Source organism: Candidatus Manganitrophus morganii, assembly GCA_021651055.1.
In the GTDB taxonomy this organism is placed as follows: domain Bacteria; phylum Nitrospirota; class Nitrospiria; order SBBL01; family Manganitrophaceae; genus Manganitrophus; species Manganitrophus morganii.
This window is the reverse complement of record JAJHOH010000001.1, coordinates 3,628,082-3,742,305: the sequence shown is the minus strand read 5'-3', so window position 1 is coordinate 3,742,305 and position 114,224 is coordinate 3,628,082. Positions and strand designations below refer to the sequence as shown.

At 53.5% G+C, this 114,224-nt stretch carries 117 protein-coding genes, 5 tRNA genes and 4 pseudogenes (1 of these 126 cut by a window edge); 7 read left to right on the top strand and 119 right to left on the bottom strand.

The window, feature by feature from the left end:
• The first annotated feature begins 413 nt into the window (after positions 1 to 413).
• Entirely contained in the window at positions 414 to 995 is a 582-nt protein-coding gene (locus MCM46_17265; protein MCG3113560.1) for a hypothetical protein, read from the top strand.
• 140 nt (positions 996 to 1,135) lie between these two features.
• Here the strand turns inward: MCM46_17265 and MCM46_17260 are convergent, their stop codons facing one another.
• From MCM46_17260 to lptC, 25 genes are all read right to left on the bottom strand, one after another.
• A complete protein-coding gene (locus MCM46_17260; protein MCG3113559.1) occupies positions 1,136 to 2,416 on the bottom strand; it encodes a tetratricopeptide repeat protein in 1,281 nt (426 codons plus the stop codon).
• A gap of 829 nt (positions 2,417 to 3,245) precedes the next feature.
• On the bottom strand, positions 3,246 to 3,695 hold the full coding sequence (locus MCM46_17255) for a hypothetical protein (protein MCG3113558.1): 450 nt from the start codon (positions 3,693 to 3,695) through the stop codon (positions 3,246 to 3,248).
• 264 nt (positions 3,696 to 3,959) lie between these two features.
• Entirely contained in the window at positions 3,960 to 5,210 is a 1,251-nt protein-coding gene (gene purD, locus MCM46_17250; GenBank protein MCG3113557.1) for a phosphoribosylamine--glycine ligase, read from the bottom strand.
• Between the two features lie 133 nt (positions 5,211 to 5,343).
• A complete protein-coding gene (gene purH / locus MCM46_17245; GenBank protein MCG3113556.1) occupies positions 5,344 to 6,906 on the bottom strand; it encodes a bifunctional phosphoribosylaminoimidazolecarboxamide formyltransferase/IMP cyclohydrolase in 1,563 nt (520 codons plus the stop codon).
• Entirely contained in the window at positions 6,866 to 7,501 is a 636-nt protein-coding gene (locus MCM46_17240; protein MCG3113555.1) for a hypothetical protein, read from the bottom strand. The genes purH and MCM46_17240 overlap by 41 nt, the downstream gene beginning before the upstream one ends.
• A gap of 95 nt (positions 7,502 to 7,596) precedes the next feature.
• Positions 7,597 to 8,139, bottom strand: a complete 543-nt coding sequence (locus tag MCM46_17235) for an isoprenylcysteine carboxylmethyltransferase family protein (GenBank protein ID MCG3113554.1) — start codon at positions 8,137 to 8,139, stop codon at positions 7,597 to 7,599.
• A gap of 238 nt (positions 8,140 to 8,377) precedes the next feature.
• Positions 8,378 to 10,162, bottom strand: a complete 1,785-nt coding sequence (locus MCM46_17230; protein ID MCG3113553.1) for a hypothetical protein — start codon at positions 10,160 to 10,162, stop codon at positions 8,378 to 8,380.
• Positions 10,163 to 10,527: 365 nt separating this feature from the next.
• Entirely contained in the window at positions 10,528 to 10,980 is a 453-nt protein-coding gene (locus MCM46_17225; GenBank protein ID MCG3113552.1) for a hypothetical protein, read from the bottom strand.
• Between the two features lie 34 nt (positions 10,981 to 11,014).
• Positions 11,015 to 12,094 carry a 3-dehydroquinate synthase gene (gene aroB, locus MCM46_17220; GenBank protein MCG3113551.1) on the bottom strand — a complete coding sequence of 360 codons (1,080 nt, stop codon included), beginning with the start codon at positions 12,092 to 12,094 and terminating at the stop codon, positions 11,015 to 11,017.
• The gene (locus MCM46_17215) at positions 12,069 to 12,599 is read right to left on the bottom strand and encodes a shikimate kinase (GenBank protein ID MCG3113550.1); all 531 of its coding nucleotides are present in this window, start codon (positions 12,597 to 12,599) and stop codon (positions 12,069 to 12,071) included. Before MCM46_17215 ends, aroB begins: the two co-directional genes overlap by 26 nt.
• A 36-nt stretch (positions 12,600 to 12,635) precedes the next feature.
• Positions 12,636 to 14,969 (bottom strand): type IV pilus secretin PilQ, encoded by a 2,334-nt coding sequence (gene pilQ / locus MCM46_17210; GenBank protein MCG3113549.1) that lies wholly within the window; start codon positions 14,967 to 14,969, stop codon positions 12,636 to 12,638.
• Between the two features lie 77 nt (positions 14,970 to 15,046).
• Positions 15,047 to 15,613, bottom strand: a complete 567-nt coding sequence (locus MCM46_17205) for a pilus assembly protein PilP (protein MCG3113548.1) — start codon at positions 15,611 to 15,613, stop codon at positions 15,047 to 15,049.
• Entirely contained in the window at positions 15,610 to 16,191 is a 582-nt protein-coding gene (locus tag MCM46_17200) for a type 4a pilus biogenesis protein PilO (GenBank protein ID MCG3113547.1), read from the bottom strand. The genes MCM46_17205 and MCM46_17200 overlap by 4 nt, the downstream gene beginning before the upstream one ends.
• Positions 16,192 to 16,218: 27 nt before the next feature.
• The gene (locus MCM46_17195) at positions 16,219 to 16,764 is read right to left on the bottom strand and encodes a PilN domain-containing protein (GenBank protein ID MCG3113546.1); all 546 of its coding nucleotides are present in this window, start codon (positions 16,762 to 16,764) and stop codon (positions 16,219 to 16,221) included.
• Positions 16,765 to 16,767: 3 nt separating this feature from the next.
• A complete protein-coding gene (locus MCM46_17190; GenBank protein ID MCG3113545.1) occupies positions 16,768 to 17,856 on the bottom strand; it encodes a pilus assembly protein PilM in 1,089 nt (362 codons plus the stop codon).
• Between the two features lies 1 nt (position 17,857).
• On the bottom strand, positions 17,858 to 18,085 hold the full coding sequence (locus MCM46_17185) for a MerR family transcriptional regulator (protein ID MCG3113544.1): 228 nt from the start codon (positions 18,083 to 18,085) through the stop codon (positions 17,858 to 17,860).
• Positions 18,086 to 18,264: 179 nt separating this feature from the next.
• Positions 18,265 to 18,966, bottom strand: coding sequence for a hypothetical protein (locus MCM46_17180; GenBank protein MCG3113543.1), 702 nt, complete (start codon positions 18,964 to 18,966; stop codon positions 18,265 to 18,267).
• A 15-nt stretch (positions 18,967 to 18,981) separates the two neighbouring features.
• Positions 18,982 to 19,452: a hypothetical protein gene (locus MCM46_17175; GenBank protein ID MCG3113542.1), complete on the bottom strand. Its 471-nt coding sequence runs from the start codon at positions 19,450 to 19,452 to the stop codon at positions 18,982 to 18,984.
• Complete coding sequence (locus tag MCM46_17170; GenBank protein MCG3113541.1) at positions 19,449 to 20,045, bottom strand: UbiX family flavin prenyltransferase; 597 nt, start codon at positions 20,043 to 20,045, stop codon at positions 19,449 to 19,451. The genes MCM46_17175 and MCM46_17170 overlap by 4 nt, the downstream gene beginning before the upstream one ends.
• Positions 20,046 to 20,047: 2 nt before the next feature.
• Positions 20,048 to 20,926 (bottom strand): RNase adapter RapZ, encoded by an 879-nt coding sequence (gene rapZ / locus MCM46_17165; GenBank protein MCG3113540.1) that lies wholly within the window; start codon positions 20,924 to 20,926, stop codon positions 20,048 to 20,050.
• Positions 20,927 to 20,971: 45 nt separating this feature from the next.
• Entirely contained in the window at positions 20,972 to 21,493 is a 522-nt protein-coding gene (gene raiA, locus MCM46_17160) for a ribosome-associated translation inhibitor RaiA (protein ID MCG3113539.1), read from the bottom strand.
• A gap of 50 nt (positions 21,494 to 21,543) precedes the next feature.
• Positions 21,544 to 22,980, bottom strand: coding sequence for an RNA polymerase factor sigma-54 (gene rpoN / locus MCM46_17155; protein MCG3113538.1), 1,437 nt, complete (start codon positions 22,978 to 22,980; stop codon positions 21,544 to 21,546).
• A gap of 44 nt (positions 22,981 to 23,024) precedes the next feature.
• Positions 23,025 to 23,771 carry an LPS export ABC transporter ATP-binding protein gene (gene lptB, locus MCM46_17150; GenBank protein MCG3113537.1) on the bottom strand — a complete coding sequence of 249 codons (747 nt, stop codon included), beginning with the start codon at positions 23,769 to 23,771 and terminating at the stop codon, positions 23,025 to 23,027.
• A gap of 17 nt (positions 23,772 to 23,788) precedes the next feature.
• A complete protein-coding gene (locus MCM46_17145) occupies positions 23,789 to 24,193 on the bottom strand; it encodes an LptA/OstA family protein (GenBank protein ID MCG3113536.1) in 405 nt (134 codons plus the stop codon).
• A gap of 118 nt (positions 24,194 to 24,311) precedes the next feature.
• Positions 24,312 to 24,788, bottom strand: a complete 477-nt coding sequence (lptC, locus tag MCM46_17140; GenBank protein ID MCG3113535.1) for an LPS export ABC transporter periplasmic protein LptC — start codon at positions 24,786 to 24,788, stop codon at positions 24,312 to 24,314.
• 569 nt (positions 24,789 to 25,357) lie between these two features.
• On the opposite strand from lptC, the gene MCM46_17135 reads away from it, so the two are divergent.
• Complete coding sequence (locus tag MCM46_17135) at positions 25,358 to 26,104, top strand: hypothetical protein (protein ID MCG3113534.1); 747 nt, start codon at positions 25,358 to 25,360, stop codon at positions 26,102 to 26,104.
• A 126-nt stretch (positions 26,105 to 26,230) separates the two neighbouring features.
• Here the strand turns inward: MCM46_17135 and rplQ are convergent.
• The 50 genes and pseudogenes from rplQ to MCM46_16885 all read right to left on the bottom strand — a co-directional run bounded on the left by rplQ (position 26,231) and on the right by MCM46_16885 (position 60,766).
• Positions 26,231 to 26,575: pseudogene (gene rplQ / locus MCM46_17130) on the bottom strand (50S ribosomal protein L17).
• A 32-nt stretch (positions 26,576 to 26,607) separates the two neighbouring features.
• Positions 26,608 to 27,597: a DNA-directed RNA polymerase subunit alpha gene (locus tag MCM46_17125; protein ID MCG3113533.1), complete on the bottom strand. Its 990-nt coding sequence runs from the start codon at positions 27,595 to 27,597 to the stop codon at positions 26,608 to 26,610.
• Between the two features lie 77 nt (positions 27,598 to 27,674).
• The gene (gene rpsD, locus MCM46_17120) at positions 27,675 to 28,301 is read right to left on the bottom strand and encodes a 30S ribosomal protein S4 (GenBank protein ID MCG3113532.1); all 627 of its coding nucleotides are present in this window, start codon (positions 28,299 to 28,301) and stop codon (positions 27,675 to 27,677) included.
• A gap of 86 nt (positions 28,302 to 28,387) precedes the next feature.
• Positions 28,388 to 28,774 (bottom strand): 30S ribosomal protein S11, encoded by a 387-nt coding sequence (gene rpsK / locus MCM46_17115; protein ID MCG3113531.1) that lies wholly within the window; start codon positions 28,772 to 28,774, stop codon positions 28,388 to 28,390.
• Between the two features lie 22 nt (positions 28,775 to 28,796).
• Positions 28,797 to 29,177, bottom strand: a complete 381-nt coding sequence (gene rpsM / locus MCM46_17110) for a 30S ribosomal protein S13 (GenBank protein ID MCG3113530.1) — start codon at positions 29,175 to 29,177, stop codon at positions 28,797 to 28,799.
• A gap of 21 nt (positions 29,178 to 29,198) precedes the next feature.
• Positions 29,199 to 29,312, bottom strand: coding sequence for a 50S ribosomal protein L36 (gene rpmJ / locus MCM46_17105; GenBank protein ID MCG3113529.1), 114 nt, complete (start codon positions 29,310 to 29,312; stop codon positions 29,199 to 29,201).
• Positions 29,313 to 29,321: 9 nt separating this feature from the next.
• Positions 29,322 to 29,543, bottom strand: a complete 222-nt coding sequence (gene infA / locus MCM46_17100; protein MCG3113528.1) for a translation initiation factor IF-1 — start codon at positions 29,541 to 29,543, stop codon at positions 29,322 to 29,324.
• A 63-nt stretch (positions 29,544 to 29,606) separates the two neighbouring features.
• Positions 29,607 to 30,356, bottom strand: coding sequence for a type I methionyl aminopeptidase (map, locus tag MCM46_17095; GenBank protein ID MCG3113527.1), 750 nt, complete (start codon positions 30,354 to 30,356; stop codon positions 29,607 to 29,609).
• 38 nt (positions 30,357 to 30,394) lie between these two features.
• Positions 30,395 to 31,048, bottom strand: a complete 654-nt coding sequence (locus MCM46_17090) for an adenylate kinase (protein ID MCG3113526.1) — start codon at positions 31,046 to 31,048, stop codon at positions 30,395 to 30,397.
• A 92-nt stretch (positions 31,049 to 31,140) separates the two neighbouring features.
• Entirely contained in the window at positions 31,141 to 32,454 is a 1,314-nt protein-coding gene (gene secY, locus MCM46_17085; GenBank protein MCG3113525.1) for a preprotein translocase subunit SecY, read from the bottom strand.
• An 11-nt stretch (positions 32,455 to 32,465) separates the two neighbouring features.
• Entirely contained in the window at positions 32,466 to 32,909 is a 444-nt protein-coding gene (gene rplO, locus MCM46_17080) for a 50S ribosomal protein L15 (GenBank protein MCG3113524.1), read from the bottom strand.
• The gene (rpmD, locus tag MCM46_17075; protein MCG3113523.1) at positions 32,906 to 33,118 is read right to left on the bottom strand and encodes a 50S ribosomal protein L30; all 213 of its coding nucleotides are present in this window, start codon (positions 33,116 to 33,118) and stop codon (positions 32,906 to 32,908) included. Before rpmD ends, rplO begins: the two co-directional genes overlap by 4 nt.
• 1 nt (position 33,119) lies before the next feature.
• Positions 33,120 to 33,647 carry a 30S ribosomal protein S5 gene (gene rpsE, locus MCM46_17070; GenBank protein MCG3113522.1) on the bottom strand — a complete coding sequence of 176 codons (528 nt, stop codon included), beginning with the start codon at positions 33,645 to 33,647 and terminating at the stop codon, positions 33,120 to 33,122.
• 24 nt (positions 33,648 to 33,671) lie between these two features.
• Positions 33,672 to 34,049, bottom strand: coding sequence for a 50S ribosomal protein L18 (gene rplR, locus MCM46_17065; GenBank protein MCG3113521.1), 378 nt, complete (start codon positions 34,047 to 34,049; stop codon positions 33,672 to 33,674).
• A gap of 20 nt (positions 34,050 to 34,069) precedes the next feature.
• Positions 34,070 to 34,606 (bottom strand): 50S ribosomal protein L6, encoded by a 537-nt coding sequence (gene rplF, locus MCM46_17060; GenBank protein MCG3113520.1) that lies wholly within the window; start codon positions 34,604 to 34,606, stop codon positions 34,070 to 34,072.
• A gap of 126 nt (positions 34,607 to 34,732) precedes the next feature.
• Positions 34,733 to 35,125: a 30S ribosomal protein S8 gene (gene rpsH, locus MCM46_17055; GenBank protein MCG3113519.1), complete on the bottom strand. Its 393-nt coding sequence runs from the start codon at positions 35,123 to 35,125 to the stop codon at positions 34,733 to 34,735.
• 72 nt (positions 35,126 to 35,197) lie between these two features.
• Positions 35,198 to 35,383 (bottom strand): type Z 30S ribosomal protein S14, encoded by a 186-nt coding sequence (locus tag MCM46_17050; GenBank protein MCG3113518.1) that lies wholly within the window; start codon positions 35,381 to 35,383, stop codon positions 35,198 to 35,200.
• Between the two features lie 128 nt (positions 35,384 to 35,511).
• Positions 35,512 to 36,066, bottom strand: coding sequence for a 50S ribosomal protein L5 (rplE, locus tag MCM46_17045; protein ID MCG3113517.1), 555 nt, complete (start codon positions 36,064 to 36,066; stop codon positions 35,512 to 35,514).
• 76 nt (positions 36,067 to 36,142) lie between these two features.
• Entirely contained in the window at positions 36,143 to 36,493 is a 351-nt protein-coding gene (gene rplX / locus MCM46_17040; protein ID MCG3113516.1) for a 50S ribosomal protein L24, read from the bottom strand.
• A gap of 11 nt (positions 36,494 to 36,504) precedes the next feature.
• Positions 36,505 to 36,873: a 50S ribosomal protein L14 gene (rplN, locus tag MCM46_17035; protein ID MCG3113515.1), complete on the bottom strand. Its 369-nt coding sequence runs from the start codon at positions 36,871 to 36,873 to the stop codon at positions 36,505 to 36,507.
• Between the two features lie 49 nt (positions 36,874 to 36,922).
• Entirely contained in the window at positions 36,923 to 37,180 is a 258-nt protein-coding gene (gene rpsQ, locus MCM46_17030; protein ID MCG3113514.1) for a 30S ribosomal protein S17, read from the bottom strand.
• A gap of 26 nt (positions 37,181 to 37,206) precedes the next feature.
• Positions 37,207 to 37,428, bottom strand: coding sequence for a 50S ribosomal protein L29 (gene rpmC, locus MCM46_17025; GenBank protein MCG3113513.1), 222 nt, complete (start codon positions 37,426 to 37,428; stop codon positions 37,207 to 37,209).
• A 3-nt stretch (positions 37,429 to 37,431) separates the two neighbouring features.
• Positions 37,432 to 37,845 carry a 50S ribosomal protein L16 gene (rplP, locus tag MCM46_17020; protein ID MCG3113512.1) on the bottom strand — a complete coding sequence of 138 codons (414 nt, stop codon included), beginning with the start codon at positions 37,843 to 37,845 and terminating at the stop codon, positions 37,432 to 37,434.
• Complete coding sequence (gene rpsC / locus MCM46_17015) at positions 37,845 to 38,519, bottom strand: 30S ribosomal protein S3 (GenBank protein ID MCG3113511.1); 675 nt, start codon at positions 38,517 to 38,519, stop codon at positions 37,845 to 37,847. The genes rplP and rpsC overlap by 1 nt, the downstream gene beginning before the upstream one ends.
• A 233-nt stretch (positions 38,520 to 38,752) precedes the next feature.
• Positions 38,753 to 39,076: pseudogene (rplV, locus tag MCM46_17010) on the bottom strand (50S ribosomal protein L22).
• A 56-nt stretch (positions 39,077 to 39,132) separates the two neighbouring features.
• A complete protein-coding gene (gene rpsS, locus MCM46_17005; protein MCG3113510.1) occupies positions 39,133 to 39,420 on the bottom strand; it encodes a 30S ribosomal protein S19 in 288 nt (95 codons plus the stop codon).
• 109 nt (positions 39,421 to 39,529) lie between these two features.
• On the bottom strand, positions 39,530 to 40,354 hold the full coding sequence (rplB, locus tag MCM46_17000) for a 50S ribosomal protein L2 (GenBank protein MCG3113509.1): 825 nt from the start codon (positions 40,352 to 40,354) through the stop codon (positions 39,530 to 39,532).
• A gap of 55 nt (positions 40,355 to 40,409) precedes the next feature.
• Positions 40,410 to 40,694 (bottom strand): 50S ribosomal protein L23, encoded by a 285-nt coding sequence (locus MCM46_16995; GenBank protein MCG3113508.1) that lies wholly within the window; start codon positions 40,692 to 40,694, stop codon positions 40,410 to 40,412.
• Positions 40,681 to 41,319 (bottom strand): 50S ribosomal protein L4, encoded by a 639-nt coding sequence (gene rplD, locus MCM46_16990; GenBank protein ID MCG3113507.1) that lies wholly within the window; start codon positions 41,317 to 41,319, stop codon positions 40,681 to 40,683. Before rplD ends, MCM46_16995 begins: the two co-directional genes overlap by 14 nt.
• Positions 41,320 to 41,336: 17 nt before the next feature.
• Positions 41,337 to 41,996, bottom strand: coding sequence for a 50S ribosomal protein L3 (gene rplC, locus MCM46_16985; protein MCG3113506.1), 660 nt, complete (start codon positions 41,994 to 41,996; stop codon positions 41,337 to 41,339).
• 18 nt (positions 41,997 to 42,014) lie between these two features.
• Positions 42,015 to 42,320: a 30S ribosomal protein S10 gene (gene rpsJ, locus MCM46_16980; GenBank protein ID MCG3113505.1), complete on the bottom strand. Its 306-nt coding sequence runs from the start codon at positions 42,318 to 42,320 to the stop codon at positions 42,015 to 42,017.
• Between the two features lie 111 nt (positions 42,321 to 42,431).
• Positions 42,432 to 43,622 (bottom strand): elongation factor Tu, encoded by a 1,191-nt coding sequence (gene tuf, locus MCM46_16975; protein ID MCG3113504.1) that lies wholly within the window; start codon positions 43,620 to 43,622, stop codon positions 42,432 to 42,434.
• 100 nt (positions 43,623 to 43,722) lie between these two features.
• Entirely contained in the window at positions 43,723 to 45,810 is a 2,088-nt protein-coding gene (gene fusA / locus MCM46_16970) for an elongation factor G (GenBank protein ID MCG3113503.1), read from the bottom strand.
• Between the two features lie 107 nt (positions 45,811 to 45,917).
• Positions 45,918 to 46,388: a 30S ribosomal protein S7 gene (gene rpsG, locus MCM46_16965; protein ID MCG3113502.1), complete on the bottom strand. Its 471-nt coding sequence runs from the start codon at positions 46,386 to 46,388 to the stop codon at positions 45,918 to 45,920.
• 51 nt (positions 46,389 to 46,439) lie between these two features.
• Complete coding sequence (gene rpsL / locus MCM46_16960; GenBank protein MCG3113501.1) at positions 46,440 to 46,811, bottom strand: 30S ribosomal protein S12; 372 nt, start codon at positions 46,809 to 46,811, stop codon at positions 46,440 to 46,442.
• A gap of 136 nt (positions 46,812 to 46,947) precedes the next feature.
• Positions 46,948 to 51,114, bottom strand: a complete 4,167-nt coding sequence (rpoC, locus tag MCM46_16955; GenBank protein ID MCG3113500.1) for a DNA-directed RNA polymerase subunit beta' — start codon at positions 51,112 to 51,114, stop codon at positions 46,948 to 46,950.
• Between the two features lie 122 nt (positions 51,115 to 51,236).
• Complete coding sequence (rpoB, locus tag MCM46_16950; protein ID MCG3113499.1) at positions 51,237 to 55,280, bottom strand: DNA-directed RNA polymerase subunit beta; 4,044 nt, start codon at positions 55,278 to 55,280, stop codon at positions 51,237 to 51,239.
• Positions 55,281 to 55,475: 195 nt separating this feature from the next.
• Entirely contained in the window at positions 55,476 to 55,862 is a 387-nt protein-coding gene (rplL, locus tag MCM46_16945; GenBank protein MCG3113498.1) for a 50S ribosomal protein L7/L12, read from the bottom strand.
• 99 nt (positions 55,863 to 55,961) lie between these two features.
• Positions 55,962 to 56,489, bottom strand: a complete 528-nt coding sequence (gene rplJ / locus MCM46_16940; GenBank protein MCG3113497.1) for a 50S ribosomal protein L10 — start codon at positions 56,487 to 56,489, stop codon at positions 55,962 to 55,964.
• 60 nt (positions 56,490 to 56,549) lie between these two features.
• The gene (gene rplA / locus MCM46_16935; protein MCG3113496.1) at positions 56,550 to 57,239 is read right to left on the bottom strand and encodes a 50S ribosomal protein L1; all 690 of its coding nucleotides are present in this window, start codon (positions 57,237 to 57,239) and stop codon (positions 56,550 to 56,552) included.
• A gap of 43 nt (positions 57,240 to 57,282) precedes the next feature.
• Entirely contained in the window at positions 57,283 to 57,705 is a 423-nt protein-coding gene (gene rplK, locus MCM46_16930) for a 50S ribosomal protein L11 (protein MCG3113495.1), read from the bottom strand.
• Positions 57,706 to 57,744: 39 nt separating this feature from the next.
• Positions 57,745 to 58,275, bottom strand: coding sequence for a transcription termination/antitermination protein NusG (gene nusG, locus MCM46_16925; GenBank protein ID MCG3113494.1), 531 nt, complete (start codon positions 58,273 to 58,275; stop codon positions 57,745 to 57,747).
• A gap of 28 nt (positions 58,276 to 58,303) precedes the next feature.
• On the bottom strand, positions 58,304 to 58,498 hold the full coding sequence (gene secE, locus MCM46_16920; protein ID MCG3113493.1) for a preprotein translocase subunit SecE: 195 nt from the start codon (positions 58,496 to 58,498) through the stop codon (positions 58,304 to 58,306).
• 48 nt (positions 58,499 to 58,546) lie between these two features.
• Positions 58,547 to 58,624 (bottom strand) — tRNA-Trp (locus MCM46_16915).
• 169 nt (positions 58,625 to 58,793) lie between these two features.
• On the bottom strand, positions 58,794 to 58,943 hold the full coding sequence (gene rpmG, locus MCM46_16910) for a 50S ribosomal protein L33 (protein MCG3113492.1): 150 nt from the start codon (positions 58,941 to 58,943) through the stop codon (positions 58,794 to 58,796).
• A gap of 29 nt (positions 58,944 to 58,972) precedes the next feature.
• Complete coding sequence (gene tuf, locus MCM46_16905; GenBank protein MCG3113491.1) at positions 58,973 to 60,163, bottom strand: elongation factor Tu; 1,191 nt, start codon at positions 60,161 to 60,163, stop codon at positions 58,973 to 58,975.
• 94 nt (positions 60,164 to 60,257) lie between these two features.
• A tRNA-Thr gene (locus tag MCM46_16900) sits at positions 60,258 to 60,333 on the bottom strand.
• Between the two features lie 94 nt (positions 60,334 to 60,427).
• Positions 60,428 to 60,502 (bottom strand) — tRNA-Gly (locus MCM46_16895).
• A 49-nt stretch (positions 60,503 to 60,551) separates the two neighbouring features.
• Positions 60,552 to 60,637: transfer RNA gene (locus MCM46_16890), tRNA-Tyr, on the bottom strand.
• Positions 60,638 to 60,690: 53 nt separating this feature from the next.
• Positions 60,691 to 60,766 (bottom strand) — tRNA-Thr (locus MCM46_16885).
• 225 nt (positions 60,767 to 60,991) lie between these two features.
• On the opposite strand from MCM46_16885, the gene MCM46_16880 reads away from it, so the two are divergent.
• Positions 60,992 to 61,744, top strand: coding sequence for a hypothetical protein (locus MCM46_16880; protein ID MCG3113490.1), 753 nt, complete (start codon positions 60,992 to 60,994; stop codon positions 61,742 to 61,744).
• Between the two features lie 88 nt (positions 61,745 to 61,832).
• Here the strand turns inward: MCM46_16880 and MCM46_16875 are convergent, their stop codons facing one another.
• The 30 genes and pseudogenes from MCM46_16875 to MCM46_16730 form a co-directional block, all read right to left on the bottom strand.
• Positions 61,833 to 62,438, bottom strand: coding sequence for an acetyltransferase (locus MCM46_16875; GenBank protein ID MCG3113489.1), 606 nt, complete (start codon positions 62,436 to 62,438; stop codon positions 61,833 to 61,835).
• Between the two features lie 93 nt (positions 62,439 to 62,531).
• A pseudogene (locus MCM46_16870) lies at positions 62,532 to 63,452 on the bottom strand (Gfo/Idh/MocA family oxidoreductase).
• 23 nt (positions 63,453 to 63,475) lie between these two features.
• Positions 63,476 to 63,655 (bottom strand): hypothetical protein, encoded by a 180-nt coding sequence (locus MCM46_16865; GenBank protein MCG3113488.1) that lies wholly within the window; start codon positions 63,653 to 63,655, stop codon positions 63,476 to 63,478.
• 21 nt (positions 63,656 to 63,676) lie between these two features.
• A complete protein-coding gene (locus MCM46_16860) occupies positions 63,677 to 64,330 on the bottom strand; it encodes a hypothetical protein (protein ID MCG3113487.1) in 654 nt (217 codons plus the stop codon).
• Between the two features lie 2 nt (positions 64,331 to 64,332).
• Positions 64,333 to 65,112 (bottom strand): ABC transporter permease, encoded by a 780-nt coding sequence (locus tag MCM46_16855; protein MCG3113486.1) that lies wholly within the window; start codon positions 65,110 to 65,112, stop codon positions 64,333 to 64,335.
• On the bottom strand, positions 65,112 to 66,047 hold the full coding sequence (locus MCM46_16850; protein MCG3113485.1) for an ABC transporter ATP-binding protein: 936 nt from the start codon (positions 66,045 to 66,047) through the stop codon (positions 65,112 to 65,114). Before MCM46_16850 ends, MCM46_16855 begins: the two co-directional genes overlap by 1 nt.
• A complete protein-coding gene (locus MCM46_16845; protein ID MCG3113484.1) occupies positions 66,028 to 66,720 on the bottom strand; it encodes a hypothetical protein in 693 nt (230 codons plus the stop codon). The genes MCM46_16850 and MCM46_16845 overlap by 20 nt, the downstream gene beginning before the upstream one ends.
• A gap of 149 nt (positions 66,721 to 66,869) precedes the next feature.
• A complete protein-coding gene (asnB, locus tag MCM46_16840; protein MCG3113483.1) occupies positions 66,870 to 68,783 on the bottom strand; it encodes an asparagine synthase (glutamine-hydrolyzing) in 1,914 nt (637 codons plus the stop codon).
• A 41-nt stretch (positions 68,784 to 68,824) separates the two neighbouring features.
• On the bottom strand, positions 68,825 to 69,679 hold the full coding sequence (locus MCM46_16835; GenBank protein ID MCG3113482.1) for a class I SAM-dependent methyltransferase: 855 nt from the start codon (positions 69,677 to 69,679) through the stop codon (positions 68,825 to 68,827).
• Positions 69,657 to 70,730, bottom strand: coding sequence for a glycosyltransferase family 4 protein (locus MCM46_16830; GenBank protein ID MCG3113481.1), 1,074 nt, complete (start codon positions 70,728 to 70,730; stop codon positions 69,657 to 69,659). The genes MCM46_16835 and MCM46_16830 overlap by 23 nt, the downstream gene beginning before the upstream one ends.
• A 28-nt stretch (positions 70,731 to 70,758) precedes the next feature.
• Positions 70,759 to 72,267: an oligosaccharide flippase family protein gene (locus MCM46_16825; GenBank protein ID MCG3113480.1), complete on the bottom strand. Its 1,509-nt coding sequence runs from the start codon at positions 72,265 to 72,267 to the stop codon at positions 70,759 to 70,761.
• Positions 72,268 to 72,274: 7 nt separating this feature from the next.
• On the bottom strand, positions 72,275 to 73,447 hold the full coding sequence (locus MCM46_16820; GenBank protein ID MCG3113479.1) for a hypothetical protein: 1,173 nt from the start codon (positions 73,445 to 73,447) through the stop codon (positions 72,275 to 72,277).
• A gap of 27 nt (positions 73,448 to 73,474) precedes the next feature.
• A complete protein-coding gene (locus MCM46_16815) occupies positions 73,475 to 74,608 on the bottom strand; it encodes an N-acetyl sugar amidotransferase (GenBank protein MCG3113478.1) in 1,134 nt (377 codons plus the stop codon).
• Positions 74,605 to 75,384: an AglZ/HisF2 family acetamidino modification protein gene (locus MCM46_16810; protein ID MCG3113477.1), complete on the bottom strand. Its 780-nt coding sequence runs from the start codon at positions 75,382 to 75,384 to the stop codon at positions 74,605 to 74,607. The genes MCM46_16815 and MCM46_16810 overlap by 4 nt, the downstream gene beginning before the upstream one ends.
• Before the next feature lies 1 nt (position 75,385).
• Positions 75,386 to 76,009, bottom strand: a complete 624-nt coding sequence (hisH, locus tag MCM46_16805; protein MCG3113476.1) for an imidazole glycerol phosphate synthase subunit HisH — start codon at positions 76,007 to 76,009, stop codon at positions 75,386 to 75,388.
• Positions 75,981 to 76,550: an acyltransferase gene (locus tag MCM46_16800; GenBank protein MCG3113475.1), complete on the bottom strand. Its 570-nt coding sequence runs from the start codon at positions 76,548 to 76,550 to the stop codon at positions 75,981 to 75,983. The genes hisH and MCM46_16800 overlap by 29 nt, the downstream gene beginning before the upstream one ends.
• The gene (locus MCM46_16795; GenBank protein ID MCG3113474.1) at positions 76,540 to 77,670 is read right to left on the bottom strand and encodes a DegT/DnrJ/EryC1/StrS family aminotransferase; all 1,131 of its coding nucleotides are present in this window, start codon (positions 77,668 to 77,670) and stop codon (positions 76,540 to 76,542) included. Before MCM46_16795 ends, MCM46_16800 begins: the two co-directional genes overlap by 11 nt.
• A gap of 51 nt (positions 77,671 to 77,721) precedes the next feature.
• Positions 77,722 to 78,675: an NAD-dependent epimerase/dehydratase family protein gene (locus MCM46_16790; GenBank protein ID MCG3113473.1), complete on the bottom strand. Its 954-nt coding sequence runs from the start codon at positions 78,673 to 78,675 to the stop codon at positions 77,722 to 77,724.
• 71 nt (positions 78,676 to 78,746) lie between these two features.
• Entirely contained in the window at positions 78,747 to 79,889 is a 1,143-nt protein-coding gene (locus MCM46_16785) for a glycosyltransferase family 4 protein (protein ID MCG3113472.1), read from the bottom strand.
• Positions 79,886 to 81,751, bottom strand: a complete 1,866-nt coding sequence (asnB, locus tag MCM46_16780) for an asparagine synthase (glutamine-hydrolyzing) (GenBank protein ID MCG3113471.1) — start codon at positions 81,749 to 81,751, stop codon at positions 79,886 to 79,888. Before asnB (MCM46_16780) ends, MCM46_16785 begins: the two co-directional genes overlap by 4 nt.
• A complete protein-coding gene (locus tag MCM46_16775) occupies positions 81,721 to 82,911 on the bottom strand; it encodes a glycosyltransferase family 4 protein (GenBank protein MCG3113470.1) in 1,191 nt (396 codons plus the stop codon). The genes asnB (MCM46_16780) and MCM46_16775 overlap by 31 nt, the downstream gene beginning before the upstream one ends.
• 10 nt (positions 82,912 to 82,921) lie before the next feature.
• On the bottom strand, positions 82,922 to 83,872 hold the full coding sequence (locus MCM46_16770; protein ID MCG3113469.1) for a glycosyltransferase family 2 protein: 951 nt from the start codon (positions 83,870 to 83,872) through the stop codon (positions 82,922 to 82,924).
• A gap of 10 nt (positions 83,873 to 83,882) precedes the next feature.
• On the bottom strand, positions 83,883 to 86,033 hold the full coding sequence (locus MCM46_16765) for a DUF2723 domain-containing protein (GenBank protein MCG3113468.1): 2,151 nt from the start codon (positions 86,031 to 86,033) through the stop codon (positions 83,883 to 83,885).
• A 286-nt stretch (positions 86,034 to 86,319) separates the two neighbouring features.
• Positions 86,320 to 86,454 (bottom strand): annotated as a pseudogene (locus tag MCM46_16760) (prepilin-type N-terminal cleavage/methylation domain-containing protein).
• A 447-nt stretch (positions 86,455 to 86,901) separates the two neighbouring features.
• Positions 86,902 to 88,743: a tetratricopeptide repeat protein gene (locus tag MCM46_16755; protein ID MCG3113467.1), complete on the bottom strand. Its 1,842-nt coding sequence runs from the start codon at positions 88,741 to 88,743 to the stop codon at positions 86,902 to 86,904.
• Between the two features lie 33 nt (positions 88,744 to 88,776).
• The gene (locus MCM46_16750) at positions 88,777 to 88,983 is read right to left on the bottom strand and encodes a twin-arginine translocase TatA/TatE family subunit (protein ID MCG3113466.1); all 207 of its coding nucleotides are present in this window, start codon (positions 88,981 to 88,983) and stop codon (positions 88,777 to 88,779) included.
• Between the two features lie 236 nt (positions 88,984 to 89,219).
• Positions 89,220 to 90,620 (bottom strand): replicative DNA helicase, encoded by a 1,401-nt coding sequence (dnaB, locus tag MCM46_16745; GenBank protein ID MCG3113465.1) that lies wholly within the window; start codon positions 90,618 to 90,620, stop codon positions 89,220 to 89,222.
• A 49-nt stretch (positions 90,621 to 90,669) separates the two neighbouring features.
• Positions 90,670 to 91,962, bottom strand: a complete 1,293-nt coding sequence (gene hisZ / locus MCM46_16740; GenBank protein MCG3113464.1) for an ATP phosphoribosyltransferase regulatory subunit — start codon at positions 91,960 to 91,962, stop codon at positions 90,670 to 90,672.
• A 107-nt stretch (positions 91,963 to 92,069) separates the two neighbouring features.
• Positions 92,070 to 93,650 carry a phosphoglycerate dehydrogenase gene (gene serA / locus MCM46_16735; protein MCG3113463.1) on the bottom strand — a complete coding sequence of 527 codons (1,581 nt, stop codon included), beginning with the start codon at positions 93,648 to 93,650 and terminating at the stop codon, positions 92,070 to 92,072.
• A 27-nt stretch (positions 93,651 to 93,677) separates the two neighbouring features.
• A complete protein-coding gene (locus MCM46_16730) occupies positions 93,678 to 94,817 on the bottom strand; it encodes an alanine--glyoxylate aminotransferase family protein (GenBank protein ID MCG3113462.1) in 1,140 nt (379 codons plus the stop codon).
• Between the two features lie 303 nt (positions 94,818 to 95,120).
• On the opposite strand from MCM46_16730, the gene MCM46_16725 reads away from it, so the two are divergent.
• Both MCM46_16725 and truA read left to right on the top strand, forming a co-directional pair.
• Positions 95,121 to 96,665, top strand: a complete 1,545-nt coding sequence (locus MCM46_16725) for an N-acetylmuramoyl-L-alanine amidase (protein ID MCG3113461.1) — start codon at positions 95,121 to 95,123, stop codon at positions 96,663 to 96,665.
• Between the two features lie 5 nt (positions 96,666 to 96,670).
• Entirely contained in the window at positions 96,671 to 97,411 is a 741-nt protein-coding gene (gene truA / locus MCM46_16720) for a tRNA pseudouridine(38-40) synthase TruA (GenBank protein ID MCG3113460.1), read from the top strand.
• Here the strand turns inward: truA and lgt are convergent.
• From lgt to MCM46_16700, 4 genes are all read right to left on the bottom strand, one after another.
• Positions 97,405 to 98,256: a prolipoprotein diacylglyceryl transferase gene (gene lgt / locus MCM46_16715; GenBank protein ID MCG3113459.1), complete on the bottom strand. Its 852-nt coding sequence runs from the start codon at positions 98,254 to 98,256 to the stop codon at positions 97,405 to 97,407. The genes truA and lgt overlap by 7 nt on opposite strands.
• A gap of 102 nt (positions 98,257 to 98,358) precedes the next feature.
• Positions 98,359 to 98,781, bottom strand: coding sequence for a hypothetical protein (locus tag MCM46_16710; GenBank protein ID MCG3113458.1), 423 nt, complete (start codon positions 98,779 to 98,781; stop codon positions 98,359 to 98,361).
• Positions 98,778 to 99,413, bottom strand: a complete 636-nt coding sequence (locus MCM46_16705) for a hypothetical protein (GenBank protein ID MCG3113457.1) — start codon at positions 99,411 to 99,413, stop codon at positions 98,778 to 98,780. The genes MCM46_16710 and MCM46_16705 overlap by 4 nt, the downstream gene beginning before the upstream one ends.
• A 93-nt stretch (positions 99,414 to 99,506) precedes the next feature.
• Entirely contained in the window at positions 99,507 to 100,037 is a 531-nt protein-coding gene (locus MCM46_16700) for a ribonuclease H-like domain-containing protein (protein ID MCG3113456.1), read from the bottom strand.
• Between the two features lie 297 nt (positions 100,038 to 100,334).
• On the opposite strand from MCM46_16700, the gene MCM46_16695 reads away from it, so the two are divergent.
• Positions 100,335 to 101,060 carry a Stp1/IreP family PP2C-type Ser/Thr phosphatase gene (locus MCM46_16695; GenBank protein MCG3113455.1) on the top strand — a complete coding sequence of 242 codons (726 nt, stop codon included), beginning with the start codon at positions 100,335 to 100,337 and terminating at the stop codon, positions 101,058 to 101,060.
• Between the two features lie 33 nt (positions 101,061 to 101,093).
• Positions 101,094 to 102,476 (top strand): sigma-54 dependent transcriptional regulator, encoded by a 1,383-nt coding sequence (locus tag MCM46_16690; protein MCG3113454.1) that lies wholly within the window; start codon positions 101,094 to 101,096, stop codon positions 102,474 to 102,476.
• A 59-nt stretch (positions 102,477 to 102,535) separates the two neighbouring features.
• Here MCM46_16690 and MCM46_16685 read toward each other — a convergent pair whose 3' ends face one another.
• The 10 genes from MCM46_16685 to pgaC form a co-directional block, all read right to left on the bottom strand.
• Positions 102,536 to 103,132: a riboflavin synthase gene (locus MCM46_16685; GenBank protein ID MCG3113453.1), complete on the bottom strand. Its 597-nt coding sequence runs from the start codon at positions 103,130 to 103,132 to the stop codon at positions 102,536 to 102,538.
• Positions 103,133 to 103,138: 6 nt separating this feature from the next.
• Positions 103,139 to 104,437, bottom strand: a complete 1,299-nt coding sequence (locus MCM46_16680) for a hypothetical protein (protein MCG3113452.1) — start codon at positions 104,435 to 104,437, stop codon at positions 103,139 to 103,141.
• Positions 104,434 to 105,555, bottom strand: coding sequence for a bifunctional diaminohydroxyphosphoribosylaminopyrimidine deaminase/5-amino-6-(5-phosphoribosylamino)uracil reductase RibD (gene ribD / locus MCM46_16675; GenBank protein MCG3113451.1), 1,122 nt, complete (start codon positions 105,553 to 105,555; stop codon positions 104,434 to 104,436). Before ribD ends, MCM46_16680 begins: the two co-directional genes overlap by 4 nt.
• A gap of 115 nt (positions 105,556 to 105,670) precedes the next feature.
• Entirely contained in the window at positions 105,671 to 106,039 is a 369-nt protein-coding gene (locus MCM46_16670; protein ID MCG3113450.1) for a hypothetical protein, read from the bottom strand.
• Positions 106,040 to 106,113: 74 nt separating this feature from the next.
• Positions 106,114 to 108,783: a pyruvate, phosphate dikinase gene (gene ppdK / locus MCM46_16665; protein ID MCG3113449.1), complete on the bottom strand. Its 2,670-nt coding sequence runs from the start codon at positions 108,781 to 108,783 to the stop codon at positions 106,114 to 106,116.
• Between the two features lie 98 nt (positions 108,784 to 108,881).
• Positions 108,882 to 109,319, bottom strand: a complete 438-nt coding sequence (locus MCM46_16660; protein MCG3113448.1) for a hypothetical protein — start codon at positions 109,317 to 109,319, stop codon at positions 108,882 to 108,884.
• Positions 109,316 to 111,505 carry a glycine--tRNA ligase subunit beta gene (glyS, locus tag MCM46_16655; GenBank protein ID MCG3113447.1) on the bottom strand — a complete coding sequence of 730 codons (2,190 nt, stop codon included), beginning with the start codon at positions 111,503 to 111,505 and terminating at the stop codon, positions 109,316 to 109,318. Before glyS ends, MCM46_16660 begins: the two co-directional genes overlap by 4 nt.
• Complete coding sequence (locus MCM46_16650; GenBank protein ID MCG3113446.1) at positions 111,495 to 112,433, bottom strand: glycine--tRNA ligase subunit alpha; 939 nt, start codon at positions 112,431 to 112,433, stop codon at positions 111,495 to 111,497. The genes glyS and MCM46_16650 overlap by 11 nt, the downstream gene beginning before the upstream one ends.
• 122 nt (positions 112,434 to 112,555) lie before the next feature.
• Positions 112,556 to 113,002, bottom strand: coding sequence for a poly-beta-1,6-N-acetyl-D-glucosamine biosynthesis protein PgaD (gene pgaD / locus MCM46_16645; GenBank protein MCG3113445.1), 447 nt, complete (start codon positions 113,000 to 113,002; stop codon positions 112,556 to 112,558).
• Positions 112,999 to 114,224 carry the 3' portion of a poly-beta-1,6-N-acetyl-D-glucosamine synthase gene (gene pgaC / locus MCM46_16640; protein MCG3113444.1) on the bottom strand. It continues 40 nt past the right edge of the window, so only the last 1,226 of its 1,266 coding nucleotides appear in the window; its start codon lies off the right edge, out of view — the gene reads right to left on this strand; it ends in the stop codon at positions 112,999 to 113,001. Before pgaC ends, pgaD begins: the two co-directional genes overlap by 4 nt.

Sequence of the window (114,224 nt, the reverse complement as noted above, 5' to 3'; positions counted from 1 at the left end):
GGCTTCAAACGGTAATCGACATTCAGATTTCTCGATTTTTACTTCCTTGACTGCCAGCCCTAGAAAGTTTATTTTACTTCGGTGAGATCCTAGTATAAAGCTATTCTCTGAGCGTTTATATTGGCCGGACATCCAATACCGATATCAGGTGGATGGCAATGAATACACTGGAAGTACCATTTCCCTCGGTGGTCTCCTGGGATCCTTTGGCCACTACGAATGGGTCTACGACCTTATAAAAGAATATCCGGTCGGAGTCCGTGTGACGGTTTTTTACAATCCGCGGAACCGAAGGCTTCCTGCTTGAGAAAAGATGGTTGGCCTATCATTTACGTATTATTCTTCGCAGGTCTGTTTCTTATGCAGGCTATCATAATTTATGGCGATAGGATTTCTATTTCGGAGACGATGTGATGTCGGGTGGTTTTATATTCAAGCTCGGATTAATTCTGAAAAATCCTAAAAAGCTCTTTGAGCAACTCCGCGTTGAAGATCCAGCAAAAGCTGTGGACTTCTCTTTTTGGCTGACTCTTCTCAGTATGGCAATCTGGATCCCTCTGTCGTTGATTGCAAGCGGATTTAGGCCGAGTGCAGTGGTATTCTTTGCGGCTTTCTTTACGGCGGTCACGATTTCGATCTTTTTATTCCTTTGGACATTCTTTTGGGCATTCCTTCTACATCTTTATGTGAAAAGGCATGTAAAAGCCGGCGCTGAAAATACTTCTTATTGGAGATCTTACCAAGTTTATGCATTTGGATCCCTTCTGCCCGAAAATCTCACATACGGATTTGCGGACCTGCTGGGAAGAACCATGTATTCTGGCATCCTCCCCCAAATTATCTGGATTTCAGGTCTAGTGTGGGCTGTTCTCAATCTAATTATTGGAGGAACGATTTTGTTTGAAACAACCAGGAAGAAAATGATGTTGGCGGCCTTGCTCTACCTCGCAACAAAGGTATTATTTTTTAAAGGACACGTCTCCATCAAGATGTAACCGTCCCCAAACTGCCCTGATCTTTATCTTTAATTTCAAATTACAAAGAAAAGGGGCTAGGTCTAGATTTTTGAGATTAGATCTTCTGCTATCCTAAAATCCAAATATCTAGACCTGGCCCCTTCACTAAACATAGACTGTTAAATTCTACTTTTATGGCATTGACCCTGATTTGTGACAGCCATAGGTGCAATCTTCCTTTGCGTCTCATTCAATTGACTAGTAATCTTCGATGCGACGGTCTTTGCCTCTTCTTTAGAGAATGAGGCTCCGCTTATATCTCTTGCTGCCAGCTCAACACTCTGTAAGTTACGCCCATCGACAGCCAGCTTGATACCCTGTTCATATGACTTCGTCGCTTCGTCTATAGATCCTCTTATTAATAAGAAGAGACCCTTCTTAAAATAAAGACTTGGTTGAAGAAAAGTGTTGTTATCTAACTCAATCGCTTTGTCGTTGGCCTGGATGGCCTTTTCTAATTCTCCTAAACGGTAATATACATCGGCAAGGGTTAGATAGAGCCAAGCGTCTTTACGACCATGATCTATCGCGAACAGAAGATCAGACAGGGCAGCATTAAAGTCTTCCTTCGCAATGTAAACGGAAACGCGATCTAAGCGCGCCTCGACATCTTCCGGATAGAGACGCAACACCGTATTTTGATCATTCAGAGCCTTATCATACTCCTCTAGACAAAGATAAGTGGAACCTCGGTTCAATAGACCACTATAATGGGAAGGGTCAATCTTGAGGACTTGTGAATAACTTTCTATGGCTTCCTGAAAACGGCCTAACTTAAAGAGCGCCGCCCCCCGATAATGATATATTTCCGCACTCCGCTCTCCAAATGTGATCGCAGTATCAAAATCTTTCAGTGCTTTCTCGGGTTGACTGAAAGCGACTAGATAGTACTCCCCCCTTTTATAGTAGCCGGTACTCCCCTTTGGGTCTAACTCAATTGTCTTTGTAATATCATCCATTGCCTCTTTGTATTTTTCTATGCTTGCATAGGTAACCGATCTCAGCAGATAAGCCGTTACTCTGAAGGGAGGATCTGGGTTCTTGCTTATTGCTTGTGAGAGATAGAAGATCGCTTTTTCATATTGTTTTAACTCACGATATGCCTGGCCAAGTTGAAGAGTAATAAGCCACAGACCGGGCTCAACTTTAAGGGCAGCATTAAATTCAGCGATCGCTTTTTCGTACTGTTTCTGTTCTTGGTAGCGAAGTCCCCTCTTGTAAGATTCTTTCCAGGCGGGATTACTCGGATTGCCTATTACACTGGCATCCTCTCTGTTCCCCTTTCCCCCTACACTCTGAGCTCTCAAATCAGCATTCAACAACACGCCATAAAACGCAGTCATACACCAAATTGCTGTTAGGAAAACCTTTTTTGCAGGACTGCCGTTATAACTCTTCATACTCAAGCTGGAAGTCTATTTCTAATAAAGCACCATTTCCAAGGAGAAACACAAAATAAACAATCGTACTAAAAAGATTCCATAGAAGTATCCGGCGGAGGAAAGTTTATTCCACTGTCTGATGGGGGTGGAGGCCAGCTTAGGCTACTGCTGGGTCCAGGTGTAGGTTGTACCGGGTTCGGGCGTTCCATTCATCTAAAATAATGGAGCAACTGGGTCCAGACCACCAGTTCCCTCTATTGTAATAACCCTCGTCTGATACCTTGATTAATGAGGTTTTGCTTGTGGTTGATTCCAAATATACTTATAAAAATAGACTACGATGGTAACGATATGGAATGTATTAATCATTTTCACCCAATATTTCTTCTCATCAGGATTTAAATGCTCTGAATCCATAACATGATCGAGATAGAAATAGTGTAGATAAACTGCTGGACTAACGCTAGGAACAAGTATGAAAATTAAGAAAAAAGGATCGTTTACAACAGCCTTTATTTCTTGTGGAGAATGGGTGAACATCCAAAAAAAACATAGAATAAAAAAAACCAGTGGCTGAACGGTGAATATTCCTAATAGAATTTTCTTTTTAAAAGTCATAAAAAATTAAAAAGAGAAGGAGTTACTCCGATATCAGGCCGCCCGAATCCCCCCTGATAATCAATTCGATCAATGTATATTTCTCCTTGGTCTTTAATATAAAGATAGTTTATCGTGTTGCCGTGGGTATCCGTCACAGTGTCCAACATCCACTTGAATACACCCGGCGTCCCGCCCTGTCTGGAAGCGACTGTTTGACCCAAGAGGTATTTAGTGCCTGTCTTATCGGTTACATCCCAATATGTGCCGCTCTGGCCACTGATCCTTTTAAAGGCATGAACCCCTCTTCAACCCTTGCTCCAAAGCAATCGGTCGGACAAAAATCCGTCCGGGGGATCAACTCAGAGGAAGCGCCACCGAGCATGAAAGAATAACAGGGATTCGGACTAGTCGCGGGATCGCAATTATAATTGACGCCGTATTTGGTATTGCGCATGACGTAGCCGATTGGAAGGTCCCAGCCGACGCCGAGGAAGCCATTACCTGCGGATGAATTGTAGGTGAGTGCAATTTGTGGGGTAAGACCGTGACGCCCCGGGGGGACTTCGATGGGGATGGAATAGGTGAAGGCGCCGGAGTTTCCGGCAACCGAACCTTGAGCGTAGGCTAATGGAGCTAAAACAACCAAACCAAAGAGCACAACCCAACCAGACAACAACCGTCGCCAAGATGCGCGCATCAACCGCTCCTTCATTGATTGTGAAAATGCTTTTTATCTTATACCAAAGATCTCAACTCCATTGCTGTTATCGCTTTAAGGAAATCCTGCTTCGGAAAATACTGGAACGGCGGAGGCAAAGTCAAGAAAATAAATATCCCGACTTCAAATGGGGATTTTCGGATTGGGGAGTGAAGTGAAATTAGGAGTGATTCGGAGGTGCTAGGAGAATCTGGAAGGAGGTAAAAGCGAGAAGGATTGTATCTGTGACGCTCGGACGGGTCTCTACAAAGCCGACGCGCCGATATCCCGCCGGTAATGCATCCCGCGAAAGGAAATTCGGTCAACCGCTTGATAGGCCCGGCGGCGGGCCTCCGCGACGCTCTGGCCGAGGGCGGTCACCCCCAACACCCTTCCCCCCTGCGTCACCCACGCTTCCCCCTGTCGCCCGGTTCCGGCGTGAAAAACGAGGGTGTCCGGAAGGTCGATCTGATCGAGGCCCGAGATGACCTCCCCTTTTCGATATGTTCCGGGATAACCTTCGGAAGCCAATACCACGCAGACGGAGGATTCTTCCCGCCATTCGAGCCGGGTTTGATCGAGGCGATGATCGAGCGTCGCCTCCATGACATCGACCCAATCGCTCTTTAGACGCGGAAGAACCGCCTGCGTCTCCGGATCCCCCCACCGGGCATTGAACTCCAGAACGTGCGGTCCGGAAGAGGTGAGCATCAATCCGGCATAGAGAACGCCGCGATAGGGGCTCCCCTCCGCCGCAAGCCCCCGCAAGGTCGGCGTGATGATCCGCTCCATCACTATCGATTCCATCTTCTGCGTAATCCGCGGCGTCGGAGAGATCGCCCCCATTCCGCCGGTGTTGGGGCCGCGATCTTCATCGAAGACCCGCTTGTGATCCTGCGCCGAGGCGAGCGGCAAGGCCTTCTCCCCATCGGTGATGACGAAGAAGGTCGCTTCGACCCCTTCGAGAAATCGCTCCAAAATAATCCGTCCCGCCGCCTCTCCCATCGCCCGAAACCCATCGAGCCCTTCCTTCGCCTCTTTCTGATCGCGGGCGATCACAACCCCCTTCCCGGCAGCCAGCCCCTCCACCTTGAGGACGATCGGCATCGGGAGATGGGGAAGCATCTCGTAGGCCCGCTCGAGCGTCACCACCTCGGCGTCGGCGGTCGGGATCTGATATTTCTGCATGAGGGTTTTGGAGAAGACCTTGCTCGTTTCGATCTGCGCGGCGGCGCGATGCGGGCCGAAAATCCGAAGCCCTTCGGCTTCAAACCGGTCGACGATTCCCAGCGAAAGGGGGAGCTCGGGACCGACGACGGTCAGATCGATCTGTTTCTCTTTGGCAAAGGCGAGAAGTTTTTCGATTTCATCGACGGCGATGGGGACGATCTTTGCGAGGGTCTCGATTCCCGGATTCCCCGGCGCACAGTAGAGCTCGCGAACCCGAGGGCTCTGCGCGATCTTCCAAACCAGGGCGTGCTCGCGCCCCCCCGCTCCAATGACTAAGATCTTCATAACGGATATTCCTGGCAGGTCGGGCGACCCGATCTCCCTTCTACGGTAGGGGCGTGATTCATCACGCCCAACCGGAGGGCGCAATAAATTGCGCCCCTACACCTTTTTGGATAATGCGGGGAAAATCTCTTAATCAATGCCGGAAATGTCTAAAACCGGTGAGAACCATCGCCAGGTTCTGCTCGTCGACCGCCTGGATGATTTCTTGATCCCGGATCGATCCCCCCGGCTGTATCACCGCGGTGATGCCGACCTGGGCGGCGGCATCGATCCCGTCCCTAAACGGGAAGAAGGCGTCGGAGGCCATCACGCAGCCGGAAACGGGCGTCTGCGCTTTCATCGTCGCAATCTTCACCGAATCGACCCGGCTCATCTGGCCCGCGCCGATTCCGACCGTCTGCCCCGGGCGCGCAAAGATGATGGCATTCGATTTGACATGTTTACAAACCTTCCAGGCGAAGAGCATCGCTTCGAGCTCTTCCTGCGTCGGCGGGCGTTTGCTGACGATTTTTAATTCCTTCGGATCGTGGATCATGGCGCTGTCGGTGTCCTGAACGAGCAGTCCCCCCCCGACCCGTCTGAAATCAACCCGCCCGGCATTCGATGCGCCGATCGATTTGCTTCCGGCCTCCAGGACACGGAGGTCTTTTTTCTTTTGAAAGAGGGTCGCGGCGGCCGGCTCGATCGTCGGGGCGATGATCACCTCCATGAAGGTGGTGGTAATTTCTTGAGCGGTCTCGGCATCGAGCGGTCGATTGAAAGCGGCGACCCCGCCGAAGGCGGAGACCGGATCGGTCGCCTTGGCCTTCTTGTACGCTTCGACCAATGTGGCGCCGGTGGCGACGCCGCAGGGGTTGTTGTGTTTGATGATGACGGCGGCCGGTTCCTTAAACTCCTTGACCAGCTCGAAGGCGGAGTGGGTGTCGAGGAAATTGTTGTACGACATCTCCTTTCCCCAGATCTGCTTCGCGGCGGCGACGCCCCCTTCGGTCACCTGGGGCTCCCGATAGAAGGCGGCTTGCTGGTGCGGATTCTCGCCGTATCGAAGCGATTGGACCTTCTCGAACTGAAGGACAAGGTGATCGGGGAAGCGCTCTGCTTTCCCCTCCCGGCCTTCGAGATAGGAAGAAATCGTCCGGTCGTAATCGGAGGTTGTGAAGAAGACCTTCTTCGCCAGATCGTATCGTTTCGCCTCGGAGATCTCCCCGCCGGAACGCTTCATCTCATCCAAAACCGCGGCGTAATCTTTCGGATCGATAATGACGGCGACATCTTTGTAGTTCTTCGCGGCGGAGCGGAGCATCGTCGGCCCGCCGATATCGATGTTCTCAATCGCCTCTTCCAGCGTGACGTTCGGCTTCGCGATCGTCGCCTTGAAAGGATAGAGGTTCACTGCGACGAGGTCGATCGGCTCGATTCCCTGAGTCTTCATCTGTTCCAGGTGTTTCGGATCATCTCGCCTCCCCAAAATGCCGCCGTGAATCTTCGGATGAAGGGTCTTCACCCGACCGTCCAACATTTCGGGAAAGCCGGTATGCTCGGAGACCTCTTTGACCTGGATCCCCTTCTCTTTAAGGAGCTTGTAGGTCCCTCCCGTCGAAAGAATCTCCACCCCGAGGGACTGAAGTCCCTGGGCGAAATCGACGATTCCTTCTTTATCGTAAACGCTCAGTATGGCTCTTCTGATTCTTCCCATGGATTCTCCTAAAACCGAATATTTTTTGTAGAAGCGGCCGCCCCCAGTGTTTAATGAAAATCGCCTGCCGTTGGAGAAAAACCCCTTTCTCCAGTGCGATCTCCTCCTCTTTGGTTAATAAGTGAGGCGCACGGTTCCGTTTCAGTTTTGCAATTCCCAAAAGATCATCTTGATAAAAAATTCGATGAAGACCGTTTTTTAGAAAATTAAATCTTCCCCCCTTTTGAAAGGCGGTCGCAAAGTCGATGAGGTACGGCTCCCCATCATCTCCGACGATGACATTCTTGATATTTCGAAGATCGCACAAGACCACACCGCGCGCATGGACGGCATCGATCAGACTCCGCAACCGCGCAAAAAAATCGGGGGTAAGCTCTCCCGGTTCGAGCTCGGAGGCGTTCCGGCCGGGAACGTACGAAACCGCAATGGCGTAACGATCGATCGACCCGAGGTATTCCGGGATCCCGTGAAGCCCCTGGAGCTTGCGGTAGATCGTCGCCTCCCGCCTGTTTGAGACCATCCCGACGAAAAACCGGAAGACGAACGACTTCGCCGCGTAATCTTTCACGACAATGTATTTATTGTCTTTCTTCAAGATAAAAATATCGGGCTTCCAGGGATAACCCTCCCGGATCGTCCCCTGCCGGTATTGTTGGAATGAGCCCCGCTCTAATTCGATTTGAAGTCCCTCTAGAAAAAGAACCGCATCGATAAGATCAAAACGCCCAATGCGGTGACGACGGCGGTCTCATGTTCGCTGTTCGAAACGACGCGGGACCACTCCCATTCATGTTTCCCCCGCTTTTCGTAAGGGGTCAGGCGCGGAACGTAATCGGGCACGCTTCGATCGTATTCGTCCCAAGCCAAACCGAAAATTTCCCGCAACCGGTCCGATTCCGCCTTCTTCTTGAATGGGACGTAGTAAGAGAAAAAAGCAAGGAGGCCCACCCCTAGAATAATCCATTGGCTGGCTAAAAGGCAAAATCCGATCATGATCAAAAAGGTACCGAGATAAAGAGGATTCTTCACGTGGGCATACGGCCCGGTGGTCGTCACCTCCCGATTCTTGCTGAGGTGTCCCGCCGCCCAGAGGCGCAATGCTTCCCCCCCCAGAATCAACGGGAGCCCTACCAGGAAAAAGCTCAGTTTGGGCCGAGCGAAATAAATCAAGGCGGCCATCAGAATATAGACGGGGATTGTCTTAACGGTAATCTTTCGAAGCAGGTTCTTCAAGATGTCCATCTCCGGGGATAAAAGATGGGTGGAGTATATCAAATCACGCAGAAAATTCAAGCAAAGTCTGCGGAGAAAAAGGGGTGCAATAGTATCATCAGAAGGGAATTAATTTCAGGGGGAAATGGCTTGGTTCATAAAAAAGAGCCGTCTGTGACCGATGGTAAGGCGGCTTTTCTCAATTAAAGGAAGTAGGCTTTCGGCTGGACAAGAATATCAGACACACACGCTGTCTCTTTTACTTTACACGCTTGATCCCTGGTTTAAATTCACCCTCGGTACTATGAACCTGTAGGCTCAAATTGGGGGGAACCAAACTGCATCCTGAGGAGGTGCATTGCAGGTCGGTGACACGATGCCAACTGTCTGGATCTGTACCGTCTCCGTCGGAGGTTGTAAAGGTGTGATTGGGATAAAGGTATACGAAATCGCCTATTTTGACCGATACCGTAACCGTGGCGCTCGCTGATCCGTCAAGTGAAAAACTGTTTACGGCAATGACATAGCGCCCAATCGGCAGCCCGAAAACGGTCACATGCTCCGGTCCCTGGCCATCGGTATCGTCAAGGTCCAGTATGGCACTGGCGGTTCCGAAGGTTGTTCCCGTATTATGGTAGGCGACAGTGGCAGTCGCCGGACCGCTCACCGGGAACGGATCGGCATAATAACCGACGTGTAAATCGATGTCGCTTTGATCCACGGTATCATCCTCCCAGATCAATGTGACCAGAACGTTTTCACCCTCGACGCCGACCGTCGCTCCTGAGGCAACCGATACAATCTCGCTATTATCATTCAGATCGTCCACTTCACACATCTCGAAAATATCGGTACAGTCGGTATGCTGGCTTGAACTTCCCCCGGTGATGGAGACATCGACACTTTGGTCGGCATTAAATTGGATCAGGGCATCCTCATTGATCACGACCCGACCGGCAACCGGACAGGCGCCATTCACCGTCCGGATCGGCGTCGGAGTTTCAATATTAAATGTTCCTTGGGTCATACAGTCGGAATCGGGATTAATGAAAAGGGTCAGCGTTCCCGAGTAGGCCACCTCTGTCGTTGTATCGCCTCCTGCCTCCGTTTCAATCACGCTTGTGATGACATCGGTAAATGTCGTAATGACCGTTGCATTTCTTCCGTTTGTTTTGGTTTCCGTCATCACCCCGTTGAGTACTTCATCGAATCGACCCGTCGCTTCATCATATCTTATTTCATTGGTAAAACCTTGAAATCCAATCTCAGTTAAATTGATAAAATCGTTAAATGAAATATTTCCTTCGGCGGCCAGGACAATCGTGCCGGCCGTGCCGGACGTTGTACTAAGATCCTCCGTGAGCGTCAACGATGAGGTGATAATCCCTTTTAAAGTCGCATATGGATTGGTATCGGTTTTTCCATAGTCTTGGATCGAAAAATCTCCATCCTCATCGCCAAAGGTCAATGTCATCAAGGCATCCGCGACACTGCCGCTTCCGCTCGCGGTCGCGGAGACGTGGAACGGCCCGTTCATTTGGGAGCTGTCTTCTCTGCAATCGGTGAAATCGAGGTCCAGCTCGTAATTTCCGGTGCTGCTGTCGAACGTCCCGCTGAGGTCTATGGTTCCCCCGTCAACACAGGGGGTCGTTGCACTCGCAATCGGAGCCGGCGCGTTTGCCGTCTTCAGCATACGACGGACCTTTTGCACGACCGGAGTTCGAGCAACCTTATGACTCAAGGTCACCATTTTATAATAGTCATGATTCGCCTTGGTGAGGGGATTGATCGGCTTACCGATGCCTAAACCATCTCCGGCTGCGATCTCCCCTAATGAGACCATGACGTCCGTAACGGCAATGCCCGCCTGTATCGACACCACATTGGAGCTGGCCGCTTGTGCTCCCTGCGAAGGGGTATGGAGAGGGGTGATCGCCCGGCCTTTCGGCGCTTGCGTCTCCTCAGTGCATCCCAAGATAAAAAAACCGACGAGTCCGCACAAAGCCATTGCGAACATTGTTTTTTTCATATGAGGAAAAAACATCGCGCTCACTCCGAGAAAGATTCTTATCCGATGCCGTCCAATACCGAGGGGGTATTACGTGCTTTAGAGTTTAACAGAAGCTCGGAGACTGTCAAGGCAACCGGTTCTATTTATGTTTATGAAGAGAAACGTTCTTGTGAAAAGGACGATTTAAAAGATTGTCTCTCAAATCCGTTGCGGATCGTTTGACAACAATCAGGGGAAGGGAATGTTGATCAACAGAAGTGAGTTTGCTTGATGGGGGGACAATCGATGAGAACCTTTCAATGGGCTGGAACCCGGAAAGATCACCGGATGCTGATATCAGGAATATGAAACATCATTAAGATTCAAAATGACGCTCTGGCTCGTCAATTCAATGTCATTTAACACTCTTCAATCGTGAATGTTCCTGTCCACAATGCAGCTGCAGATCCGACGGTTGCTGTCACCGACCCCGTCATAACAACGCTTTCAGCTCCGCAGCCTGGAAGTGAAATAAGGAAAGCGGTACGGGTTAAACCGCGATCGTCCGTTTTTGTTTTAAAATAGGTCGGGTTATTGGGATCCAATGGATTTCCGTCAATGTCGGTCAGAATCCCCCCCCCTCCCGCAAATAGCTCAATCTCTACATCGGGCAGCGCAACGGTCCCGGAAACATCCCTCACTTGAAACTCAAGTGGCAATACGATGGAAGGCGCCGCAGCACCAGTAACCGTAAAATCGTCGTCATCCGGACCGGTCACTGTGGCATCAAATGGCGCTTTTGCATCGCCGCCACACCCCGAAAAGAATAAGATCAAGGAGAGTAAAAGGACTGAAGCCGCTTGTCTTCTCATTTGGATATACCTCACGATTGACTTCACCTCATTTCTACGCGCTCAAAAACGCTTTCAAAACTTTCCGGTCGACCGGGACAATCCGGACCTCACCAATTTTTTCCGGCAAGACAAAAAAGATTTCTCCACCGGCCACTTTTTTGTCCCTTTCCATGGTCTCAAGTATACTGCCGGGGTCTAATTTAGGCAACTCGGTCGGAAGGTGAAACGCCCGTAAGAGCGAAATTTGTCGTTGAACCGTCTGCCAATCCGTCATGCCGAGCAGATAGGAGAGCTTGGCCGCCGAGGCCATCCCAATGGCGACCGCTTCGCCGTGTTTGTACTTTCGGTAGCCGGTTAATGTCTCAACGGCATGTCCAAGCGTATGGCCGTAATTTAAGATCTTTCTCAGCCCCGATTCCCGTTCGTCGGCCGACACGACCTTCGCCTTCAGCGCCGCCGATCTTTTAATGCAGTGAAAGAGTTTTTTAGAATCCATCGCCAGAATCGCCGCGGCATTTTCTTCAAGATATTTGAAAAATGCGGCGTCCATGATGACACCGTACTTGAAGACCTCCGCCAGTCCCGCGATAAACTCCCGCCGGGGCAAGGTTGCAAGCACGCCCGGATCAACGCAGACCAGCTTCGGCTGGTGAAAGGCGCCGATCAAATTCTTCCCGCGAGAGTGATCAACGCCGGTCTTCCCGCCGATGCTCGCATCAACCTGCGCCACCACCGTGGTCGGAACCTGAACGAATGGAATGCCGCGAAGGAATGTCGCCGCCGCAAAACCGGCCATGTCCCCGATCACCCCTCCGCCTAACGCGACGAGCGTCGATCCCCGCTCGAATCGATGAAGAATCAGTTGGTCGTAAATCCGCTCGATCTCCGTCAGATTCTTATGCCGCTCTCCGTCCCGGATTCGAATCGTCTTTGGAACGAATCGAGCGGCCTGAAGGCTTCTTCGGATGCCGGCGCCGTAGAGACGATCAATGGCCGGATTGGTGACCACCGCCACTTTTTCCCCCAACGAAAGGGTTCTTAGATACGGACCCAACCGATTCCTGATCCCGGTTCCGATGACCACATCATAACTGTTTGCGCCCAAACTAAGCCGTACTTTCTCGACCTTCAATCTCCAAGACCTTTCTCTTAATCTGTTGAACAACATCATCTAAATTCATATCGGAGGTGTCCAAAGTAATGTCGGCTCTCCGATAAAAGGGCTCCCGTTCTGCCAGAAGCCGTTGGATCTCCGATAGCGGATCGGCTTTCTGTAAAAGAGGCCGTTGTCCTGCCCGTTTTTGGACCCTTTTGAAAATGACTTCCGGACGGCACCGCAGGAGGACCAGAATACCGTTCTTTTGGAGCAAATCAAGATTTTTTGAATCGAGGACGATCCCTCCTCCGGTTGAAATCACACAACCGGTCCGTTCCGCCAGATCGAAAACTGCTTCCGATTCCAGCCGCCGAAACGTTTCCTCTCCTTGCTCGGAAAAAATCTCGGCAACCCGTTTGTGGGTCTTCTCCTCGATCACTTGATCCGTATCGATGAACTGATAGTGGAACGCCGTCGCCAGTCGCCTTCCGACCGCGCTCTTCCCCGTCCCCATAAACCCGAGCAACACGATATTCTTCATCCATACAACTTACCGATCTAAATCACTCAGATCAAGCTATTTTATAATCCTGGGGGTCAAGAAGACCAACAGTTCAGAAGTGTCTTCTCGTTTGGTCGTCGTTTTGAAAAGCCATCCCAGGAATGGAATATCCATCAGATAGGGGATTCCGTTGATCGAATCGGTCTTCGTGGTCTCATAGATACCGCCGATGACAGTTGTCTCCCCATCTTTTACAAGAACGTTCGTGGTCGCCTCCTTCTTAAGAATACTCGGGCCGGATGCGCCGAATCGGGTCTCTCCCGGGGCGTTCTTGCTCACCCTGATCTTCATGATAATCCCTCCATCCGAAGAGATATGCGGTGTGACCAGAAGAGTGAGGTTTGCATCGACAAAGGTGGTCTGTGTTCCGGCCTGAGAGGTGGTCGAAAATGGAATCGACTCTCCCTGCTCGATCTTCGCCTCTTGATTGTTCAAAACCGACACCTTCGGCGTCGAGACGACCCGTGTTAAACCTTGCGATTCCCCGGCCGAGAGTCGAAGATCGAGATTAATCGGATTGTCTGTAAACCGGCCGAACGAAAAGCCGAGACCGCCGAAATTTTGAGCGGACGGAAGGTTCACCGCAAAGGACGGGTCCGGTGTGCCGAAAACGGCGCCCGGTCCCCCCCCTCCCCCCCGCAAACCGACGATATTTCCGCCGGTGACGGTTTGGGCGGAGGCCCCCCACTGAATGCCGAGGCTTCTGTTGAAAGTCGGCGCCACCTGGACTATTCGCGCCTCGATGACCACCTGAGGTGTTTGGGTATCGATTGTCTTAACAAGTCTGGCAACTTCATCGAGATTTTTTTCGATATCTTTCACAATCAGCGCATTCGTTCGGCCATCGACAGTAATATCTCCTCGTGTCGAGAGAAGCTTTCTGAGGGAATCGACGAGATCGGCCGCCTTTCCGTAGTTCACATAGATAATTCGCGTCTGGAGGTCCTCCGCCTTGATCTTGGTCTCTTTGGCGCGGGCCTCTTCGTCTTGCTGTTGCGCAATATTAGACAAGGTGGCGATCCGAATGATATTCCCTTCGCGGATTTGGCCGAAACTGTTCATCTTCAGGATAATGTCGAGCGCCTGGTCCCAGGGAACATTGATTAATTTCAATGTCACTTTTCCCTTTACATCTTCTCCGAGAACGATATTCAGGTTGCTGACATCCGCGATCAGCCGGATGACATTGGCGAGATCGGCATCCTGAAAATCGAGAGAAATTCTCCTCCCCACATATTTGGGAGGGGTGACCGATCCGGTTTCTACTTTTTTCTTAGACTCTTCGGACGATTCCCCGTTTTCAAGAACGATATCCGCCTTGTCGGCCACCCGTTCCAGCGGGGCCTCTACAGAAGGCTTTTCCGCCATTCTCACATCAATCATCGGCGCCGGCGCCGGCGCGGGAGCCGCCGCTGCCTCAGTCCCCTCCGTCATGCCGGCGGAAGGATCAACCAAAGCGGCCACTTCCATATTAGGAACAGCCGCCTCAGGCATCGGCACAACAGGAGGAACGATGACCGCTGTTGCAGGCGCCGCGGAGACATCCGCCGGTGCAGAAGAATTTCCAGACGCTTCTTTCTTAGACGAGGAAGCGACCTCGGAAGCATCTTTTAAATGAACGCGCAGTTGGGGGCCATCTTGTTGCAGCGAGTATACAACCGGCGCATTTAAATCGAGGACAAGCCGCACTTTGTTCGAATGAACGCCGATTCGGGCCTGCTTGACGGCATGGTTCTTCGCAGGGAGGGTCTTTATTTTGGAGGCCATTTTCACATCGGGAAGATCGATCACGAGACGCTTCGGATCGAGAAGGAAGACATTCGGAGAAAGCTGTCCATCCGACGTGATCACCAACTGGAGACCTTCCTTCCGATCGAACCGGATCGATTTGACGATCTTTGCCGGAGAGAGATCTTTCTCCTCCTTGATCGGCGGAGGAAGGACCGGTTTCGGCTCCTCGGTGAGCGCGAGGATCGGTTCCACCGGTTTCTCCACGACCGGTTCAGCCGGTTTCGACGCCGGATGAGCCACTTCGACGATGAGATTGGTCCCCTCCGTCCTCACATTCGTCTCGACAGATTCATCGACCTCGATTTCCAGACGCCCGACCTGATTTCCCTCTCCCGCCACGGGGAGAATCGAACGGACCCCCCCTTGATTGACATCGATCTTTTCCGTAAATTTTCCGAGGCCGACACCCGCCATATCCACAATCAGACGATAAGGATCGGTCAGATGAAAAGTCGTATAAATCATCGGTTGCTGGCCTTCCACGACCACTTGGGTCTTCTCAGACTCTGAAACAACGCGAATATCGACGATTTCCTTTGGGGATGAGGGTTGTGTCATCACCTGAGAGGCCTTCGGAGAACAGGATTGGGTCCATATTAAAAATACAATCACGAAAACAAGTCTGTTCTGCCCGATCATTCTAGCCCCTCCTTTTGGGGATGAAGTTCCATCACAACATTCCTCACTTTGGTCTCACCAAAGATGTCGAGGTATTTTTCTTCAATCACCACTTCTTTGTTTGTAATTCGGCTGATCACACCGTTGTTCATCCCGATCCGGGTTCCCTTTCGGACGGGATATCCCTTTCCGTCCTGCGTCTGGATGACAGCGCCGTGTCCAAAGCCTCCCCAAACAATGCCGATCACCTTCATTTCAGACAGCTCCTTCCGCTGCAGAGGGGGAAGGTTTTCCGAGGCGCTTCGCTTTCCGATGGCGATAATAATCGATTTGAATGGGTCACGCCTCCCTTCCGGATTGTATTGAAAGAGCGCAGCGGGATCTTCTTTCTTGACGAGGACCTCCGGGGAAACAATTTCTTCCGCCGGGAGGGCCGGGACAACCGTCGGAGCGGCCGGTACGACCTTCGCCGCCGTCGTTGGCGCCGGCTTCGAAGCAACCGGCGGTGCGGTCTCGCCGCATCCGAATAAGAACGCTACGAGGAAAAGCATACCGTTATTTAAAAGAAATTGTTTCCTGATCATGGAGCCCCTTCAACAGAAGCAAACGCCGTGGCGGAGAAACTGGTCTGGATCAAAACCTTATTTTGTTCCAGCTTGGAGCTCCCCATCCGAATATTCGACACATTAATAATCCGAGGCAATTTGCTGATTTTATCGAAGAAGACGCCGAGCGCATGGTATGCTCCGGCCACTTCCACATTCACAGGAATTTCGACGTAGAGTCCCGACGGGCTGGGCCTTTTCTCGGCAGGCCGCCACAATTTAAAATCAAGGCCGGTCCTCCCCCCCAAGTCGGACACCTGCTTCAAGAGAATTTCAACCTCCGCCTCCGGAGGAAGCTGCTCTTTTAAAGTAGCCAGTTGAAGTTGAAGCTGTCGATTCTCCGTGATGAGTTCATCAAGGCGCTTCACCTTGATTCGATGAATATTGATGTCATTATTCAGCGCTGCGATTTGCCCGTTGAGGGTAGAGATCTCACCGCTCTTCGGGATAAAGACAAACCAAACAAATGCCCCGGAGATGATCACGATGACGAGAACAAGAGAGACAAACTTTTGGGTATTGGTGAGGTTCTTCAGTTTTTCCAGATTCAATGCCATAATGCCGCCCGGCCGCCCCTTATTGTTTTATGCCAGAGACCATTTGAGCCTGAATGTATAAATGGAAACGGTCCCTTCCATCCCCTGTCTTGATTCGAGAATCTGCACATCTTTAAAAAGAGCAGACCGCTTTAAATTATTGATGAAATCGACGATTTCGCTGTTTGTGGTGGCCCTTCCCTCCAGGTCGATCACACCGTTCTGCTCATTGACGTTCACCAACCATACTTTCTCCGGAAGGCTTCGGCTGATTTGATCCAGGAGAAGGACAGGAATCGACTGATTTTTACGGAGCTGCTCGATAATATGGATCTTCTCCTCGACCGCTTTCTTGTCTTTCTCATAATTTTCTACTTCTTTTACTTTTGTCTTAAGCACTCCCAATTCCGTCGTCAGTTTTGTCTTTTCGGCCGTTAGATTGTCGACCCTCTCATTGAGCGTAATCCAGCCGTATCCGAGAATCAGGAAAAGAACGGACAACACGCCGGAAGCAAGGATCAACTGCGATTGAATCTCGACCTTCTTTTTTCCCTTCTTCGCTTTTTGCGTCGGAAGTAAATTGATCTTGATCATTGATTATCGATCCCCAATTTTTCGAATCGCCAAGCCCATTCCGACCGCAGCCAAGGGCGCCATCTCTCGAATGTATTCCGGGTCAAATACTTTTTTGGGAATATCCACTTTTTTAAAGGGGTCCGCCATTTCAACGGGGACTCCCGATTTCTCCGCAAGCTGGGACAACAGATCAGGAATTTTGGATGCTCCTCCGCTGAGAACAATGCGGTCGATGTTCTCATTGGTAGAGGTCGTTTTGAAATAATCGAACGATCGGATCACCTCCGAAGAAATTTCCGCGTTCAAATTGTTGATGATGGAAGAAAGGGCCTGAGGATCGATTCCTTCAACCGCCTCGTTCCGCTTTGCTTTCTCGGCCTGTTCGTAGCTGACGTTGAACTCTCTCTGAATCGTCTCGTTGTAGCGATTTCCTCCGATGGAAATATCCCGCGTGAAGGCGAAGGTGCCGCCCTTCAGGATATTAATGTTCATCACGCTGGCGCCGATATTGACGAGCGCCACGATCTCCCCTTCCCTCGCGTCATAATTCACGCCGAACATGTTCTCGATGGTAAACGCGTCGACGTCGACGATCACCGGATTGAGTCCTGCTTCCGTCACCAAGGTCGTGTATTCGGTCAACTTGTCCTTCTTGACCGCCACCAACAACACCGACATCTGCTCTTTCGATTCCTGATTGTCTCCCGTTCCAAGAATATGAAAGTCGATATTCACGTCGTTAATGTCAAATGGGATGTATTGTTCCGCTTCCCATTTGATCGATTCCTCCAGCTCTTCCTCCGTCATCATCGGAAGACTGATTTTCTTCACAATCACCGAATGCCCGGAGACGGAAACGGCGACATCTTTTACTTTGACCGCCTGCTCCTCCAGAAGCTCTTTGATCACGGAGACGACCCGTCCCGCATCCATAATCGTTCCGTCGACGATCAGTTCGGAATCAAGCGCCTTGACGCCGAACTTCTGAAGCTGGTAACCCTTGCTTGTCTCTTTCACCTGGACCAGCTTGATCGCGCCGGAGCCGATATCGAGTCCGATGAGCTCTTTTTTACGGGAAAAGGGGAGAGAAAGTTCCATCAGAATCGGCACCTCAACCTTTCTTTGAAAATCCCTGTTTATTGGAATAACCGGAACGGCGAGAGATGATCTTCTTTATTTCCTTGATGTTCTGATCGGAGTAGAGCCGCCAGTTTCTCCAGTCTCGCCCCACGTTGGAGATCCGTCCTTCGCTTTCCCATCGGAACAACGTCGCCTTCGAAATATCAAACAATGCGCAGATATCTTTCGTTTTGTATTTCCCATTATTCTTATGAAGCATTCCCAAATTCCTCAAGTATCCCGCCATGCAATTTGACGATAGTAAGTATACTTAGTATTTGACGTTTGTCAAGGAAAGTGGAAATTTTAACCGAAAAGTTGATAATTTTAAAATCGTATCAGGACAGGCAATCAAGAAAGAGGAAAATTTCTTTAATGGATTGGGAGCAGGCCGATCAATTATTTCCCCGCTCGCTTCATCTGAAGAAACTTTCCGGCGGAGCTCCGGATGACTTCTGGAACGCCCTTGTTTTTCGCGAGATTATTGAGCTCTTTGGGTTTGAGGTTTTTGATGAAACCGAGGGAGAGCCCCACGGGCGTTTTGGGATTGTTTACGAGACCGACGATAATCCCGTAATTCTTCATCCAGTTCCGATTGTTCGCAACGACACGCAGAATATCTTCGGATACGTTTTTTGACTGGGCGATCGATTCCACTTCTTGTTCCGTCAGTCTGGGGCTGTTAAGGACGGCCAGGATGACTTGTTTATTCGAATCCTTTAATAGAAGGGCTCTTGCTTCTTTGTTCCCTTTGAGTGCCAGTTGAATTTTCTCAGACACCTTCATCTGTTGAACTTGTTGAAACAAGTTCACGAAATCAGGCTCCTGTACCGCCTCCGTGTCAAGCGCTTTTCGTTTGGACGCAAACCACGGCTCCTGAGCGTAATCTCCAAACATGCGGACATAATTGAGCGTGGCTTCCCAGGCATTCGGATGCTGAAAGATCTTCCGGATGAGCGATTCCGTCGTAAGAAAATATTTTGTAATTAAGTCGAGGGTAAATCCGTCGGTCGACGAATCCTCCACAAGGAAGAGGAGTGTTTCGGATTGAAGGATTTCTAGATTGAGTCGCGGTAAAAGGAGCTGTTTTCGATCAGCCACACTTCTTACCTCAATTTAGAATCGGGATGATTCGGGTGTATTCCCTCTTGGAACCGGTTTCGGCTTTCTCTCGGCCAGACCGATCGTCGCCTTAAAGTTCTCTCCTAAGAAGAGCTCTGTCAGAATCTCAACGCCGTTCTCTCTATTGTCGGTCCGAACGATTCTGGCTCCCCTGACAAAAGAAGCGATTTTCTTGCCGATCTGCTCGTCTTTCGCGACCAATTCGGAAATCGTTTTTTTTGAATTGATCTGCAGCATCATAATTTGTGATTCGAGTTTTGCGTAAGCATCCACCTTGGCGTGTTGCACCGCTTGGATCCTATCCGAAAGCGACCACTCTCCTTGGATCTGCCCGATGCCGACCGCATGGAGGGTGACATCGGCCCAGTCCGCATGCGGCGCGACTTCGGGCCCCGATTCGCAGGAAAAAAGAAATAAAACCGAGATCACCAGAAGAAAGAGCCTTCCATAGAAATTCACTTTCATGATTCCTTCCATCGTTGATAGATTCGGTTCTCAATCTTCAGCCCATCCAGCGCGCGTCCCACGATAAAGTTGACCATATCGTCGATCGATTGGGGATGATTGTAGAAGGCCGGCATCGCCGGAATGAGGGTGGCCCCCATCTCGGAAAGCATCAACATATTCCTCAGATGAACCTGGTTGAGCGGGGTTTCCCGCGGAATGAGCAGGAGCGGCCGCCTCTCCTTGAGGGTAACGTCGGCGGCCCGTTCAATGAGGTTCGAAGAGAATCCGTGGGCAATCGCCGCCAACGTCTTCATCGAACATGGGGCGATGATCATCCCTTGTGTGGGAACCGATCCGCTGGCAATCGGCGCCGTCATATCCTTCTCATTACAATACACGAGATCATCGCCGGCATATTTCTTTTTTAGGATTTCGCCGGTCTCTTCAAAATTGGCGCCCCACTCCAATCCGAGCTCCTCCCGAATGATCAACCGCGCCTCATGGGAAAGGGTCAGATAGACCTTGTGCTTTTCCTTCAACAGATACTCGAGGAGCCGCACCCCGTAGACCGCCCCGCTCGCCCCCGAAATCGCCACCACGTAACTCGACATTTTTACCCCGGCTGTCCCAAATCCCGATGGCGCCAATGAACCTGCAATCCCCTCGACTGGAGATGCTCCCGTAATAAATTGACAATGGAGACGGATCGGTGTCTTCCGCCGGTGCATCCGATCCCGATCGTCAGATAACTTTTCCCCTCCTTCTCGTAAAGCGGGACGAGGAAATCGAGAAAGCCGTACAGCTTCTCCAGAAATATCTTCGCCTCCGGCTGGGAGGTAACGTAGCTTTGGATGCGGGGATGCTCCCCGGTGAGCGGCTTCAACTCCCTTTCAAAGTTGGGATTGCTGAGAAAGCGGACATCGAACAGGAGATCCAGATCATACGGAATTCCGAATTTATAGCCGAAGGAGATCAAGGAGATATTCAAATGGTTGTTCTCTCCTTTCTCCAAATAATATTGGGTGATCACCTCTTTGAGCTGGTGAACATGATAATTGGAGGTGTCCAAAATTTTATCGGCGCGTTTCCTCAGGTCGCTTAGTTTCTCACGTTCCATCCGAATGCCGTCGATCACCGAACCGTCCCGGGCCAACGGATGCGGACGACGCGTTTCCGAAAACCGCCGCACGAGCACCTCGTCATTCGCCTCGAGGAAAAGGAGTTCCATCTGGTACCCCTCTTCCTTCAACTGATCGAAGATGTTCAGAAAATGGCCGAGGAAATCCCGTTCTCGGATATCAATGCCGAGCGCCGCCTTCGTAATATGGCTTCGCGACTGGTTGCACAGCTCTACAAACTTCGGAAGAAGGGGGGGCGGGAGGTTATCAATGCAAAAAAAGCCGAGATCCTCAAAGTACTTGATGACATAACTTTTGCCGGAACCCGAAAGGCCGCTAATGACGACCAGGCGGACATTTTTTGCTGCAGGCATAGGGTAAAACGCCGGGGATGAATGGCGCTTAATTAAGATCTTGCGTTAATAAATCGGCTCGATCAGCCCGAGTGTTCCATCTTTTCGTTTGTAGAGAACATTGATCCGGTGATTTTCATGATTTCCGAACAGAAAAAAATCTTTTCCGAGCAGCTCCATTTGTAAGGCCGCCTCTTCCAAGCGCATCGCCTTCACGGGGAAAACCTTCTTCTTTTGGACCGTCGGAATAGACGGTTCGGCCTCCGGTTGGGACTCCCCTGAAACCGCTTCCTGCCGAACCCGGTGATTGGTCAGTTTTTCCTTATATTTTTTAAATTGCCTTTCGATTTTGCTCATGGCCTGATCGACCGAGGCATACATCTCGTCGGTCTCTTCTTCGGCCTGCAAGAGAAATCCGTTCGCTCGAACCAACACCTCTGCAATATGACGGTACTTTTCTACCTTGAGCGTAAATGCGATCTGTGTGGTTTTGGAGGAATATTTTTCAATTTTCCGCGCACGGCCCTCAATATACTCCTTTAACGCGGGGGTGACCTCCATCTGTCTTCCGGTGATCATGACTTCCATTGATCCTCCTTGCGACGGTCGGTACAAATGGGATATTCCCGTTGGATCGTCTAAAAAGGTCTTTTCCGCCGACTCGCGGGTGGAATCTTGAGCCAGGCCCGATACTTTGTCACCGTTCGCCTGGCAATGTCCACATCATTTTGCTTGAGGCGCTCTACAATTTCCTGATCTTTTAAGGGGTGGACCGGATCTTCTTCCAAGACCATTTTCCGGATCATCTCTCGAACGGCAATTGAGGAAAGGTTTTCTGCGCCGTTCCCGACGCGGGGAAGGCTGCTATTGAAAAAGAATTTCAGCTCGAAAATACCTTGCGGGGTGAACATATATTTATTGGTGGTCACGCGGCTCACCGTCGACTCATGCATCGAGATGTCATCCGCCACCTGTTTGAGGATCAGCGGCTTCAAACAACTGATTCCCTTCTCCATGAACTCGTATTGAAAATTAACGATACTCTCGGCCACCAACTGGATGGTCCGGTTTCTCTGTTCAATGCTGCGGACAAGCCAAAGGGCCGACCGAAACTTTTCTTCAAGATAGGTTTTTGTCGTCTCCGCAACGGTCTCCTTCGATCGGAGGAGACTGCGGTAAAAAGGGCTGATCTTCAATTTGGGAAGACCGTCGTCATTCAACAGGACCACATATTTCCCTTCCGATTTGACGACGAAAACATCCGGGATGATATGGAGGTTCTCCGACGAAGTGAAGGGACGACCCGGCTTCGGCTCCAGATGCTCGATCACCTTCGAGGCATGCAACACCTCTTGAAGGGTGACATTACAGCATTTTGCAATATTCTGATACCGCTTCTTCTCCAGGTCTTCCAAATGATCCTTGATCACCGCATCAACCAAAGAGCCGGACAGTCCCAACTGAGCGGTCTGGATGAGTAGACACTCTTTCAAGTCTCTGGCGCCGACGCCGGTGGGATCAAATCCCTGGATTACTTTTAAAACTTTTTCAACCGATTCGACCGAGCTCGAGACCGTCTGCGCAATTTCCTCAAGTGAAGCGCCAAGATAACCGTTATCGTCTATATTGCCGACGAGTACCGTCCCGATCTCCTTCTCTTTCTCCGTCACCGAGGAAAGCCCCAACTGCCAAAGAAGATGATCTACCAGAGAGGCGGCCTTCGTAAGGGTTTGCTCATACGACGGCCGCTCTTCCGAAGAGGCGGCCGAGTAGCTTCCCCCCTCGTCTCCCCGATCATCATCTGTATAATAATCTTCCCACTTGAGATCGAGTTCATCTGACTTCTCAGACGATTCTTCCTCTCTCTTCTCGGTCTCTCCGTCCAAGGTCGCAGAAGCGGTTTCCTCTTCTGGGGAATCGGCGGCCGTATCTTCAAGAAGTGGATTTTCCAGCATCTCCTGATTAATGGTTTGGGTCAACTCGAGTCTTGAAAGCTGGAGAAGCTTAATGGCCTGCTGCAGCTGAGGCGTCATGATCAGCTTCTGCGTCATCTTTAGATCGAGTCTGGCTCGCATCCCACTCTCTGACCAAGACATATCCGAACCCCTACAAGCCTACGTTATGATTGAAGAGACGGCGCGTTTCGATCCTGCCAACGGAAACGATCGCCCAGATAAATTTCCCGCGCTTGCGGACTATTGGCGATCTCGGAGGAAGTCCCGGAAATGAGGATTTCCCCTTCATAGATGATATACGATCGATCGGTAATTTCGAGCGTCTCTTGAACGTTATGATCGGTAATGAGGACTCCGATCCCGCGCTTCTTGAGTTGAAAAATAATCTTTTGAATCTCCATGACGACGATCGGGTCGATTCCGGCGAACGGTTCGTCGAGGAGGATGAATTGGGGCGAGATCACCAAGGCCCGTGTGATTTCAAGACGACGACGCTCTCCTCCGGAGAGGGTGAACGCCTTGTGCTTCGCCAAATGTGAAATGTTTAATTCGCCGAGAAGCGCTTCCAGACGGGACTGCCGCTCGGCGGGAGAGAGATCGAGCGTTTCGAGAATCGCCATAATGTTCTCTTCGACCGTCAACTTTCTGAAGATCGATGGTTCCTGAGGAAGATAACTGATCCCCTTGCGGGCGCGAAGATACATCGGCATCCCTGTCATCCGCTCTCCGTTCAAAAAGATATCCCCGCGGTCCGGAGGGGTCAAACCGACAATCATATAAAAGGTCGTTGTCTTTCCGGCGCCGTTCGGACCGAGCAATCCGACGATTTCCCCGGCTCCCACACGGATATTGACATTCCGAACGACCTTGCGGCCCTGATATTTTTTTTCGAGTTCCGTTGCTTCGAGCATCTCTTTATCCGGAAAGTTTATTTTTTTCCTAAATTCAAATCGCTTACCCCGGAATGAATAATCACCTGACTTCCCTCGACCAGGCTCCGATTCTCCGCAATAAAAAGGGTGATCACCTTCCCCTTCACGCGGTACTCTTTTTCCCAAGCTTCGGCATCCCCCGTCAGGGTAATGGTCTCTTTCTTTTGGTCATAGATCCCCTTCTCCGCTTTGGCATGTTTTTCGCCTTGTCGAATGTCGACGTTGCCGGAGGTCTCGATTCGAGAGACCTCCCGCTTCTCCTGGGTCGAAGGTTCAATCAATAAAGAAGAGGACTCGGACATGAAAACTTCCGCGCGATCCGCCTTAATCGTTAAATCGCCTTTTTTAATAAAGACCTCTCCCTCGAAGATGATTTTGTCTTCCAGACTTTTAATCGTCATTTTATTGGAAGTAATGGAGATGGGTTCCTGAGGATTATTTTTAACCGGTATCTCACCGGCGACGGTAAACCCGCTCCCTCCGAGGAGTTCGATGAGGAGGAGTGGAGAAAAAACGTATTTAATGAACCAGCGCCTGAACATGACCCGAGACGGTGACCTCTTGGTTTTCCGGCGCAACGCGTAATTCGTTCCCGTTAATCTCAATTTGGGGGCCGGTGATGCGAGCGGGTCCCTCGGCGACAATTATCTTCTGATCGTTGAGCCAAGACAACGCCGGCGTCTCAATGGTGTAACCGTTGCTCAACTGGATCACCATCGGACCCTCTTTCTTCTCCAGGGAAAAATCTTTTGTCCGCGTATTGATCGTTCCCGAGTCTCCATCCAGAGATAATTCAACCCCCTGAGAGGTCTGAATTGTCACGGCGACTTTTTCAAGCAACGCTTTTTGGTCTTTCTCGAATATCTCGGCGCGATCCGCCCGCAACTCCCAATTTTTCACCCCTTCGTGTGACTGGACAACCGAGAATTGACCGATCTTTACATCCGCTTTTCCGCCGATATCATTAAAAAAGACAAGCAAATTTCTTTTTTTCATGCCGGAGACAAGCGCAAAAGACAAAAAAAGGAGGAAGGTCATGATGAGCATAAGCAAAACTTGCTTCGATTGTATTCTTAGCGTCAGCACGGTCTAAATATAACACAAAAGAAAATGCGAGTAAAGCAAATGTCCAATTCGGCGTGCTTCTTGCTTCATCTATGAAAACCCATTGAAAAATCGATTGCAACATCCCATGAATAAACGCGATTCGTCACGCGAGAAGAGGATATTGAAGCGGCCATTTAGGCTAAAATATACCGGGTCGATATTCCAATCCGACCTTAAATTCTGATCATCCGGATTCCCTTTTTTGGAAGACCCTCGCATCAGAAAAATCACAGAATAGGCCCTCTTAACGTCTACCGATGACGCAGAAATCTCCCGACGATACAAAGACAAGGCTCCCGGTTCAATCTTCCATCGACCGGATGACAACGGACCTGCCTGCATTGTACAATAAAGGCTGAAAACAGATCCGATAACCGGTTTTATTCAATCGATTTCTCTTGACACACACTAGTAAAAACGCTAGAAATATCGATACCGCCAATTACCTGGAGGAAAGGATGAGAAAAAAATTAAACATCTTCCTATGGTTCCTGTTTCTGGTTCACCCGTTGTTTATTCAGGCCGTCCATGCCCAGGACGCGGCAAAACCGGCGCCGAAAGGACCCGCTGAAAAGACCTATTCCTTACCGTACGACCAGGTTTGGGATAAAGTGGTAGAAGTCTTGACGGAGAAAGGGCTCTCCGATCATCCGCACGGTAAAATGTCTGCAAACAAAGACACCGGAAAAATCACAACCCCCACTTTCCGCTACTTTAGGATCTTCTCCGCCAAACCGGTGAAAGAGTCGCATTATCGGGATACGTACACGGTCACCATCACCGAAGCGGCCAGCTTCAAGGCAAGAGAAGCGAAAAAGAAAGCCGAGGAGGCTGAATTCTTTCTCGGCGAAGCGAAAACCAAGATGGAAGAAGCAAAGGGGAAAAGCGGAGACGAGGCAAAAACATTATTAGAGGAAGCAAAACAGTCCGAAAAGGACGGAAAAGAATCGGCGGAAGCGGCGAAGAAAATGGAAGAAGAGGCAAAGGCCCTGGCCGCCAAGCCGCGTGTCGTCAAGGTGCTCGTGGAACGGAAGTTCGAAATTCACGATGATACCAAGCGGGCGTGGGTTGACGCTGATCCAAACACGGAAAAGGCGGGGCTTCCCGCCGACGTCATTCTCAGCGCGGTTGATGCAAAGCTGACAGCGGCAAACACGGCGGCGGCGGAAGCAAAGCCCGCGGCGAAAGAAGAGACAAAAAAGTAAACGACTGAAAAATGATTGGACGAACTATGAGGCTGGCGCGGAGGCTGTTTCTTCCGTGCCGGCCTCTTTTTCTTTCTTCTGCTTACGTTCCTTCTTAGGCGCTTTCTCAACCTTTTTGGCCTCCGTCAATTCCAGGATGACCATGGGAGCGCCGTCGCCGTGCCGGACCCGCGTTTTGATCAGGCGCGTGTACCCGCCGTTTTTATTTTGAAAACGGGGGGCCACTTCCGAGAAAAGGGAGAAAACCACATCTTGATCGAGAATATAAGCCGCGGCCATTCTCCTTGCATGAAGATCTCCCCGCTTTCCCAGGGAGATCATCTTATCGGCGATGGAACGAATCTCCTTCGCCTTGGCTTCCGTGGTCTCGATCCGCTCGTGCCTTAAAAAAGAGGTGACCAGATTTCGAAAGAGCGCCCTTCTGTGAGCGCTGTTCCTTCCGAGGGGACGACCTGCCTTACGATGACGCATCTCGCACTTCCTTTCCCAATCGCATTATTTCGTTATCCTTCTTTACCGACCTCGGCGGAATGCCCCTCCAGCTTCATTCCAAGGGACAATCCCATCTCAGAAAGAATTTCCTTAATTTCGTTCAACGATTTTCTGCCGAAATTTTTCGTTTTCAGCATCTCCGATTCGGACCGTTGGACCAGATCGGCGATGGTCCGGATATTGGCATTTTTTAGACAATTGGCGGCGCGGACGGAGAGCTCCAGCTCGTGCACGCTTCGGAGGAGATTCTTGTTGAACTCCTTGACCTCATCCCGCTCCTGCTCGACCGGCTGCTCGAGTTCCTCAAAGTTGATGAAGATATTCAAATGGTCCTTCAAAATTTTTGCGGAAAAACCGAGCACGTCGTCCGGCTTCACGCTGCCGTCGGTCCAAATCTCCATGACCAGCTTGTCATAATCGGTCACACGGCCGACGCGCGCGTTCTCAACGATGAAATTCACTTTGCGGATCGGCGAGAAAATGGCGTCGATCGGGATCACACCGATCGGCATCCCCTCCTCTTTGTTCCGCTCCGAAGGAACATAACCGCGGCCCACCTTGACAACCAATTCCATATCGAGATTCCCGTCTTTGTCCAATGTCGCGATATGAAGGTCGGGGGTCAGGATCTCAATGTCGGCATCGTGGATAATATCTTTCGCCAGGACCTCGCCCGCCCCTTTTTTCTTAATATGGATCACCTTCGGTTTATCGGTATGGATCTTCAAGCGAAGATTCTTGACATTCAAAATGATATCGGTGACATCCTCTTTCACCCCCGGGATCGTCGAGAACTCGTGCAGGACCCCTTCGATTTTAATCGACGTGACCGCGGCCCCTGCAATGGATGAAAGGAGAACGCGCCGGAGCGAATTGCCGATGGTGCTGCCGAATCCGCGTTCGAACGGCTCGGCAAAGAATTTTCCATACGTTTTTGTGAGTGTTTCTTTTTCGACTTCAAGCTTTTTTGGTATCTGAAAATCTTTTGTTCTAATAATCATAAGATCCTCACCCGTTTTGAGTGGGAGCGACCGGACGATCGAAGACGTTGCTCCGACGCCCGAATGGCTCAATGTCTTTATCTGGAATAAAGCTCAACAACCAGCTGCTCGTTGACAGGAAGCGCGATTTCTTCCTTGCTCGGATGTGACTTTACGGTCCCCTTCATTTGGTTCTGATCGAGCTCCAGCCAGGAAGGAACACCACGGGTTCCAATCCCCTCAAGCGCAGCCTGGATAGCGACAAGACCGCGACTGCCTTCTTTTACCTCGATCGCATCATTAAGACTGACCAGGAAAGAAGGAATATTGACCCCTTTTCCATTGACGATAAAATGATTCTGTCTGATCAGCATGCGGCCTTGCTTCCGGGAAGAAGCAAAACCAAGGCGGTAGACCACATTGTCGAGTCTCGATTCCAACAACCTGAGTAGGTTCTCGCCGGTGATTCCCTTCTTTCGTTCCGCTTTGAAGAAATATTGTCTGAACTGACGCTCCAGCAGTCCGTAAATCCGCTTCAGCTTCTGCTTCTCCCGCAACTGTGCGCTGTATTCGGAGGCGCGCGGCCGAGCCTGTCCATGCTGGCCCGGCGGATAACTTCGCCGATCAATCGCACACTTTTCGGAAAAACAACGGGTTCCTTTTAAAAACAACTTGGTCCCTTCCCTTCGACAAAGCCGACATACTGGACCGACATATCTAGCCAAGCAAACACCTCCTGTTGTTCGTTACTCGTTCGTCGTTAATCGTTATTCGTGTCTTTACGTTTAACGATTCACGAATAACGGTATCCCTAAACTCTTCTTCTCTTGGGGGGACGGCAGCCGTTATGCGGGATCGGGGTCACATCCTTAATCAGATTGATCTTCAACCCTGCGACCTGAAGCGCCCGAATGGCCGATTCACGGCCGGAGCCGGGGCCCTTCACATAGACATCGACCTGTTTCATCCCGTTCTCCATCGCCTTCTTGGCCGCGATTTCAGCCGCCCTCTGCGCGGCAAAAGGGGTGCTCTTCCGCGAGCCCTTAAACCCTTGGCTTCCGGCGCTCGACCAGACGATCACATTCCCCGCCATGTCGGTGATGGTCACAAGCGTATTATTGAACGAGGCCTGAATATGGGCCACCCCCGTCTGAACGTTCCGCTTTTCTTTTTTCTTCGCACCTTTTTTTGCAACCATTCATAACCCTTTCGCTGATGAATTACTTCGTCTCTTTTCGCTTGGCGCCGACCGTCTGTTTCTTCCGGCCCTTTCGGGTTCTTGCATTCGTCCGGGTCCGCTGACCGCGAACAGGCAGGCCGCGACGATGACGCAGCCCTCGATAACAACCGATATCCATCAAGCGTTTGATGCTCATCGAGACTTCGCGGCGAAGATCCCCTTCCACCCGGACGCCTCGCTCAATCGCCTCGCGAAGCCGGATGACCTCATCTTCCTTGAGATCCTTCACGCGGATGTCCGGACTGACGTTCGTCTCTTTTAAAATCCTTTGAGAGATGGACCGTCCGATTCCATAAATATACGTCAGACCGATTTCGATCCTTTTATCCCTCGGCAAATCAACGCCTGCGATTCTAGCCATGAAATCTCCTCGTCATTTAAACTAGCCTTGCCGTTGCTTGTGGCGGGGGTTCTCGCAGATCACGCGGATCACCCCTTTTCTCTTGATAATTTTACACTTGGCGCAGATCGCCTTCACCGATGACCGAACTTTCATCTAAACTCCTTATTTGCTAAAGCGGTACGTAATCCGCCCACGGGTCAGATCGTATGGAGAGAGCTCCAGCGTGACCTTGTCTCCCGGAAGGATCTTGATGTAATGCATTCTCATCTTTCCGGAAATATGAGCAAGAACGCGATGGCCGTTTTCAAGCTCCACCCTAAACATGGCGTTCGGCAATGTCTCCACGATGGTTCCTTGCACTTCAATGACATCCTCTTTCGCCATATTATTTTTTCCCAATCTATCGATCTCTGAAATGCATCAAACGCTTTGCGAGACATCCCCCCGTTACAATTTGCTTAGGATGACCGGCCCCTCTTTCGTCACCGCAATCGTATGCTCAAAGTGAGCGGAAAGACTCCCATCCGCCGTCACCGCCGTCCAACGGTCGTCCAAAACCCGAACGGCGGCCTTCCCTATATTGACCATCGGCTCGATCGCCAAAACCATTCCTTCTCTCAGCCGCGGCCCTCGACCGGGGGGGCCGAAATTAGGGATTTGAGGCTCCTCATGCAAAGCGCGTCCGATTCCATGACCGACAAAATCGGTGACGACCGAAAAACCGGCTTGCTCCACATGCGATTGAACCGCGTGGGAGATATCCGACAACCGGCTTCCCTCACATGCCTGTGCGATGCCGGCATAAAGAGATTCTTCGGTGACCTGAATCAGCCGCTTTGCTTCCGGCTTCACCTCTCCGACGGCAACCGTGACCGCTGAATCGCCGTAGAAACCGTCATAGATCGCGCCGAGATCGAGGCCGACAATGTCCCCCTCTTTAATCACCTTGTCGGGAGAGGGGATTCCATGAACCACTTCCTCGTTGACGGAAATACAAAGGGTCGCCGGATAGTTGCGGTAACCTTTAAAAGCCGGCGTCCCGCCCCGCTCTCGAATCTGCTTTTCAACGAAGAGGTCGAGTTCTTTTGTCGTCATCCCCGGCTTCAGATACGCTCTTACCGCTTCAAGCGACTCTGCGACGATCCGGCTCGCTTTTGCGATCTTGGCGACCTCTTCTTTAGATTTTAAAATAATCATTTTCTTCCCTTTGGGTCAACCGGATTGCTTTGAACCCATCAGGATGACTTCTTTCCCAGAACCGCCTCTTTGACCCGACCGGTGACGGCGTCCACGCCGGCGTCGGCCTCGATCTGCGACAAGAGGCCCTGCTCTCGATAGTGTTGAATCAGCGGCGACGTCTCATTCCGATATACGACGAGACGCGCTTTGACTGTTTCAGGACGATCATCCTTTCTTTGAACCAAAGCGGTTCCACAGCTGCAGATCCCCTCCTGAGGGGGGGGATTAAAAGAGGTATGATAAACCTTCTGGCAAGCGGGACAGCTTCGTCTTCCGGCAATCCGCTTGACCAACTCCTCTTCATTCAAATCAAAATAAAGGACCCGATCGATCCCCTGGCGGTTCTCTTTTAAAATCTTCGACAGCGCCTCGGCTTGCTTGATCGTCCTTGGAAAACCATCCAGGATATATCCGGCCGACGTATCCGGCTCCTTCAACCGCTCCGCAACCAGGTTGATAATCACATCATCTGGGACCAGCTTGCCGGCATCGATATAGGATTTGGCTTCCATGCCGACCGGTGTTTTCTTGGCCATCGCCGTTCTGAGCATATCGCCCGTGGCGATGTGAGGGATTCGATACTCTTTCGATAATTTCTCCGCTTGCGTCCCTTTTCCAACCCCGGGAGGACCGAGGAAGATCAACCGCATTGTTCTATCCCTCTATGATCGTTATTCGCGAATCGTTACTCGTTAATCGGGTCTTTGCGTTTAACGGTTAACGGGTAGTGTTTAACGATCCCCTAGAACCCTCGCCCTTTCAGCTTTCCCTTCTTCATAAAGCCTTCGTAGTTTCGGGTCAACATATGGGTCTCAATCTGCTGCGCCGTATCGAGACCGACCCCGATCACAATCAGAAGGGAAGTTCCCCCGAAGGCGAAGGGAACGTTGAATCGATAGATCAAGATTTCCGGAATAATCGCCACCATCGCCAGGTAGATCGCCCCGGCAAAGGTAATTCGGGTCAAGACGCGGTAGATGTAATCGGAGGTCCGCTGCCCCGGTCGGATCCCCGGGATGAAGCCGCCGTACTTTTTCATATTGTCGGCCATATCCACCGGATTAAGCACCACCGCCGTATAAAAGAAGGCAAAAAAGATAATCAGCATCGCATAGAGCGCGGTGTGAAAAACCGTCCCCGGCGTCAAATTCCTCCCGATCGCCTGCACCCAGGGAACGGTAATGAATCCTGCAATGGTGGCAGGAAAGGCGATAATCGAGGAGGCGAAGATCGGCGGAATCACGCCGGCGGTGTTGATCTTCAACGGAATATGTGTGCTCTGCCCCCCATACACTCTCCGGCCGACGACCCGCTTGGCGTATTGAACCGGAATCTTCCGCCGGCCGCTCTCCAGAAAAACGATCGCGACAACGACGCCGATCATCAAAATCGCCAGAAAGAGAATGAGGAAAAAGTTGATCTGCCCCGCCTGAAAAAGCTGATAGGTGTTAATCACGGCGGCGGGCATCCCGGTGACGATCCCGGCGAAGATAATTAACGAAATGCCGTTTCCGATTCCACGCTCCGTAATCTGCTCTCCGAGCCACATGAGGAAAGCGGTCCCGGCCGTGATCGTGATCATCGTCATTAATCGGAATGCCCAGCCGGGGTTCTGGACGAAGGCCCCCCCTTCCATTCCTTCAAGGCCGATCGCGATTCCGAGCGCTTGAACAATGCCGATCCCGATGGTGCCGATTCGGGTATACTGGATGATCTTCTTTCGCCCCCGCTCTCCCTCCTTGGCCAGTTTGGAGAGGGTAGGAATCACCACCGTCAGCAACTGAAGGATGATCGAGGCCGAAATATACGGCATGATCCCCAACGCGAAAATGGTCAACCGCGAGAGCCCGCCCCCCGAAAAGATATCGAGGAAGCCCATCAAAGCGCCCCCTCGTTCGGTCAGGAATTTGGCGAGCGCCTCATTGTTGATTCCGGGGGTCGGGACGTGAGATCCGATCCGGTAAACAATCAGCATCAACGCGGTAAAGATAATTCGCTGTCGGAGCTCGGCGATCTTAAATATATTTTGAACGCTGGTGATAAATCTGTCGAACAACCCACTCTCTCCTATGAGAGGACCTCGGCCCGCCCGCCGGCCGCCTGAATTTTCTTGAGGGCCTCTTCGCTGAACTTATGGGCGGCGATGACCAACGGCTTCGTCAGCGCTCCTTCCCCCAAAATCTTAACGCTTTCGGTTGATCTTTTGATGATGCCGGCTTGATGGAGAAACTCGGGGTTGATCACCGTCTCGGCCGGGAACTGATCGAGTCTGCTCAGATTGACGACCGCGTATTCTTTCTTGAAGATATTCTTAAAGCCGCGTTTTGGAACCCGGCGAATCAACGGCTGTTGTCCCCCTTCGAAACCGGGAGCCTTCGTTCCGCCTGATCGGGCCGCTTGGCCTTTATGCCCCTTGGTCGATGTCTTCCCATGTCCCGAACCCGGTCCCCGCCCGATCCTTTTTTCTTTTTTCTTGGCCCCGGGAGTGGGCGCTAAATCCGATATCTTCACGAGATTTCCTTGACCTCCAGCAGATGCGAAATTTTATGAATCATCCCGCGCGTTTGAGGCGTATCCTGGCGGATCACCGTTTGATTCATTTTACGGAGGCCGAGTCCGGCAACCACTCTTTTATGTTTTCCGGGCCGCCCGATATAGCTCCGCACCAGGGTAATCGATAACTGTTTTGTCGCCGTTTTCGAAGCTTCTTTCTTTGCCATTCTATCTCTCCGACAGCGCGAGGGCCGTCTGCCTCCGCCTGACCATCTCTCCGGGATCTCTCAGTTTCGAGAAACCTTCCAACGTCGCCTTGACCACGTTGAGCGGGTTTCCGCTCCCGAGCGACTTGCAGAGGATATTCGAAATTCCGACCATCTCCATCACGGCCCGGACCGGCCCCCCCGCGATGATCCCGGTTCCATCCGCCGCCGGCTTGAGCAGAACATTCTCGGCCCCGTAATGCCCGGTGATTTCAAAAGGAATCGTCGACTCTTTCAAGGGGACGCGGACCAGATTCTTCTTTCCATTCTCAATCGCTTTTCGAATCGCTTCAGGAACCTCCGCCGCTTTTCCCTTGCCGACCCCGACATGCCCCTGGCCGTCTCCCACCACCACCACGGCGGAAAAGGAGAAGCGCTTGCCCCCCTTCACTACTTTCGCCACGCGGTTGATGAATACGACCTTATCTTTTAACGTCAGTTCGTCTGCATTAATTTTTGCCAAGTACCGCCTCCTAAAAACCCGTCCCATCAAACAGAAGGGTTGCCGTCGTGCTTAGAATACAAGTCCGCCTTCTCTGGCCGCGTCTGCAAGCGCCTTCACTCTCCCGTGATAGATATACCCCCCCCGATCAAAGACCACCTTGCTGATATTTTTCTCCTTCGCAAGGGCGGCCAGCTTTGCGCCGACCATCTTTGCCCCTTCGATATTTCCCCCCGACGCTTTCCCCTTTTTTCCTTTGGCCGCTTTCGTAAGGGAGGAAGCCGCCGCCAATGTTTTTCCGGAAAGGTCATCAATAATCTGAGCATAAATATTGTCCAGGCTCCGATAAACGGAGAGACGCGGCCGCTCGGGGGTTCCCATAATTTTGTTTCGAACCCGTTCGTGCCTTCTCGTTCTTGCCAGAACCTTTTCTTTCGCCGATACCGCCATCACAAACCCCGTTTTACGAGTTATTTTCCAGTCTTTCCCTCTTTACGGATGATCCGCTCGTCTTTGTACTTGATCCCTTTCCCTTTATAGGGTTCGGGCTCTCTTAATGCGCGGATATTCGCCGCCACCTGTCCGACCAGATACCGGTCGATTCCTTTGATCGTGACGGTCGTCTGCTTTTCAACCGTTGCATCAATCCCCTTTGGAAGCTCAAAATTGATCGGATGGGAATATCCTAAATTTAAAACCAGCACTCTCCCCTGCACCGCGGCGCGGAAACCGACCCCATTGATCTCGAGCACCTTCTCGAATCCCTGTGTCACGCCGACGATCATGTTCTGAATCTCGTTTCGGGTCAAACCGTGAAGCGATCGGACAAACCGATCGTCCGAAATGCGAGAGACAGCAATCTCGGTTCCCTGAACGTCAACCTTGATCTCGGGCCGAAGCGCCTTTTGATTTTCTCCCTTCGGGCCTTTGACGTGGACGTTGTCCGGATTCACTTTGACGCTGACCCCATTGGGAATCGTAATTTTTTTTAAACCGACTCGCGACATAATCTCAACCTTTTATCTTATTGTGGGGACCCGTGCGGCGGATCGAAGAGAGGTCCTCCGATGCCCCTACACCCCGCGGCTCGGACAGGCAAAGCCTGCTCCTCGCCTTGATTTATTCTCAGCTCGTTACCAGATGTAACAGAGGACCTCTCCGCCGACCTTCGCTTCACGCGATTTCTGATCGGTCATCAGCCCCTTCGAGGTGGAGAGGATTGCAACGCCGATCCCCCCCTTCACCGAAGGAATTTCATCCTTGCCGACATACACGCGCCGGCCCGGTTTGCTGACGCGCTGCAGGTCGCTGATCACCGGCTCGTCGTTTTCGACATATTTGAGATAAACCCTCAAATTCTTCTTCACCGATTCGCCGACCACACGATAATTTCGAATAAACCCCTCTTCTTTTAAGATCCGCGCAAGCTCCACCTTAACCTTCGAAAGGGGAATATCGACTACTTCGTGTTTCCGCATTTTGGCATTTCTGATTCTGGTCAGCATATCTGAAATAGGATCTGTCATTCTCGACTCCAATTACTTCCGTGATCGGCGTTTCCTATCATCGATCTACGATGATGTTAAGGACAGTCCGACCTACCAACTCGATTTGATCACCCCAGGGATCTCTCCCTTCAAGCTCAACAGGCGAAAACAGATCCGGCACATGTTGAATTTTCGAATATAACCGCGCACCCGACCGCAAGTGGCGCAGCGATTGTATTTTCTCACCTGGAACTTGGGGGTCCTTTGGGCTTTTGCAATTAAAGATTTCTTTGCCAATGTCTACCTCTATTTTTATGTGGGGACCTGTCCGGTGGACCCAAAGAGAAGGTCCTCCGACGTCCCCACTCCCCGCGGCTCGGATGGGCTCAGCCCGATCCTCGCCTTTATCTGTGATACTCCAAAACTTACTTCGGCTCACTCGGTTTGCGGAAGGGGAAACCGAAAATTCGCAGCAACGCTCTTCCCTCGGTGTCGTTCGTCGCGGTGGTGACGATGGTAATGTCCATTCCGTGAATCGCAGCCACCTCATCGTAGTTAATCTCCGGAAAGATCAACTGCTCCTTGATTCCCAAGGTGTAGTTTCCTTTTCCGTCGAATGCTTTGAGGGAGATCCCCCTGAAGTCACGAATTCTGGGAAGGGCCGCATTGAGGAGCCGATCCAAAAATTCATACATTCTCTCCCGCCGAAGGGTGACTTTGGCGCCGATCGGCATCCCTTCCCGAAGCTTAAATCCGGCGATCGATTTTTTGGCCTTGGTGACGACCGGTCTCTGTCCGGTAATCTGGCCGAGCTCTTTCACCGCCGCATCGAGCAACTTGACGTTGGAGATCGCCTCTCCCATTCCGACATTAACGACGATTTTTTCGAGTTTGGGCACCTGCATCGGATTCTTATACCCAAATTCCTTCATCATCGCAGGAACCACTTCCTGCTGGTATCGTTCTTTGGCTGACGCAATATTATTGGTTGTTTTCATGATCCTTTACCGTTCCTCGCCTCGCTTAAGATGTGTTCCGATCTCTGTCGATCGAAAACTAAGCTTCTTTATCCAGCGCTTCGCCGCAAGATTTGCAGACCCTCAACTTCTTTCCGTCCGGCAGCGTCTTGCTCCCGATTCTTCTCGGCTTCACGCAGTTTGCGCAGACAATCATCACATTCGAGAGATGGACCCTCCCCTCTCGCTCGACGATTCCCCCCTTTGGGTTTTTTTGGTTCGGCCGGGTATGCTTCTTCAAGAGATTCAGCTTTTCAACAACAACGGCCTGCTTATCCGGAAGGACCTGCAAGACCTTTCCCTCTTTTCCTTTTTCTTTGCCGGCGACCACATGAACAATATCGCCTTTCTTAATCTTGGTCCTGAGCAACGGTAAAGTGGCTTTTCCCATCATCAAATCCTTTATAAAACTTCAGGCGCAAGTGAAATAATCTTCGTAAACTTTTTCCAGCGGAGCTCTCTTGCAACGGGGCCGAAAATACGCGTTCCAATCGGTTCTCCCTGGGCATTGATCAGAACCGCCGCGTTCCGATCGAACTTGATGTAGGAGCCGTCGTCTCTACGCACTTCTTTCGTCGTCCGGACCACCACCGCCCGCACCACATCTCCCTTTTTGACGCTCCCTTGTGGGATCGCTTCCTTCACAGTGGCAACGATGATATCGCCCAGGCGCGCATAACGTTTCTTCGAGCCCCCTTTGACATGGAAGCACATCACCTTCTTGGCCCCGGAGTTATCAGCGACATCGAGCATTGTGTAAATTTGTACCATGCTAAGCACCCGCTTCCGTTAAGATTAAACCGTTTTGGATTGTTTCTTCTTAAACCTCTTTCGCCCGCTCCAGCACTTCGACGACGACCCACCGCTTCTCCCGGCTGATTGGACGCGTCTCGATGAGCTTGACCCGATCGCCGACATGGGCCTCGTTTTTCTCATCGTGCGCTTTCAGCTTGCTGGTTCTCTTTAAAAATTTCTTGTATCGAGGATCCTGCACCATCCGGTCGATCGCGACGACGACAGTCTTCTCCATCTTGTCGCTGATAACCTGGCCAACGTATTCTTTTCTCTTTTTCAACATGTTTTCCTTGTCGTTCACCTGGAATCCTATTTCGAAGCGCCTTCTTTCTCGGTCGCTTCTTTCTTTTTCATTTGAGAAAAGGTCAGAACCCGCGCGACGTCTCGCTTAATCAACTTGATCCGATTGGGGTTCTCGACATGTCCGGAAACCGCCTGAAAACGGAGGTTGAAGAGCTCCTTCCGGAGCTCTTTCTCTTTCTGAGAGAGCTCCTCCGCCGTCAACTCTCTAAAATCCTTTACATCCGCCATTTCTTATTCCTCCCCCCGCGCTACAAACTGCGTAGCGATCGGAAGCTTGTACGCGGCCAACCGGAAGGCCTCTTTCGCCACCTCGGGGGTGACTCCGTCCATCTCGTAGATGATCCGGCCCGGCTTGACCACCGCCACCCAATATTCGGGGGCGCCCTTTCCCTTTCCCATACGCGTTTCGGCGGGCTTCTTGGTAATCGGCTTGTCCGGGAAGATGCGAATCCAGATTTTTCCTCCCCGCTTGACGAAGCGGGTCATCGCGATACGCGCCGCCTCGATTTGCCTCGCCGTAATCCAGCCCGGCTCCATTGCCTTGAGACCGAACTCGCCAAAACTCAGATCGGACCCGCGGTACGCCTTGCCGGCCATCCGACCCTTCATCCGTTTTCGGTATTTTACCTTCTTAGGGGACAGCATTATCTTCTCTCACCTCGTGCAGCAGCCAATTCTCGCTCTTTTTGCGTCTCCGGAAGAATCTCGCCTCGATAGATCCAAACCTTCACGCCGATCTGGCCCATGGTCGTCGCCGCTTCCGCCAACCCGAAATCGATATCGGCGCGAAGGGTATGCAACGGAACCCGCCCCTCCCGATACCACTCGGTCCGCGCGATTTCGGCCCCCGCCAACCTTCCTGCGCAGTAGACCTTGATCCCCAACGCGCCCAGCCGAAGGGAAGAGGCGACCGCTTTCTTCATGGCGCGCCGGTAGGCGACCCGCTTTTCCAACTGCATGGCGATGTTCTCCGCGACCAGTTGCGCGTCGAGCTCCGGCTTCTTGATCTCTTTGATGTTGATGTAGACCTGCTTCTTGGTCATCGCTTCGAGCTCGACCTTGAGCTTGTCGACCTCGGCCCCTTTTCTCCCGATGATGATTCCGGGCCGGGCGGTGTGGATGGTGATCCGGATCTGATTTCCGGAGCGCTCGATCTCGACCCGCGCAACACCCGCGTGGTAGAGTTTCTTTTTGACGATCTTCCGGATCTTCAGATCTTCATGAAGCAGCTTGGCATAGTCCTTCTCGGCATACCAGCGCGAGCTCCACGTTTTGATATAACCTAATCGGAATCCGATCGGATGAACTTTCTGCCCCATTATTGCTCCTTCTCGGCAGCGGAGGATTTCTTCTCCGCCTTCTTCTTTGTCGCCTCTGCCTTGGGGGCTTTCGGCTTCTTCGGTTTACTCTCCGTTTTTGTTTCTTTATCGGCGACGGCTTTACGGGCTTTCGGCTTCTTGGCCTTGCTTTCAACTTCCTTTTCCACAACAGGCGCCGCCTGAACCGGTTCTGCCTTCGTTGCCTTCGGCTTTTTGGGGGCAATCTCCACCACGGATAAGATCAAGGTAATATGGCTCGTCCGCTTCCGAATAATATTGGCCCGTCCCATCGCCCTCGGCTCCATTCGTTTCATCACCGGGCCTCCGTCGACGAGCGCCTTGGAAACCCAGAGATCATCGACATCCCCCATCTCTTTCTGGGCGGCATTGGCGACGGCCGATTTCAAAACCTTCTCGATCACCTTGGCGGCGTGCCTCGGCGTAAACTTAAGAATCGTGAGCGCCTCCGCGGCATTTTTGCCTCGGATGAGATCGACGACCAACCTTGCCTTTCGGGGCGCCACACGGATGTACCGCAAAACGGCTTTCGCTTCCATTTGAACTCCACTCCTAAACCGCACAGACCGGGATCAATCCGGCACTGACTCATTCGTTACTTTAACGCCGTCGCCTTTTCCGTCTTGGCAGCGCCATGCCCCTTGAAGAACCGGGTCGCCGAAAATTCTCCGAGCTTGTGGCCGACCATGTTTTCCGTGATGTAGACCGGGATAAACTTCTTTCCGTTGTGGACGGCGAGGGTATGTCCGATCATCTCCGGGGTAATGGTCGATCTGCGCGACCACGTCTTGAGGATCTTTTTGTCGTTCGATTCGTTCATCTTGGCGATTTTTTCCGCCAGATGTGTGTCGACGAACGGTCCTTTTTTAACTGATCTCGGCATCGCTAACCTTTGGTTTATCGTTCGGTGGGGCCCGTGCGGTTCCTGCTTCGCAGGAATCCTCCGATGCCCCCACACCCCGCGCTCGCGCTGGCACAGCCAGTCGCTCGCTTTATTTTCTTCTCTTAATAATGAAGGCGTCGGTGTCTTTTCTGCGCCGCGTCTTATATCCTTTGGTCAACTGGCCCCAGGGAGAGACCGGATGCGGATTCCCCTGACCGGCCTTTCCTTCTCCTCCGCCGTGCGGATGATCGACCGGGTTCATCGCAACCCCTCGGACGGTCGGCCGACGGCCCAACCAACGGGTTCGTCCCGCCTTGCCCAAAGAGTAATTTTCATGATCGATATTTCCGACTTGCCCCATGGTCGCCATACAGGCGGCGTGGACAAGACGAACCTCGCCCGAACCCAAACGGATCTGAACCCACTCGTTCTCTTTCGCCATCAACTGCGCCGACGCGCCGGCACTCCGGGCAAGCTGGCCCCCTTTTCCCTGCTTCAGCTCAATATTATGAATCATGCTCCCGACGGGGATGTTGGACAACGGGAGGGCATTTCCGTTCCGAATCTCGGCGTTCGGTCCCGACATCAGATGCTCCCCCACCCTTAAACCGTCCGGCGCGATGATATAGCGCTTCTCGCCGTCCGCATAGGTGAGCAGGGCAATCCGGGCCGACCGATTCGGATCGTATTCAATCGACGCCACGGTGGCGGGGATGTCGAACTTATTTCTCTTGAAATCGATGATCCGGTAGGCCCGCTTGTGTCCGCCGCCGCGATGGCGCACCGTGATCTTTCCGCGATTGTTTCTTCCGCCCGAAGGGGGAAGCGAGCGAACCAAACTCTTTTCGGGTTCGGTCTTCGTAATCTCCTCAAAGGTCAAACCCATTGCAGAACGGCGACCCGGTGACGTTGGCTTGTATGTCTTTACTCCCATTGATCAATAACCTCTATACGGTAGAGACCTGTTGAAAAGCGTCCTGCTCTTGCAATTATCCTTCGAACAGCGCTAACTTCTCACCCTCTTTCAGGGTGACGATCGCCTTCTTCCAATCGGGCCGCTTTCCGACAAACCGCCCCAATCGTTTCTCTTTTCCAGGCACATTCACGATGCGGACATCCTTGACCTTCACATTCAAGGTATCTTCGACGGCCCGCTTCACTTCACTCTTGTTCGCATTCCGCCGGATCGCAAAACAGTACTTATTCTGCGCTTCACGAAGCTGCGTGCTCTTCTCCGTCAAAACCGGACGGAGGATAATATCATGCCGATTCATGGTTTCCCCACACCTCTACCAGCCTGGCGACATCCCGGCGCGTAATGACGACCGTATCCGCCAGCAGGAGATCATAAACGTTCAATTGTCGGACTTCCAGCATCTTGACCAGCGGGATATTGCGCGCCGCACGATCGAGATTCTCCTGGATTTGCGAGACGACGAGGAGGACCTTCCCGTCCAATCCGAGCCGTCCGAGCAGATTCACCATCGTTTTTGTTTTCGGCTCGGAGATCTCAAGATCCTCCAGGACGAGCAACTTTCCCTCTTCCACCTTGGAGGAGAGGGCCGAAAAGAGCGCCTTCCTCGACTTCTTTTTAGGAATGTCGTACGCATACGAACGAGGGAGCGGACCGAAAGTCGTTCCCCCGCCCCTCCAAATCGGAGAGCGATTCGATCCCGCCCGGGCCCGTCCGGTTCCCTTCTGCTTCCACGGCTTCTTTCCGCCGCCGCTGACAAAACCCTTCGTTTTCGTCGAGGCCGTCCCCTGGCGCATGGAAGCTTGCTGCATCAGAACCACCTCATGAAGAAGGCCCTTGGAAACCGCTGCGCCGAAGATCGGCTCATCCAGGGTGATGGTCCCCGTTTTTTCATTCTGAATATTTTTCACTTCTACTTCAGGCATGGTTCCCTCAAAATGATCTATTTTTTCTTAGCCGGCTCCGCCTGCTTTTTGACCTTCCCCCGCTTTGCCTTATGGATCAGGACCAATCCGTTCTCGCTCCCGGGAATCGATCCCTTGACGAAAACAAGATTTTCCTCCGCGCGGACATCGACGATCTCCAACCCTTCCGCGGTCACCCGCTCGCTTCCCATATGGCCCGGCATTCCCTTGTTCTTCCAAACGCGGGAGGGAAAAGAGCTCGCCCCGATCGATCCGGGACGACGGTGGAACATCGATCCGTGTGTCGCAGGACCGCCCCGATAGTGGTGCCGCTTCATCACCCCTTGAAAACCCTTCCCCTTGGAGGTTCCGGTCACGGTGACGAATTCCCCCTTTTGGAAAATCTCCGCCGTAATGACCTGGCCGACGCTGATCCCGTTGAGGTCTCCCTTAAACTCCCTGAGCACCCGGGCGGGGGCGACATTCGCCCGTTTGAAATGCCCTCGCACCGGTTGGGTCACGCGGTGTTCTTTCACCTCGTCAAAGGAGAGCTGCGCCGACGGGTAACCTTCCCTTTCGACCGTCTTGATCTGAACCACCTTACAAGGGCCGACCTCGATGACCGTGACGGGAACGAGCTTCCCCTCGTCATACACCTGCGTCATCCCAAGCTTATATCCGATTAATCCGTCTACCATCTCTCTCACCTTCGCTATTTAAAGCTTGATCTCCACATTCACGCCCGCCGAGAGATTCAATTTCATCAGGGCATCGACCGTCTCCGGCGTCGGTTCCAAAATATCGATGAGGCGCTTATGTGTTCGGATCTCAAACTGCTCCCTGGACTTCTTATCGACGTGCGGCGACCGAAGGACCGTATACTTGTTGATCTTCGTCGGAAGAGGAATCGGACCGGCCACCTTGGCACCGGTTCGCCTCACCGTTTCGACGATCTCCCCGACCGATTGATCCAGAACGCGATAGTCGTACGCTTTTAACCGAATTCGAATTTTCTGATTCACGCTTTTCCCTTTATTTCTATGTGGGACCCGTGCGCTCCTGCTTCGCAGGATGCTCCGATGCCCCACGCCCGGCGCTCGCTTCTTCCTTACTTCTTTTTAGATCAAGTCCTGCTATTTAATCACTTTTGTGATAACGCCTGCGCCGACGGTGCGGCCGCCTTCCCGGATGGCGAATCGGAGTCCCTCTTGCATCGCAATCGGCATGATCAGTTCCACGTCCATCGTGACGTTATCCCCCGGCATCACCATCTCTACCCCTTCGGCGAGCTTCACCACTCCGGTCACATCGGTGGTTCGAAGATAAAACTGCGGCCGATATCCGTTGAAGAACGGGGTGTGCCGGCCCCCTTCTTCTTTGGTCAATATGTAGGCTTCGGCTTTGAAGTTGGTGTGCGGGGTAATACTCCCCGGCTTCGCGAGCACCATCCCCCGCTCGACGTCTTCTTTCTTGGTGCCTCTTAAGAGCACCCCGACGTTGTCTCCGGCTTGCCCCTGGTCGAGGATCTTTCTGAACATCTCCACTCCGGTGACCACGGTCTTCTGGGTGGCTTTGATCCCAACGATTTCGATCTCGTCTCCGACTTTCACGATCCCTTTCTCGACTCGGCCGGTGACGACGGTGCCTCTGCCGGAGATGGAGAAGACGTCTTCGATCGGCATGATGAAGGGCTTGTCGATTTCGCGGGTGGGGGTGGGGATGTAGCTGTCGACGGCGTCCATCAGCTTTAGGATGGCTTGCTCGCCCATCTCGCTTTTGTCCCCTTCCAACGCTTTGAGCGCGGAGCCGATGACGACGGGAATGTCATCTCCCGGAAATTCATACTTGCTCAACAGCTCCCGGACTTCCAGCTCCACCAGATCCAGCAGCTCTTTGTCGTCGACCATGTCGGCTTTGTTCAAGAAGACGACGATGTAGGGAACGCCGACTTGGCGCGCCAGCAGGATGTGCTCGCGTGTCTGCGGCATCGGTCCGTCGGCGGCGGAGACCACCAGGATCGCTCCGTCCATCTGGGCGGCGCCGGTGATCATGTTCTTGACGTAGTCGGCATGCCCCGGACAGTCGACGTGCGCGTAGTGGCGCTTGTCGGTCTGGTACTCCACGTGCGCAATCGCAATGGTGATCCCGCGCTCTTTCTCTTCGGGGGCTTTGTCGATCTGATCGTACGCTAAATACTCCGCAAACTTCTTGTCGGCCAACACTTTTGTGATCGCAGAGGTCAGGGTCGTCTTCCCATGATCCACATGCCCGATCGTCCCAATGTTCACGTGCGGCTTCGTCCGCTCAAATTTCGCCTTCGCCATCTATCCCTCCAAAATAATCATTATTCGTGAGTCGTTATTCGTGAATCGTGAAATCAAAGCGATTAACAATTCACGTTTAGCGATTAACGTCTTCTCACTTCTACGCGGCGGTCCCTTGGCTCTTTGCAATAATCTCATCCGAGATATTTTTCGGAACCACGTCGTAGTGAGCAAATTGCATGGTAAAGACACCCCGTCCCTGCGTCATCGACCGAAGATCGGTCGCATATCCAAACATCTCCGCCAGCGGGACCTGGGCAGAAATCACCTGCGCCCCGCCCCGCATTTTCATTCCGAGAATCTTCCCCCGCTTGGAGCTGAGATTTCCGATGACATCCCCCATGTATTCTTCCGGGACGATGACCTCTAAATCCATGATCGGCTCCAGCAACGCCGGGCTGGCACGCTTTGTTGCCTCCTTGAATCCCATGGAGGCGGCAATCTTAAACGCCATTTCCGAGGAGTCGACCTCGTGGTACGATCCGTCGGTGAGGGTGACCTTGAAATCGACCATCGGATATCCGGCGACAATGCCGGAGGTCATCGCCTCGCGAACCCCCTTCTCAACCGCGGGGATATATTCCTTCGGAACCGCGCCCCCGACGATTTTATTGACGAACTCGAATCCCTTTCCGGACTCTTGGGGCTCGACGGTCAGCCAGACATGGCCGTATTGACCCCGGCCTCCCGACTGCCGGATATATTTCCCTTCCGCCTCGGCCTTCGCCTGGATGGTTTCGCGATAGGCCACCTGCGGTTTTCCGACGTTGGTCTCGACTTTAAATTCCCGCTTCAAACGATCAACGATGATCTCAAGGTGCAGTTCCCCCATCCCGGAGATGATCGTTTGCAAAGTCTCTTCATCGCTGGAGATCCGGAGCGACGGGTCTTCCTGCCCGAGCTTCTGGAGCGAGAGGCCGAGCTTCTCCTGATCGGCCTTGGTCTTCGGCTCGATCGCCATCGAGATAACCGGCTCCGGAAATTTCATCACCTCCAGAAGGATCGGGTGGTTCTCATCGCAGAGGGTGTCCCCCGTCGTCGAATTCCTGAGGCCGACGGCGGCGGCGATATCCCCCGCATACACCTCTTTGATCTCTTCCCGCTTGTTGGCGTGCATCTTCAAAAGCCGCCCGATTCGCTCCTTCGTGTCCTTGGTCAAGTTATAGATGTACGAACCGGAATGGAGCACGCCGGAATAGACCCTGAAATAAGTAAGCTGTCCGACGAAAGGATCGCTCATGATTTTGAACGCCAGCGCGGAGAACGGCTCGCTGTCGCTGGCGTTTCGAATGACCTCGTTTCCCGTTTTATGATCGATCCCCTTGACCGGCGGAACATCGAGCGGAGAGGGGAGAAAGTCGACGACGGCATCGATCAGAAGCTGAACCCCTTTGTTCTTAAAAGAAGCGCCGCAGAGGACCGGAACGATCTTCATGGCCAGTGTTCCTTTTCTCAGCGCCCGCTTGATCTCCTCGGGGGCAATCGCATCTCCGCTTAAAAACTTTTCCATGATCGCGTCATCGACGTCGGCCAACGCCTCGATCATCTTGTCGCGATACGCTTGGGCGGTTTCGCGGAGATCTTCCGGGATCTCATCGACAACGAATTTTGCGCCGAGCGTTTCATCATCGAAGAAAATCGCCTTCATCGTGATCAAATCGACCGGCCCGCGGAAGGTCCCTTCTTTCCCGATCGGGATCTGGATCGGAACGGGCCGGGTTCCAAGCCGATCGACCATCGACTGAACGCTGGCGAAAAAATCGGCGCCGGTCCGGTCCATTTTGTTCATGAACGCGATGCGCGGAACGTTGTATCGATCGGCCTGACGCCAGACCGTCTCGGACTGCGGCTCGACCCCTTGCACGGAATCGAAAACCGCCACGGCGCCGTCCAGAACACGGAGCGAACGCTCCACTTCAATCGTGAAATCGACATGGCCGGGGGTATCGATGATGTTGATCCGATGGTTTTTCCAGTAACAGGTCGTGGCGGCGGAGGTAATCGTGATTCCGCGCTCCCGTTCCTGCTCCATCCAGTCCATCGTCGTGGTCCCTTCATCGACTTCGCCGATGCGGTGGGTCACGCCGGTATAGTAGAGGATGCGCTCAGTCGTGGTCGTTTTTCCGGCGTCGATATGGGCCATGATCCCGATGTTTCTCGTTCTCTCTAAAGGATATTCGCGTGCCATTGGACTCTGTCTACCGCTGTTTTTCCTCTCCGGCACTCAAAGCGAGAGGAGATAGAGTAAAAAAGGGTGAAGGCAGCGCCCTCACCCGACGGGTATTCTTTGAACAATTACCAGCGATAATGCGCGAAGGCCTTGTTGGCCTCGGCCATCTTGTGGGTATCCTCCCGCTTCTTCACCGCGCCGCCGGTATTATTCGAGGCGTCCATCAGCTCGGCGGCCAGTTTTTCTTCCATGCTCTTTCCGGCCCGCTGTTTTGCGTAAAGGGTGATCCATCGCAGGGCTAAGGTGGTTCGGCGGCTCTGGCGAATTTCAACAGGAACCTGGTAGGAGGCACCGCCGACCCGCCGCGATTTTACCTCAACCATCGGTTTCACATTTTCGACGGCGCCCTTGAAAACCTTCATCGGGTCCGAACCGCTCTTCTGCTTGATCAACTCGAAAGCGCTATAGCAGACCATTTCAGCAATACTCTTTTTTCCCTGGTGCATCAGCATATTGATAAATTTCGAGACCAGCCGATCGCCGAATCGCTGGTCCGGGAGAACTTCTCTTTTGACGGCTACTTTTCGCCTTGGCATCTCAACCTCAGTAAGAAATTACAATCGGAGACGAATCAGATCAACCTCTCCTTATTTCGGTGTCTTCGCTCCGTACTTGGAGCGCCCCTGCTTCCGATTCGCGACGCCGACCGTGTCGAGCGCGCCCCGGACAATGTGATAACGAACGCCGGGAAGATCCTTCACCCTTCCTCCGCGGACAAGCACGATCGAATGCTCCTGCAGATTGTGACCGACCCCCGGAATATAAGAAGTGACTTCCATCCCATTGGTCAGGCGGACACGCGCCACCTTTCTCAAAGCAGAGTTCGGCTTCTTCGGCGTCGTGGTGTAGACACGGACGCAGACCCCTCTCTTCTGAGGCGATCCCTTCAACGCCGGACTTTTGGTCTTTGTCCGGGCTTTTTCACGTCCTCTTTTAATCAACTGACTGACTGTGGGCACAGACCCTCCTGTAATGAAGCACCGAAACTGTGGAAGTATAGTGAAAGAATTCTTATTTGTCAAGCGCTTTGTTGAAGTCTCCCGCTGCAAAACACGGGAGACTTCAACACGAAACAAAAATCGATCCGTACTGCGCTTACTCGGCCGGAGCCGGCTCCTCGCTCGGGGCGGGGAGCTGCGGGACGGCCTCTTGCGCGACCGCCGCGGCTTCCTCCGGCTGCGGCACCCGGACATAGACTTCGCGATAGCTGCTTAATCCGGTTCCCGCCGGAATGAGCCTTCCGACGATCACATTTTCTTTGAGCCCCAAGAGATCATCGGTTTTTCCGCTGATCGCCGCTTCCGTCAGAACACGGGTGGTTTCTTGGAACGAGGCCGCCGAGATGAAGCTGTCGGTCGAGAGGGCCGCTTTGGTGATTCCGAGCAGAATCGGTTTTCCAATCGCCGGCCGTCCTCCTTTGGCCATCACCCGTTCGTTTTCCAACTGAAAGACGAACTTATCGACCTGGTTCCCGATGAGAAACTCGGTGTCCCCCGGCTCTTCAATTTTCACCCTTCGGAGCATCTGGCGAACGATGATCTCGATGTGTTTATCGTTGATCGAGACCCCCTGTAGCCTGTACACTTCCTGGACTTCGTCCACAAGATACTTTTGTAGTTCCTTCGGACCGAGGACATCCAAGATATCGTGCGGGTTCGCCGAGCCGTCCATAAGCGGCTCGCCGGCATGAACCCAGTCTCCCTCATGGACGTTGACATGTTTGCCTTTGGGGATGTAATACTCCCGGGCGTCTCCCATCTCGTTCCGGACAATGACCTTCCGCATTCCTTTGACGAAGCCGCCGTATTCGACGGTTCCGTCGATCTCGGAGATGACCGCTTGCTCCTTCGGCTTTCTCGCCTCGAAGAGCTCGGCCACGCGGGGAAGACCGCCGGTGATATCTTTGGTCTTGGTCGTTTCCCGCGGGATCTTCGCAAGAACATCCCCCGGAAAAACAACCTGTCCCCGCTCGACCAGAATGTGGGCTCCGGCCGGCAAAAGATACCGGGCGACGGCGGCGGAAGAGGAGATCTTCGCCGTCTTCCCCCCTTCGTCCTTGATCGAGATACGCGGTCTGAGATTGGAGCCTGGATAATCGACGATCACCCGTCGGGACAATCCGGTCACCTCGTCAACCTCTTCCCGCATCGTCTGCCCCTCGATGATGTCTCCGAAGGCGATCTTTCCGCCGACCTCGGTCAAAATCGAGAGGGAGTAAGGATCCCATTCCACCAACTTTTGGCTCGGCTCTACCCGTGCGCCATCTTTTACTTTGATTCTGGCGCCGTAAACGACCGAGTATTTCTCTTTCTCACGGCCGGTTTCATCATAGACCGCGATTTTCCCGTTCCGGTTCATCGCGACCATGTCGCCGTCTTTATTCTTCACGGTATTAAGATTGAGATATTTCAGGATACCGGCATTCTTCGCTTCAAGAACCGTCTGCTCGATGACCTTGCTCGCCGTACCGCCGATGTGGAAGGTCCGCATCGTCAGCTGTGTTCCGGGCTCTCCGATCGATTGGGCCGCGATCACGCCGACCGCCTCCCCTTTCTCGACCAATCGGCCCCGTGCCAGATCCCGTCCGTAGCATCTCACACAAACACCCCGGCGCGCCTGACAGGTCAGCACCGAACGGATCTTCACCTTGTCGATACCGGCTTCCACAACGTCCTGCGTTCTTTTCTCATCAAGCTCTTCGATGGCCGCGCAGATCAACTCTCCGGTGATCGGGTCGCGGATGTCCTCCGCGGTCACCCGGCCGAGGATTCTTTCCTCGAGCGGCTCGATCACCTCTCCCCCTTCCACCAGGGCGGTCACCGTGATCCCGTCGGACGTGCCGCAGTCGAGGTCGTTCACGATCACATCCTGGGCGATATCGACCAGACGCCGTGTCAGGTAGCCGGAGTTCGCCGTCTTCAACGCCGTATCGGCAAGACCTTTCCGGGCGCCGTGCGTCGAGATGAAGTATTGCAACACCGTCAATCCTTCTCGGAAGTTGGCGGTGATCGGGGTTTCGATGATCTCCCCCGACGGCTTCGCCATCAATCCCCGCATTCCGCCGAGTTGACGGATCTGCTGGGTGCTGCCCCGGGCGCCCGAATCGGCCATCATGAAGATCGAGTTGAACTGTTTTCCCTTGCCCGATCCTTTCTTGATGTTCTCTTCCTCTTGCCCGAGCTCTTTCATCATTTCGCTGGCGACCACTTCGGTGACATGCGCCCAGATATCGACTACTTTGTTATAACGTTCGCCGTTCGTAATCAGACCCTCGGCATACTGTTTCTCGATCTCCAGCACTTCCTTTTTTGCCTTTTCAATCGACGCTTCCTTCTTGCTCGGAATGTGCATGTCGTCGATGCTGATGGAAATGCCGGCTTTGGTCGCGTAGAGATAACCGAGATCTTTGACCCGATCCAGCAGGACGACCGTTTCGCGATGGCCCGCCTCGCGGTAGGCCGTATCGATCAGCTTCATCAGCTCTTTCTTGTTCAAGACTTTATTGATCATCGAAAACGGAATCGAGGGAGGAAGGATCTCGCCCAAAATGATCCGGCCGACCGTAGTCTCAACCATACTGCCGTCCCGCTTGACCTTGATCCGGGCATGCTCTTCCACTTCTCGATGATCGTAGGCGATCCGCACCTCTTCCGCGGAGGAGAAGAGCTTCCCTTCTCCCTTCGCCCCGCTCCGCTCCTTCGTCAGCCAGTAGCAGCCGAGCACCATGTCTTGAGAGGGGACCATGATCGGCTTTCCGCTGGCGGGGGAGAGGATGTTATTGATCGCGATCATCAAAACGCGCGCCTCGATCTGCGCTTCGACCGAAAGGGGGACGTGGACCGCCATCTGGTCTCCGTCGAAGTCGGCGTTAAACGCGGCGCAGACGAGCGGATGAAGACGGATCGCTTTCCCTTCCACCAGCAACGGATCGAACGCCTGGATGCCGAGCCGGTGCAATGTCGGCGCCCGGTTCAGCAGGACCGGATGCTCTTTGATCACCTCATCGAGCACATCCCACACCTCGGGCCGCTCTTTTTCCACCATCTTCTTCGCGCTCTTGATCGTGGTGACATAACCCCGTTCTTCGAGCTTCTGGAAGATGAACGGCTTGAAAAGCTCCAGCGCCATCTTCTTCGGCAGACCGCACTGATGGAGCTTGAGCTCCGGCCCGACGACGATCACCGACCGCCCCGAGTAGTCGACCCGCTTTCCGAGCAGGTTCTGACGGAACCGCCCCTGCTTTCCTTTGAGCATATCGGAGAGCGATTTGAGCGGACGCTTATTGGGTCCTCGGATCGCCCGGCCGCGCCGGCCGTTGTCGAAGAGGGCGTCGACCGATTCCTGCAACATCCGCTTCTCATTCCGGATGATGACGGAAGGGGCCTTTAATTCGATCAGACGCTTCAACCGGTTGTTCCGGTTGATCACGCGCCGATAAAGATCATTCAAATCGGACGTCGCAAACCGTCCCCCGTCGAGCGGCACCAACGGCCGCAGCTCCGGCGGAAGGACCGGAATGACGTCGAGGATCATCCAATCCGGGCGGTTCCCCGACTTCCGGAACGACTCGATCACCTTCAATCGCTTCGTCAGCTTTTTCTTCACGGCGGTTGAGCTGGCCTCGGCCACCTTCAGATGCAGCTCATTCCACATCGTATCGAGATCGAGCTTCCGCAGCAATTCGCGAATCGACTCCGCCCCCATGTCGGCGCGGAATCCGTGGTTTCCGTATTGCTCCAACAAGGCACGATAGCGGTCCTCGGTCAGGATCTCTTTTTCTTTCAGATCGGTGTCTTTCGGATCGATGACAATGTAATTCTCGAAATAGAGAACCCGCTCGAGCTGCTTCAAGGTCATGTCGAGCAGCGCGCCGATCCGGCTCGGGACCCCCTTCAAAAACCAAATGTGCGCCACCGGAGAGGCGAGCTCGATATGTCCCATCCGCTCGCGGCGAACCTTCGACTGAATCACTTCGACGCCGCACTTGTCGCAGACGATCCCGCGGTGCTTCATCCGTTTGTATTTTCCGCAGTTGCACTCCCAGTCCTTGATCGGCCCGAAGATCCGGGCGCAGAAGAGCCCGTCCCGCTCCGGTTTAAACGAACGGTAATTGATCGTCTCCGGTTTCTTGACCTCGCCGTAGGACCAGGAGCGGATTTTCTCCGGCGAAGCAATTCGAATACGGATGGCATCAAAAGAGATCGGGTCTTTCGATTTTTCAAACAGGCTGTTAATCGCTTCGACCTTACTAATTGTCTCCATTGAACCTCCAAAAGTAGGGGCGATCCTTGTGATCGCCCTAAAGAGAAGCCTCCCGCCCTAAATGAGGGGCGAATACAAGATTCGCCCCTACACAGCAAGAGACCCCCTAATATGCGTCTTTGTTACTCTCTTCCCTTGATGAGTTCCACGTCGAGACCCAAGCTTTGCAGCTCTTTGATCAAGACGTTGAACGACTCCGGAAGGCCCGGCTCGAGGAAGTTCTCGCCTTTCACAATGGCCTCGTAGATCCGGGATCGTCCGGGAACGTCATCCGATTTCACCGTGAGGAACTCCTGAAGGATGGAGGCGGCGCCGTAGGCTTGAAGCGCCCAGACCTCCATTTCTCCGAGACGTTGTCCTCCGAATTGCGCCTTTCCTCCGAGCGGCTGTTGCGTCACCAGCGAATAAGGGCCGATCGAACGGGCGTGGATCTTGTCGTCCACCAAATGGTGGAGCTTCATCATATACATGTAGCCGACCGTCACAGGGCGATTAAACGGCTCTCCGGACTTCCCATCGTAGAGGACCGTCTGTCCGCTTGTGGGGAGTTTCGCCTTCTGAAGCATCTCCTTGATCTCTTTCTCGGTGGCGCCGTCGAAGACCGGGCTCGCCAAATGGAGCCCCAGCGCTTTCGCCGCCCAACCGAGATGGGTTTCCAAGATCTGGCCGACGTTCATACGGGAAGGAACGCCCAATGGGTTCAGAACGATCCCGACCGGCGTCCCATCCGGAAGATAGGGCATATCCTCTTCCGGCAGAACGCGGGAGACAACCCCCTTGTTTCCGTGCCGTCCGGCCATCTTGTCTCCGACCTGGAGTTTCCGCTTCATGGCGATGAAGACTTTCACCAGCTTGATCACCCCCGGAGGAAGCTCGTCGCCCCGCTTCAACCGGCCGGCCTTCTCATCGTAGATCGTCTGCAAAATATCGATCTGCTCTTTGGTGAAGGCCTCGATCCGGTCGATCTTCTCCTGCTCCTCCGGCTCATTCAAGAGGACGTTCTTCAACTCCTCATCCGGAATTCGATCGAGGATCTCCTTGGTGATCTTTTTCTTTTTCTTGAGAAGGCTCTCACCCGTCTCCGGATCGACGATATCGACCCCGGCGAGCTTTCCGAGAAGGAGCTTGCGGATCTTTTTATGTTTCTCCTCTTCGATGATCCGAAGCTCGTCTTGATGATCCCTTTGGAGCCGGATCACATCTTCATTTTCGATGCTCTTGGAGCGCTCATCTTTCTCGACGCTCTTTCGCGAGAAGATCTTCACGTCGACGACGATCCCCTCGATGCCGGGGGGAACATAGAGCGACGCGTCCTTCACGTCGCCCGCCTTCTCGCCGAAGATCGCCCGCAGCAGCTTCTCCTCCGGCGTCAGCTGGGTTTCCCCTTTCGGGGTCACCTTGCCGACCAGGATGTCTCCCGGCTTCACTTCGGCGCCGATCCGAATGATTCCCGATTCGTCGAGATTCTTCAACGCATCTTCGCTGACGTTCGGAATATCCCGGGTGATCTCTTCCTTTCCGAGCTTGGTGTCGCGCGCTTCGAGCTCGAACTCCTCAATGTGGATCGAGGTGAAGTGATCTTCGCGCACGAGTCTTTCGGAGATGAGGATCGCGTCTTCGAAGTTGTATCCGCCCCACGGCATGAAGGCGACCAGGACGTTTCGGCCCAAGGCCAATTCTCCTTGGTCGATCGCGGGGCCGTCCGCCAGGACATCCCCCTTCTTCACCCGTATTCCGACGGTGACGACCGGCTTCTGAGTGATACAGGTGTTCTGATTGGAGCGCTGGAACTTGATCAGGTTGTAAACATCAAGCGCCACCTCCGGATCTTCCGAGGCATTTTCTTTTTCTTTGCGGGTCAATTCCGCTTTCACGACGATCCGGGTCGCATCGACGCTTTCGATCACCCCCGGCCGCCGGGCCAGCAGCACGTAACCCGAATCCCGCGCGACGATCGCTTCCATTCCGGTCCCGACGAACGGGGCCTCGGTGGCGATCAACGGCACCGCCTGGCGCTGCATGTTCGAACCCATCAGCGCCCGGTTGGCGTCGTCGTTTTCCAAAAACGGAATCAACGCCGTCGCCACGCTGACGATCTGCTTCGGCGAGACGTCCATGTATTCGACCCGTTCGGCCGGGACCATGACGAAATCTCCCGCGTAACGGGCGGAGATGCTGTCGGCAGTAATTTTTCCCTTCCCGTCGACCTTGGTGTTCGCCTGGGCGATGACGTATTTGTCGCCGTCGATCGCCGAGATAAACTCGATCTCCTCGGTCACCCGTCCGCTCTTCACCTTACGGTAAGGCGACTCGATAAAGCCGAACTCGTTGACCCGCGCATAGGTGGCGAGCGAGGTGATCAAGCCGATGTTCGGACCTTCCGGCGTTTCGATCGGACAGATCCGGCCGTAATGGCTCGGGTGAACGTCGCGAACTTCGAATCCGGCCCGCTCCCGGGTCAACCCGCCGGGCCCCAGCGCGGAGAGACGCCGCTTGTGGGTGATTTCGGCCAGCGGATTGGTCTGGTCCATGAACTGCGAGAGCTGGCTGCTTCCGAAGAATTCCTTTATGACGGCGATCACCGGCTTGGCGTTGATCAGGTCGTGCGGGAGAACGGTTTCCAGATCGAGCAGGTTCATCCGCTCCTTGATCGTCCGCTCCATCCGGACCAGGCCGATCCGGAACTGGTTCTCAAGCAGTTCGCCGACCGACCGGACGCGGCGATTGCCGAGATGATCGATATCTTCGATCTCTCCCTTTCCGGTTTTCAAATTGACCAGATAACGGATCACTTCGACGATATCGGGCGCCGTCAGGGTTCTCCGTTCGAGCGGCAGATCGAGGTTGAGTTTTTTGTTCAGCTTCAGCCGGCCGACCGGTGAAAGATCATAGCGCTTGGGGTTGTAGAAGAGATTGTCGAAGAGAACGCGGGCCGTCTCCATGGTCGGGGTCTCCCCCGGGCGCAAACGCCGATAGATCTCCACCATCGCTTCATCCGGCGAGGCGACCTTCTCCATCGACAAGGTATCGCGAATCACCGGAAGGACCTGGATGTTGTCGATGTAGAGGACTTTGATCTCTTTGATCCCGGCTTCGGCAATTTTGGCCAGAACGGCATCGGTTAATTCATGATTGCGCTCAAGGAGAACTTCACCGGTGTTCGGATCGATGATGTCGTTGAGGACCGCTTTCCCAATCAACTCCTCCTTGGGATAAGGCATCTCTTTGATCCCCTCGGTCTTCATCCGCTTGAGGACCCCCTTGGTCATCTTGCTCCCCTCTTTTGCGAGGAGCTCCTTCTCTTTTTTATCCATGAAATCGGTCGGGGCCTTGATACCGGCATGGATATCGGAATCGAGCTTCCGCCAGAAAGCGCCTTCCGCGATCCGGACCTCTTCGATCGGGTAAAAGAGCTTAAGGATTGCCTCTTCGAGGCTCCCTCCCTCGGCCTTTTCTTCCCGTCCGGCCAGGGTGTACTTCTTCTCCTGCTTGTCTCCCTCTTCCTGCGAAAAGGCTTTCAATAGGATCGTGGCGGGAAGTTTGCGCCGGCGATCGATTCGAACGTAGAGAATGTCTTTGGCGTCGAATTCGAAATCGAGCCATGAGCCCCGATAAGGAATAATCCGGGCGGAATAGAGAACCTTGCCGCTGGCGTGGGTTCTTCCCTTGTCATGCGTGAAGGCGGCGCCGGGAGAGCGTTGGAGCTGGCTCACGACCACCCGTTCGGTTCCGTTCACCAGGAACGTCCCGTTTTCGGTCATCAGGGGAAGTTCGCCAATGTAGACCTCCTGCTCACGGACGTCTCGGACCTTCTTTGCGTCCCCTTTGGCCTCTTTGTCCCAGACGACCAGGCGGACGCGGATCTTCAACGGGGCCGCAAAGGTCATTCCTCGTTCAAGGCATTCCTGCACGTCATATTTCGGGGTTCCGATCGAGTAGTCGATAAACTCGATCATCGCCGTGTCATTGTAATCGGAGATCGGGAAGACGCTCGTAAAGGCGGACTGCAATCCGATATCCTCCCGCTGCTCCGCAGGGATATCTCTTTGCAGGAAGCGCTCGTACGATTGCCTCTGAATCTCAATCAGATTCGGAATCGGAATCTGGATGCTGATTTTTGATAAATCTTTTCTGTCTCGAGTACCGTTTACGGTGCTCTGTGCCATTCAATCCTCCTGGAGTCCATGTTCAAGGTCATCCCGTAAAGACCGTTCCGGAAAATCGACGGCGGGAATCCCCCTTCATTGAAAGGTCCCGCCTCCGAATTTGGATTTCCGATCTTTTACGTCGTGATGATCCTTCGATCGAACTCAGTTTAAAACCGATTTGAAGACGCACTCGGTCTGGAGTGGCCGAACATCTTACTTGATTTCGACCTTGGCCCCATTTTCTTCGAGCTTCTTCTTCATCGATTCGGCCTCTTCCTTGGTGACACCGCTCTTCACGGTTTTCGGGGCCCCTTCGACGAGATCCTTCGCTTCCTTCAGACCGAGGCTGGTCAACTCGCGTACCACTTTGATGACCTGAATTTTCTTATCGCCCGCAGCGGAAAGAACCACGTCAAACGCCGTTTTCTCCTCGGCCGCTGCAGCCGCCTGGCCACCCCCGCTCCCGGGGGCTGCGGCGACGGCCATCGGCGCCGCGGCGGTGACGCCGAATCGCTCTTCAACCAGCTTAATCAACTCAGCCAACTGAAGTACAGGCATCTTCTCAACGGCCTTGATAATCTGATCGTTCGTTAACTCCATTTCCTCTGTCTGTGCCATTTTCGGTTCTCTCCTTATTAAATGAACGGGTTTGTAGGGGCGGCCCCCTGTGGCCGCCCATGTTTGATCTCTTTCGTAAACTTAGGCCGGGGGCGCCTGACGTTTATCATGGACCGCTTGGAGGGTCCTGACGAATTTGCTTAATACGCCGTTGAGGGTACCAGCCAATCCGTAGAGCGGAGATTTCAGGCGGCCGATGAACTGGCTGACCAAGACCTCTTTGGATGGGAGCTTCGCGATCTGCTTCAGTCGGACCGGATCGACGACCTGATTTTCGACAACCCCCACCTTGATCTTCAGCTTTTTCTGTTTGTCCGCAATGTTATTCAATGCCTTCGCCGGAGCGACCGGATCGTCATAACCGAGGGCCACGGCAATCGGTCCCTTGAAATGATCACGAATCCCCTGCAACGTCGTCCCTTCTGCGGCCCGGTAGGCAAGGGTGTTCTTAATGACCTTAAACTCTCCCTTCGCCCGGCGGAGCTCGTTCTTCACCGCTCGGATCTCTTCGACCTCCATGCCGGAAAACTCGGCCAGGACGGCCACCTTGGCTCGGGAAAACTTTTCCTTCAACTCCGCAATCATCACACCTTTTTCTTCTTTTTTCATCTTCCGCCCTTATTCTTCGTTTCTTGTTAACCTGCCTGGTACGGCCACGAAAAAACCGAGTTAAGTGATGCCGCCGATGCTCCCCGTATCAATTGGAATGCCGGGCCCCATTGTGGAAGAGACGGTAATCCCCTTGACATATTTCCCTTTGGCCGAGGCCGGCTTGGCCTTGATGACGGAATCGATGATGACACCGGCATTTTCAGCAAGCTGTTGCGCGGTGAAGGAAACGCGGCCGATCGTCACGTGAATGATGGCGGCTTTCTCAACCCGATACTCCACTTTTCCCTGTCGGATCTCTCTGATCGCCCGCGCCACATCGAAGGTCACCGTTCCGGTCTTCGGATTCGGCATCAAACCGCGCGGACCGAGGACCTTTCCCAATCGACCGACCACACCCATTAAATCGGGGGTCGCAACAACCGTATCGAAATCAAGCCATCCCTGGTTGATCTTCTCGATCAGGTCATCCAAGCCGACGTAATCGGCTCCGGCCTGGGTCGCCTCTTTTTCTTTTTCTCCCTTTGCAAAGACCAGGATGCGCACTTTTTTTCCGGTTCCATGCGGGAGGACGACCGAGCCGCGCACCATTTGATCGGAGTGCTTCGGATCGACCCCCAGGCGAACCGCCATATCGACACTCTCGTCGAACTTGGCGAAATGAGCTTGCTTTACCAGATCAAATGCCTCATCGAGCTTATATGCCCTCTCCTCAACCTTTGCGACTGCCCCCTCGTATTTTTTACCCATTTTCCCCTCGGCTTATAGATCCCATTCCAAAGTATGTGCTGAACTACTCGACTGTAATGCCCATGCTTCGCGCCGTTCCCTCGACGATCTTGCGGGCCCCCTCCAGATCGACTGCATTCAAATCCTGCATTTTCGTTTTTGCGATCTCTTCGACCTGGGCACGGGTCACCTTGCCGACCTTGTCTTTCTGAGGAACGGCCGATCCCTTGATGATCCCCGCCGCTTTTTTAAGAAGCTCCGCAGCGGGAGGACTTTTCAAGACAAAGGTGAATGTGCGGTCCGAGTAGATGCTGATGAGAGCGGGGATGATCGTCCCCTCTTGCCCCTGTGTCTTGGCATTGAAGGCCTTGCAGAACTCCATGATGTTGACGCCATGCTGACCTAAGGCCGGACCGACCGGAGGAGCCGGATTCGCCTTGCCCGCCGGAATTTGAAGCTTAACCATTGCCGTCACTTCTTTCGCCATTTGATCTCCTTAAAGCGGATATAAATCTCTGAGATACCGTTAGACCTTTTCTACCTGTAGAAAGCTTAGCTCCACCGGGGTCGATCTTCCAAAAATACTGACCAATACCTTCACCTTGCTCTGGTCGGGGTTCACCTCGTCGATGACTCCATTGAATCCCAAGAACGGTCCGTCGGTGATCCGGACATTGTCCCCCTTCTCGAACTGCGTCTTCTCCCGCGGTTTACCGACCCCTTCATCAATCTGTTTTAAAAGTACGTCGACTTCATGTTGAGAAAGGGGGGAAGGGGCCTCGCCGCCTCCTAAAAATCCGGTGACCTTGGGGGTGCTCTTCACCAGTTGTTGAAGTTCATCATCCATGTTCATCTCAACGAGAACATAACCGGGGAAGAACTTCTTCGTCGAGACCCGCTTTTTCCCTTCTTTGATCTCAACCACTTCTTCCGTCGGGATCAGCACCTTGCCGACTTTTTCTTCCAGACCGAGCGCTTTGATCCGCTCCTCGAGACTGGCTTTGACGCGCCCCTCATAACCGGAATAGGTATGAATGACATACCAGTTTTTTTCCATCAAACTCTCCTTCAACATTATCTGGGACTCAAACGACCAAGCGCAGTAGGCGGACCAAGATGAGATCCACAACGGCTAGGAAAACGGAGACAATCACAGTAAAAACAATCACCACGGTTGTTGACCCGATCGTCTCACTTTTGCTAGGAAAGGTGACCTTCGAAAGTTCGCTCTTAACGTCTTTAAAGAAATCGCTGATGGTTTGGAAAAACCGCTTGATCATTTTTTCTCTACCTCAGTTTGCGCCCGTTGCCTTCTCGGCGTTTCGACCTGGCAGGCCAGGAGGGATTCGAACCCCCAACATGCGGTTTTGGAGACCGCCGCTCTAACCAATTGGAGCTACTGGCCTATTTTATATGTGTGGGCCCGTGCGGCAACTCAAAAAGAAAGGTCCTCCGATGCCCACCTGCCCAGCCATCTAATTTTCAGGGGTCCCCATCTAGCCTGCTGGGGTACATCATACGATGTCCCCCACGCCCCGCTGCTCGGACAGGCAAAGGCTGATCCTCGCCTTATCTTTATTTCACTTCCTTATGAGCCGTATGCTTGCGACAGGAATTGCAATACTTCTTGAGCTCAATCCGATCGGGAGTATTCCTCTTGTTCTTATTGGTTGAATAATTCCGTCTCTTGCAATCGGTGCAAGCCATCGTAACGATATCGCGCATGATTGGATCCTACCTTATCTAATAAGCTCTTATTTAATCACTTTTGTGATAACGCCTGCGCCGACGGTGCGGCCGCCTTCCCGGATGGCGAATCGGAGTCCCTCTTGCATCGCAATCGGCATGATCAGTTCCACGTCCATCGTGACGTTATCCCCCGGCATCACCATCTCTACCCCTTCGGCGAGCTTCACCACTCCGGTCACATCGGTGGTTCGAAGATAAAACTGCGGCCGATATCCGTTGAAGAACGGGGTGTGCCGGCCCCCTTCTTCTTTGGTCAATATGTAGGCTTCGGCTTTGAAGTTGGTGTGCGGGGTAATACTCCCCGGCTTCGCGAGCACCATCCCCCGCTCGACGTCTTCTTTCTTGGTGCCTCTTAAGAGCACCCCGACGTTGTCTCCGGCTTGCCCCTGGTCGAGGATCTTTCTGAACATCTCCACTCCGGTGACCACGGTCTTCTGGGTGGCTTTGATCCCAACGATTTCGATCTCGTCTCCGACTTTCACGATCCCTTTCTCGACTCGGCCGGTGACGACGGTGCCTCTGCCGGAGATGGAGAAGACGTCTTCGATCGGCATGATGAAGGGCTTGTCGATTTCGCGGGTGGGGGTGGGGATGTAGCTGTCGACGGCGTCCATCAGCTTTAGGATGGCTTGCTCGCCCATCTCGCTTTTGTCCCCTTCCAACGCTTTGAGCGCGGAGCCGATGACGACGGGAATGTCATCTCCCGGAAATTCATACTTGCTCAACAGCTCCCGGACTTCCAGCTCCACCAGATCCAGCAGCTCTTTGTCGTCGACCATGTCGGCTTTGTTCAAGAAGACGACGATGTAGGGAACGCCGACTTGGCGCGCCAGCAGGATGTGCTCGCGTGTCTGCGGCATCGGTCCGTCGGCGGCGGAGACCACCAGGATCGCTCCGTCCATCTGGGCGGCGCCGGTGATCATGTTCTTGACGTAGTCGGCATGCCCCGGACAGTCGACGTGCGCGTAGTGGCGCTTGTCGGTCTGGTACTCCACGTGCGCAATCGCAATGGTGATCCCGCGCTCTTTCTCTTCGGGGGCTTTGTCGATCTGATCGTACGCTAAATACTCCGCAAACTTCTTGTCGGCCAACACTTTTGTGATCGCAGAGGTCAGGGTCGTCTTCCCATGATCCACATGCCCGATCGTCCCAATGTTCACGTGCGGCTTCGTCCGCTCAAATTTCGCCTTCGCCATCTATCCCTCCAAAAATTCCGTCTTACGGTGACCCCTACGTCATTCCCACCGCGCTGTTCATTACACTAAGACATTGCCCGACTTTCGTCTTCACTGGAGCCCTCGACCGGGATCGAACCGGTGACCTCATCCTTACCAAGGATGTGCTCTGCCAACTGAGCTACAAGGGCTCAATAGATTTGCTATTGAGTTATCAGGCAAGGTAACAAGCGGCTCTCTATCTTAATTCCTCTCTTAATTCTTCTCAGCTTCATGAAACTGAATTGGAGCGGGAAACGGGATTTGAACCCGCGACCCCTAGCTTGGAAGGCTAGCGCTCTACCGCTGAGCTATTCCCGCATGAGCTTATTTTTAAATCGGTCAACGGCTGAGATCCTCTTCACTTACGTGGTGGGGAGGGGAGGATTCGAACCTCCGAAGCCCTAAGGCGACAGATTTACAGTCTGTTCCCTTTGTCCACTCGGGAACCTCCCCAGCTGAGGCCCATCCTCCTGATTCCTCTGCTATAATTGAAACAGCACCTGCTCTGGAGCTGGCGAAGGGAATTGAACCCCCGACCTGCTGATTACAAGTCAGCTGCTCTACCGACTGAGCTACGCCAGCTTATATTCTTTACAACCTAAAAGAAACTGTGCTATAAGCTCCCGTATTTCATTTAATTTCAAATCGATTGAAGCCCTGAAAAAAGGGAAGGAAGAGGCTAAACCAGCCAGATAAACGATTAATTATAGTTTTGAGTTATCATTTTGTCAATAGGGAAAACAAGAATATTTTTAATTTATAACCTTCTCACACCATGAAACCCGTGAAACTCAGCAGGAGGTATTAATGGCAACCCTATTTAGATCCTTTTTTTTCTGGATAATCTTCGGTCTCTTTCTCTCGATTTATTCCCCTCCCGTCTCTGCCCTGGATCTAGATATCGACCTGGGACTGGGCCCCACGCTCCTCAGCCAAGAAGAATTCAAAGACCTGAGCGAGGAGATGGGCCTTGCATTAAGTTATCTTCCTCTTAGCCCCGCAGAGTCCCTTGGAGTCCTTGGCTTCGACATCGGAGCCGAAGTGACTGCAGCAAATATCCGCGAAGACCATTCATACTGGACCAAAGTGACAGAAGATCCCCCTAGCCAAATCATCCTTCCAAAACTGCATATTCAAAAGGGACTTCCCTTCGGATTCGATATTGGAGCAGTTTATTCAAAAGTTCCTCAATCGAACGTTTCAATGGTAGGAGGCGAACTCAAATGGGCGTTCATTTCGGGGAATGCCGTTTGGCCGGCCGTTGCCATTCGGGGGTCTTACACCAGACTCCTCGGCGTTGATGATCTAGACTTGGAAACCATCGGAGCGGATCTCTCTATCAGCAAAGGCCTTGCTTTTGTCACACCCTATGCCGGTATCGGTCAGGTTTGGATTAGAAGCAAGGAGAAAGTCAGCAGTCTTGACCTGGAAAAAGAAAGCCTCAGTCTAACAAAAGGCTTTATTGGGGTCAAGATCTCCCTTTTAATTATTAATTTTGTCGCCGAGGCTGATTTTTCGAAAATTCCGCTTTATTCAGGAAGGATCAATATCGGTTTCTAGGAGGCCATACGTAGATCTAAACGAGGGGCTGTTCTTCTCAATATTTGGTGAAGACAGCCCCTTCAATTTTTACTACAGGTGATTCCGCTTACACTCCTCCGGAGGTTGGGGAGGAAAGTAGGTGACACCCTGATTTATCTTTCTTGTAAGTCGCCTCGCATGCTGAGCAAACCGCCTTTGATCCCTTGAAGCTCAGCTTTACGCCGCAACGGCACATCCATCCGTGTTGCGCCGACGGGTTTCCGTAAACCAAAGCAAAGTCGGGAACATCCTTTGTAACGACGGCCCCCGCCCCGATAAACGCATACTGTCCGATGGTCACCCCACAGACAATTGTCGCGTTGGCGCCAATGGTCGCCCCCTGCTTGACCAAGGTCGACTTATATTCGTTTTTTCGCGAAACGGCGCTCCGGGGGTTGATCACATTCGTGAAGACCATGCTCGGACCGCAGAAAACATCGTCCTCCAGGATGACGCCGGTGTAGACAGAGACATTATTCTGAATCTTCACCCCATTGCCGACCTTGACCTGGGGGGAGATGACCACGTTCTGACCGATGTTGCAGTTTCGGCCGATCTCACTTCCGGTCATAATGTGAGAGAAATGCCATACCTTCGTCCCCTCCCCTACTTTGGCCCCTTCGTCTAGAATACCGGTCGGATCGATATAAAATCCCTTCTTCTCAACTTTCACCTTCGGTGCACTTTCGATTAAGGCCGGTCTCCCCTGCTCGTGCAAAGAGGATTGGCAGGCCTGAAGCACTTGAAGGACACGAAGCCCTTCCGCCCCGTCGGTCTTCGGTTTCTTCCGGGTTGAAATGCAATCAAGAAAATGAAGGCACTCCTCCAAGAGCGGCTCCTTCATCACCAAGGGGACGATCTCCCCATCTCCCCTCGATGGAACCGGCTCTCGATTGATCCATTCGATCTTGTGAGGAAAGAGGAGGAGTTTCCGGTCGGGCGACACATCATCGAAAACGGCCATCTTCTTCTCACCGACAATCACCATCTTCTGCTCTTTGTAAGGATGGAGCCAGCTGACGAAGATATGCGCCCTCACCCCGCTGCCGAAGGTAAAATTCGTAAAGGTGACATCGGCGATGGTCGGGTGAAGATAATTCCCTCCATGCGTGGAGACCTCCTTCGGAAGCTCGCCGAGCAACAACAAGATCACCGAGATGTCGTGCGGTGCAAAGCTCCAGAGGATGTTCTCTTCGCTTCGGATCTTTCCGAGGTTCAGCCGGGTCGAATAGATATAATCGATTTTTCCGAGCTCCCCGTCATTGATCAACGCCTTCAACTTCAAAATCGCAGGATGGTATTGAAGAAGATGGCCGACCATCAAGATGCGGTTCTTCTTCTCCGCCAGACTCACCAGTCGGGCTCCGTCGGTTACGTCGAGGGCAAGCGGTTTTTCAATGAACACATCCTTCCCACCCTCCAGCGCTTTCTTGGCAAGCTCATAATGAAGCGCGGCGGGCGCCGCGATGGCCACCGCGTCGATTTGAGGATCTTTGAGGACTTCCGAGAGCTGGGTCGTATACGTAAGGTCAGGATGCGTTTCTTTGAAACCGGAGAGACGGGCGGGATCGCTGTCGCAGACCGTTTTTAAGACGCCGAGTTGATGGAAGTTCCTCAGAAGGTTTTTACCCCAGTAACCGCTGCCGATCAGCGCAATGTTCTTTTTACCGGCCCTTTTTTGTTCCATCGAATCTCTCCCATCCTAAACGGTTAGCCGAAAAAGTGAGGAACGCACAAAAGCAACACCCCCAGGAGTCCGACGATGAGGCTCAGCGGAAGACCGATTGCGCTGATCGTGTCGTATGGCGGCCTGAGACTCCCCTGGCCCCAAAAGCTGAATCCGATTCCGATCACTCCCAGGAGGATCATCAATATGTAAACGATGCTCATCCCCTTTCACCTCGGCAAAGATTACGCATTCATCATTCCAACAATCCAGAGCGCATAAAATAAGACAATCCATCCCCCCAGGAGAAGGCCCCGCTTGGGGATCACCCGGTTTTCCGCATTAAACCCGGTCATAATAAAAAGAAGCACCCCGGCCACCCACCCCCAAAATCCGATTTCGAGGACAATCGACCACCCTGTGTGTGGTTTCAGAGGTCGCTTCAAGATTGCCAATGCCTCCTCCGTTCGCTGCTCGACCGTTTTCTTTTTATCGGCCTCGGAATAGGGAAGCTCTTGCGCCATCAAAGAGGCGATCTTTTGATCCGAACGGGCGATCCATTCTTTTCCGGGGGTGTAAAAACTGCGCGCCGCATAAAAACCGCTCCGCAACGAACGAAACGCTTCCAGGGCGAGCTTCTTGTCTTTTTCCTCCAGCGCCGTCGCCAATTTCCAGAGCGCCTCGGCCGAAGGCTCCACGTATCCTCCGATCGGTAGATACCAGAGGATGGCCCGCTCGTAATGGATAATCGCCTCGCGATCGTTCCCCTTCGCCAAGGCCGCCTCGGCCGTTCTGAATTCAGCCCTGGAAGAGAGGAACACCTTCAGATAGATCATCGAGAAAAAAATGAGGATGAAGAGGCCGATCCATCCGACGCGTCTGATGAGTCGATCATTCATCGTTATCTGAAATCCCTTCTCTGAAAAAGCATGGAGGAGAAAAAGATCAACAGGCCGATATAGAGCAGGCCGTACAGCAGGCCCAAGAGGATCCGTCCTGTTTCGACCGGAAGCTGATAGACGACCTCTCCTTTAATATTAAAATTCTCCAAATTGGGGAGAAGATAATAAAGGAAAGCGGTCATTTTTTCCAAAGCAGGGCTCCCCGAAAGGGCGCCGAGCCTTTTCAAGTCTTCGGTCAAATGGCCGATGACATAAACCGCCAAGGTAAACATCCCGCTCAAAAAGGGGGTCGAGAAAGAGGAGAAGAGAATCGCGACCGCCGCAATGACTGCCATTTCTAGGAAGATGAGAAAGATCGCCGCCAGTAATCCAAGATCGAACATCCGCGAATCGGTGCTCAGCCCATAAATCGCCATCAACAAGAAGAGGAAGAACGACATCAATACCACCTCGACGCCGAGCGTCAGGACGATGCCGAAATATTTCCCGATCAAAAACTCGCTCCGTCGCACCGGTTTGGCAAGAAGCGGATAAATCGTCCGCTTTTCGATCTCCTTATAGACCAGGCCGATCCCAACCACAATCGCAATGAGAATCCCGAAGAGATTAATGCTGGCAAGTCCGAAATCCATAATGATTTTGCTCCGCTGGCCGACCGTCACCTGATCGAGCACCAACGAGACCCCCATCATCACCAGGGCAAAGAAAATGAGGCTATAGAGAATCTTGCTTCGAACCGCCTCTTTAAATGTATTCTTTGCAATCGCCCAAGCAACCATCAGCGACCCACCCCCTTCATCTCCTCCATAAAGATGTCTTCCAAGCTCTCCCTTCGTGGGACGACCGAAACGATCTTCCCCCCCCGTTTGGTGGTCCAATCTATGATGGAAGGAAGTTGCGCTTCCTCTTGCAGAACCACCAAAAAGTCCCCTCCCCGTTGGAGAACGGTGTTCGAGAAAGACTTTAGCGACTCCAGACCGTCCTGTGCAATGCCGGTCAGGGAGACCTCGATCGACCGCACCTTCGGATTCAACAATGCCTCCAATTTCCCCTTGCTGCGAAGGCGGCCTTTAATGATGATCCCGACCTGATCGCAAATCATCTCCGCATCGGTCAGGACATGGGTGCTGAAGAAGACGGTCTTCCCCTCCTCTTTCAGACCAAGAATGATGTCGCGGACATCCTTCCGGCCGACCGGATCGAGTCCCGACATCGGCTCGTCCAAAATGACCAATTTGGGATCATTGATCAGGGCCTGGGCGAGGCCGATCCGCTGCAGCATTCCCTTGGAATACTTCCTCATCTGCTCCCCTTCCGAACCCTTCAGGCCGACCAGTTCTACCAAAGCATCGACCCGCTTGGCGCGCTCTTTCGCCGTCATCCCGAACAACTGACCGCAAAAGTGGAGGAACTCCGATCCGGTCAGGTAATCATAAAAGTAAGGGCTTTCCGGAAGGAATCCGATTTCCCGCTTGACCGTGATGTCCGAAATGGGACGTCCGAAGATGAAGGCCTCTCCCGAAGTCGGGTGAATGACGCCGATCAGCAATTTGATCGTGGTGGTCTTCCCCGCCCCGTTGTGTCCCAAAAATCCGAAGATGCTCCCGGCCTCGACCTCCAGGTTGAGATCGGAGAGCGACTCCGTTTCCTTCAGCCAAAAACCGGATCGATATTTTTTCGTAAGATGCTTGATTTCAATGGCGAGTGTTTTCATCTTCAGCACCCGATTTGATTCGATCGATCTTCTCTTTGATCTTCTGCCGAATCATCTCATCAGTCGTGTTCCGGTAGATCTCTTCATAAAAATGGAGCGCCTCTTCTTCTTTCCCCGATTTTTCGTAAAGACGCGCAACCAGGCTCTTAACAAAAGCGGGCACCCTGGGGAGAGACGCGGCTTTTTCAAGGTAAGGGAGCGCACGCTGAGCATCCTTCTTGTGATAGTAATAATTGAAGCCGATGTAGAAGGGATACTGCCAGCGATCGGGATACGCTTCGATCCCCCTCTCTAGAATTTTGTTCGCCTCTTCAATCTGGGAGGCTTCCAGCGACAGAACAATCCCCCCGAAATAGTAGGGAAAATCAAATCGAGGATCCAAATCGATAATGAGGTTCAACATATGAGCGAGCCAGGGATATTGTTTGTCCGACATAAAATGGCCGCCGAAATAAGAAATTGTCTTCATCCAAAGAAGGTCGGCCACCACCTGATCATATCCCAACGCAAGCGGCTTCAAATATTTTCCGGAAGGAAGATAGAGCAATGATTCTCCATGAACCGGCTGATAAGTCACCAATTTCCGCTGTGTTTGAACGAGACCGAAAAGCAACGTCGCCGCCATACAGACGGCCAGGACTCCTTTCTTACCCTCAGATTTAATTCTGATCATGACAAATTCAATCCTACATAATTTATTTCGCGATTCAAGGAAAACGCTCATCCATTCGACTTTTGGCGACTTGCCGAGTCAACGTATAGTATAGCCAAAATTTTAAAAAAAACGATGCCCCACCTTTTCAGAATTAGGATAAAAGAAAGTTATCCGCCGGAATTTTTCGTTGTTCTCAACCAGGCTTGGAACATGAGCAAATTCCACAAGAGATACTGCCGATTCCATTTTCCGGAGAGGTGCCCCTCCCAGAGACGGCGAACCTTTTCCGGATGAAAAAAACCATCGCGCCGAAGCTGCTCTTGATTGAGAAGGGCCTCCCCCCATTCCCGGAGCGGGCCGCGGAGCCAAACATCGAGGGGGATTCCAAAACCCATTTTGGGGCGCTCGAACAATTCGGACGGAACATATTTTTTCAGTATTCGACAGAGCGGCGCTTTCCCTTTTCCGTCTTGGATTTTTATAGAGAGGGGGAGACGCCGCGCAAATTCAACGACACGATGATCCAGCAGGGGGACCCTCGCCTCAAGGCTGACCCCCATACTCGCCCGGTCGACCTTGGTCAAGATATCTTCCGGCAAATAGGTCAACGTATCGAGATACATCATCTGCTCGATAAAATGGGGCGTCTTGATCCAAGCGCCGGGATCGCTGAACACCGTCGACGGCTCGACCGCATCGAGAACAAAGTCGGCCGGCTTATTCGTATGGGAGATGGCAGCGTGGTACATTGCTTCCGCCCCTTCGACCTTCAGAATCTCAGCGAGCCGCTCCGCTTTATCACTCATAAATGGGATGAAAGGAGACACCCCCTCGATTCCTCCGGCGGTCACGTCTCTGATCCCTCCGGGAATCGATCCGATCAGATTCCAAAGCCGCTGCGCGATAAAATATCGCCGATATCCCCCAAAAAGCTCATCCCCGCCGTCGCCGGAGAGACTCACCGTCACATGTTGACGCGCCAGTTTAGAAATAAGAAAGGTTGGAATCTGAGAAGAATCGGCGAAAGGCTCATCATAGAGAATCGGCAAGGATGGGATGGTGGCCATCGCCTCTTCGGGGGTGACATAAAGCTCGGTATGATCGGTCTCCAGATGCTGCGCGACCGCCTTTGCATGGTCCGCTTCATTATAAGCTCTTTCGCTGAAGCCGATCGTAAAGGTCTTCACCGCCTGTTTGCTTTGCGCCTGCATCAGCGCCACCACGGTGGAAGAGTCGATCCCGCCCGAGAGGAACGCTCCCAGGGGAACATCGGCCTCCATCCTCATCTTGACTGCATCCTTCAAAAGGGTCTCCAACGCGTCGGCGGCTTCCTCGGCGGAGCCTTCGAACGGATGCGCCATCCCCGCTTCGGCCACCTCCCTGAACGACCAGTAAGGCACGGGCGGCGGCAGCGATCGGCTGGCGGAAAGATTTAAATTCAGCATCATCCCGGCCGGTAATTTGTAAATTCCTTTATAGATCGAATAAGGCGCCGGAATATAATTATGCCGGAGGTAGAGGGTCAAGGCACCGCGATCGATTGCTCCCCGAAATTCCGGGTGGGCGCAAAGGCTTTTCAATTCCGATCCGAAGAGAAATGCGCTCCCCATCCATCCATAATAGAGCGGCTTCTCTCCCAAACGGTCGCGAACCAGGTGGAGCCGCCGCTCTTTACGATCCCACAAGGCAAAGGCGAACATGCCGTTCAATCGGCGAACCGCCCCTTCCACTCCCCAACAGCTGATCGCTTCAAGCATCACCTCCGTATCCGAATGGCCCCGGAAGCGCCCGCCCGCCCCTTCCAGCTCCTGACGCAATCCTCTAAAGTTGTAGACCTCTCCGTTGAAAGCGATCATGTAACGGCCGGAGGCCGACGCCATCGGCTGATGACCCTCCGGGGAAAGATCGATGATGGAGAGACGGCGATGGCCCAAGGCGATGCCGGCCTCCGCATCGACCCAGACGCCGCGATCGTCCGGGCCCCGGTGGGCAAGGGCGTCGGCCATTCGGGTGACGATCGATTCCAGTTCGCCCGGACCTCTTTGGAGAGAAATGTCGAGGCAACCGCTCAGACCACACATCGGATTCTTTTCCTATTGGATGCTTCCATAGACGGCGGGACTTAATGTTCCTTGGTAAAGACGAACTCATTACAGCCGAGGCCTGCGCCGCAGGTCTTCAGCTTTTGCAGCCGATATCCTCTTTGACGGTAAAAGTTGAAAATTTCTTCGGGTTTCGCCACTTCAAACGGATACCCCCCCAGCCAATCAAACCAATCGATCCATCTCGCCATCCCGCGCTCTTTTTTATAATCGCTGTATCGCCTCAGCGGATTTTTCAGGCAAAGCAGGTCGAAGATCGCCCCCCGTAAAACAAAATAAGGGATGAAGAAGCCGACCGTCAATCCCTTCCCCAACGGCCCGGAGCAATAAAATTGCTTCACCTTGCGCCAGAGGACCGATTTATAGAGTTGATCGTTGTAGATGGAGATAAAGAGAAACCCTTCGTCGGCGACCAATGTTGCGGCATTTTCCAATGCCTGCCACATCGCCCCGGTATGATGCAACACCCCCCAGGAGTAGACGACATCGAATTTTCCGAGAGATTGAAGATAGTCTCGATCGAGAACCGATCCCTTTTCGATCGACCAAGCGGCCTCTTGCGGGCAATACCGCCGCTTCAGCTCCTGCGTGCAGGCGACCGACTTGGGATCGAAATCAAAAGAGTGTACGGTGGCCCCCATCCTTCGCGCGGCAAGGCTGAATAATCCGCTTCCGGAGCCGATATCCAAAAACCGCTTCCCCGACAGTCTCTCCAGACCGAGCATCTGCTTCAACGAGCGTTCGGCCTCTTCGATCCGGGCGTCATCCAACACCGCCAGAAAGCGGCTCCAATTCTCTCCGAACTCAAAGCGCTCCCCGAGCGCGATTTCGTTTGGGTGACCGGTCTTATTTTCAGCGCCGGATGGATTGAGCAAAGAGGACCTCCCACATCTCCGCGACCTTCTCCACGCCGAATCGATCGACGACCTCCACGGCACGCGCGGCAAGACGCCGGCGCTCCGCTTCATTGGACATCAGGCGGTCCATCGCTTTCGACAAAGCAGCCTCGTCTTGGTTTGGAACGAGAAGGCCGTCGATGCCGTCCCTGACAATCTCTCGCGGGCCGCTGGGGCAATCGGTTGCAATCACCGGAAGGCCGCAGGCCATCGCCTCACACAAGGCATTGGGGAAACCCTCCACACGGGAGGAGAGGACGAAGAGATCGGCCTGTTTGAGGAGGTCATCGGGATTTTGCGCCCTCCCCGGAAGAAGAAGACGATGGGCCAGCCCAACTGCGTCACGGAGCCGCTCGAGCTCCCCTCTGAGAGGTCCCTCTCCTAAAATCACCAGGGTCCATTCCGGATATTGGTCCTTTATTTGTGCAAAGGCGCGGATCAAGAGATCAAAACGTTTCTCCACGACCAATCTTCCCATTCCGACAATATAAGGTTTCGGAAGGGACGTCTCGGGCGGCCGATCGGACAAAGCGGGTCGTGTAACCGGATTGGGGATAATCGATACCTTGTTTTTGAGTTTGGGCAAAAAGTAATCGGCCGTTCCCTTGCTTTGAACAACAATTCTGGTCGCCGCCCGATAAGTCCACCAGCGAAGCTGATCCCAAATCGGACCAATTGAATAGCCGCTCGGGTCGGTCCGCTCGGAGACGATGACCGGAACCTCTGTTCCCCACATCGATGTCAATGTCATCACATTCATTTTGTCGAGGAAAGAAATAATCACTTCAGGCTCCGTGGATAAAATGGTCCGCCGCAGCAATGGAAACTGATGGAATATCTGAGCGGGACGGGTCATCCCCAACGTCTTCCGATTCATCTTTGAAGGAAGCGCATAAAAATCTTTTTCCGGCGAATAGAGGGTAACGACGGAAACGGCATGTCCTCGCTCCATGAAGTGCTTCGCTAAAAAGGCGAGGGTTCTTTCGGCCCCTCCCAGCGTTAATGCTCCGATTACAAATGTCAGTCTCATATTCCAATCAAATAAAGGAAACGCTCCCTTAAGCGAACGACTTCAGTTTGACGGAAAGCCAATGCCGCCCCTCGGCGGAGAGCGCATAGCGCCAGAATACCCCTCCTAACACCAGGAAAAGAAAAAACCGGAAAAGAGCATGATAGACCGGCGTCGGCAGAGAGATCCGTTGAAGCAATACGGCGGAAGCAAGGGTCATCAGAAACAAGGCGAGCGGCTTTTTCCAAGCGAATCGAAGAGGGTAGACCCGATAAGCGAAAAGGATGTAACTGAGCGCTTGTGCGATTCGCCCAAGCAAGACCCCGTAAGCCACCCCCCAGATCCCAAAAGGTACGATCAAAAATGCGATAAAAATCCCCGAGACGATCATTCCGGCGCCGTAGCTCAACGTGCTCCCATACGTTTTCTTCGAGAGATCGATTCCGATTCCCATGATCCATGCAATCGACTCCACGATAAGAGAAAACGTAATCGGCAATATCACGACACTCCCCGCCAAATAACGGGAAGAGGTGAGAACCATCGTCAACGGTTCCGCCATCGCGACCAAACAGAACCCTAAAAACGAGATTGCCGCCGTGTAGTAAACAAGCACTTGGTTGTACGTTTCAAGCGCATTTTCTTCTTTATAGAGCGCCAACATGAACGGCCCCCATGCCGTTTGGAAAGCGGTAATGGGTAAAACGATGAGGACCGCCATTTTAAAACCGGCCGCATAATAACCCATCGCTTCCATATCCAAGAAGTGTGTGATAAAAATCCGGTCCAGCGCCGGGATCATCATCCCCATGATCGCCACCAACATATAGGGCCATCCGAAGCTCAGCAGCTTCCGGCCGTAACGGAATCGGTTCGGCCAGACCCAATAGTCCTTATACAAGAAGAGGCCGATCACGGCAAACAACCCCATCCCCAGAAGCTGGGCATAAAAAACCCCCACGATCCCCAGACCGAACCCCAACACCAAAATCAATGTCAAAATCGCGACGACCAGCCCCGATCCGACCGAAAGGAGGATGAACTGACGCCGGCCGAACGTCCACTTCGATAAATGCTGGCAGAATTGGAATAAAATCACGAAGGGATAACTCATCACGAGAACACGAAATGTATCGGCATGATCCGGAACCACTATCATCTTCTGCACCACCCAATCGGCGGTGAGCCATAAGATGATGCCGACCGCCGCGCAGAAGATTCCCTGAATCAGAAGCGATTGTGAAATGATCTCCCTTCTTTCGGTGGGATCTTCCGTCTCGTAATAAAATCTCGCGATGGCGGAATCTTGTCCCATGGTGATGAAAGCGATAAATAATGCCCCCAGCGTTGCAATCGCATCGAGGGCCCCATACGCCTCGGTGGAGAAAAGACGGGTGAGGATCGGAATCGTAAAGAGAGCGAGCACCCGGCTGAAGGCCCATGCGCCGCCATACAACATCGAATCTTTAAATAAGAAGAGAAGGCGCTGGCCGCTGGAAGCGCCGCGGATCTCCTGATAACCTGTCGTCGCGGGAGGCTTTGAAAGGGTCGAGTCCATTAAATGATTATCCACCCTTCATGATCTTCAGATACGCGTTAAGGGGCTCATCAATCGCATGCCGCTGAAGCCAGCTCCGCCCCGCTTCCCCCATTTTTTGGTAATAGGCCGGCCGCGCGGCATAGTCGTGCAACGCCCGCGTAATATCTTCCGCCGTTTTAACACGGATCATGGGGTAGAGTTCGGGATAACGCTTCTCATAAAGCTTGTCTTCACGATAATGCATCAACGGTTTCGCCATCGCCAATGTCTCATAAATCGTTCCGCACGAAAGCCAGCTCATGTGAAACTCGCCGGTTCCGATATCCGCGAGACTCAGCCCGATCATGATCTCTTTCCTCATCATCTGAGGAAACCAGAAAACCTGCTTTTCGATTCCAAGATCGCAAACCAGTTTTTTGCTCGCATCTACATCCGCGCCGTATTCACAGGTCACAATACAGGCCTTGATGCCGGCCTGTTTTACAAAATCAGAGAAGCCGATAAAAAGCTTGTCGTTTCCCTTCCAGCTGAACGGGTCCGGGCTGTTTTTCCAGACATGTCTCGTCTGATGAAAAATGACGATGTCGTGCTCCCGCCGGATCTTCTCGAATTCGCGATACCAACGGCTCCGGTCATAAAACTGAGCGATCCGCTCCGGATGGTACATCGGCGTGTAGACCATCGGGATTCCGCACTCTAGCCTTTTTCCGGGATACTTCAATCTCAATATCACCTTCTCCATCTCCTCATTGGTCAAGTCGAAGTTGAGGTAGGACGCGCTCCGGATTCCACGCTGCTGGTTTCGTATAAAAGGGGCGCACATCAAAGAATAGGCCGGGCGCTTCAGGCTAAAGAAAGGATAGACGATGACATCAGTCCCATAAGGGATGAACAGATCGAGGGGACGGCCGATTTTATGAAGAAAGGCGGGGGTCGAGCCGCAGCCGATAATAAAATCGTACTTCTTTACATCTTCGGCGATCTGCCTGGCCGGCACGGTTGTGAATCCGAGCGGCTTCCCCCACGAAAGAGAGGCCGTGTAACGCTGAAAATCCAAATCGTACGTATCGGCGGAAGGGTGAAAGTGGGCGCTCTCATCATTGAGCAATAAAACATCGGCATCGACTCCTCGATCCCGCAGATGACGGGCAAGGGAGAAGAAAATATTATTGCTGTTGCCGATGCAAGCAACCCTCACGTAAGAACCCCATGCTCATCTGAACGGCTAAGGACGATCATACTTTTGCGTATACTTCATATAAAAACTTTTCGGGACCAGATTCGACCGATACATGACCCAGAAAAACCATCGCATTCGTTCGAATGTCTCCTTGTAGGTTTTATAATCCCTGTAGGTTTTTCGTGGGAAGTCCATTATCCGCTCGAATTCCTCATCCTTTATATCGAGTCTTTTTTTAATCTCGTCTAAAATCGTGGTATCGAAAGGTTTCGGCTCTCTGATTTTTTCAAGGGCTTCCGACCGGTTCATCTGACCGCTTCTGACCAACGCCGAGAATTCGGAATATCGCAGATCGATCCCGAATTTTCTCGGCAGATAATAGTTATTGGTGAAATAAGCGGTCCTGTTTTCCATATGATGGCCGCCGTACCATTTCCACCCATACTCTTTATTGAGAAATTGCTTCGTCTCCTCTTTTTGATAATCGATATAATAAAGAGGGCGGATTTTTTTGACCCGATCGACCGCCGTCCATCTCAGCCAGCGCATCATCCACAAATTCGGGAAGGTCTCTATTTTATATGAGCCAAACTGCGATTGGACGGTTTCGATATATTTCGCATCCATATAGAACCATCCATGGGGAGAGATTCCCTCCGTTCTGAAGGAGTGCCCCTCGAAGATATATTTGATTCCATATTTTTCGGCGGCCAGATAATGCGTCGTCGCCAATCCGATGTCGGAAGGGGTGTCGATATCGGGAACCGAGGCCTTCAAAAATGATTTAAACAGATCGCAGAATTCTCGGTTATCGACGACATGCGTGAAGAGATCGACCTGGAGCGCTTTTAAGACACCATGGATGTTCTCCACGGCGATCTTCGAATTCCAGGTGTTGTCAAAATGGGCGGCGAGCGGTCTCAGGCCGAGCTTTTTCGCAAGATACAGCAGATAAGACGAATCGGTTCCGCCGCTCACCCCGACGACCACGTCATATCTTTTATTCCGTCCCGCCCGTTTTATTTTCTCGGCAAGTTGTTGAAGACGACGCGATCCCTCCTCACCCGTCGGGTACTCCTTTTCCAGCTGATCATGCTGCCGGCAGTAATTGCAGACGCCGGCCGGATCGAACGTAATATAAGGGATGTGATCATCGTAAATGCAGTGGGAGCAGATCATCTTGCGTCCCTTCCGGTATGGAGCGCCTTTTTCAGCTCCTCCTGAGCTGGAAAGTTGATGAGTACCCCCAAATCTTTGCCTTGATAAAGCACCATACTCCCTGCCGCAACGGCGGAGGCCCCTCCCTTTTTGACCGCCTCTGAAAAATCATCGATGCGACCGGCGCCGCCGCAAGCAATCACGGGGATGCTCACCGCATCGGCCACCGCTTTAATCAAAGCGAGATCGTATCCTTCCCACGTTCCATCCCGGTCAATGGAATTAAGCAAGATCTCGCCGGCTCCCATCGCTTCCATTTCTTGGGCAAATTCGACCGGCTCCAGTTTGGTTGTTTTGCGCCCGCCGTGCGTGTGGACCAGATATTTTCCCCAGAGGGTCTTCTTCACATCCATCGACAAAACGATACTTTGGCTTCCGAACCGGTCGGAGGCTTCTCTGACAAACGATGGGTCTTCAACCGCATGGCTGTTGATCGCCACCTTCTCAACCCCCAGTGTTAGAATTTGCTGGATCTCCTCCAGCGTCCGGACCCCCCCTCCATAACAAAGGGGCATAAAGCATTCGCTGGTCACCTGCTCGATCAACTTGAAGGAAGGGGGACGCTGTTCAACGGTGGCCGAAATGTCGACCAAAATTAATTCGTCGACCTCTTTCTCATTGTAAATCTTGATTGCATTGACCGGATCTCCCACATAGGAAGGATTTTTGAACCGAACCGTTTTCACCAGCCGCTCATTTTGAACCAACAAGCAGGGGATGACCCGGGTCTGTAACATGTCAGACCCGCTCCGCAAAATTTTTCAACAGCCGGAGTCCGAATTTATGGCTCTTCTCCGGATGAAATTGCGTCCCGTAAATATTTTCTTTCTCAACCGCAGAGACAAAGTCGTAGCCGTGATGCGTCACGCAGAGCGTATCTTCTTTTCTGCAGACCACATGATACGAGTGAACGAAATAGAAACGGGGCTCCACCGGCATCTCCTGAAAAAGCCGGCTCTCCTTCTGAACCGCAACCGGATTCCACCCCATGTGGGGGACTTTGAGCTTTTGAGATCCATCCAACTTGAATCGAATCGTCTCCCCCTCGATCCATCCTAAACCGGCGAGCTTTCCTTCCTCGCTCCGCTGCGTCAGCAACTGCATCCCCAAACAGATCCCCAAAACGGGTTTCTTTTCTTTGAGGACCCGGTGATTGAGCGCCGGGAGCAGATTTCGTTCGTGAATATTCTTCACCGCCGTATCAAAAGCGCCGACCCCCGACAAGATCAATTTGTCGGCCGCTTGAATCTCGGATATCTGAGAAGAGATCACCGATTCGACGCCGAGATGCTTGAGCATGTTCTGGATGGAGCCCAAGTTCCCCATCCCATAATCAACGATGACGATCTTCTGATGCGCCACGATCCGACGCTCCTCTCTTTCTCAGAAACGTTGCCGGATTCCCCGCGACAATACAAAACGGAAGAACCTCTTTCGTCACCACCGAGCCTGCCCCCACGATCGCCCCTTCCCCCACCCGAATGCCGGGAAGAATAATGGAGCCGATTCCAATGTCCGAGCCGTCCTCGATGACAACCGGCTTGAACTCAAGGGGGTGAGCAAGGACCGGTTTTGTAAGATCCTCCGACCGGTGCATCGAGGTCAGGATCTGGACCGTCGGACCAATCCCGACCCCCTTCCCGATCCGAATTCCTCCCGCCCCGTGAAAAAAGCAATTCTGGCCGATCCAGGTATGGTCTCCGATGACGATCTCATTTTGATAATATCCCTTCAAGATCGTCCGATGGCCGATATAGACATTATTGCCGATGCGGATCTGCTCGGGATGAAAAACAAGAACCCCCTCCTCGAAAATGACGTTCTCCCCGATCTCCTTGAACGACTCGATTTTAAATTGACCGCTCCCGTGGGAGGCATGTCTTTTCTGATTTTCAAAATCCATCTGCCGCGGGCCTTCCCTTTTTTTTCAGCGTACCGGCAATGTAATCGATGCCGTCTTTACTGACATGCGCTCCAATCGGCAACGCCAGTCCCTGCTTGTACGCCCTCACGGCGTTTCGATGCTCTTTTCCAGTATAACCATATTTTTGCTGATAGTAGCCGAGACAATTCAATGCGTAAGCGCCGTAGTTTGTCTCAATCCCTTCCTGTTTTAAGGAGGTGATCAAGAAATCGCGCTGGATGTTTTCATCGAGCAACAAATGATAGGTCTGGTAAATGGATCTCCGCTTCTCAAAGCTGGAGGGTATTTTTATCCAGCCGATCTCGGTCAGCCGTTCTTGATACATCTGCGCCACCTGCTCTCTGGCTTGAGCGAACGCATCGATCGATCCCAATTGGGATAACCCCAATGCCGCTTGAATGTCGGTCATTCGATAATTCAATCCGGCATAAATGAGATCAAATCCATTTCCGCTGGGAGAGAGTCCATGATTCCTCAGCGATCTCACCTTCTCGGCCAAAACATCGTCATCGGTGATCACGACTCCCCCTTCACCGGTGGTGATCATCTTTCGAGGATGCAAGCTGAAGCAGCCGAGTCTCCCGAACGTCCCGACCTTTTTATGGCTGAATTCCGCCCCCAGCGCACAGGCCGCGTCTTCGATCACCTCCAGTCGATACTTCCTGGCGATCGCCATGATCCGGTCCATCTCCGCCGGTTGTCCGAACTCGTGCACCGGCATAATCACCTTTGTTCTCTTCGTGATCGCTTTTTCGATCTGCGCTGTATCGATACAGAAATCATCCAGGGTGATGTCGACCAAGACCGGCTTTCCTCCCATCACTTCGACCACATTGGCCGTCGCAGGGAAAGTAAAGGCGGGGACGATCACCTCATCGCCGCTCTGAAGACCCAGCGCCATCAGTGAGAGGTGCAAGGCGGCGGTCCCCGACGAAACAACGACGGCATTCCGGGTTCCCAAATAATCTTGCAAGGCAAGTTCGAACTTCTGAACATACTCGCCCTGGACCAGCCGGCCTGATCGGATGACGTCGGCCACCCGCCGGAGGGCCTCTTCCGGAATATCCGGTTTTACCAACCGAATCGGATCTCTATCCATTCATCACCCGCTGAGGTTGATCACGTCGATCGCCAACTTCCCCATGAACACTCATAAATGTCCTTTGATCCACTCCGCCGTTTTGATGATTCCCTCGTCCATGTTGATCTTGGCTCTGAAGCCTAACAGTTGATAGGACTTCTCGACGGAAGGGACCCTCAGCTCGACCTCGGCGGAAAGCGCCGGCTTAAACAGAATTTTAGAGTTCGATCCCAAAACACGACAGATCGTTTGCGCCAATCCATAGGTCGTCACCACGGCCCTTGCATTTCCAATGTTGAACGACTCACCGACCGCTTTCGGATTTTCGAGACATTCGATGAGGCAGTCGACGAAATCATCGACATAACACCAGGCCCGAATCTGACTCCCATCCCCGTGGATGTGCAGATCTTCATTCTTCAATGCTTTTTTAATGAAGACCTGCATGGCGCTCTCCCCCGTCTGCCCGGGGCCATAGACGTTAAACGGCCTGACGGAGACGATCGGCAAACCGAACTCCCTAAAATAGGCGACGGCGAGATGCTCACCGGCCAGCTTGCTCACCGCATAGGTCCACCTCGCCTCTCCGGCGCTCCCCGCCACGGTCTCCCGATCTTCCGTCGCTTTGAATGCCATGCTGCCGAAAACCTCGGATGTGGAGAAATCGACGACCCGGTCCCTGACGCGATTCTGATGGGCCGCCTCAAGAACATTGGCGGTGCCGAGCATATTCACTTTCATTGTCTTGGTGGGGCTCTTGATCACCGTATCGATTCCGGCGATGGCGGCCGCATGAACCACGATGTCGGCCCCCTTCATACACTCCAAGACGCGATCGTAGTCTAAGACATCCCCTTTCGAGACGGTGATGTTTTTATGGCCTGCATGGAGACTGGTCGACAACGTATCTCGATGGAAGTTATCATACACCCGAATCTCGTTCTCGGCGACCAGCCTGGAAATGAGGGTGTTCGCAATAAAACCGGCGCCCCCTGTGATGAAGATTTTTTTATTCGTAATCATCGCGCATTCTCCCGTCTCCTCATTTCTCCGACGCACCGCTACAACGATGCGTCGGGAATTCCTCGCCACCCTCAAGCCGCTCGATGGAAGGCCGCTTCATGAAGATGGATGACCGCTTTATCCCAATCAAAACGAAGCTTTTCTCTCGCCTCCGCACAGGCTTTCCTCATCTGTTCCAAACTCGATTGATCCAGGACCGCCCTCGATATTTTTTCGGCCAGCGCTGCTGCGTCATTCGGCCGAAAGAGAAGGCGCTCGGATGGGAGGACTTCTCTGATTTCGGGAAGATCGCTTGCCAGGCAGGGAAGATCCCAAGCAAGCGCCTCGAGGAGGGAGTTTGAACACCCTTCGTGTTGTGATGTCGTCACAAACAGATCGGCCGCGCCAAAAAAAGGGGAGAGATCCCCTTGCCAACCGGAAAAAACGAACCTCGCCTTTCCGTTCGCCTCTTCGGCCAGCTGCTGCAGACGCCGCTTCTCCGGGCCATCCCCGACGATGAGGAAAACGGCGGGCGCCGTTAAGAAGGCGCCGGACCGGATGAGGATCTCCACATTTTTTCTCTGATCCAGGACAGAGGCGGTGATGACGACAAAATCTTCACTGTTGAGCCCCAGCTCCTTGCGACAGAGATCGATCGGCAAAAAACGCTCCGGGCGAGACTGAATATGGTTCGTCAACACGCTTATTTTTTCCGGACTGATCCGATATCGCGACGAAATGATCTCTCTCAAACGATCATTGACGGTGATAATTCTGTCCGAGTATTTCAAACCGATACGCGCAAGCAGATCCTCCAGAAGCAGCAGGAAGGGGGGACGCCGCAACAAGCGATTCACTTCATACGGATCGGATCGAACAAAGGTTAGGATCGGTTTTCCGAACAATCCCTTCAGAAGCAAAGCGAGAAAACCGTACACGGCGCCGAAGACGGAGACAATGTCCACTTTGAACCGATAACCGATCCAAAGGGCGTAAAAAGGAGCCGTCGCAATAAAGTAAATCCAGAATAAGACCCCCTCCGTCCGATGGAAAGGGGTCCAGAGAAGATGGGGGATGACCTTGGCATGCGAGATCGGATAAGGCTCCACCGCGATGTAGTGAACCTCTCCACCCCCCTCCGTCAGGGCGTTGAACATCATATAGAGTCTTTTGCACAATCCGCCCGGCTTGTGTTTGTAGTAGATCGATAAGATCTTTTTCCCCTGGAGACTCACCGCTCCTCCCACAAGCGGAAAACCAGCAACAGCCAGAGTTTCTGGCTATGATCTCGAAACCCTTTCCGATGCTCGGCGCAGAGCCGCTCGATATAGGAAAGATCGAATAGACCTTCTCTGTCCTGTTTGAGCAGGACATCGCGAATAAAACCTTTCAGCCCCGCCTTGAACCAATCCCCCAATGGAATCATAAAGCCGTGTTTTTTCCGCTGCGTAATCTGCGCAGGGAGCAAATCCCGAAACGCTTTTCTTAAAATCGACTTTGTCTCGAAGCCTTTTAACTTTAAGCCGATCGGCATTTTCATCACCGATTCAACTACCTTCTGATCCAAAAACGGAGATCGGACTTCCAACCCGTGCGCCATGCTCATCCGATCCACCTTGACGAGAATGTCATCCGGCAAGTAGGTATGAAAATCGACCCACATCATCTGGGAAATCTCATCCAAAGTTGAATAACGATCCGCGAGCTGATGGGGTTGATCTTTTTCCGATGTTTTGAGCTCGGTTTTCATCCGTTGGCGATAAAGGCAATCGCGCTCCTGTTGGGAAAATGTGGTGGGAAGAAGTTCCAGGGGATCCGCTTCCAATCGCTGCGAGGCGCCGATCAGAAGATGAAGCTGGCGGATAAGACTACGATCATAATAAACGGTCGATTCCGGGAAGAGGGACAGAAGGGGCTCGATCCCTCTTTGCCGAAGTTTTTTCGGAAGAATCCAGTAGTATTTGAGGAGCTTCCTGGCGACGTATCTTCGATAGCCGGCAAAAATCTCATCACTCCCATCGCCTGAGAGGGCCACGGTCACCGAACGTCTTGTCGCCTCGGACAATTGATAGACGGCCATCGCGGAAGAATCTCCGAAGGGCTGATCGAAATGATCGACCAGCTTCGGCAAGAGCTCCTCGATCTGAACCTCCAGCGTGTGGTTCTGATGCTCGGTTTGGAAGAATCGGGCGACCTGTTCGGCAAAGGGGCTCTCATCAAAACTTGCCTCTTTGAATCCGATCGAGAAGGTCTTTATCCGTTCCATCCCCTTTTTTTTCATCAACCCGACAATAATCGAAGAGTCGATTCCTCCGCTTAAAAAAGCGCCCAAGGGGACATCGCTGATGAGCCTTAAGTGAACGGCCTCTTCAAGCGCCTGACGGAGCGACGCGACATGCTCCTCTTCAGAGATTCTTTCGTGCGACGGGTAAGGCGCTTCCCAGAAACGTTTGATCTCCACACCCTGTGTATCGATGCTCAGGCAATGCGCGGGGGGAAGCGAGCGGATGTTTTGATAGATCGTCTCTGGCCCGGGGATGAATTGATACTTGAAAAAAAGATCTAGGGCGGGATAGTTCAAAGGGCCGCCCCCTCCGACCGCCAACAGCGCCTTGATCTCCGATCCGAAGATCAATCGGTCTTTATCGATGGAGTAATAGAGCGGCTTCTTGCCGACACGATCCCTTACAAGGAGGAGTTTCTTTCGATGTTGATCCCACAAAGCAAAAGCGAACATCCCCCGGAATCGTTGAACACCATTGATTCCCTCTTTCTCGTACTGATGAACAATGACCTCCGTATCGCTGTGGGTGCTAAAAACATGTCCGGCCGCTTCGAGGTCCCGCTTGATCTCTTGAAAATTATAGATCTCTCCATTGAAGACGGTTACCACCGTCTTGTCCTCATTGTAGATCGGCTGCTTTCCCCCTTCCAGGTCGATCACGGCCAACCGCGTCTGTCCGAGGCCGACCGGCCCGCTAAGATAATGCCCCCAGCCGTCGGGACCGCGATGCCGAAGCCGCTCCGTCATCGCAGCGAGTTCAGCCTGCTCGACCGGTCTTCCGTTTAAATTGAAGATTCCCGCGATCCCGCACATACCCGCTCGTAGACCTCTCGATAACGCCCGGCAACCGCTTCCCAGTCCAGGCCCATCTCACCAATTGCCTCCCGCCCTCTTTTCCCCATTTCTTCGGAAAGGGATCGATCCCGAATCAGCTTCAAAAGTTTCTCGGCCAAATCTTCCGGATCATGAGGCTTTGTCAACAATCCGGTCGCCCCGTCTCGGACCACTTCCCGTATGCCGGGAAGATCCGACGCCACGACCGGGATCCCACACGCCATCGCTTCCAAAACGACATTGGGAGTTCCTTCCGAGAGACTGGGAAGAACCAGGCAATCGGATCGACTCATCCAGTTTTGGATCTCCTCCGGAGGCTGCATCCCGACAAATTCCACAAACGCATCCATCCCGTTTTCTTTGATCTGCCGCTCCAGGGCGGGTCTCTCCTCCCCCTCCCCGATCAGTGTCAGGCGAAGGTTGCTCTCGGAACGGATCACTTTTGAAAAAGCCTCAATGAGGTATCGAATCCCTTTCACAGGGATGAAATTTCCCACAAAAAGCATCCGGTAAAAGGGGGACGCTTCTCCGTCTCGTCTCTCGGATTCCAGATCGACGCCATTTCGGACGAATACAACCCGGTCCTGCGGAAGGCCGCAGGTGATCAGCCACGCACGAAGTTCTTTATTCACCGTCGTTACGGCGGCCGCCCGCTTCAAAATCCAGAGAGAAGCCGCGGATAAAAAACCGCTCCTTCGCGCATAAAGCGCATCGCTCCCGCGCAGGGTGACGACGAAAGGAATTCCCCGAAAGACGCTGACGACCCACGCGATAAACCCGGAGGGAATCCATTGGGCATGGATTAAGTCCGCTCCTCTTGCAACCTTCACGGCCTTGAACAAAAACGCCAAGAGAAAGAAAGGAAGTTGGATGAGACGCCAGGGGCTTCTGTTTAAATTACCCGGAATGCCGCCCGGTCCATAGGCCAGCCGCTGCCATTTCTGTGGGAAAAAATAAGAGAATCGATAAACACGGCATCCAGCGATCATCTCGGAATCAGGGGTCGCTTCATGACCCGGTGCGACGACGTCAACGCGGATGCCGGATGAAACCAAAGCACGACAGAGACGTGAAACAAAAATGCCCGAATGATCCTCCTTCGAGCGCGGGAATGATGTCGTGAGCAGACAAACTTTCACATTCACAATTTCACTTCAGATGTTTGTTATACTCCATATCAAACCACATTGCGAAGAAAAGCGACTGGAGCCCGGAAATAATTAAAAAGGCGGAAAAGAGGGCGCTGGTCGCGGTGACACCATGCCCCATCACTCGCAATGAAAATAAGTAGAGTCCCAACAATACCCCGGAAGGGGTGAGGCAAATCCCGAGAAAATAAAAGAAGACCAGCGGATGAAAATCGCGGATGATGTACTTCTCGACCATCCGTTTAAAAAATCCTTTCACCAGCAACCAGCTGATGGTCGGAATGACCTTCCAAAGCCGGATTCCCGATTTCTCGCCGATGTTATAGATCGGACGAACGGAGATATCCTTCACTCGGAAATTATTAATATTCAGCGTAATCAGCAGATCATTCGGCATGCCGTATCGCTGGTAGATGCTGTCCAGATCCAGCGCGCGGAGCGCGGTCAAGGAGATGGCGGTGTACCCCGACTGAGAATCTGCAATATGCCAGTAGCCCGACGCGATCTTCGTCAAGAGCGAAAGGATCGAATTCCCCAAGTATCGATGATGCGGAATCATTTTCCAGGACTCCCCACGGAACAGTCGATTTCCCTTCACGTAATCCGATTCGCCGCGAAGAATCGGAGAGACGACACGGACTAAATCGGCCGGATCCATTTGCGCGTCGCCCGCCATCACCGCAACCACGTCGATCTTTTCATCCGTCGCGCTTTTATAGCCGGTCACGATGGCGGCGCCCACCCCTTGATTTTGAGCGTGCTGGATCAATGTGAATCGATAAGGCGCCCTCTGCACATATCCTTTGACGATTTCCACCGTTCGATCGGTGCTGAAATCGTCCACAATGAACACCCGATCCACATAAGAAGGGATCGTCTCTAATACCTGCCCGATCAGCCTCTCCTCATTATGGGCCGGGACGACCACCCCGATCCGTTGATTTTCAAGCATTCCTTTTCCCTTATGATGATTGAAGTTGATTCAATCGTTTCCGGGTATCTCTATATTCAGGAGACGCTGCGATCGCTCGTTCAAAATAAGAAGCGGCCTCTTCCTTCTTTCCCATTTCCTCATAGAGGAGCCCTAATTGGTAATTCGTCTCCGCATTTTTGGGCTGAAGCATCGCCGCTTTCAACAGGGCTCCTTCCGCCTCCTGAAACCGCTTCTCCTCTAGATAAAGGATGCCGAGGTTTCTCTGAACATCCAAGGATTGCGCGTCCAGAGAGAGCGCCCGCTTGAAATATTCCTCCGATCGCTCCACCTGCTTTAGCTGGCCGTGAGCCACCCCGAGGAGGTTTAGAAAAATAACGTTATCCGGACTCAGGGCATTGGCCGTCTCAAAATGCTGAAGGGCGATATCATAGCCTCCTTCCTTGAGAAAATAGGCCCCCATTTTCGAGAAGGCATCTCCATAAAACCGACTCTCCTCCGAATCGAGAGGGATCTCATTCGGATCAAAAGAATCCTTTATCTTTGCGAGATAACGCTTGATCCTCTCTTGGGTCAGAGGCGGCGGAGATTCCAGGATTCTAAAAAACAGCCCGTCCAGAGAGAGATACGGCGCAACGAGATGATCGTTCTCAGGATCAGGCTGCCAATAAATGGGATGACTCGTAATGTTGCTGCTGAGGAACGCCGACCCTAACTTTTCCCGCCCTGTCGATGGAACGGTAACAAGGGGAAACCGCGCTTGTGTCACCGTAAAGAAAAAGGAGGGTGATACAAATTCAACTGAGCTTAAATGCGTGACATCGGGACGCATGGCTTCTGCATTTTGCAAATAGCTGAACGCGAAGTAGGCATCACGGGTAAATGCGATGGCATTGCTTTCAAGATCGAGTAAAATTCTTTTGAATACCTTGCCCGGCCCCCAATAGGTCGATTTATTGTTCTGAATGAAATGCGCCGGCGCGAGCATCAAAATATTGGCGGTCAGAAGAACCCCGAATATTTTCGTCAAATGGAAATTCTGTTGAGATCGCTCCGCCAGATCAACCAGTTTGAGGTAGACCCACCCGGAGCCTACCCCCAATAATATCGTAAAAATGATAAAACCGGAGAGGTAATTTGAAGAATCCCACCAAAAACGGATAAAAAAGAGGAAGGGGGGAAAGAAAAAAGTGGCCATGATCCCAAGGATTTTCTTCTCTCTTCGGAAAAGATAAACCAATCCGATCAAGCCGAGAAGCGTTCCAAAAAACGAAAAACTGTCGGGGAAAAACCGAGCGTAGTTGATCAATTGGGGAATCCATACATCTTGACTGCTCGGGACATCAAAATGAACCGGCGCATCTTTTCGATCCGTTACATGGATGAGAAATCGCTCAAGGGTCTGGGGATCGCCCCAGTTAAAGGCGGGGGCTTGACTCGCCCGGACCGGCAGATAAAGAAAAACGGAAGAGCCCAAAATGAAGAAGAACAATAAAATCGAGCCATATTTTAAAACGCCCGATCCGGTACGCCGACGCCAGAGGAAAAACAGTAAGACCGGTAAAAACGGAAGATAAAAGATCTCCGCCGCATGTGCGCCAAGGCTCAATCCGAAGAGAAACATCAAGATCGAAAATGCTTTGAACTGTTTTTCAGAATCGGCATCCCGGCCGATCGCACAGACCAGGAGCAAAATAAAACAGGCGGTAAACGCGTTCGCAAGCGTATAAACCTCGGGTATATTCGCATTTTCCCACAATGCATTCGATAACGAAAAAAGAAGGCTCGAGGAGAACGCAATCCATTCGATAGAATGAGGACTGAACCGTTGCGTCTTTTCGGACGAGATGTGAACAAGAATTGCCTGGATGATTCGATAAATCAGAAAAGAGATCACCCCTCCGAAAAAAGCGGAGAGCAGGGTGACCTTAAATGCAATACTCCCCATGGGGATGAATGTGAATAATTTGGAAATGATCGCGTAAAGGGGAGAGCCGGATGGATGGGCGATGCCTAAAACGAATCCAACCGTCTGAAACTCCGCCCCGTCCCGCCAATAAAGGGTCGGCGTGGCGGTAAAAAGGTAGGCTGAAAACGGGATTAAAAAAACAAAAAGACCGAGAAGGTCTATTTTTTTTTGAACCATCGGTCGCAAAGAGGGTGGATGAACCGTTTGATCCATCCACCCTCCTATCATTTCATTATTAGCTGCTGAATGAACCTGCAACGACATCCGTCAATGTTTTGGTCTGATCGATCGTCCAAACATCGCCGACCACACGCCCCAAGGCTCCGGTCGCCGTCGCGAGGAAAGTATCGACGAGCTGGCCGGTAATCGTATAGGTATACCTGGGCGTCCCTGAAGTGGCAAAGCCAATCTCTGACGTTCCACCATTGGTGAAGCCGTTTGTATTTTCAGCGGAATAGGCGGTCATATTTGTAAAAATCGACCCCAAATTCGCCTTCGCTTCGGCCTGCTGCGATTTGGCCTGATAATTTAAAAAGTTCGGGATCGCGATGGCGGCGAGAATACCGACAATCGCAACCACGATCATCAACTCAATGAGTGTGAAGCCCTTCTGATTTTTTACTTGATGAAGCATCTTTTTTCCTCCTCTGTTTGAATCGACTTCTTGTATTTCCTTGTCGAACTTCAGGCCGAGGTAGTGCAGGTTATATGCCAACATTCCTACAAGGAATAAAATTAAATTCTCTTTAATTATTAAAGCGTTGTGCTTTCTTATTTCGCATAAGATCTCTCTATCCGTCCGAAGATTGTCAGCATTCAATCCTGCATCTGACACTTTTTGTCAATCGGCAGAGAGAAAACGAATCCAAGGAAATCCATTCCCCTCTGAAATCAACTAAGTAGAGATGAGAAGAATCAAATTTAATTAAGAAGGCGATACCGCGCGTCTAAATCTACTTCGGTTTCTACTTTCAGTGAATGTGCCCGATCATTTTATCCACATCCGATTGGCGATGACCAGAATCTCAATCATCACAAGATGCCAATCGGTTCGATATGTACCCCCTCCTTATTTCCATATCTAGTGAATTGATCCTTTCGACACTTCTTTTTGGTTGGATGATTCCGTAGGAAGGACTTCCAGCCCGTCTGTTTTCTTCGGAGGATGTTCCTCTAAAAGAGGCTCTCCGAAACCGGCCTCTCTGAATCGAGAAATCAATTTGTCGTTCTTCGGGTCCAATTCCAGAGACCGGGCCCATGCTTCTTTGGCAAGGTCCAGACGGTTTTGTTTTAGGTAAAGTTCGCCGAGATGTTCATGGATCACCGGGTCTTCGGGGACCAGCGAAACGGCTCTATTGAGCGCGTCAAGCGCCTCTTGAATTTTCCCTTTCTTATAATAGGCCCATCCGAGACTATCGACAAAGTAGCCGTCGTCCGGCCGGATGACCAGGGCGCGATTGATCAAGTCGATCGCCTCATTCAAGTGAATTCCCTTCTCCGCGTAAGTGTAACCGAGATAATTTAAGGCGTTGGCATGATTCGAGTCGAGCTGGATCGTTTTTTCCATCTGTCGGATCAGATCATCGAACCGATTCAACTTGTCATAGGTCGCGCCGAGATGGAAGTGAAGATCGGGCATTTTTGGATTTTTTTCAATCCCCTGAAGAAAAACCCGGGCGGCCTCTTCGAACCGGTCTTCCTCGTAAAAAATAAGCCCATTAAAAAGATAGGCCTCCGGCCGCTGATCGTCGATCTTTTTTGCCAACTCTCCTTGCTCCAGCGCTTCCTCTATTTTCTGCAATTTGTAAAAATAGAGGGCGCCCAGGCGGATGCGCACGTCGTATAGCTGATGATCTCTGCCGAGAATATCCTGATAGATCGCGATCGCTTTTTCGTACTCTTTGCTCTCTTCATAAAGTGAGGCGACATAAATTCTTAAACGAAGATCCTCCGGCCTTCCCTTCATGACCGCTTCGACTTTTTCAATCGCTTTCGCGTACTCTTTCTTCTCCACCCAAATCAGCGCTTCCTGAAGGGGGATATCCAAGTTGGCGGGGTCCGATTGGGCCATCTCATTTAAAAAACGAAGCGCTTCGTCGAACGCCTTCCCCTGAATCAGCAACTGCACCAGCCGAGCCGTTGCCTCGCGACTCCTCGGATTGACCTCTTGAAGAATCGTACGGTAGACCTTCTCCGCCTCTTCCGGTTTTTCCTGCAATTCCTGGATGCGGGCGACTTCAAGATGGGCCTGCTCGAAATAAGGATGAAGCGACAGCGCCTTCCGATACTGCTGCAGTGCCTCTTCAAATGCTTTCTTCTCAAAAGAGATCTTGCCGAGATAGTAGTAACCCAAACCGGAGGTCGGCTCAGCGTCAATCCCTTTTCGGATCATCTCCTCGGCCGGCGCAAGATCCCCCCTGGCGGCGTAGATACTGGCAAGACTAAAATAGGCATCGACCCTTTTCGGATCGACTGCGACGAGCCGTTGAAAAGCGCTTAACCCTTTCTCCGTTTGCCCGGAAGCCACATAGATATTCCCAAGAAGATTTAATACCCGGGGGTCTTTGGGATGAAGCTGCAAGGCGCGCTCTCCATAAGAGAGCGCCTCCTTCTGGTTGCCGAACTGACTTAAAAGCGCGGCCGCCCGCGTCAAAAGAAAGGCGGACTTCGGGTCATGTCGAAGCGCCGCAAGGTAGGCCCTTAACGCGGCCTGCTCCTCCCCGTCGTTCTCAAACTGAAGGCCGACCACGGCATGATAATAGGCCTCCGGGTCGGGAATCTCCTCCCGTGCCTCTTTGTTGGGCGCGGGATCGAGGGCTGATTCATTTGTTTTTAACGCAGCGCAAGAGACGAATTGGGAGAAAAAGATCAGAAGGAAGAAAAACGTTGAAGCGCTTTCAAAACACCGACTGAAGTATTGCATTGGATATATCTTAATAGGAACCTCCATCACCACTCAATGCTTTTCGATACCTTCTTTCCGACCTTCTTCTCCTTTTTCCTTGGGGGTGACATCGATGGCATCCGGCTCCGACATTCCCTTTTTAAAACCCCGGATCGCTTTACCCAGGCCCGATCCGATCTCAGGAAGCTTTCCGGCGCCAAAAATGATGAGGATAATCACAAGGAGAACCACCAGTTCTGGCATTCCCAGTCCAAACATAAATCATCCTTTGGTTAAACAAGTTGGAAGAACGCGATATGAGGGGCAGGCATTGCAGCCGATCCAGATTGAAGAGCCCTAAGCGCCTGATGAAGATGGGGCAATCCCTTTGGATATCTACTTGAGAAGTGTTAAGAACCCCAGCCTATCGGGATTCTTCATCACCATAGAAATTTAAACAGACTCTTTAGATTCATCAAATTATAAGAGGAATCAAGAACCTTGTCAAATTGATTCTAGCCCTCCATCCCGCCCTGCCGCTTCGGATGATCGTCGGAGAGATCTTCAAAACGGGTGTATCGATCGATGAAGGCCATCGGGACATCTCCGATCGGTCCATTTCTCTGTTTTCCGATGATGATCTCCGCCAGCCCTCTGCGGCCGCAGATACACTCTCCCTCCCGAGGACACTTACAGGGATCGTACACCTCCTCCCGATAGATGAAGAGGACCACATCGGCGTCCTGCTCGATCGCGCCCGATTCCCGCAGATCGGCGAGCATCGGCCTTTTTTTCTTCTCAGGCCGCGACTCCACGGCGCGGGAGAGCTGGGAGAGGGCGATTACCGGGAGATGGAGTTCCTTTGCCAATGCTTTCAAGGAACGGGAGATATCGGAGATCTCCTGCTGCCGGTTGTCGGCATCTTCGCGTCCCCGCATCAACTGGAGGTAGTCGACGATGATCAGACTCAGGTTATGTTCCGCCTTGAGACGCCGCGCCTTCGCCCGCATTTCGAGAATGGACATGGAGGCCGAGTCGTCGATGAAAATCGGCGACTCGCTTAACTTTCCGGCCGCCCGGATCAACTGTTGCCAATTGTCGTTTCCAGGCCGTCCCAGATATCCGGAGCGGATCTTGTGCGAGTCGACACGCGCCTCGGAGCAAAGCATTCTAAAAACAAGCTGCTCTTTCGACATCTCCAAACTGAAGACGCCGACGGTCTGCCGATTTTTGATCGCCACATTTTGGGCCATTCCCAACGCAAACGCCGTCTTCCCCATCGAAGGGCGGCCGGCCACGATGACCAAATCGCCCGCCTGAAGGCCGGAGGTCATTTTATCGAGGTCTTTGAAACCGGTCGGAAGCCCGGTGAGCCGCTGGTCGGCTAGCTTCTCGATGATCTCGAAACCGGCTTTTACCAGCTCCCGCATAGGAACGAACGTTCCCTGCATCTTCCTATCCGAAATAGCAAAGATGTTCCGCTCGGCATGGTCCAAAAGATCTTCCACCTTCCCTTGCGATTCATACCCGACGGTGACGATGTCGGTCGCAATGCTGATCAGGCTCCGGAGGAGCGATTTTTCATGGACGATCTTCGCATGCATCCGGATATTGGCCGCCGTCGCCACACTGTTGAGGATCTCCGCCAGATACGAGGCCCCTCCAACCGCGTCGAGCTGCCCCTTCAGCCGGAGATGCTCGGTCAAAGTGATCAGATCGATCGCCTCATTATTCCCATTGAGCTCCAACATGGCGGAGAAGATCTTTCGATGACTCTCCTTGTAGAACTCATCGGCGCGTAGGATCTCGACGACTTTATTGACCGCCTGATTATCAAGGAGGACGGCCGCCAACACCGCCTGCTCGGCCTCGAGGTTCTGAGGAGGGAGCTTCTGAATAGAAAGGTCTGTCTGCATCACGGCATCACCCGAAAGATTTAAGAATCTGTTTGAAGGAAAAATCGGATCAGGACGATTTCAACCATTCCAGAAAATCGGAACGGCTTTGGCTCTCTTGACGGCCCGTACGAACATCCACGGAGCGAACCCCCTTGTCGCGTCCTCCCGTGAGAAGGAGAATTTTCACAACCTTTTGCTTGCGGGCCTCGGAAAGATAAGACTCGACCGCGCCGTGAAATCCGTTTCGGCGGATCACCCGATAACCGGCGTCGCGAAGCTGATGAGAAAGCGACATCGCCTCGGACGCCCCCTCAACGGTATGAAGCACCAGAAAATCGGCCGACGAATAGTCGCGGCCCGATCCGGCCACTTGCTCCAATGCCCACTGAATCCGCTCGAGGTGAAGGGCAAATCCGGTGGAGGAGGAGGGAGCGCCGAACTTTTCCAGGAGGTGATCATATCGGCCCCCTCCCCCCAATTCGGAGCCGGCCCCCTCTGCGAAAATCTCGAAAATCGTTCCGGTATAATAATCGAACCCGCGGACCTCGCCGAGATCGATCAAAAGAAATTCCTGGTGTCCGGCCTGTTTTAAAATCTCATACACTTCCCGAAGCCGTCGAAGACCGGCTTTGCAAGCGGGAGAGACCGCGAGCGGCTTCGCCGCGGCGAAGACTTCTTCCCCGCCGAAGAGGTCCAGGAGCGAGAGGACCTGCTTCCGCGTTTTCGGACCGACCTTTTCCTCTTTTAAGAGGGCCTCCAGAAGGGACGCATCTTTTTTTGCGACCGCGCCCAAGATCCTTTTGAATGCAGCGGGCGACGATTCAAACGGCTGGAGAATCCCCCGCGTAAACGCCATCTGACCCAGGGCGATCTTAAACGATTTGAGCTCCAGCTTATGCAGGATTTCGATCGCGAGCGAGATCGTTTCCGCGTCGGCTTCGGCATGGGAGGGACCGATCAACTCTCCCCCGATCTGGTGGATTTCCCGTTCCCTCCCGGCATGCTCCTCCTCGTGGCGGAAGACATTCGCCGAGTAACAAAGGCGGATCGGAAGCGGTTGGTCGTTCAGGAGGGTCGCGGCGATTCGCGCGATCTGGGGGGTGACGTCGGGGCGCAAAACCATCATCCGCCCGGTCGCGCGATCGACGAACTTATATGCGCGGTTGAGGAGCTCTTCTCCCACCCCGAGCGAGAAGACATCGAGGTATTCGAAGATGGGGGTGATCACCTCTTGATATCCCCACCGGGAAAAGAGGGAGAGAATTTTTCGCTCGATCTCGCGGCGTCTCGACGTTCCTTCGGGAAGGAAGGTGGCCACCCCCTTTGGAATCATCGTTCTTGGTTTACCGGGTAATTTCATTGAAAGAACCGGGGGCCGGGAGCCAGGGGTCGGGGACCGGCAAAAACTCAAAAAGTTTAAACCGAACCCCGGCCCCTGATCCCCGGCCCCGCCCTTTAGGTAATTTCTTAGAGTTTGACCCGCTTCACGGAGAGGACGTGCGGGAGCGACTTGAGCTCTTTGAGCACTTCCGGGGAGACGACCGAGTCGATCCCGACGACCGAGATCGCCTTGCCGCCGGCCCGTTCACGTCCGAGCTGCATTCGGGAAATGTTGATCTGATTCTTTGCGAGAAGCTGCCCCAGCCCGCCGATCACCCCCGGTTTGTCTTCATTGAAGAGGTAGAGCATATGCCCCTCGGGGACGACTTCCAACGACATGCCGTCGATCTCCACGAAGCGCGGCTCTTTCTTGTTGAAGATGCTCCCGGCGACGACCTTCGTCTGCCCTCCCGCCTTTACCTTGATCGAGATCAAACTGGAGAAATTTCCCGCGTCGCTGCTCTTCGCCTCGTTCACCTCGATCCCCCGCTCTTTGGCAATGCTGGGGGCATTCACATAATTCACCGTCTCTTCCAGGATCGGCGCAAGCAATCCCTTGACGGCGGCAAGCGTGATCGGACTGGTCTGAAGATCGCCCGCCTCGCCGTGATATTCGATCGTGACCTTTTCGATCCCTCCTTCCACGGTCTGACCCAGGAAAGAGCCGATCTTCTCGGCCAGCTCGACGTAGGGTTGAACCTTGGGGAGAAGATCCGCAGACACCGAGGGAAGATTCACGGCGTAACGGACCACCCCCCGGACGAGAAAATCGACGACCTGCTCCGCAATCGCCCAGGCCACATTCTCCTGCGCTTCGGTGGTGGCCGCGCCGAGGTGGGGGGTGCAGATGAAATTCTCAAGGGTCAGAAGAGGATTCGCCGGATCGACCGGCTCTTTTTCGAATACATCGAACGCCGCCGCCGCAACCTTTCCACTCTTGAGAGCCTCAAAGAGATCGGTCTCGTTGACGATGCCGCCGCGGGCGCAGTTGATGATCCGAACCCCATGTTTCATCTTCTGGATCGCCGCCGCGTTGATCATGTGCTTCGTCTCGGTGGTCATCGGCACGTGGAGGGTAATGATATCGGCCCGGGAGAAGAGGGTCTCCAGATCAACCACTTCCACCCCTAACTTTTTGGCGTTCTCCGGGGAGAGGAAGGCATCGTAGGCGATGACCGTCATGTTCGCTCCCTGGGCAAGCTTGGCGACGTAGCTCCCGATCTGACCAATTCCGACGATCCCGATCGTTTTATTGAAGAGCTCCATCCCCATGAACTTGTTCTTCTCCCACTTCCCCGCCTTCACCGACGCGTTCGCCTGGGGAACCTGCCGGGCCATCGACATCAGAAGGGAGAAAGAGTGCTCGGCGGTGGTCACCGTGTTCCCGCCGGGGGTGTTCATAACGACGATCCCCCGCTTCGTCGCGGCGGGAAGATCGACGTTGTCGAGCCCCGATCCGGCCCGGCCGACCACCTTGAGGTTCTTCGCCGCGGCGATCACATCCTTCGTCACCTTGGTACCGCTCCGGATGATGAGGGCATCGTAATTCGGGATCTCCTCGATCAACTGCGCCGGGGTCAGCTTTGTTTTGACGTCGACCGTCAAGCCGGCCTTCTTCAGGATTTCAACGCCCCGTTCCGAAAGGGAATCACTGATTAATACCTTCATAAAACCTCCAAACAGCCTTCCTGAAAGCTATTTTTTTAAGAGAATTTCCTGCGCGATTCCGACGCCGGTCCCGAGCTTCAGAGGATGCCCCATCCCCTTCAGGACCATCTCGACCGCCGCGACCGCCGTGATGATATCAAAGGTGTCCATATATCCCATCGTGGCGATCCGGAAGACCTTCCCCTTGAGCTGGTCTTGTCCCCCGGCGGCCGTAACGCCGTATTTGACGCGGAGATCTTTGTAGATCGCCTGGCCGTCATAGCCCTGGGGCGCTTCGATCGCCGTCACCGCATCACTGGGATACTCTTTCGGAAAGAGGGAAAGCCCCAATCCCTTCATCGCTTCCCGCGTCGCTTTGGCAAGAAGACCCTGGCGCGCAAAAACATTCTGCAGCCCCTCTTCTTTGAGCATCCGGAGCGATTGGTCCAGGCCGACGATCAGCGAGACCGCCGGGGTATAGGCGGTCTGATTCTTCGCCAAACCTTCCCGCTCTTTTTTGAAGTTGAAATAGAACTTCGCGTTCTTCGCCTTCTCCGCCTGGCGCCACGCCTTCTCGGAAACGGAGACGAACGCCAATCCCGGAGGCAACGCCAGCGCCTTCTGCGAACCGGTCACAACGACATCGAGGCCCCACGCGTCGGTCTGGATGTCGAAAACCCCCATTGCCGAAACGGCATCGACGATCATCAAGGTCCCTTCGAACTGTTTGACGACCTCGCCGATCTCGCGGATCGGATGGGCCACGCCGGTCGACGTCTCATTGGCCTGGGTGAAGACCGCTTTGATCGACGGATCTTTCTGGAGGGCCGCTTTAATCTGCTCCGGTTTTACCGCGTATCCCCACTCGACCTTGATCTCCTCCGCCTTAACGCCGTAGGCCGCGCAGATTTTCCCCCAACGTTCGCCGAATTTTCCGCTGTTGACGAAGAGGGCTTTGTCGCCGGGAGAGAGAAAGTTGGTGACTGATCCTTCCATGCCGCCGGTCCCGGATGAAGCGATGATGAGGACGTCGTTCTGGGTCTGGTAAAGCCACTTCAAATCTTGTTTGACCCGCTCGAGGATCTTCGCAAATTCGGGGGCGCGGTGATGCAAAATCGGCTGGGCCATGGCCAAGAGAACCTCGGGAGAGACCTGCGTCGGACCCGGCGCCAAGAGGTACTTCTTCATCTTTATCTACTCCTTTAGAATTTAAACAAGTTTTTCGGATGGAAAAGCAAACTGAGAATTTTTCGACGGTAACATAGGGGGGTGAAAAATGTCAAGAAAAAGGTTCAAGTTATGGTACGATGGAAGGGAAAAAGAAGGGGGAATTTGACAAGATTTCTCTTTCGGTTTACCTTGTCTGGAAACAGCACTCATCTTTCCAAAACGGCTTTCCGACGAGCGGCTCAACTCAGGACAAATCCGACGCTCCCTCCGAAAGATTCGGCGCGCACCCGGGGGGGCGGGAAAAGGTCACCCGAACTGCATATGAAACGATTGCTTTATCCACATCGACAGTTCTTTTACCCGATGCGGCTTCTTTTGCCGGTATTGCTCCTCTCGGCAATCGTCTCGGCCATGCCGACGGCGTCGCCTGCCATTGCGGCGGAAGACCTCAAAGAGGCCGACGCCTGCCGGGACGGTCTGAGAGCCTCCCCCGACCGGAAAAAATTCCGGGACAATTGGGAGCGATGCATTCAAAAATATGAAGAAACCCGCGCCTTCAAGCAAAACGACGGACAGGTCCTCTTTGAGATCGCCCGGCTCTACCAGGAGCTATACCTCTACTCCGATCGGAAGGACGACCTCCAAAACGCGAGGGAACACTATCGAAAGATCTCCGAGAAATCATCCGAATCGTCCCTTTGGAAAGAAGCCCGGCGGCAGATCAATCGAATCGAAGCGCTGGTTGGACCGGCACCCGCTCCCGCACCGGAGGCGACCCTCCTTTCCAATATCTCCAACATCCGGCATTGGGCCTATCCCGATTATACCCGCGTCGTTGTCGATCTTGATCGGCCGGCCCCTTTCAAAGTTGAGAAATCTTCTCCCACTTCCCTGACCGTCCGCCTTTCCGATGCCGCCCTGGGAGATCTTTTCAAAAAAAACCGGTCGATCGTCGTCCGTGACGGATCCCTGAAGCGGATCGAGGCAAAACAAAACGCGCAGAATACGGTCGATGTCGTCCTGACGTTCAAGCAGCTCGGCTCACATAAAGTGATCCCGCTCAGCGATCCCGACCGGGTGGTGATCGATGTCACCAACGGCAACCAGAAGACCGTGACGGCCCGCGCCAAGGAGGAGTCCGCCGAACCCGACGTGATGGCGCTGCTCCCGCCGCCTTCCCTGTTCACGATCAAGACCATCATGATCGACCCCGGACATGGGGGAAAAGATCCGGGCGCCATCGGGGTCAATGGCTTGGAGGAGAAAGAGGTCGTCCTCGACGTTTCCCTCCGTCTGAAAAATCTGATCGAGAAGAAACTCAAGAAAAAGGTGATCATGACCCGCGATCAGGATGTCTTCATCCCCCTCGACGAGCGGACCCTCATGGCCAATGCAGAAAAAGCCGATCTCTTCATCTCGGTGCATGCCAACGCGAGCCCGAAGAGGAATACGCAGGGGATCGAGGTTTATTTCCTCGGCCGGGCCACCGATGATCGGGCGATCGAGGTGGCGGCGCGCGAAAACGCCACCAGCGAAAAAGCGGCGCGCGATTTTCAAGAGGTGATCTTGAACGACCTGGAACGCGATTTTAACATGAATGCGTCGCTGGAGTTGGCCCATATCACCGAGGGGGCCTTCGTCGATCATCTGATCTCGAAATATCCGACCACCTCCCTCGGCGTGAAGCGTGCCCCTTTCTATGTATTGGCCCACACGAACATGCCGGCCATTCTCGCTGAAATCTCCTTCCTGACCCATCCGGCCGAAGGGAAACGCCTTCGAAGCGCCGCATACCGGCAGAAAATCGCCGAGTCCCTCTTCCGAGGAATCGAGCGATACCTTGATTCCGCCCAGGCCGACTCATAACGAAAATGGCCGGGAACCTCATCAAGCTGACCCTCGAATACGACGGCACCCACTACCACGGCTGGCAGATTCAGCCCCGCCTTACGACCATCCAAGGAACCGTTGAAAACGCCTTACGGCGACTCACCGGAAAGCCGGTCCGGATCACCGGCGCCGGACGGACCGATGCCGGGGTCCATGCCTTCGGCCAGGTGGCTCACTTCGCCCCGCCGGTCCGGTTCGATTCCGACACCTGGACCCGCGGGCTCAATGCCCATCTGCCGGATGACATCGCCGTTCGATCGGCCGAAGAGATCCCCGCGTCGTTCCACGCGCGGTTTTCCGCGAAGCGAAAAACCTACGTCTATTTCGTCTACAATTATCCGCGCCGTTCTCCCCTTCACCGGCGGACGGCATGGCATGTTTTTCAGCCGTTGGATCTTTCCAAAATGAGGAAAGCAAGCCGCTTGCTGATCGGCCGTCGCGATTTCACATCGCTCTGCGCCGCCGCCGGCGAGGCGGAGGATCGGATCGTCGATCTGGAAAAGATCGATCTCCGGAAAGAAGGGGACCGGATTCGGATCACCTTTCAAGCCCCGCGCTTCCTGCAGTACATGGTCCGGAATTTGGTTGGATTGCTTGTGGAGGTAGGGCGCGGCAGAAGGGCCGCTTCAGAGGTTCCTGAGATTTTGGAGGGACGCGATCGCCGCCTGGCCGGTCCCACCGCCCCGCCGCAGGGCCTCTTTCTGATGCGGATCGATTATTGACGTCTCTGCTTCCCGACCGTCCGGTCGCGCTTTATTTCCTCTACCGGAGCGGGACGGCTCGGCAGGCGTTCTCCCCGTTTAAATTGGATCGCAACCATCACCGCCCCAAGAAGGAACATCGGCAGGCTGAGGAGCTGCCCCATCGAGAGAGGGCCGAGGATCAATCCCAATTGCGGGTCGGGCTGACGGAAGAACTCGGTGATAAAACGAAAGAGACCGTAGAAGAGAAAAAACGACCAGAAGACAACCCCGCGCGGCACTTTTCGACCGGAGAGGACCCAGAGGATGAGAAAGAGGACCGGGCCTTCCAATGCGGCCTGGTAGAGCTGGGAGGGATGGCGACACGCCTCATCCGCCTGCGGGAAGACCATACACCAGGGGACATCGGTCGGTCGGCCCCAGAGCTCGCCGTTGATGAAGTTCCCGATCCGTCCCAACCCGAGGCCGACCGGCACCGCCGGCGCCGAGACATCGGCCAGGTCGTAGAAGGAGTATTGATACCGTTTGCAAAAAAGGGTGCCGGCGACCAAAACGCCGATCAGCCCCCCATGAAACGACATCCCCCCCTCCCAAACGGCAAAGATCTTCAAGGGATTTTCAAGGTAGAAACCGGGATTGTAGAAGAGAACATACCCGAGGCGGCCTCCCAAGATGACTCCGATCGCAACGTAGAGCATCATATCGGAGATCTCTTCCTTCGTGATCCTGAGCCCTCTCCGGACCGCCGTCGCGCGGATGATAAAGATCGCCGCGATAAAGGAGACAGCATACATCAACCCATACCATCGGAAAGCGAGCGGACCGATCCGGATGAAGACCGGGTCGATATCGGGGTATTTGATCATAATCCTCTTAAAACGCGTGAGGAGTAAGGGGTGAGGAGTGAAGAGATAAACCGTGAATCTCCTCACTCCTTCCTCCGAACTCCTCACTGCTTCGAATATTCATTATGGTGTTTGCAATCCCGGAGTGAATCCCGGCGCGCCGGAGCTCGGTCTCTCGACCCGCTCTTCGGCTTCCGGCTTTCCGACCTTCTGGGAAACCTTTTCGACCACCTTATCGATCAGTTCGGGGATCTTTTCGTAAAGGGCATCGAGACCCTTCCCCTTGCCAACATTCAGCAACGAGACGCTCTGATCCTTAACGACGAGGAACGCGATCGGCTCCACCTTCACGCCCCCTCCCCCGCCGACCCCTTCCCCCTGCTGGGACTGTCCGCCGCCGCCGACGCCGATTCCCATCGAAATCCGGGAGACCGGGATAATCGAGACATTGCCCGCCTGAAACGCCTCGCCGATGATGGTATCGGTGTTTGCAATCACTTTGAGCTGCTCTAAAAGCGTCTTCATCAAATCTTCTGCGATACTCATGCTGAAACCTCCTCTTTTCTGACACGATCCGGATGTCGAATCTCACGAAATACGGAAAAGACTTCACGATAGGGTAATTTAAAAAGAAGCCGAAGGGTTGGAATCATCATTCGGTATAACGGCAGCGCGAACGCCCCCACGAAGCGGTTCTCGCCCCAGAAATTCACCCCGAGATGAACCCGCTTCATCTGGACCCCCTGAAAGGAACCGTAGCAGATCCCATTGATCATCGGATCATCGAACGAGAGGTCCAACCGGAAATGTGAGATAGAAAAAGCACGCAGCAGCTCCAGCGTATACTTGATGGAAAGCTCGGCCAGTTGGATCATCAGAGAGCGGTGAGACAGCAGAACGGAGACGAACGAAGGTCGCGCTTCCTCCTCTTCAGCCGCTTCTTCTTGGGAAGGCGGGCCGGGAGGGGGAGCGGCCGGCCTCTTTTTTTTCATTTGAAACCGAATACCGAAAAGTCCGATCTCCACCCTTTTGTCCGAAAAACGGAACGCCAGACTCAAGAAAAACCATCGGACGGAGAAACGCTTCTCTTTAGAATCGACAACGAAGCGGAATGGAACGACGAGCAGGAGCGCCATTAGAACGGCGATGAACAGAACGACCACCCAGCCGATCGACATGATGGAAATCTCACTTGAGAAGGGGTTAGGAAAAGAAATTAATTAAATATAACACAAACGAAAATCAAAAAGAAAGAAACGGAGGGGAGAAATCTACCAGGCGACGCTGACGCGGGCGGGCTGGTTCGATCGATTGCTGTAATAAATAAATCCGTTTTGGCGGCCGTAGAAGTGAAGGTCGCGCGTGATGCGAACATCCTCTTTGCAGTAGAGAGCGATGCTGGCGAAATTCCCTTCGCGGTACCATCGGATCGCCTTGAGACCGTCGGCCGTTTTTCCCGCCTTGAGGGTCGCCGCGGCCAGGCTGTCGAGCTTTGGACGAAATCCGAGAATCGGATGAAGATAGGTCATCAAATCGAGCGTAGGAAGCGTCGAGAGGTTCACATCGGTATAAGGCGCGAGGACCGAATAATCGAAACCGAGAATGTTGTATCCGATGACTCGATCGGCCGCGCGCAGCTCGGAAATCAAAGCCGGGATATCCTCCTCTTCATACCCCCGAAACCGTTCGTCGCGCGTCGAATAGGTCACCCCGAACGAGAAACCCATCCGGTGCTTGTTTTCCCATCCTCCCACTTCTTCCGCGCTCTTTTGCGTTTCGAGGTCGAAGTAGACAATATTCATCAGACCCCCGGCCCGTTGAACATGACCTGTGAAGAAAAGATTCCGTGACTCTACGTAATTTTTACGATTGATGTCAAGAAATTCCTCATGATCGTGAACATCTTATTTCAAATCTGATCACGATCCCTTGCAAGATCGAACTCCATCCGATATAGTACCCATCTTAAGTAAAGTGATCTTCTCAAAAACGATGGTGGACAAAATTGCACCTATCTTATAAAATGAGTTTGATGTCCTACTTCAAACGTTCATCAAAATCCGAATCGACCAATCGAAGCGAATGAGGACGCCCGACAAATGAAGGTAATCGCCGCAGGGTTAACCGATGTGGGTCGTGTTCGTCGATCCAATGAAGACAGTCTCGGACTCTTTCCCGAGCATAGCCTCTACATTGTGGCCGACGGAATGGGAGGCCATGCGGCGGGCGAAGTCGCCAGCAAAATGGCGGTTGAGCTGATTAAGGAATTCTTCTCCTCCACGGAAATTACGGAACAGACGGAAGAGATGAAATTGGCCCGGGCCATCAACCACGCAAACCAAAGAATTCACGAGGCGGGCGAAAAAGACGCCGCGCTCAGTGGGATGGGAACCACGGTCGTTACCGTCATCGCCCGAAACGAGGAGATGCTCATCGGCTTCGTCGGCGACAGCCGGGTCTACCTTCACCAGAACAATAAGACGCAACAACTGACGCAAGATCACTCGTTGGTGAACGAGTATGTCCGAAAGGGCCTCCTCACCCCCGAAGCGGCGGAGCGCCATCCGCTCAAACATGTCATCAGCCGCGCGCTCGGCACCAGCCCCGCCGTGGAGGTGGAAACCGTCCGTCGGACCCCAGCCACCGGAGATATTCTTCTTCTCTGTTCGGACGGCCTCAGCAACAAATTGACCCTTGAAGAAATCAGCGCCATCCTGACCCAAACGCGGGATAATCTCGAAAAGACATGCAGCGCCCTCATCGAGAAAGCGAAAGAAAAAGGGGGCGAAGACAACATCACGGCGATTTTGATCGGCTATCGTTAAGCAATCCCCATCTCCTTCCCCCATTCGGCACAGATGAAAAAGATTCTCGTCATTGACGATGAGATCAGCGTTCAGGAATCCTTCCGGAATTTCTTGAAGCAAGAGTACGCCCTTGTTTTCGCCTCCGACGGCGAGGAAGGGGTGCGGCGTTTTCAGGAAGCCTTCCCTGATCTGATTCTCCTCGATCTGATCATGCCGCGCATGGATGGGATGGCGGCGCTCAAGCGAATTCGCGAGGCCGACGAAAAGATCCCGATCATCATGCTCACCGCGACCCGGACGATCAAAACCGCGGTCGAAGCGATCAAGGCCGGCGCCGACGACTATCTGACCAAGCCGTTCGACCTGGAAGAGCTCAAGTGGCTCTTGGCCAAGACCCTCTCCAATCGCGACCTTGAAAAAGAAGTGCAAGCCCTTCGGACGGAAGTTTCCAAGCGGTACGGGTATGAAAACATCGTCGGGAGCAGCGGGGCGATTCAGGCGGTCTTCGAAAAGATCCGACACGTCGCCGACACCAAAACGACCGTGCTCCTGCTGGGGGAAAGCGGCACCGGAAAAGAGCTGGTCGCCAAGGCCCTTCATTACAACAGCAGCCGACGGAATCATCCGTTCATGGCGATCAATTGCGCCGCCATCCCGGAAACGCTTCTTGAAACCGAGCTCTTCGGCCACGAGCGCGGGGCGTTTACCGACGCACAGTCGCGACGGATCGGGCGATTCGAGCAAGCCGATCACGGAACGCTTTTCCTCGACGAAGTCGCAGAGCTTTCGCCCCCCTGCCAAGCCAAAATCCTTCGCGCCTTGGAAGAGCGGAAATTCATGCGGGTCGGCGGATCGGATCTCATCGAAACCGACGTCCGGGTCATCGCGGCAACCAATAAAGATCTGGAAGAAGAAATCCGCAAGGGACGTTTTCGGGAAGATCTCTATTATCGGATTAATGTCATTCCGATCTTCCTCCCCCCGCTTCGCCAAAGAAAGGAAGATATCCCGCTCCTCATGAAGCACTTCCTCGACAAGAAATCGGCGGCGGAAGGGCTCCCCCTAAAATCGATCACGGCGGAAGCGATGGAAATCCTCTCTGGCTATGAATGGCCGGGAAATGTCCGCGAGATCGAAAATCTGATCGAGCAAATGGTCACCCTCTCCTCCTCTCAACGGATTGATGTAGACGACATCCCTCTCGCGATCCGAACGAAACCGGGCCGATCCGGTTCGAACGACTTGATCTCTTTTAGAGAGCTGCCGTTGGAACAGGCGGTCGAGCAGCTCGAACGGCAGATGATCTCACACGCCCTTGAACAGAGCCGTCACGTTCAGACGCGCGCAGCGAAGCTCCTCGGCATCTCCCGGCGGCAGTTAAAATACAAAATGGATGCGCTTGGTTTGAGCGGAAAAGAAGAGGGAGGAGATTAGAAAAAGCCTTGATCTGATCAATTCAGAATGCTCTGAAACTCCGCAATCCGCATTCCGCATTATTTTTCTTTGGAGCCGATGAGTCGCTCCACATACTTCCCGATGAGATCACTTTCCAGATTCACCGGGGCGCCGATCTCCTTCAGGCCCAATGTCGTGACCTTGGCGGTATGAGGGATAATCGAAAGGGTCACGCTCCGGTCGGTCAAGCTGTTGATCGTCAGGCTCACCCCATCGACGGCGATCGATCCTTTTTTGATGCAGTACTTTAAAATGTCCGCCGGCGCTTCAATGGTCAGAATGATCGCATTCTCTTCCTGTTTTCGGTCGCGGATCACCCCCACCCCTTCGACATGCCCCGAAACAAGATGCCCGCCGATCCGGTCCATGATCCGCATGGCTCGTTCGAGGTTGACCGGATCGCCCGCCTTCAGACCGCCGAGGGTCGTCACCCGCGCCGTTTCAGGGGAGAGATCGACGGTGAACCCGCTTTCAATCAAGGCGGTCGCCGTCGTACAAACCCCGTTGACCGTCACGCTGTCTCCGATCTCAAGATCATCTAAAACGGTCTTCGCCAAGAGGGTCAATCGGATCGACTGAAGATTCCGATCGATCGTTTTGACCACCCCAATCTCTTCGATGATACCGGTAAACATTCTCCGTCACTTCGCCTTTAAATGAATAGTGACCGCCGCCGGATAAAGCGCCCCGCGGTCCTCTCTTCGTTTCGCTTCCTTCAAGAGGGGAACGACCCCTTCCGAGAGCCGTCCCTCGAAGCTTTTCTGGCCGTTGGTATAGACCGTCACCGGTTTTGAAAAATCAATCAACGCGCGATTGAAGAAGAGGGTGTACGTTTCGACCCGCTCGGTATTGACATCGACCCGGTTATCCTTCACCTCCGCGGTCAACGAAGGGAAGGCCCCCTGCTTCACCCGATCCGCCTCCTCCTCATCGAAAATCGATCCGAAAACGCTGGCCGCCTCCCCCTCGGCTTGATTGATCTCGGTCCAATAAAAGGGCTGCAAGTGTTCCGCATCTCGGATGGAGACTACTCGGGCCGGATAAGGGTCCCGGCGCTGCCCTTCAAACCACGCCATCAACTCCGGCAATTCCTCCCTTGGGAAAAAGTGACCTCCCGCCATCGGATGAAGGCGGTCGTGCTCGCGATAGGTATAAGGAATCTCCTGCTCTTTCAGGTACTCGCTGATCTTCCGCGAAAGAATCACCGGCATCACCTCATCCTGGGCCCCATGGACAATGTAAATCCCGGTGGAGGAGAAATTCCGAAGAAAGGGAAAGATCTCGTCGGGAATACCCGCCGCCATCGGGGAGATCGCGGCAAAACGATCGGCGTGGAACATTCCGATGAGATAAGTCCCGATCCCTCCGTTCGACATGCCGGTCAGGTAAACCCGATTGGGATCGATGTGGTACTTCGATCGAACGTCGTCGATCACCGCGGTCACCAGCGCCTCCCCTCCCGGGGTCCACCAGGCTCCCCCCATCATCGTCGGACAGGCCAGGACCGTTTTCTCCCCCAGCCGGGCCTGCCACCGCTCAAGATAACTGTCCCCGGTGAAACCGGCCCCATGCAGACAGACGATCAGCGGGTAAGCGGCGGCCGGATCGTAACTCTCCGGAACATAGAGGGCATAATCGGCCGGCTCCCCTTCAATCTCAAGCTCCAGATGCAATGCTCCTACTCGCGGTTCCAGCGGATAGATGCCGTTTTGAATCGCCTGCTCGATCTGCTCTACCGTCACCCCTTTTTTGTTTTGGATCTCTTTGAGCAGCGTCTCCGATTGATTCGGATCTCCCGAGGCCAAGAACTGTTGGACCAAAGGATTGAGCTCTTCCTGCGGCGGCGCCGGATCGCCTGAGGCGGAGGAGGGAACATGCTGGCTTGGAGCACATGCGGAGCAGAGGATGAAGAAGAAAATCCAAACGCGAATCGGGTTCATGAACGGCCTCCTCTTTCTTTTTTCTTCAGATAACCCTCAATGCGAAAATCCCCTCCGATCTCTCGAACCTGGACCTCCTCCAGGAGGAGCGCCTCTCCGAGACCCGGGATCGCCTTTCCGGCGACGGCGCTTCGCGCATCGTCTCCGCAGAGAAGCTTCGGGGCGACATAAAAAATCACTTTGTCAACCACGCCGGCGCGAAGCGCCATGCCATTCACCCTGCCCCCTCCTTCGATCAACACGCTGGTAATCCCCGCCTTTCCGAGCCGCTTAAAAATATCGTCGAAGGAGATTTCCCCATTTGCCTGAGGAAGAAGGGCCACCTGGACTCCCGCCTTCTCCAATTTTCGAATTTTTTCGGCGGAGGCCGAGGAGGTCGTGATGAGGAAGGTCGGCGCCTCTGAAAGGGAGGTGACCAGTTTGGCTTTCAGCGGGATCTTGAGATCGGGATCGATGACAATCCGAATCGGGTTCCTCATCCCCGGCCGGCGCGCCGTCAGCATCGGGTCATCGGCCAGAACGGTCCCGATCCCCACCAGGACCGCGTCGACCTCGGAGCGAAGGTGATGGACCTCCAACCGCGCCGCCTCTCCGGTGATCCAGCGGGAAGATCCCTTCGCCGTCGCAATCCGGCCGTCGAGGGTCATTGCGGCTTTGAGGATCACAAACGGTTTCCCGGTCGTAATGTATTTGATGAAGACCTCGTTCAACCGCTCCGCCTCTTCACGGAGAACTCCCTCCGTCACCTCCATCCCCGCCTTCCGGAGTTGCTCCAGTCCCCCTCCGGAGACAAGCGGATTCGGATCGGTCATGGCGGCGACCACCCGGCGGAGGCCGCTTTTTAAAATCGCATCGGTGCAAGGAGGGGTTCGCTTTTCGGTGTGGCAACAGGGCTCGAGATTGGTATAGAGGGTCGCCCCCTTCGCCCGCTTTCCGGCTTGGGTGAGGGCGATCACCTCGGCGTGGGGGGCGCCCGGACCGGGATGGAATCCTTCGCCGACGACGGCGCCATTTTTGACGATCACCGCGCCCACCATCGGATTGGGGGAGGTTTTCCCGCGTCCCTTCCGGGCGAGGCGAAGTGCGCGTTTCATATAATCGACGTCCGTTTTCGGCATGACGCTACTATATAAGCGGGCCTGGTAGGATGTCAAATCGGCGGCAAATTTCTTGAAAAAAGCGCTGCGTTCTTCTAGCGTCTCTCACGAGAACCCTGATTAAGGAGCAAAACCTCTAATAATCTTCCATCGTCTCTTCCTTGATGATTTTCCCCATTTCATCTTCTCCTTCTTCACTGCGAAGAACGGAGTGCACTTTCTTCTGAAGCGTCTCGGCCTTCTCCCAGCTCTCCGCGAAAAGAATTCCCTCAGTAAAGGAGCCGGCGGGGCCGAGTTTGGCTTCGGGGAAATCGGATTGCATCAGCTCAAGCTGTTCGAGTTTGGAGAATTTGACCCAGACCGCCGGCTTGGCCGGAATTTTCAAGACGGGGTCAATCTCGGTCGGCTCTTTTGCAAAGCGGTACCAAGAGAGACCGAACTCGTGAAGGTCCTCCGCTTCATCATCGGGCACAACCTTCACCGCCCAGACCGTTTGAATTTTCATGATCGCTACCCCCAAAAACGTAGGGGCGTATTGCAATACGCCCCTACAAGGAACAAACTGGATTTTCTAACAGATCAGACCGTCGCGCGGTGGCCGCCGTCTTTTCCCTTCATCTTTCCCCGGACCATCGCCTGCGCCGCCGCAAGCCGCGCGATCGGCACACGGAAAGGAGAGCAGCTGACATAGTTCAGGCCGATCCGATGGCAGAATTCCACCGAGCTCGGCTCGCCCCCATGTTCGCCGCAGATTCCGATCTTCATCCCGGGTCGAGCCGATCTCCCTTTCTCCACCCCCATTTTCATGAGGAGACCGACCCCCTCTTGATCGATGGCGACGAAGGGATCTTGATCCAAAATCCCCTTGTGGACGTAGTCCGGCAGGAACCGCCCGGCGTCGTCGCGGGAAAGACCGAAGGTGGTCTGGGTTAAATCGTTGGTTCCGAACGAGAAGAATTCGGCCTCTTTCGCGATCTGATCGGCCACCAGCGCGGCGCGCGGCAGCTCGATCATCGTCCCGATCGTATAGCTGATCTTCTTTTTGTATCGGGCCATGACCTCCTCCGCCGTCCTGACGCAGAGGGCTTTCATCTCCGAGAGCTCTTTAATGTGAGCGACCAGCGGGATCATCACTTCCGGGATCACCTTCAACTTCTCCTGCGCCAGCTCGCAGGCCGCTTCGAAGATCGCCTGCGCCTGCATTTCGTAGATCTCGGGGAAGGTGATGCCGAGCCGGCAGCCGCGATGGCCGAGCATCGGATTGAATTCATGGAGGCTCCTGTTCTTGGCCCGAAGCAGATCGACGTGAATCCCCATTTCGCGGGAGAGCTCTTCGAGATCTTCTTCCGTCTGCGGCAGAAATTCATGGAGCGGCGGATCCAAGAGGCGGATCGTCACCGGCAGCCCCTTCATCTCGCGGAAGATCCCGATGAAATCCCCCTTCTGCATCGGAAGCAGTTTTGCCAACGCGCGCTTCCGCCCCTCCAGCGTGTCGGCGAGGATCATCTCCCGGACCGCCTTGATCCGGTCCCCCTCGAAGAACATATGCTCCGTCCGGCAAAGCCCGATCCCCTCCGCCCCGAATTCGCGCGCGACGCGGGCGTCATGCGGAGTGTCGGCGTTCGCCCGGACGTTCAGCTTCCGGGCGGCATCGGCCCATCCCATCAAGGTTTTGAAAGAGCCGCTCATCTCCGGCTGGATCAGATCGACCTGGCCGAGGATCACCTCTCCTGTCGAACCGTTGAGGGTGATGTAATCTCCCTCTTTCACCGTCACGTCGCCGACGGTGAAGAACTTTCGCTCCTCATCGATATGTAAAACCCCGCAGCCGGCGACACAGCACTTTCCCATCCCCCGGGCGACCACCGCGGCATGCGAGGTCATCCCCCCGCGCGCCGTGACGATTCCTTCCGCCGCGTGCATCCCGCCGATATCTTCCGGCGAGGTCTCCGTCCGGACTAAGATCACCCGCTCGTGCCGCTCTGCCATATGCTGCGCCTCTTCCGCGGTGAAGACGACCTTGCCGATCGCCGCCCCCGGAGAGGCTGGAAGTCCCTTGGCGATGATCCGGACCTTCGCCTTCGGATCGATCATCGGATGGAGCAGCTGATCAAGCTGCACAGGGTCGATCCGCAGCAATGCGGTCTCTTTCGTGATGACCTTTTCCTTGACCATATCGACGGCGATCCGCATCGCCGCCGCCGCGGTCCGCTTGCCGACCCGCGTCTGAAGCATGTAAAGCTTCCCTTCTTGGATCGTAAACTCGATGTCGAGCATATCCTTGTAATGTTTTTCCAGCTTCTTGTAGACCGCCATGAGATCGCGGTAGGCTTTCGGCAGTTTTTGCTTTAAGGCGTCGATCGGCAGGGGGGTCCGGATGCCGGCCACCACATCTTCTCCCTGCGCGTTAAAGAGGAACTCCCCGAAGAATCGTCTCTCCCCGGTCGACGGATCGCGGGTGAAGGCGACACCGGTTCCCGACGTCTCGCCGAGATTTCCGAAGACCATCGCGACAACGCTCACGGCGGTCCCCCAGGTGTCGGGGATGTTGTTCAGCCGGCGATAGGTCATTGCCCGCTGGCCGAACCAGGAATTGAAGACGGCGTTGATGCCGAGCCGAAGCTGCTCGATCGGATCTTCCGGAAAATTTCGCCCCGTTTCATTCAGGACGATCTTCTTGTAGGTCTGGACCATCTCCTTGAGCGCCTCGGCCGGAAGATCGGTATCGAGGCGGGCCCGCAGCTGCGACTTCTTCTCTTCGAGGGCCTTCTCGAACTTGTCCCGCTTCACTCCCATGACAACACTGCCGAACATCGAGATGAACCGGCGGTACGCATCGTAACCGAACCGTTCGTTCTTCGATTTTTCGATGAGGCCGAGGACCGTCTGGTCGTTCAGGCCGAGATTTAAGACCGTGTCCATCATCCCCGGCATGGAGGCTTTTGCCCCCGACCGGACGGAGACCAGGAGAGGACGCTTCGGATCGCCGAAACCGCACCCGATCGATTTCTCGACCCGCTTCAACGCGGCGAGCGCTTCTTCCCACATCCCCTTCGGATAGCTCTTTTTGTTGTCGAAGAATTCAATGCAGGCTTCGGTAGTGATCGTAAATCCGGCGGGGACCGGGATGCCGAGGCGGGTCATCTCCGCCAGGCCGGCGCCCTTTCCCCCCAGGAGATCCTTCATGTCTCCCCGTCCATCCGCTCGGCCGTCGCCGAAGTAATAGACATATTTTTTCTTCGTTGCCATCAAGTTCCTCCGCTCTTTTCTGAAAACGACCTAGATTTTTTTTAATCGGCTGTCGTGAAGCTTGGTTAAAACGAATTCGCTGGAAACGCCATTGCTGATCAGTGACTCTTTTCCTGTTTCTTAGTCGATTTCTTCGTGAGAGGAATCAGAATGTTAATCCCCCCCCTCGAGGCAAGCGGAACAATGACCAACGCCTGTTCCGTAGAGTAAGTGCCGATCGGTTCGTTTGAATCCCATTGTCGATTCTGATTGCTGTCGACAAAGGCCCTCAGATAATAGGCCCCGGGATGAACCTGAATTTGATACGGACCCGATTGTTCGACGACGGCGGAAGAGGCCGGCCGGGGCGAAAACTGAGGGCGCGTATACACTTCGACGACAATCGGTCCAGGCGGGGTCCCGATGAAGACCACCTCTCCGCTGATCGTCGCCGCTTCGGTCTGAAGCCCGCCCCCCTCCGCTCGATTCGAGTCGATCATCGAGACGAGAAAGACCGCCGCGATCAAAAACCCGAGCGGGATCTTTCCGGATCTCATTTCTGCTCCGGTTTGGGAGAAGACTCCCCTTCCACAATTTTTGAGAAATCGCCGAACTCATTGAAGAGGGTCCGGACCCAGGAGAGGAGGCTCAGCCGGTTCTCCCGGATCTCCTCATTGGGGTCCATCACCATCACCCCTTCGAAAAACCGGTTCAGCGGAACGTATAAGGTGGCGAGCATCTCCAAGATCTGCTCGTACCGGCCCTTTGTCCAATAATCGCCGATTCCTTCATTGACCGTATGGATCGCTTCGTGCAACTCCTTCTCTACATTTTCTTTTAGAAGGGGGACATTAACCTCACCCGAAAAGCCTTTGGGAAGAATCCGGATGGCCCGCTTGAAGCTGATCATCAGCGGTCCGAAAAGCGGCTGCGTCGAAAAACGGACCAACGCCCTCGCGAAATCGACCATGACATGGGGGCGGTCGAGCTTTCGGGCAAGGACCGCGTCGATCAGATCGTAGCGAACCCCTTCGGATTGGAGGTAAGAGGCGACCCGTTGCTTGAGGAAGGTGTTGACCTCCTCCGCCACCCGTCCGGCCGAAAACTTCCGCTGATCCTCATAGAGGCGAATCGATTCCGAAATGGCGGCCTGAAGAGAGAGGGGTCGGAGCGGCGAGCCGTCGGCGACCAAAATTTGAATGAGGCCGAGTCCCTGCCGCCGCAAGGCGTAAGGATCTTCCGAACCGCTGGGAATCAGGCCGACGCCGAAACAGCCGATGATGGTATCGAGCTTGTCGGCGACCGCCAGAACCTGGCCGATCGGCGTTCCGGGAAGGGCCCCACCGGAGTAGCGGGGAAGGTAATGCTCCTCGATCGCCGCGGCGACGGCGCGATCCCGTCCATCCATCTCGGCATAGATCTTCCCCATCGTTCCTTGAAGCGACGGAAATTCACGGACGACGCCGGTGACGAGGTCTGCCTTACAAAGCATGGCCGCCTCCTGAACGGCATTTTCTCCGGGAACGTCGACCTGTTTTGCTATAAAACCAGAGAGATGAATCAGTCTCTGAGTCTTCTCATACAATGTGCCTAGTTTTTCTTGGAAGGTGACTCCCGTGAGCCCCTCGACTTTATTTCTTAATGAGCTCTTTCTGTCTTTCTCAAAATAAAATTTCGCATCGACCAGGCGAGCGCGCAATACCCGCTCATTCCCTTTTTGGATTGTTTCAGATTTTGGAGACGGGTTATTCACGATGGTAATGAAGTTTGGAAGGAGCTTGCCGTCGGAAGCTTCGAGGGGAAAGTAGCCCTGGTGCTCTTTCATCGGTGCGATGATCACCTCTTTGGGGACCTCTAAGAAGGAAAGATCGAAAGAACCGCAGACCGCTTTCGGATATTCTACCATAAACGCCGCCTGCCAAACGAGCGTTTCATCCTCCTCAATCCGCCCTTTTTTCTCGGCGGCCAGATCGGCCATCTCTTGGACGATCAGATCATATCGTTCTTTGGGGTCGATCAGGACAGACGCCTTGCGAATTTTCTTCCGGTAATCGGAAAAGTCGGCCACCCGAAACGGCCCCGGGGAAAGGATCCGGTGGCCGTAGGAAATCCGATCGGCCTTCACCCCCGCGTAGGAGAACGGAACGACCTCTCCGCCATAAAGCGCCACGATCCAGCGGATCGGTCGGACGAAGGCAACCCCTTCACCGTTCCAGCGCATCGACCGGGGAAAATCGAGCGAGGAGAAAATTTCAGGAAGGATTTTTTTAAGCAGGACTACGGTCGCCTCCCCCCGCACCTCTCGCTCGACGAAGAGGTATTCCCCCTTCTCGGTCTGCCGGACTTTGAGCTCGGAGACGGCCACTCCCTGCGATTTTGCAAAGCCGAGCGCCGCGGAGGTGGGATTCCCTTGCGGATCAAACCCGACCTTTTTTGCCGGTCCGGAGACCGTCTCGATTCTCGTCTCTTGTTGGGGGGCCAGTTGCGGGAGATAGAGCATCAGACGCCGGGGGGTTCCATACACCTGGGGAGGATCGAAAGGAATCCCAAGCGGGGCCAATCGCGCCGCGGTCTCCTCCCGAAGCTGCTGAAGGGTAGCGGCCATGATATTGGAAGGGATCTCTTCGACCCCGATTTCGACCAGCAACTCCTCCGAAGATTTTCCCTTCGGCTTCGCGGTGGTCGTTCTCCCTTTTTTTGTCGCCCCGGCGCCGGTTCCTTTTTTGGAAGTGCTACGAGGCATTTTTCTTGTCCTTTAGGAGAGGAAATCCGGCTTCCTGACGCTGCTTCAGGTATCCCTCGGCGCAGAGACGGGCCAGCCCGCGCACCCGGCCGATGTAGCTCGTCCGCTCCGTCACCGAGATCGCCCCGCGCGCATCGAGAAGGTTAAAGAGGTGGGAGCTCTTGATGCAATAGTCGTATGCGGGGAGGATCAGTCCCTTCGAGATCAAGGCGCGCGACTCTTCCTCGGCGCGCTGGAAGGCCGCCTTGAGGTGTTCCGTATTTGCCTCCTCGAAATTAAACCGGGAAAATTGGACCTCCCCCTCATGATGGACCTGTCCGTAGGAGACCGTGTCGTTCCAGGCCAGGTCATAGACATTATCGACCTGCTGAAGATACATCGCCACCCTTTCCAGGCCATAGGTGATTTCGACCGAAACCGGATCGAGCGGGATCCCGCCGATCTCCTGGAAATAGGTGAACTGGGTAATCTCCATTCCGTCGAGCCGGACCTCCCAGCCGAGCCCCCACGCCCCGAGCGTCGGCGACTCCCAATCGTCCTGGACGAATCGGATGTCGTGCTCCTCCATCCGGAGGCCGAAGGAGGAGAGGCTCTTCAGATAAAGATCTTGGATATTCGCCGGCGCCGGCTTCAGGATCACCTGATACTGGTAGTAATGTTGAAGCCGGTTCGGGTTTTCCCCGTAGCGGCCGTCGGTGGGCCGGCGGGAGGCCTGTACATAGGCGGCGTTCCACGGCTCCGGGCCGAGGGCGCGAAGAAAGGTCGCCGGATGGAAGGTCCCGGCGCCGACCTCGTTATCGTACGACTGAACAATGAGGCAGCCCTGCTCGGCCCAGTATTGATGAAGGGATAAGAAAAGCGCTTGAAAGGTCAAAGGCTTGCGGAGAGAGGGCTTGGCGGCTTTCTTTTGGGGGACAACAGCTTTCAAGAAAAATCTCCATCTTCACTTCGAAAAGACTGAAACCAAAGTAACAAAGCCTGCGGGGAGTTGTCAAGAAAATCGGGCGGAATTTATCCCTCGCCACGCCCGGACGGCTCCCGTTGAGTGGATTAGGGGGGATGGACATCGACGCGGTCGATCGCGCCTTCCTCATTGTGATGGATCGTTAGCCGTTTTGCCCTGTGCCATTGGTTGAGTTGATCGACCTCCACGGCAAATTGACGCGCAATGTCGGCTGGATCGACCCCGGCCGCGCTCTTGCGGCGTTCCTTTCCTCGGAAACGATAGAGATTGTATCCGGCCCAGCCCAATAACACGGCCGCCATGATCAGAATCGTCACCGCATACCAGCCGACCAATTCAAAAAAGGCGAGGTATCCTTCCTGCACGATCATCTCCTGGTAGAAAAGATTGATGCCGAGCAGCCATGCCACCAGACTGACCAACGGCAGCCAGAGGTAAAGCCAAAAGGCCCAGAAAACAAAGGTGACGAGCGAGTAGGCATAGCGCTGCCGCAGTGTCTGCAAACGGGGCTCATTAATGATGATCGCGCTCATGGCCGCAACCCCCGGTCGGGACTTTCCCAACGGCCGCGCCGCTCGTGTTTCTTAAAAACAGCCTTGGGAACGGCGACCACCGTGGTAAAGACACTCAACAGCCAGTAGGCCATCGGATACCAGACCATCCAGTAGTACACTTTGCCGATCCCTTTTTCATAACGCGAATCGATGACCAGACTCACTGCAAATTGCACAAGACAGGTGGTGCCGAGGACAACGCCGTGCCAGCCAGGAATCAGTGAAGGGATCTGGAGGATTTCCGGCAACGGGAAAATCCATCGGGCCACCCAGATGACCGCGACGAGCGCCATGCTGTAGGCCCAAAGGATGCTGATGAAGTATTCCAGACAGACCCCCCACATCCGGCGCTTGCGCCAGGAGAACATGTCGTTGCCATATCGTATCAGCGCCTCCATTCCTCCCTGCGCCCAGCGCAGGCGCTGGCGCCATAACCCGATGATCGTTTCCGGCATCAGAATCCAGCACAGGGCGTTCGGCTCAAAACGGATATCCCAGTGGTTCATTTGCAGCTTCCAGCTGATATCGATGTCTTCGGTGACGGTGTCGAGGCTCCAATAGCCGATCTGCTGCAGGGCGCTTTTGCGAAATCCGGAGACAACCCCCGAGACCGTGAAAACGCGGCCATAAATGCGCTGGGCGCGCTTGATCATCCCGACGATCGCGGAGAACTCGCCGACCTGAATTTTCCCGAGCAGGGTCGATCGCGTCCGGACGCGCGGATTGCCGGTGACCGCGCCGACGCGGGGCCCTTGCAGAAAGTGGCTCATGATCCATGAAGTGGCATGTTCGTCCAGCAAGGCGTCCCCGTCGATGCAAATCAGAAATTCATTCTTAGATATCAACGCCCCCATGGAGAGCGCCATCGCCTTCCCCTGATTTTTTGCCAGATGAACCACGCGCAACCGCGGGGTGCGCTCCGCCAGGGCGTCGAGTATCCGCCCGGTCTCATCGCTGCTGCCGTCGTTGACGGCGATAATCTCAAAAGCAGGGTATTTCTGATTCACCAGAAACTGGATCGTCTCCTCCACGTTCGCTCCTTCGTTGTAGCAGGGAACGATGATGGAGACGGGAGGAGATTCGGGCAACACCGGCGTATTCTCCACGCGGTGCTCCGGACCGGCTTCCCAATGCCTGAAATAAAAGAGGGCGCCGATCATCCAAAGATAGGCCATGAAGAACGGGTAATAAAAAAGAAACT

Bases quoted from the DNA above. Each gene is read 5' to 3' on its own strand.
- MCM46_17265 (MCG3113560.1), top strand. From the start codon at position 414: ATGTCGGGTGGTTTTATATTCAAGCTCGGATTAATTCTGAAAAATCCT.
- MCM46_17260 (MCG3113559.1), bottom strand. From the start codon at position 2,416: ATGAAGAGTTATAACGGCAGTCCTGCAAAAAAGGTTTTCCTAACAGCA.
- MCM46_17255 (MCG3113558.1), bottom strand. From the start codon at position 3,695: ATGCGCGCATCTTGGCGACGGTTGTTGTCTGGTTGGGTTGTGCTCTTT.
- purD (MCG3113557.1), bottom strand. From the start codon at position 5,210: ATGAAGATCTTAGTCATTGGAGCGGGGGGGCGCGAGCACGCCCTGGTT.
- purH (MCG3113556.1), bottom strand. From the start codon at position 6,906: ATGGGAAGAATCAGAAGAGCCATACTGAGCGTTTACGATAAAGAAGGA.
- MCM46_17230 (MCG3113553.1), bottom strand. From the start codon at position 10,162: ATGTTTTTTCCTCATATGAAAAAAACAATGTTCGCAATGGCTTTGTGC.
- MCM46_17225 (MCG3113552.1), bottom strand. From the start codon at position 10,980: ATGAGAAGACAAGCGGCTTCAGTCCTTTTACTCTCCTTGATCTTATTC.
- MCM46_17215 (MCG3113550.1), bottom strand. From the start codon at position 12,599: ATGAAGAATATCGTGTTGCTCGGGTTTATGGGGACGGGGAAGAGCGCG.
- pilQ (MCG3113549.1), bottom strand. From the start codon at position 14,969: ATGACACAACCCTCATCCCCAAAGGAAATCGTCGATATTCGCGTTGTT.
- MCM46_17205 (MCG3113548.1), bottom strand. From the start codon at position 15,613: ATGATCAGGAAACAATTTCTTTTAAATAACGGTATGCTTTTCCTCGTA.
- MCM46_17200 (MCG3113547.1), bottom strand. From the start codon at position 16,191: ATGGCATTGAATCTGGAAAAACTGAAGAACCTCACCAATACCCAAAAG.
- MCM46_17195 (MCG3113546.1), bottom strand. From the start codon at position 16,764: ATGATCAAGATCAATTTACTTCCGACGCAAAAAGCGAAGAAGGGAAAA.
- MCM46_17185 (MCG3113544.1), bottom strand. From the start codon at position 18,085: ATGCTTCATAAGAATAATGGGAAATACAAAACGAAAGATATCTGCGCA.
- MCM46_17175 (MCG3113542.1), bottom strand. From the start codon at position 19,452: ATGAAAGTGAATTTCTATGGAAGGCTCTTTCTTCTGGTGATCTCGGTT.
- MCM46_17170 (MCG3113541.1), bottom strand. From the start codon at position 20,045: ATGTCGAGTTACGTGGTGGCGATTTCGGGGGCGAGCGGGGCGGTCTAC.
- rapZ (MCG3113540.1), bottom strand. From the start codon at position 20,926: ATGCCTGCAGCAAAAAATGTCCGCCTGGTCGTCATTAGCGGCCTTTCG.
- raiA (MCG3113539.1), bottom strand. From the start codon at position 21,493: ATGGAAGTCATGATCACCGGAAGACAGATGGAGGTCACCCCCGCGTTA.
- rpoN (MCG3113538.1), bottom strand. From the start codon at position 22,980: ATGCGAGCCAGACTCGATCTAAAGATGACGCAGAAGCTGATCATGACG.
- lptB (MCG3113537.1), bottom strand. From the start codon at position 23,771: ATGCTCGAAGCAACGGAACTCGAAAAAAAATATCAGGGCCGCAAGGTC.
- MCM46_17145 (MCG3113536.1), bottom strand. From the start codon at position 24,193: ATGACGATTAAAAGTCTGGAAGACAAAATCATCTTCGAGGGAGAGGTC.
- lptC (MCG3113535.1), bottom strand. From the start codon at position 24,788: ATGAAAAAAAGAAATTTGCTTGTCTTTTTTAATGATATCGGCGGAAAA.
- MCM46_17135 (MCG3113534.1), top strand. From the start codon at position 25,358: ATGAGAAAAAAATTAAACATCTTCCTATGGTTCCTGTTTCTGGTTCAC.
- MCM46_17125 (MCG3113533.1), bottom strand. From the start codon at position 27,597: ATGATTATTAGAACAAAAGATTTTCAGATACCAAAAAAGCTTGAAGTC.
- rpsK (MCG3113531.1), bottom strand. From the start codon at position 28,774: ATGGTTGCAAAAAAAGGTGCGAAGAAAAAAGAAAAGCGGAACGTTCAG.
- rpsM (MCG3113530.1), bottom strand. From the start codon at position 29,177: ATGGCTAGAATCGCAGGCGTTGATTTGCCGAGGGATAAAAGGATCGAA.
- rpmJ (MCG3113529.1), bottom strand. From the start codon at position 29,312: ATGAAAGTTCGGTCATCGGTGAAGGCGATCTGCGCCAAGTGTAAAATT.
- infA (MCG3113528.1), bottom strand. From the start codon at position 29,543: ATGGCGAAAGAGGATGTCATTGAAGTGCAAGGAACCATCGTGGAGACA.
- map (MCG3113527.1), bottom strand. From the start codon at position 30,356: ATGATTATTTTAAAATCTAAAGAAGAGGTCGCCAAGATCGCAAAAGCG.
- MCM46_17090 (MCG3113526.1), bottom strand. From the start codon at position 31,048: ATGCGGTTGATCTTCCTCGGTCCTCCCGGGGTTGGAAAAGGGACGCAA.
- rpmD (MCG3113523.1), bottom strand. From the start codon at position 33,118: ATGGCAAAGAAAGAAGCTTCGAAAACGGCGACAAAACAGTTATCGATT.
- rpsE (MCG3113522.1), bottom strand. From the start codon at position 33,647: ATGGGACGGGTTTTTAGGAGGCGGTACTTGGCAAAAATTAATGCAGAC.
- rplR (MCG3113521.1), bottom strand. From the start codon at position 34,049: ATGGCGGTATCGGCGAAAGAAAAGGTTCTGGCAAGAACGAGAAGGCAC.
- rplF (MCG3113520.1), bottom strand. From the start codon at position 34,606: ATGTCGCGAGTCGGTTTAAAAAAAATTACGATTCCCAATGGGGTCAGC.
- rpsH (MCG3113519.1), bottom strand. From the start codon at position 35,125: ATGACAGATCCTATTTCAGATATGCTGACCAGAATCAGAAATGCCAAA.
- rplX (MCG3113516.1), bottom strand. From the start codon at position 36,493: ATGGGAAAAGCCACTTTACCGTTGCTCAGGACCAAGATTAAGAAAGGC.
- rplN (MCG3113515.1), bottom strand. From the start codon at position 36,873: ATGGTACAAATTTACACAATGCTCGATGTCGCTGATAACTCCGGGGCC.
- rpsQ (MCG3113514.1), bottom strand. From the start codon at position 37,180: ATGTTGAAAAAGAGAAAAGAATACGTTGGCCAGGTTATCAGCGACAAG.
- rpmC (MCG3113513.1), bottom strand. From the start codon at position 37,428: ATGGCGGATGTAAAGGATTTTAGAGAGTTGACGGCGGAGGAGCTCTCT.
- rplP (MCG3113512.1), bottom strand. From the start codon at position 37,845: ATGCTGTCCCCTAAGAAGGTAAAATACCGAAAACGGATGAAGGGTCGG.
- rpsC (MCG3113511.1), bottom strand. From the start codon at position 38,519: ATGGGGCAGAAAGTTCATCCGATCGGATTCCGATTAGGTTATATCAAA.
- rpsS (MCG3113510.1), bottom strand. From the start codon at position 39,420: ATGCCGAGATCAGTTAAAAAAGGACCGTTCGTCGACACACATCTGGCG.
- rplB (MCG3113509.1), bottom strand. From the start codon at position 40,354: ATGGGAGTAAAGACATACAAGCCAACGTCACCGGGTCGCCGTTCTGCA.
- MCM46_16995 (MCG3113508.1), bottom strand. From the start codon at position 40,694: ATGAATCGGCATGATATTATCCTCCGTCCGGTTTTGACGGAGAAGAGC.
- rplD (MCG3113507.1), bottom strand. From the start codon at position 41,319: ATGCCTGAAGTAGAAGTGAAAAATATTCAGAATGAAAAAACGGGGACC.
- rplC (MCG3113506.1), bottom strand. From the start codon at position 41,996: ATGGTAGACGGATTAATCGGATATAAGCTTGGGATGACGCAGGTGTAT.
- tuf (MCG3113504.1), bottom strand. From the start codon at position 43,622: ATGGCGAAGGCGAAATTTGAGCGGACGAAGCCGCACGTGAACATTGGG.
- fusA (MCG3113503.1), bottom strand. From the start codon at position 45,810: ATGGCACGCGAATATCCTTTAGAGAGAACGAGAAACATCGGGATCATG.
- rpsG (MCG3113502.1), bottom strand. From the start codon at position 46,388: ATGCCAAGGCGAAAAGTAGCCGTCAAAAGAGAAGTTCTCCCGGACCAG.
- rpoC (MCG3113500.1), bottom strand. From the start codon at position 51,114: ATGGAGACAATTAGTAAGGTCGAAGCGATTAACAGCCTGTTTGAAAAA.
- rpoB (MCG3113499.1), bottom strand. From the start codon at position 55,280: ATGGCACAGAGCACCGTAAACGGTACTCGAGACAGAAAAGATTTATCA.
- rplL (MCG3113498.1), bottom strand. From the start codon at position 55,862: ATGGAGTTAACGAACGATCAGATTATCAAGGCCGTTGAGAAGATGCCT.
- rplJ (MCG3113497.1), bottom strand. From the start codon at position 56,489: ATGAAAAAAGAAGAAAAAGGTGTGATGATTGCGGAGTTGAAGGAAAAG.
- rplA (MCG3113496.1), bottom strand. From the start codon at position 57,239: ATGGGTAAAAAATACGAGGGGGCAGTCGCAAAGGTTGAGGAGAGGGCA.
- rplK (MCG3113495.1), bottom strand. From the start codon at position 57,705: ATGGCGAAAGAAGTGACGGCAATGGTTAAGCTTCAAATTCCGGCGGGC.
- nusG (MCG3113494.1), bottom strand. From the start codon at position 58,275: ATGGAAAAAAACTGGTATGTCATTCATACCTATTCCGGTTATGAGGGG.
- secE (MCG3113493.1), bottom strand. From the start codon at position 58,498: ATGATCAAGCGGTTTTTCCAAACCATCAGCGATTTCTTTAAAGACGTT.
- rpmG (MCG3113492.1), bottom strand. From the start codon at position 58,943: ATGCGCGATATCGTTACGATGGCTTGCACCGATTGCAAGAGACGGAAT.
- tuf (MCG3113491.1), bottom strand. From the start codon at position 60,163: ATGGCGAAGGCGAAATTTGAGCGGACGAAGCCGCACGTGAACATTGGG.
- MCM46_16880 (MCG3113490.1), top strand. From the start codon at position 60,992: ATGGCAACCCTATTTAGATCCTTTTTTTTCTGGATAATCTTCGGTCTC.
- MCM46_16865 (MCG3113488.1), bottom strand. From the start codon at position 63,655: ATGAGCATCGTTTACATATTGATGATCCTCCTGGGAGTGATCGGAATC.
- MCM46_16860 (MCG3113487.1), bottom strand. From the start codon at position 64,330: ATGAATGATCGACTCATCAGACGCGTCGGATGGATCGGCCTCTTCATC.
- MCM46_16855 (MCG3113486.1), bottom strand. From the start codon at position 65,112: ATGGTTGCTTGGGCGATTGCAAAGAATACATTTAAAGAGGCGGTTCGA.
- MCM46_16850 (MCG3113485.1), bottom strand. From the start codon at position 66,047: ATGAAAACACTCGCCATTGAAATCAAGCATCTTACGAAAAAATATCGA.
- MCM46_16845 (MCG3113484.1), bottom strand. From the start codon at position 66,720: ATGATCAGAATTAAATCTGAGGGTAAGAAAGGAGTCCTGGCCGTCTGT.
- asnB (MCG3113483.1), bottom strand. From the start codon at position 68,783: ATGTGTGGTCTGAGCGGTTGCCTCGACATTTCTCTCCAAAGAGGTCCG.
- MCM46_16830 (MCG3113481.1), bottom strand. From the start codon at position 70,730: ATGAGACTGACATTTGTAATCGGAGCATTAACGCTGGGAGGGGCCGAA.
- MCM46_16825 (MCG3113480.1), bottom strand. From the start codon at position 72,267: ATGGACTCGACCCTTTCAAAGCCTCCCGCGACGACAGGTTATCAGGAG.
- MCM46_16815 (MCG3113478.1), bottom strand. From the start codon at position 74,608: ATGATCTGCTCCCACTGCATTTACGATGATCACATCCCTTATATTACG.
- MCM46_16810 (MCG3113477.1), bottom strand. From the start codon at position 75,384: ATGTTACAGACCCGGGTCATCCCCTGCTTGTTGGTTCAAAATGAGCGG.
- MCM46_16800 (MCG3113475.1), bottom strand. From the start codon at position 76,550: ATGGATTTTGAAAATCAGAAAAGACATGCCTCCCACGGGAGCGGTCAA.
- MCM46_16795 (MCG3113474.1), bottom strand. From the start codon at position 77,670: ATGGATAGAGATCCGATTCGGTTGGTAAAACCGGATATTCCGGAAGAG.
- MCM46_16790 (MCG3113473.1), bottom strand. From the start codon at position 78,675: ATGATTACGAATAAAAAAATCTTCATCACAGGGGGCGCCGGTTTTATT.
- asnB (MCG3113471.1), bottom strand. From the start codon at position 81,751: ATGTGCGGGATCGCGGGAATCTTCAATTTAAACGGAAGACCGGTCGAG.
- MCM46_16770 (MCG3113469.1), bottom strand. From the start codon at position 83,872: ATGCTTGAAAATCAACGGATCGGGGTGGTCGTCCCGGCCCATAATGAG.
- MCM46_16765 (MCG3113468.1), bottom strand. From the start codon at position 86,033: ATGGATCAAACGGTTCATCCACCCTCTTTGCGACCGATGGTTCAAAAA.
- MCM46_16755 (MCG3113467.1), bottom strand. From the start codon at position 88,743: ATGCAATACTTCAGTCGGTGTTTTGAAAGCGCTTCAACGTTTTTCTTC.
- MCM46_16750 (MCG3113466.1), bottom strand. From the start codon at position 88,983: ATGTTTGGACTGGGAATGCCAGAACTGGTGGTTCTCCTTGTGATTATC.
- dnaB (MCG3113465.1), bottom strand. From the start codon at position 90,620: ATGCAGACAGACCTTTCTATTCAGAAGCTCCCTCCTCAGAACCTCGAG.
- hisZ (MCG3113464.1), bottom strand. From the start codon at position 91,962: ATGAAATTACCCGGTAAACCAAGAACGATGATTCCAAAGGGGGTGGCC.
- serA (MCG3113463.1), bottom strand. From the start codon at position 93,650: ATGAAGGTATTAATCAGTGATTCCCTTTCGGAACGGGGCGTTGAAATC.
- MCM46_16730 (MCG3113462.1), bottom strand. From the start codon at position 94,817: ATGAAGAAGTACCTCTTGGCGCCGGGTCCGACGCAGGTCTCTCCCGAG.
- MCM46_16725 (MCG3113461.1), top strand. From the start codon at position 95,121: ATGAAACGATTGCTTTATCCACATCGACAGTTCTTTTACCCGATGCGG.
- truA (MCG3113460.1), top strand. From the start codon at position 96,671: ATGGCCGGGAACCTCATCAAGCTGACCCTCGAATACGACGGCACCCAC.
- lgt (MCG3113459.1), bottom strand. From the start codon at position 98,256: ATGATCAAATACCCCGATATCGACCCGGTCTTCATCCGGATCGGTCCG.
- MCM46_16710 (MCG3113458.1), bottom strand. From the start codon at position 98,781: ATGAGTATCGCAGAAGATTTGATGAAGACGCTTTTAGAGCAGCTCAAA.
- MCM46_16705 (MCG3113457.1), bottom strand. From the start codon at position 99,413: ATGTCGATCGGCTGGGTGGTCGTTCTGTTCATCGCCGTTCTAATGGCG.
- MCM46_16700 (MCG3113456.1), bottom strand. From the start codon at position 100,037: ATGAATATTGTCTACTTCGACCTCGAAACGCAAAAGAGCGCGGAAGAA.
- MCM46_16695 (MCG3113455.1), top strand. From the start codon at position 100,335: ATGAAGGTAATCGCCGCAGGGTTAACCGATGTGGGTCGTGTTCGTCGA.
- MCM46_16690 (MCG3113454.1), top strand. From the start codon at position 101,094: ATGAAAAAGATTCTCGTCATTGACGATGAGATCAGCGTTCAGGAATCC.
- MCM46_16685 (MCG3113453.1), bottom strand. From the start codon at position 103,132: ATGTTTACCGGTATCATCGAAGAGATTGGGGTGGTCAAAACGATCGAT.
- MCM46_16680 (MCG3113452.1), bottom strand. From the start codon at position 104,437: ATGAACCCGATTCGCGTTTGGATTTTCTTCTTCATCCTCTGCTCCGCA.
- ribD (MCG3113451.1), bottom strand. From the start codon at position 105,555: ATGCCGAAAACGGACGTCGATTATATGAAACGCGCACTTCGCCTCGCC.
- MCM46_16670 (MCG3113450.1), bottom strand. From the start codon at position 106,039: ATGAAAATTCAAACGGTCTGGGCGGTGAAGGTTGTGCCCGATGATGAA.
- ppdK (MCG3113449.1), bottom strand. From the start codon at position 108,783: ATGGCAACGAAGAAAAAATATGTCTATTACTTCGGCGACGGCCGAGCG.
- MCM46_16660 (MCG3113448.1), bottom strand. From the start codon at position 109,319: ATGAGATCCGGAAAGATCCCGCTCGGGTTTTTGATCGCGGCGGTCTTT.
- glyS (MCG3113447.1), bottom strand. From the start codon at position 111,505: ATGCCTCGTAGCACTTCCAAAAAAGGAACCGGCGCCGGGGCGACAAAA.
- pgaD (MCG3113445.1), bottom strand. From the start codon at position 113,002: ATGAGCGCGATCATCATTAATGAGCCCCGTTTGCAGACACTGCGGCAG.